Origin of the sequence: Hymenobacter sp. BT559 (genome assembly GCF_017571525.1) — a bacterium.
Lineage (GTDB): Bacteria > Bacteroidota > Bacteroidia > Cytophagales > Hymenobacteraceae > Hymenobacter > Hymenobacter ginsengisoli.
This window is the reverse complement of sequence record NZ_JAGETY010000010.1, coordinates 1-115,343: the sequence shown is the minus strand read 5'-3', so window position 1 is coordinate 115,343 and position 115,343 is coordinate 1. Positions and strand designations below refer to the sequence as shown.

Genomic DNA, 115,343 nt, shown 5'->3' with positions numbered 1-115,343 from the left:
GGCAGACATGACAGTAGACATAAGGCAAAAGCGAAACGCTGAATGACCTGGCAAAGGTACCAGCGCCCCTAGCCCGCCAACAGAGCCGCGTGCGGGCAAAAACCGCACAAATCAACGCTGCCGCCGGAAGGCTTCGGGCGTTAATCCTACGTGTTTTTTGAAGGCCCGGCTGAAGTATGAGGCATCGTCGTAGCCGAGGGCCTGGGCTAGCTGGGCCACCGAGTCGGCCGAATGGTGGAGCTGCCGCTGGGCTTCGGCCATTACGCGGGCCAGGATAAGGTCGCGGGCCGGGTGCCCCACCACACGCTGGCAAATAGCCGTGAGGTGGTTGGGCGTAACATTCAGCTGCTCTGCATAAAACGCCACCGTCTTCTGCTCCCGAAAGTGCTGATTGAGCAAGCTGCTGAACTCGCGCACTTGCTGGCGGGCCAGCGCAGCCCCGGGGGCGGGCACCTCGGGATAGTGCCGGGCGGCGAGCTCCAGCAGCAGAAACAGGTAGGCGGCCACCACCTCATCGTCGGGGGTAGCGGGCGGGCCGGTTTCGGCCCAGAGCTGGCCGAGCAGGGGCGCCAAGGCATTATCGGCCGGCGCCAGGTAGCACACCGGCAGGTGGCTAGGGTCGAAAAACGGGTAGCTCTGCAGGCGGCTGGCCGGATAGCGCCGCTGGTAGAACCCAGCCTCAAAAAACACGATGTAGCCGGCTGCGTCGGGGCTCAATTCCCAGCCGTGCACCTGCCCCGGCGCCAGAAAGAACAGCGCCCCCGGGCGCAGCTCATACGCCTGCAAGTCAATGGTATGCGTGCCACCTCCCTGCGTAATATAAAGCAGCAGATAGAAGTCGTGGGTATGCGGCGCGCTCACACCCGGAAACCGGGCCGCGTGGGTTTCGAGGCGCTGCACGTAGTAGGGCCGGCGGGCGGCGGGCTCGGTTTCGGGCGCCGGAAAGGCGGCTAGCGGCAGTACGGGCAGGGTGGTGGGCTTCATAATCGGGAGCGCAAGAAACGTACGGCCTAGGTAGCCCACAAAAAAGCGCCTGCCGATACCGGCAGGCGCTTTTACATTCAACTAGCCGCTCCCCTACTGCGGGTTTGGCTTGTCTTCGCGCTTCTCAAGCGGCATTTTCTTGGCGTTTTGCATGGGGTTAGCCTGCGGGGCGTTGTTGCCCACCTGCCCGGCCTGGAACAGGTCGAAGCGCGAGGCCACCGGCTGGCGCGGGTAGGCGTTGTTGCTCAGGTCGGTATCGGCAGTTTGCTGCAAGGGGTCGATGACGAACGACACCACGTTTTTGGGCGAGATGATGAGCTTGGTTACCTGCTCATTGTTCTTGCGCCAGATTTCGGCCGGAATGGTCTGGGTGTCGGTGCTGCCGTCGTCGTAGGTCATTTGCAGCACCACGGGCATTACGAGGCCGCCCACGTTGCGCAGGCTCAGCTCGTAGAGGTTCAGGTTGCCGTTGAGGCGCTGCTGCTGCTCGGGGCTCAGGGTGGTGAGGTACTGGTTGTAGCGCTGCTGGTCGGCGTCGGTCACGGTCAGCGGGTCGTAGCTGTTGTAAAAGTCCTTTAGCTCCGGCTTGTCTTCTACGGCGGTGGTTTTGAGGTCAGTAGCATTGCGCTGGGCCGAGAGGCTCGGCAGCTGGGCCTGGCGCTCGGTTAGCATGCGCTTGCTTTCCACGCTGGGGTTCTTGCTGCTGGGACGGAAGTACTTCACGCCTTCGAGCGAGATGTCGCAACGCTCGGTGCCGTAGAACCAGCCGCGCCAGAACCAGTCGAGGTCCACAGCCGAGGCGTCTTCCATGGTGCGGAAGAAGTCGGCTGGCTGCGGGTGCTTGTAGGCCCAGCGCTGGGCGTAGGTTTTGAAGGCATAATCAAATAGCTCGCGGCCCATTACCGTCTCGCGCAGGATGTTGAGGGCCGTGGCGGGCTTGCCGTAAGCATTGTTGCCAAACTGCAATACCGACTCCGAGTTGGTCATAATCGGGGTTTGCAGGCTCTTGTCGGTGCGCATGTAGGCCACGATGTCGCGCGGCTCGCCGCGGCGGCTCGGGTAGTTGCGCTCCCACTCCTGCTCGGTGAGGTACTGGCAGAAGGTGTTCAGGCCCTCGTCCATCCAGGTCCACTGGCGCTCGTCCGAGTTCACAATCATCGGGAAGAAGTTGTGGCCCACTTCGTGGATAATCACCGAAATCATCCCGTATTTCCGGTCGGCCGAATAGGTGCCGTCTTTCTCGGGGCGGCCGCCGTTAAAGCAAATCATGGGGTACTCCATGCCGCCCACCGGCCCGTGAACAGAGATGGCTACCGGGTAAGCATAGGGGATGGTGTGCTTCGAATAGGTCTTGATGGTGTGGGCTACCACCTCAGTCGAGTACTGGCCCCACAGCGGGTTGCCTTCCTTGGGATAGTAGCTCATGCACATTACCGGCACGCCATTCTGCGAAATGCCCATGGCATCCCAGATGAATTTGCGCGAGCTGGCCCAGGCAAAGTCGCGCACGTTTTTGGCGGCGAACGTCCAGGTTTTGGTGCCGCTAGCCCGCTTGCCTTCGGCTTGGGTGGCTTCGGCCTGGGTCACGATGAGCACCGGCTTCTTGGCGTTCTTGGCCGAGGCTAGCCGCTGGCGCTGGGCGCTGGTGAGCACCTGGTCGGGGTTTTGGAGCGTGCCGGTGGCACCCACCACGTGGTCGGCCGGCGCGGTGATGCTCACGCGGTAGTCGCCGAAGGGCAGCGTAAACTCGCCGTTGCCTAGGAACTGCTTGTTCTGCCAGCCCGTGGCGTCGGAGTACACGGCCATGCGCGGGTAAAACTGCGCCATTTCGTAGAGGTAGTTCTTATCCTCGGGGAAGTACTCGTAGCCGCTGCGCTCGTTGATTTTGAGCTGGTCGCTGATGTTGTAGCTCCACTTCACGCCAAAGCTCACCTTCTGGCCCGGCCGCAGCGCGGTGGGCAGGTCCACGCGCATCATGGTGTGGTTGATGGTGTAGCGTAGTGCTTTGCCGCTGGCATCGGTCACGGCCGCGATTTTGTAGCCACCGTCAAATTCGGCGGCAGCCATTTGGTTGTCAAGCTCCTGAAAGGAGAGGCGGCCGTTACTCACCTGCCCAACCTGTGTAGCATAGGTTATCGAGTTCTTAGCCAGAATATTCTGGTCGAGCTGCACCCACAGGTAGGGCAGCACATCGGGCGAGAGGTTGGTATATGTAATAGTCTCCGAGCCCGTGATGGCCTGCTTGGCATCGTCGAGGCTCACGCGGATGTTGTAGTCGGCGCGCTGCTGCCAGTAGCGGGGGCCGGGCGCGCCGCTGGCGGTGCGGTATTCATTAGGAGTGGGCAGCTCGGTGCCGAGCTGCTCAAATTTATCAGTGCCCGAGTTGGTGGTCTGGGCCCGGCCGATTGCCGGCGCCAACAGCAGCCCTAGCCCGGCGGCCAGTAGCGAAATGCGCATAAACGAAGATTAAATGAGAAACAACTACTAAAGGCGGCGAAGATAAGCCGGAGGTTGCGGCGGCGGGCTAGTTGTTTTGCGGCTGCTGCCCCCAGTATCTTCAACCGCTGTGGCGGCCCTAGCCGAGCGGCCCGGCGCCTGGCATCCCTTATCCGTTTACTTCCCATGGAGTTATCTTCTCTCCTGCGCTGGCTGGGCTGCTGGCTGCTGCTAGGTGCGCCCGCCGGCTTTTCATCGGCCCAGACCCTGCCCGCCGCCCCGCCCACCGATGCCTTTTTCACGTCTTTCGATGGCGCCAAAATTCACTACGTAGCCCAGGGCCAGGGAGCGACGGTGCTGCTGCTCCACGGCTTCACAAACACCCTGGCCATGTGGACCGCCACGCCCCTCTACCGCGAGCTGCTAGCCCAGGGCTTCCGCGTAGTGGCGCTGGACCTGCGCGGCAATGGCCAATCGGCCAAACCCACGAGCCTGGCCGGCTACGAGCACGACGCCGAAGCGCGCGACGTGCAGGCCCTAGCTACTGCCCTGGGCCTGCGGCACTACCAGGTGGTGGGCTACTCGCGGGGCTCCATCATTGCGGCGCGCGTGCTGGTGCTCGACCCGCGCGTGACGGCGGCCGTGCTCGGCGGCATGGGCGAGGGCTTTACCAACCCCAACTGGCCCCGGCGCCTGGCTTTCTACAAAGCCCTGAAAGGTGACACCACCAGCCAGGAGCTGGCTGGCTTTTTGGCGTATGTGCGGCAGCGCGGCTTCGACCGCCAAATCCTGGCCTGGCAGCAACAGGCTCAGCCCAGCACTTCAGCGGCCGCGCTAGCCAAGGTAGCGGTGCCAGTGCTGGTTATTTCCGGACTCGACGACCACGACAATGGCTCGGCCGAGGCGCTGGCGCGCCTGCTGCCGGCCGCCACCGTGCAGCGAGTGCCCGGCGTGCACAATACCACTGCCCAGACTCCCGCCTTTGCGCACGAGGTAAGCACATTTCTACGCCAGCACGCGCCACCTGCTGCCCAACGCTAGCCAGGGGCGCTGCTGGCAACTGCCCGAAGGGGATGGCGTTTGGCTTGTTATCCTTAACCGGCAGTGCTCATTTGCAGCAAGAGCAGCGTGGCCACCCCTAGCGCCGCGCCGCTTACTACCAGCACCCAGTCGCGCCGGGCCACGCCCACCACGCGCAGCAGCACAAAGCCCAGCAGCAGCACCACGCTTACCACCAGCAGCTGCCCCAGCTCCACGCCTAGATTAAAAGACAGCAACTCAACTACCGGCCGGCTTTTGGCCCCTAGCAAGGCCCGCAGATAATTAGAAAACCCCAAGCCGTGGATGAGGCCAAACGTGGCGGCCAGGGCATTGGGTGCCGCCCACAGCACAGATGTGTCGCGACGCGAGCGGCGGTCCAGCGCCGGGCCAGCCTGCTTCATATTGACTAGCGCGGTGAGGATGATAGTGACCGGAATCAGGGCCTCAATAATGGGCGCATTCACCCCTACCACGCCCAGCGTGGCCAGGGCCAGCGTGATGGAATGGCCCACTGTGAAGCTCGTAACCAGGGCCACCACCCGGCGCCAGTCGGCCAGCACGTAGGGGGCGCACAGCGCTAGCAAAAACGTGAGGTGGTCGGTGGCCTGCCAACTGCAAATGTGCAGGAACCCTAGCTGAAGGTAGGTTGTGAAAAGCGACATCGGCCGCAAAGAAACGGCGCACCGCGCTAAAGGCTAGGGGGCTGCGCCCGCGCCTACGGCCGGGCCGGCATTGCCACCAGCACGCTGGGCGTGGTGTGCGGGGCTAGGCCCTTTTTGGTGGCTACCACGCGGTAGTAGCAGCTTGTGCCCGCGGCCGGCAGCGCATCGGTGGCCGTGAAGTTGTACTGCGCATCGGTGCGGGCCGTCTGGCGGCTTACCCGCACAAAGTGCACGTTATCAAGCGCGCACTGCACCTCGTAGGTGATGCCGGCCATTGCCCAGCTGCTGTTCCACTCGATGGTAACCTTGCCAGGGCCTAGCGAGGCTTGCAGGTTGGCCACAGCAATGTCGGGTGCCCGGTACGTGCCAAACTCGGCTCCGAGCGCCGTCGGATTCCAGGCCGTCGGCACCGGTGTACCCGTGCGGCTGGCCGTGCCCGTGCCAAGGCCAAACAGCGTGGCCAGGGTGTACACCAGGGTATCGGCGGGGGCTAGCTGCCGCGACCAGCCCACGCGCTGCCGAACGCTTACGGGGCGCCCGTTGAAATCCCGGGAGTCAAATTCGGCGTTTGTAATTTTCGTTACGTCGGTGCCCGCGTCCCAGGTGGCCCAGCCGGTCGGCAGCACCTGGGGGCCTAGCCGGGCGTGCAGAAACACCACTTTGTTGTGGGCCAGCGTGCCGGCGGCCTCCGAAAACCGGGCGGCATTCTGCCAGGGCCGGCCCAGGTAGTAGGGCGTGGTGCCATTGTCGGGCAGCCTGGCATTGCGAAACAGGTAGCCGTAGGTTTGCATGGCCGGGGTGTTGGCCGCCGTGATGTATGAAGTCGTTGCGTTGCCCATCCTGGCCTTGGCGTAGATGGTGCAGTTGTCGAAAATGGCGATGGCGTTGCCAAAAATGAAGTCCACATTGCCGTCGATGTAGCAGTCGCGGAAGTAGTGGCGCGACACCTCACCGTTGCGCTCATAAGTCAGCAGCGTGTCCTGGTTGCCCATGAAGCGGCAGTTTTTAAACGCCCCCCGGTCAGCATATAGGCTCACGGCGACGGCCTGCGAGCCATTGCCGAAGGAATTGGCAAACGTCATATTGAGGGCCGAGAAGTCGGTGGCATTCACCACGATGCTGCCCGAGCCGCCGGTGCCCAGCGTACCGCCCTTGCCGTCGGGAGTCTTGTTGTCGTCGTGCCAGGTCAGGATGGTATTGGCCACGCTCTGGCCCACCAGCTGCACAAAGGGCTTGGTGGCCGGCACCGTCACTTTCTCGCTATAGATTCCGTCCTTGATGTAGACGGTGAATACCGCCGTGCGGCCATCCGGCACTGCGGCCACGGCCGCCTGAATGGTGCGGTAGTCGCCGCTGCCGTCCTGGGCCACGGTCAGGTTATAAGCGAGCAGCCGGGCGCTGCACGCCAGCAGCAGGAATAGTACCAGGCTCACCCGGAGGCCAGGCACCACGCGGGTAGTATGTGCGGGCATAAATCAGGAAGAAAAATGGGCGGGAATGCCTCGAATATCCTCCTGAGGCGGAGCAGTTACCGCCCGCCTGCAAGCCTTTATTTACGCAATCGTTGCCAACCCACACCGCGCCGCGCACCCTAGCCACCGCTGCCAGGTAGTACCCCAAACGCACAAAGAGCCCTGAATCTCGCCGGGGAGACTCAGGGCTCTTCACTAGCTGGCAGGAGGCCTAGCGGCGGCCGTAGCCGTAACCGTAGCCATACGACGGGCCGTGGCGGTGTTGGGCTTCCCAGCGGGCCCGCTCACGGGCTAGCTGCATATCGCGCTCACGCTGGGCTTGCTCGAAGCGCATCTGCTGCTCGTAGCGAGCGCGTTCGCGGGGCGACATCCGGCGCAAGTCGCGGCCGTGGTCGTGGTCGAAGGGAGTGGCGGCCGAAGCGGCAGTAGTAACGAAGAGGGCAGCGGCGGCAACGAACGAAAAGAGGGAGGCTTTCATGGCGAAGGGGGTTGGAAAGGATTGAAAAAAGAAGGAGTAAAGAGCGACGCGTCTGCCCCTTCCAATTCAATCGCTGTGCCAGGGCTGCTTTTGCGCTTTTGCTCACTTTTAAGCAACTTATTGCCAATCAATAACTTACATAATTTCCCCCTGATTCACATCGACCAACGCGGCTAGAACACCGCTTAATCCGTTCTTCACTTAGGGCCGGCGGCCGCCGAGCTGGAAGGCGCGTGAGATGTTGAAGCCAAAAAAGATATCGCCCTTGAAGAAGTTGCCCGTGGTTTGGGGAATGAAGAACTTCTCAATCATGCCGGGCGAGTTGGTGACGTGCAGCTGAAAGACGTGGCCGCCGGTTTCGATGTCGAAACCCAGGGCCAGCGAGTTGCGAAAATTGTCGGCGGTGGCGCCGGGCAGCAGGTAGTAGTATTCGCCGGTAAGGGCAAAGCGCTTGGTGAGCTTCTGGCGGGCGGCCGCGCCCACGGCATACACATTGTTCTGGTCGCGGCGCAAGTCAACGTAGTTGCGGTGCACGAGCGTAGGCATGAGCTGCACCGAAAGGCTGGGGCTGAACTTGCGGGCCAGCAGCGCCTGGTAGGTGTAGGTGAGGCGCGAAACGCCCGTGCGCTCAGACTGCGGCTGAAACTCCAGCGAGGTGAGGGCTGTGGTGGCCAGCAGCGTCACCGATAGGGGCATGGCCCCGGCGCCGGTGCTTTGGCGCAGCAGCCGGTACTTGGCAAAGCCGTCGAAGGTCTTTTCCATCGAGCTGCGGCCCACGCCCACAGCTAGCCGGTCGGTAATGCCGTATTCGAGCCCTAGCCGAATAGTGGCCTGGTCGAGGCCGAAGAAGTTGTAGGCCCCGCTATTGAGCGCGCCAAAGCGGTGCGAAATCAGAAACACCAGCGTGCCCGCGCCCGGCGTCTCTATCGACTGCCCGTTGATGACGCGCGTGCCTTTGAAGGTGGCCTGCACGAGGCTGAGCCGCAGACTGTCGGCCGACAACTTGTTGAGTTGCTGCATTAAGTCCTGGGCGCGGGCTAGACCCGGCACGAGCACAGCGGCCAGCCCCAGGGCCAGCCGCGCAAGGGTAAAAATTCTTTTCATAAGAGAGCAGAAAGGATTAGGGCTGCGGCAGCGGGTCGCAGGCCAGGGCCACGGTCACGTCCACGGTTTTGGCGATGTGGCCGCGCACCAGCAGCGGAATCTCAATGTTGTAATCGGCCGTTTCGACCGCAAACTTGGCGTTGACCAGCAGGCGGTTGCCTTGTTTTTCGAGCGTGCCGGGCACCCGCACGTGCCGCTTCACGCCGTGAATGGTGAGGTCGCCCTCGGCCACAGCCGGCTGTGGCCCGCCTTGGTCAAGGGCTGCGGCTTGAAAGCCCACCAACTGCCCCGCAAACAAGGCCTTCGGGTACTTCTCCGACTCCACGTAGTTTTCGTTGAAGTGGGTCTGCATCAGCTTTTTCGGAAACTGAAACTCCTGCATGGGCACCGTGAAAGCCAGCTGGCCGGTGGTCACATCCACGGCCGCCGCCACCCGCTGGTTGGTAGCAGCAATGTCTTCGACCGGCGTAGCCGAGAAAAAGCGGATGGTGCCCGTACGGGTAAAAAAACGGGTGGGCGACTGGGCTGGGGCGGCAGCCAGCCACCCCAGCAGTACCACCCATACAAGCTGTAGCTGTTGCATGGCAAAGAGGTTAATTGTTGGGCGCGCCGGCCGCCACCCACTGGCGCAGCTTGGCGAGGTCGCAATCGGAGAGCTTGGCCCCGCCCTTGGGCATGGGCGAGTAGCCGGCGTCGTGGTTGAGGGTGCCGAGCAGCTGGCCATTAGCGGCCTTGGTGCTTACCTGGGCATAGCTGCCCACGGCAAAGCCGGCCGAGGGCTGACTACCGCCGTGGCAGCCGCTGCATTGCTGCAGGATAGGCGCCACCGTGCCGGCATACGTGACGTGCGAGGTGTCGCAGGCCGGAGTGGGCACGCCCCCGCTAGCCAGCAGGTCTTCGCCATTTTGCGAGGCGCAAGCCCCGAGCAGCAGCGCGGCGCTGGCCAGGGTCAGTAGCTTGATGACCATATACTTGATGCGTTAAAATGAAAGAGATTGCCCGCGGCCAGCCGAAGCCGGGCGCGGGCTAGGCCGGCCCGGCTGCTCACGGCGCGGCCACCGACCACACGTTGCCCACGCCATCGCCCTCCACCTTATTGCGGGTGCCGCCATCGGGGGCGTAGTAGTAGAGCGGCAGGCCCTTGTAAGTCGTTTGCTGGCTAGGGTAGCCATTGGTCCCGTCGGTGCGGGCCAGGGTACCGAAGTCACTGCTTTTCAGGCCCGAAGGCAGCACGGCGGGCGCCCCGCCATACACGGGCCACACGGTGGCGCACCCCCCGGTGCAGTTGGTAGCCTGGGTGCTGGGGCTGGTCTGGTCTTTGGCGAAGGTGTAGAGCGTACGACCTTGGCTATCAATCAGGAACGTCTTAGTTGCAGCTAAGTTGGTCGTCTTGTTCGTGACGCTGGTGCGGGCCAGCAGCAGGCTGTAGTCGGGGCGCATGGTGTACCACACGCCGCCCACGTTGTCGCCGGTTACCTGGCCGGGCTTTTCGCGCACAAACTGCCCGCTGGCATCGGCCGGGGCGTAGTAGTACATGGGCCAGCCTTTGTAGGTGGTCTGGCGCTGGCCGGTGCTCGTAGTAATGGTAGCAAAGTCTTTCGCATCCAGCCCATTACCTACCACCAGGTGCGAGGTGTAGAAGATGGGCCACACGCTGGCGCAGCCGCCGGTGCAGTTGTTGGTGCCCGCCAGGTCGCGGGAGAATAAATAGACCGTGTTGCCCACCGAGTCGGCGAGGTGCGGCCCCACCACGGCATTGGGCATGAGCTGAATGGTGGGCGTGGGCGCCGCCGGGGCCGGGGTGGTGCTATCGTCCTTTTTTTGGCAGGCACCAAGGCCTAGCAATGTGCCCACCACGAGCGCGGTGGCACCAGCCAGCCAGCGAACCGGCCGGGCATAGAGAGAGTGTCCAAGCATGACGATGTTTGGTAAAGCGTTGATGAAAAGAGAAGTAAGTGTCGGCCGCTAGCCCCCGCAGAGGCGCAGCCAGGTGCCGAACCCGGTGCGCACCGGGCCCGCGAGTGGGCAGTAGAGAAGGCGCCTGCCCGCGCCCTAGCAGCCGCGTCCGGCTACCGTATCAGGCCAAATTTGAGGGAGAACGCCGCGCCAGCGCTGCTCAGGTGCACCTTGCCGGCCCCTACCCCGCCGAGCGGAAGCTGCCAGAAAGGCTCGACCTGAGCCGACCAACGCCCGCCGATGGGCCGCTCGACACCCACCGACAGGTTGAGCACGCCCAGGAAGTGATTGGAGCCATTGACTACCTGCGCCGTTTTGGTGAAGGTCTGGCCGTTCATGGTCCAGTCGTAGCTGTATTGCTCGTTGCGCATCAGCAGCGAGTTAATTCCCACGCTGGTAAACACGGCGTAAGTGGGTCGGCGCAGCACGTCGAAGCGCACATCAAGCGGAATCTCGGTGATGCGGCAGTTGGCATCCAGCTCATAATTGCCCGGAAACCACTGCCAGTTCGCGGGCGCCTCGTAGTCGGAGCTAGCCGCGTAGTAGCGCTTGCGGCTGCTGATGAGCCCGGCCCGCACCCGCAGACGCGGCGTGAGCAGGTATTCGAGCGTGAGGCCGTAGTCGCCACCCAATTGGGCCGTTTGGGGCGTGCGCACCGCGCTAAAGGCTGGCGCGCCCAGCAGCCCCAGCACCAGCCGGTAAGGCGGCCGCAGCGCCGGAGGCTTCTGCTCCTTCGTCGTGTCGGCCGGCAGCAGGCGCGCCACCCCCCCTAGCGAGTCGGGCAGCGGGTAAGTGGCCAGCGATAGCCACGCCGCGCGGCTGCCCATTGAGGCTTCGGCTAGCCTGGCCACTGGCAGGCTCTCGGCCTCGCCTGCTTGGCTCTTCGCTGTCTTTTTAGTGTTAGGAGCAGGCAAATAGCTACTTGCCACAAGCCCAGTCGCGCGGCGCGCCTGGCGAGCAGGCCCGCCGCCAGGCACAGCACCTGGCAGCGCCTGGTTGCGCGCGGCCTTCGCGTGCTGACGATGCTTGGCCCCACCAGGCGCTTCAGCAGCTGCTAAAGAAGCGCTGGCAACAGCAGCACTCGGAGTAGCCGACGCAGTAGGGCTAGCCGCAGCAAAAACTGCTACCGCTGGCGCAGCACGCCGGGCTTTGCCAAGCGCTGCAGCAGTTGATAATGTGCGACTGGCCTTATCACCTGTTGCCACCATTGGCCCGGCAGGGCTAGCCGGGGCGGTTGCCAGGCCAGCGGCTAGTCGGCGCTGCCCCACTCGCTTGGCGGTAGCGCTAACCAGCGCCGTCGGCTCGGGCGTAGCCTCGGCAGCCAGGCTCACGCTGGCTTGCGCGGCAGTGGTAGAAACGCTGGCCAATAGCTTATCAGGCCTGGCTACTGCAGCTGAGCTACCGCCCACCGACGTGGTAGCGGGGCTAGCGGATACAGTTGAAGCGGCGAGCCGGGGGCGGCTCGCTTCGGTGGCCGCGAGCCGGGTAGTGGCAGCGGGTAATTTGGCTTCCGGCAACCGGGCGAGCTGATTCTCCGGCAGTAGCTGGCAGCCCAGCCATACCAATACGGCTAGGGTGGCTACCTCGGCTCCGAAGGCACGCAGCACCTTGCCACGCAGCTGCTGGGTGGTAGCAGTGGTGGCCAACTGACTGTCCAGGCGCTCCCAGGCGCCGGGCGGGGGCACTTCGGGCGAGTACTCATTTGCCACGCGCCGAAAGACCGAGTCTAGCTCTTCATCTGACATAGTGGGCGTAGGCATGATGCTTTTCTAACTTAAGAAATTGTTTGAGAGAGGCTCTGGCTTTGAACAGGTTAGACTTGGACGTACCTACCGAGATGCTGAGCTGCTCGGCTATTTCCTCGTGCGTGTAGCCGTCGATGGCGTAGAGGTTGAACACCGCCCGGCAGGCCGGCGAGAGCTGCCCCACCAGGCGCAGCAGCTCGTCAAACGACAGGGCATCGAGCGGTGTGGCGGCGCTGGCCTCGGCGTGCGCCTCCCCCACCTCATCGAGGCCGGCGTGCAGCGAATGCCGGTGCTCGGCCCGAAAGTGGTCGATGGCCGTGCGCACCATAATGCGGTGCATCCAGCCGCGCAGCGAGCCTGCCAGGTCGGCGTAGCGGGTGGCATCGAAGCGCGGCAGCTCCTGAAAAATCTTGAGAAAGCCGTCGTTCACGGCTTCCAGCGCCGCATCGCGGTCGGTGAGGTAGCGCTGGCAAATGGCGAAGCCAAAGCCGTAGTACTGCTGGTAGAGCGCGCGCTGGCTAGCCCGGTCCAATGCCCGGCAGCCGGCAAGCAGGTCGCTAAGCTGGGCAGGAGTAGGAGTAGGCATAACCACAGGCTAAAAAGTGACTACTAGCTGCCAAGGAACTCGGGGCACCGCGTCGAATGGTTGCCGTCAACTTACAAAAAATTACTGAAATCTTTCGACGCTCATTCTATTCACTGTTTTTCAACCAAATAATTGGTGGCTAGCCGAGCTGCTACCCAGCAGCCTGCTCGTGGTTTTTGATGTGGCTGAGCTACGCAATTTCTGGCTGTCGGAAGGCCCTCTGCTTTTCTGCCCGCCCCAGGCAGGGCTAGCCAGCAACTATAGGCGGGCAGCTACTTCGCCTCTTGCGCCGGCGCTAGCTCAACCTCAGTGCGGAGCTTAATGCCTGTATATTCGTACCGCTTTTTTCAAATCTACACCATTTGTCAATGGGTAAAAAACTACTGTTACTGCTGCTGCTCGCCTTCACCCTGCGCCCGGCGGCCGCCCAAACCTCCGTCACCGCCCAGCCCGGCAGCGAGCGGGCGCAACCCCTTCCGGCTAGCCCCCCTACGCCTTCCGCAAGGGTAGCAACGCCGGCCCCGCTCCCCAACCTTACCCGCGCCGATACTGCCCGCGCCATTCGCAAGCTGTTTAAGAGCCGGCGCGGCGGCGGGGCTGGTTGGCTGGGCTTTGGTACGGCTAGCATCCTGGCCTCTACCCTGCCAGCCCTGCAAACTACCAGTGCCGGTGTGTGGACACCGGGCGTAGTCGCCGGGTCGGCCTTCCTACTCATTGGGTTGAACAAACGCATTCAGTTCCGGCCCGGCCGCGAGCGGCAGGTGCTCCGCGAGTTAGCGGCCACCGGGCACTTGCGTACAAGTGTGTCGCGGCGTTTGCGCGGCAATTTTGCCCCGCTGCGTGGCTTGCCATCCGATTACGACCCGCTGTCGGCCCCCGACATCCGCCCCGCAGCCTCGACCGTGGGCCTTACGGCGGCCCAGCTAGCGGAAGTCGCGCACGCCGATACGCTGCGGGCTATCAACCGCCTGTTTGAGCGGCGCCGTACCGGTGGCAAAAGATGGAACTACCTTGGCCTTGCTGGCATCCTATCCATGACGCGCGCCCTCGCCAGCCCGAACATCGACGGCGACAAAGTGGACGGCGGCAGCCTAGCTATTCTGCTTGGCGGTTTCGTCGCTGCACCGGTTGCTATCGGCGTAACCAATCTGGTAACCTATAACGAAGCGCGCGAGAGCGAGATTGAAAACGCGTACCGCTCCGGCAAGCCGCTGCCAAAAAAGATTCGACAGCGAATCAAAAAGAAGGACCTGCAGCCATTAGACTAATAGTAAGCCCCGCTAGCCCACCGCTAGCGGGGCTTTTGCTTTAAACTCCATGTGCCTGGCCTGGCTACCATGGCAGCCGCTGCGCACTGGCCGGCCCTGCACCAGCACCTACCAATGCCTTTGCGCCACCTGTCTATTTTGACTATCAGTTAATTACTCGTATTTTTCAGCTTCCCCATACCCCCTTAGCCGTTAGGCGCTCCCTACGGGGGGCTAGCCGCCACATTGCTAGTGCTGCGTTACTTTTTGCAGAAATACTTGCCGGAATTCACTCCATTTTTCTACTCAACGTTTTGACTATGGAAGCCGCCCTTACACAAATCCGCGACCAGCAACAGCAAACCTGGGACAAGTTTTCGCCCGGCTGGAAGAAGTGGGACACTTGGACCATGAACTTTATGCGCCCGATGGGCCAGGAGATTATCGACGCGCTCCAAATCAAGGAAACTGACCACGTGCTGGATGTAGCCACCGGCACCGGCGAGCCCGGCCTATCCATCGCTCGGCTAGCCCCCCGCGGCCACGTCACTGGCTTCGACCTCTCGGAAGGCATGCTGGCAGTAGCCCGCGAAAAAGCCGCCCAGCAAGCCCTCCCCAATTACGAAGCAGTAGCTGGTGATGTCTGTGCGCTTCCCTTTGCCGACCAAAGCTTCGATGCTATCAGCTGCCGCATGGGCTTCATGTTTTTCCCCGATATGCTGCTCGCCGCCCAGGAAATGTACCGGGTGCTAAAGCCCGGCGGCCGGCTAGCCACCTGCGTGTGGTCGGCCCCGCCTCACAACCCCTGGATAGGCACTATGATGGGCACCATGGGCGCGCACCTTACGCTCCCCACTCCCGCACCGGGCGCCACTGGCATGTTTCGCTGCGCCCAGCCCGGCATGCTGGCCGGCCTGCTCACCCAAGCTGGCTTCCAAACTATCAGCGAGAAAGAGGTACAAGGCACTGTCACCTTTGACGGCCCCGAGGGATACTGGCAAAATATGATGGAAGTAGCCGCCCCCGTAGTGACCGCCATGAGCCAGGCCACCGACGATACCCGCGCCGCTATCAAGTCGGCGCTATTTACCAAATTGGAGCCCCTAGCGGTAGATGGAAAAATCAGCCTGCCGTTTGGCTCGCTGGTGCTGGTAGCGGAGAAACGCTGACACCAGGTTTATACAAAAAAGCCCCGCTAACCTAGGCTAGCGGGGCTTTTTTGTATAAATTACCTCTATTAAACAGTCGGCAGCTCCACGTTTTCGAAGTGCACGGCACCGTCCTCCAACACCGCCTCAACAACGGCGTCCTTGCTCACTTTGCCGGAGAGTATCTCCTTGCTCAGCTCGTTGAGGATGACGCGCTGGAGCACGCGCTTGAGCGGGCGGGCGCCGAACTGCGGGTCGAAGCCCTGCTCGCCGAGGTAGTCGAGTACCTCGTCGGTGGCTTCGAGGCTAATGCCGGCTTCCTGCAGGCGCTGCTGGATTTGCTTGAACTGGATATCGACAATCTTGCGGATTTCCTTGCGCTTGAGCGGCTGGAACATCACGATTTCGTCGATGCGGTTCAGGAACTCGGGGCGCATGTGCTGGCGCAGTCGCTCCACTACTTCGTCGCGGGTGCGGTCCACCACTTCTTCGTGGTTGTACTCATTCAGCTCCTTGAAATTCTTCTGAATGATGTCGGCCCCCGTGTTCGAGGTCATGATGATGATGGTGTTCTTGAAGTTCGCCACCCGGCCTTTGTTGTCGGTGAGGCGGCCATCGTCGAGCACTTGCAGCAAGATGTTGAACACGTCGGGGTGCGCTTTCTCAATCTCGTCGAGCAGCACCACCGAGTAAGGCTTGCGGCGCACGGCCTCCGTGAGCTGGCCGCCCTCGTCGTAGCCCACGTAGCCGGGAGGCGCGCCGATGAGGCGCGATACGGCGTGGCGCTCCTGAAACTCGCTCATGTCGATGCGCACCATGGCGTTCTCGTCGTTGAACAAGTACTCGGCCAGGGCCTTGGCTAGCTCGGTCTTGCCTACCCCGGTGGTACCTAGGAAGATAAACGAGCCGATAGGCCGCTTGGGGTCTTGCAACCCGGCACGCGAGCGGCGCACGGCATCCGAGATGGCGGCGATGGCTTCGCTCTGGCCAGCCACGCGGCGGCCCAGCTCGGCTTCGAGACCTAGGAGCTTGTCGCGGTCCGATTGCAGCATTTTGCTCAGCGGGATGCCCGTCCACTTGGCCACTACCTCGGCAATGTCCTCGCTGGTTACTACTTCTTGTAGCATGCCGCCGCCGTCTTTATTGGCGTTGGCTTCGTCCTGCAAGGTTTTGAGCTTCTGCTCGGCCTCCTGGATTTTGCCGTAGCGCAGCTCGGCCACGCGGCCGTAGTCGCCCTGGCGCTCGGCCTGCTCGGCTTCGGTCTTGAAGCGCTCGATGTTTTCCTTCTCGGTCTGGATGTTGGTCAGGACTGATTTCTCGCCCTCCCACTTGGCTTTCAGCTCGTCGCGCTGGGTACCTAGCTCGGCTAGCTCCTTGCTGAGCACGGCCTCGCGGTCCTTGTTGTCTTCGCGCCGAATGGCCTCGCGCTCAATCTCTAGCTGCATGATGCGGCGCTGGATTTCGTCGAGCTCCACGGGCATAGAGTTCAGCTCGATGCGCAGCTTGGCGGCAGCCTCGTCCATGAGGTCGATGGCCTTGTCGGGCAGGAAGCGGTCGGTGATGTAGCGGCTGCTCAACTCCACGGCCGCAATCACGGCGTCGTCGGTGATGCGCACGCCGTGGTGCAGTTCGTACTTCTCCTTGATGCCGCGCAGGATGCTGATGGCGTCGGGCACGCTCGGCTCGTCCACCATTACGGCCTGGAAGCGGCGCTCCAAGGCCTTGTCTTTCTCGATGTATTTCTGGTATTCCTTGAGCGTGGTGGCGCCGATGGCGTGCAGCTCGCCGCGGGCCAGGGCGGGCTTGAGCAGGTTGGCGGCGTCCATAGCGCCTTCGCCCCCACCACCGGCCCCAATCAGGGTGTGTATCTCGTCGATGAAAAGAATAATCTGGCCTTCGGCGTCGGTCACTTCCTTGATAACGGCCTTGAGGCGCTCCTCAAACTCGCCCTTGTACTTGGCGCCGGCCACGAGCAGGCCTAGGTCGAGGCTCATCAAGGTTTTGTCTTGCAGGTTCTCGGGCACGTCGCCGGCCACGATGCGCTGGGCCAGGCCTTCGGCGATGGCAGTTTTACCTACGCCGGGCTCGCCGAGCAGCACGGGGTTGTTTTTGGTGCGGCGCGACAAAATCTGGAGTACGCGGCGGATTTCCTCGTCGCGCCCGATAACGGGGTCCATCTTGCCGCTGCGCACGCGCTCGTTTAGGTTGATGGCGTAGCGGTTGAGGCTCTGGTACTGCTCCTCCGCGGTTTGGCTGGTCACCTTGCGGCCCCCGCGCAGCTCTTGGATGGCGGCTTTCAGGTCCTTCTCCGTAAAGCCGTTGTCTTTGAGCAGGCTAGCCACGCTGTCTTTGCCGCCCAAGATGCCCAGCAGCAGGTGCTCGACGGACACGAACTCGTCGCCCATGTCCTTCATCTGGGTGTTGGCGCGCTGCACGGCATTGGCCGCATCATTGGCCAGGTAGGGCGAGCCGCCGCTCACCTTAGGGTAGGCCTGCACGATGGCATCGAGCCGCTGGCCGAGATTGGCCATGTTGGCGCCCAGTTTCTTACCTAAGAAGGCCAGGGTGTTCTCGTCGTTCTGTAATAAAGCCTTCAGCAGGTGGCCCGTTTCGATAGCCTGCTGCTGGTTGGCTCCGGCAATCTCGGTGGCCTTCTGCACGGCCTCCTGTGCCTTGATGGTGAAGTTTTTAAAGTCCATTGGTTTGCTTAGTTCTCGGTAGGTGCTTCGGGTTAAGAAGATTGTACGAGGGTACTAGCAAACGAGGTGCAGAAGTAGGGAATCGGACTTTTTGACTACAAATGCATTTCAAATAATGTATCAAATGGACATTTTAGCAGTATCATTTATTCTTCACGCCTTCCATTGCAGCAATAAGCCGGTCTAACTCTTTGATAAAGGTCTGCTTATTGGCCTTTACTAATTCTTGTGAATCCTCTGATAATAGAGAGGAATTTTGGATTTGTCTTTTCCAGAATTTATAAAACTCTATACGCTGCTCTACATACTCAGCAAATGGCCGGTAATCCTTCTGAAATTTCCCTGCTTTGTAATTGTATACTCTATGTAAATCGAAGGCTGGGGAAATTTCGCTATTGAGCCACCCGGGAGCGCCTTCTTCTAGCTTATTTACTGTTTCTATAATTTCATAGACGTTATCGTTGTCAAGGTCTTTATAAGTATAGTCACGCATTGCAACCCCCTCAAAGGCGGGGGACTGCGCACGTAAATTTTTGATTAACGCCTCACCCGCAGCCCAATATCGGCCGTCGATAGGCGCAAATGATGTGCAGAAGAATAGCAGACAAGCTAGTTTGGGTCGAGTAGCCACTTTGGCGATTTGATAAGGAGTGAAATTATTGTAACTGACGCCGGCTTGCAACTAATATTACCGCCACCACATAGTAGTAAGCTACAGCAGAACAACTACCCCGCCTGCTGCCCATCCTCATACTCCTACACCCAATCTTCCAACACGATACCAACCATATCGGCAAAGTAGCGGGTATTGCGCGTCACCAGCGTGCAGCCGTGCGCTACCGCCGCGCTGCCAATCAGCATGTCGAGTTTGCATTGTAAGCTAAGGCTGGTCTATCCAGTTCTCCAGCACCAGATTAGAAAAGTTAGTGAAGTGCCGAGTGTTGCGCGTGACGAGGGTAAGACCGTGAGCCAGCGCCGTGCTCCCAATCAGAATATCAAAATCATCTATCGGCCGCCCAATGCGGCGCAGAGCGGCTTTTTGCTCGGCGAATATGGCCAGCGCGGGGCCGATAGGGAGTACTTGTTCGGCAAACAATGCCTGAAACTCGGCTACTTGCTGCCGCTGGCGAGCCTGCCAAACGGGTGCACTATTAGCGGCCCCGAATAGCAACTCGGCCACAGTTATTTCGGACACGAAACACTGCGCTAAACCGAGCGCGGCAAATCTGGCTTGGAGCTGGTGCTCGCCGCGCAGAAAGTGTACGCAGATGTTGGTATCGAGCAAGTAGCCAGCACTCATAGTTCTACGTCGGGGCGATTGCTCTGGCGGGATGCTTGCAGCATCTGGTTGATTTCGTCGCCAGTTTCGTCAGATTGCCAAGCGCCGAACAGGGCCAGAAAGCGACGCTCCCGTTCCTCTAGCGACAGGGTAGCTGCTGGGGAAGCAGTAGCTTTTACACCCAGGCGCTGCGCCAAGCTTAACAGCAAGTGCAGGTCGGTATCATTAGCAGGTTCTAAGATGAGAGTGGTTGGCATACTGGTTTTAATAAAGGGTGCGTGCTGCTACTTCCATATTTCCAAAACTACGAGCCGTTGGCTTAGTTCCTTTCCCGAGCCAGCTTAACTAAAGTCTGTCATGCTGAGCTTGTCGAAGCATCTCTACCGCACCGCTAGGGTATCGTTCGGTAGAGATGCTTCGACAAGCTCAGCATGACAGACGCTGAATGGGTCACCTACTCGCCCGCGCACTTCGTACACTTGCCCCTATGAAACCGAATACCCTAGCCACCTTTTACGAGGCGCTGGCCCCAGGTCCTGAATCCGCAGCTGGCGTGGTGCCACCGCCGGATATGGGACAAGGCGTGGGGCATTTCAACGTGTTCCCGTTGGCGGAGCTGCGCGGGACGCCCCCGATGACGTTTAACCGGCGCGACTACTACAAAATCACGCTCTGCCGCGGGCGCAGCCAAGTGGAGTGTGCCGACCAGGCCCCGCACGTCGGCGATACTACCTTATTTCTGGTGACGCCGCGCGTGCCCTACCGGTGGCTGCCGCTCACCGAAGATTTTGCGGGCTATAGCTGCCTCTTCGACGATGCCTTTCTGCTGCCCGCCCGCACCGGGGTGCTGCTGGCGGAGCTGCCGATTTTTCAGCCTGGCGCCTACCCGGTGTGGGACGTGGCCGCGGCCGACTGCGTGGCGCTCGAAGCTATTTTTGAGAAGATGGCGCGCGAGCTTTCGTCGGGCTACGCCTACAAGCACGACCTGCTGCGCACCTACCTCTGGGAGCTGATTCACCTGGTGCAGAAGCTACAGCCGGCCCCCATCCCGCTGGCTACGCACAGCGCCGCCGCCCGCGTGGCCACCCAATTCACGGAGTTGCTAGAGCGGCAGTTTCCGCGCCAGAGCCCGCAGCCGCCGCTGCGCCTGCGCACCGCCACCGACTACGCCGACCAACTAGCCGTGCACGTCAACCACCTCAACCGCGTGCTGAAGGAGACGACCGGCCACACCACCACCGCCCTCCTCAGCCGCCGCCTGGCGCAGGAAGCCAAGCTCTTGCTGAAGCAAACCGCCTGGAGCGTTTCGGAAATTGCCGATAGCCTGGGCTTTGCCGATGTGGCGCACTTCTGCACCTTTTTCAAGCGCCACGCCAGCCAAACGCCGGGGGATTTCCGGCGGCTGGCGGTGTTTGGGGTATAGCGGTAAGTAGTGCGGACTTTTAGTCCGCGAGTTATGGGTAATAAGCTTATGCACTCGCGGACTGAAAGTCCGCGCTACTGTGCAGCAATTTCAAACCTACACCAATATGTTTGAAATCTAAAACCGATGGGTTGACTGGCGAAGTTTACCCCTTTCCTACAGCCCGGACCTTTGTGGGGTACTTACTCGCCTCCATCCCCTAGGAGGCCAAACCCACAGGCAACATGGCAAATCAGAAAATAGCGCTGGTCACTGGTGGCAACAAAGGCATCGGCTTCGAAATAGTGCGGGGGCTACTGCAAGCGGGCTGCCGGGTGTACCTAGGGGCCCGCGAGGCCGCCAAAGGCCAGCAAGCCGTAGTCGAGCTGTCCGCCGAAGGCGACGTTCGCTTTCTCGAAGTAGACCTAAGCAACCAAGCTACCCTAGCCGCCGCAGCGGCGCAGTTGCAACGCGAAGAAGGCCACCTCGACATCCTGGTCAACAATGCGGCCATCAATGTGCCCGGCGACGGCTCGCCCGTCAATGCTGACGTGCGCAGTGTAGAGCAAGCGCTCCAAACCAATTTCCTGGGCACGCTGGCCGTGACCCAGGCGTTTTTGCCGCTGGTGAAGCAGGCCGCGGCGGGGCGCATCGTCAACGTGTCGAGTCCGCTAGGCTCGCTCACCATCGTGGGGCAACACGACTGGGCATTGCTCGGGTACTCGGCCTCGAAAGCCGCGCTGAACATGCTTACCGTGCAGCTAGCCTTCGAGCTGCGCGACACAGGCATCAAGGTAAACTCGGCCGCGCCCGGCTACACCGCCACCGACCTCAACGGCTTTGAAGGCACCGATACGCCCGCGCAGGGCGCGGCGGAAGCCATTCGGCTGGCCCTGCTACCGACTGAGGGACCTACTGGCACGATGTCCTCTGCCGACGGCATTTTGCCTTGGTAAAGGCTAGCAATAGGATGGCCTCCTAACTACGAACTTGCAAACGGCTGTCATGCTGAACGCAATGAAGCATCTCTACCGCACCGTCTGGTTTTGCCCAACGATGCAGTAGAGATGCTTCACTGCGTTCAGCATGACGAACGCTTGCTTTTTTAACCTAAGGACCAATCCGTTGGCTAGCCCACGTATGTCGTCTCTTAGAGCTTAACGCCCTGCGCCTGCAATTGCTTTTCCGATGCGGCCTGGTTGGCCAGAAATTCAGCGTGCTGCTCGGGCGTGCGCTGGGTGCCCAGGTTGGCGAGGTCCTTCTTCACTTCATCGGCCGACAAATCGGTGCAGTACAAGGGCGAGCCCGGCTGCTGGCGCCACGACTCGTGCAGGCTGCCACCATCCACGGCGTCGAAGCCTAGCTCTTCTACTAGCTTCATTGCCTTCTGCTTAGCAGCGGCATCGTCGCCGGCTACCAGTAGCGCGATGCGGCCGGGCGTACCGGCGGGCTTGCCGTTGTTTTGGAGGTTGGCAGCGAAGATGTTGTTGAACACCTTCAGCACTGGGCGGCCTAGGTGCTGCTGCACCCACTCGCTCTCGGTGAGGTCACCGCTTTCCAGCTCGGGGAGTTGGCCATCGCGCAGCAAGGGATAATAGTTGCTGGTGTCGATAATCGGCACATCAGCGGGCACGCCCTCAAAAAGGTCTTTGGGCAGGTCGGGGATGCTTTTCAGCGGAATAGTCACCACAATGAGGTCGGCATCGCGGACTGCTTCTTTGGCCGTTACGGGCGTAGCGCCGGTTTTTTGGGCCAAGTCCGTCAAGGTTTCGGGGCTGCGGGAGTTCGCAATAGCTACTGAGTGGCCGAGGCTGGTGAGCCGAACGGCGAGAGCGCTGCCGATGTGGCCAGCGCCAATGATTCCAATGTGCATAGGGAGATAGATGAGCAGATGTTGAGGAGCCGCTTTTCTGCAAATGCGGCCCGTGCTAAGACCATCCGCCGGAGCGGATTGTTTTACTGGCACTGTGCCCAAATACCCGCCTCTTACTCCTCCTTATTCTTACGGAGGAGGTTACCCTGCTCCTGCCGTGCGGCGGAGGGCTAGCGGCAAGCTCTTGCTTATCTACCCCTAACGCGGCCGCGCTATCTTGCTGACCAGGCTGCTTGCCCTGACCAACTTTCCCCAACCCACCCGTATGAAATTGCTGCTCGGGCTGCTTGCCAGCTGCGTACTAACCGGCTGTAGCCAGCCCATGGACGATACCGCTGCCATTAAGCAGCTGCTGGAAAAAGAATCGGCTACCTGGCGCGCCGGCGACGTAGCGGGCCACGCCGCATGCTGGCACATTCAGCCCTACAGCCGCGTGCTGGTTTCGACTGGCGATGGCAAGGCCCTGGATATTCCACCGGCCCTGATGATAGCGCCCTCCCCCTCCATGGGGCAGGGCGGGGCCGCCGTCAACTCCAACTACAAGATGCACGTGGCAGGCACTACGGCCTGGGTCAGCCACGACGAAGAATCGACCGCCAAGGATGGGCAAAAAACCTACTCCTACGAGTTGCGGCTGCTGGAAAAGATTGACGGACAGTGGAAGCTAGTGGGCCAGTCTATCCACATTCGCAAGCCTTAATACGGGCGCCAAGGGCTAGCGCAGGCTGCTAAACCAGTTGCGGGCCGGCACTACCAGCCCGCCGAAACAGCCAGCCCGAAACCACCCACAGCGCGGCAAATACTCCATTGCCAACCAGCATATTGGGCAGGTTCGCCGACGGCTCGGCGGTGGCAGCGGCGGGCGGCCAGCTAGACAGCGCAATAGCCGCAACCGTGACGTAGGTAAGCGCTGCCGCAAACATGGCGCGCGACATGCCCAGCGGCCGGAACCGCGCCGCAAACGCCCCGCCGAGCGCTACTACCAACACGCTGCCAAACAGCAGGTTGGCGGGGCTGTGCTCGTTGCCTATCAGCCCCACGGCCAGGTTGGCCCACACCAGCAGCAGCCCGGCCGCCACCGCCACGCCCATCGCCAGCCGGTAAGGGCGATTATTGCCCAGCCGCGCCAGCAGGGTAAACGTGAGGCCCGCCCCAAAAAGCAGCGCGCCGGCTACTACGAAATCGGAAAGCGTCCATACCACTTCGGTAGTAAACTGCATGGCCACCAAGGGAATCAGCAACAGCAGCGCCGTGGCAAGCGCTACTCCCATAAGGCTTTTAGCTAGGGTCATGGTCGTGAGGGAGGTGAAAAGTGAAAGTGGCGCAAAGAAAGCAAAAGAACTTTGCATTACAAAGCATATGTTAAGCCATTTGCCTTTTTGCGCGATTCCCTACATTTAGCAGCCTAGCCCTACGCTTACGTTTATGCTCGACCTCGTTATTGATGCCCGCCCGGCCGCCTTGGCACCGGGGTTTGCCGTGAAACGCATCCTGCCCTACCGGCTGCGGCGCATGCTAGGCCCCTTTATTTTTATGGACCACGCCGGGCCAGTGCAGGTAGCGCCCACGCAGCTGGCCAGCCTCGATGTGCTGCCGCACCCGCACATCGGGCTGAGCACGGTGAGCTACTTGTTTGGCGGGCAGGTGACGCACCGCGACAGCCTGGGTGTGGAGCAGATTATTCGGCCCGGCGAGGTAAACTGGATGACGGCTGGCTCGGGCATCTCCCATTCCGAGCGGTTTGAGGACCCGGCGGCCCTGGCGGGCGGCGCCCTCGAAATGCTGCAAACTTGGGTAGCCCTGCCCGAGGCCGATGAAGAGCAGGCGCCCACCTTCCGCAACTACCAGCCCGGCGAGCTGCCCATCTTCACCGATACCGGCGTGTGGATGCGGCTGATTGCGGGCGACGCCTACGGACTGAAAAACAGCGTCGAAACGCACTCGCCGCTGTTTTATGTGCACGTGGTGCTGCAAGCCGGGGCGCGCTTTGGGCTGCCGCGCGGCTACCCCGAGCGCGGCGCCTACGTGGCCAAGGGCAGCGTGGAGGTGAGCGGCCAGGTATACACGCCGGGCCAGCTGCTGGTGTTCACCCCGGGCCTCGACCCGGTGCTGGTGGCCCGCGAGCCCAGCACCCTGATGCTGCTAGGGGGCGAGCCGCTGGGCGAGCGCTTTATCTGGTGGAATTTCGTGTCGTCGCGCCGCGAGCGCATCGAGCAGGCCAAGGCCGACTGGCAAGCCGGCCGCATTGCGCTGCCCCCCACCGACAACCACGAGTTTGTGCCCCTGCCCAGCGACCGTACCCGGCCGGCTGGCTCGGGCTCGCCTCCGCCCCAGGCGTTGTCGTAGGCGGCTCTAGCGGCGGCGCCAACCAGCACAAGGCCGTCTGCGCAAGCACTTACGACTAAGCTGAGCGCTACTTTGGCCAACTTTGCAGGCCCGAACTACCGGCTTACTTGGGTGGCATTCGCATGGAGCCATCGGGGTTGGCGGGCACTTTGGTGAGGGTACGCAGCCGCTTTTTGTCGCGGTGGGTCATGCCGGGCACTTGCCCGGTGCGGCGGTGGGCACGCGGGCCGCCGGCGCTGGACGCATCGGGTGGCGCCACGGGCAGGGCACCCGGCACGTTGGCGGGCACGGCAGTTTGGGCCAGGGCGGTGCCGATAGTCAGCAGGCAGGCGGCTAGTAGCAGGGGGCGTTTCAGGGTTGGGAGGTGCATAAGCAAAGTTGAAAACTGGGGAAGGCGAAGTCATTGCCGCTTACGCAGGCAGCCCGAATTTGTAATTGGCAACTGGCTATATACCCTAGCCAGCCCGGCCACGTAAAGCAAATCAGTACTTCTCACGATTTCCAATTCTCCCTCTCTCATGGCAAAAACCGGAGCCGACCTCCTGGTCGAACGACTACTGGCCTGGGGCGTCGATACCATTTTCAGCCTACCCGGCGATGGCATTAATGGCCTCTATGAATCGCTACGCACGCACCAGGACAAGCTGAAAGTGGTGCTGGTGCGCCACGAAGAATCGGCCGCCTTCATGGCCTGCGGCTACGCCAAGTTTACGGGCAAGCTCGGGGTGTGCCTGGCTACGGGCGGGCCGGGCGGCATTCACCTGCTCAACGGCCTCTACGATGCCAAGTACGACGGGCAGCCGGTGCTGGCCATCACGGGCAGCGCGGCCCACGACCTCAGCGGTACTTACTGGCAGCAGGATGTGGACCTGGTAAAAGTATTTGCCGATGTGGCCGCCTGCAACGAGCGTGTGATGGGCCCTGAGCACGTCGAAAGCATTACGGACCAAGCCATTCGCACGGCGCTCAGCCAGCGCACGGTAGCCCACCTCTCCTTCCCCAAGGACTTGCAGGAGTGGACGACCAGCAACGACAAGGTGTCGCAGATGAACGTGGAGCACCACACCAGCCCCACGCCCGTGAGCTACGATGTGGTCCCTAGCCAGGCGCAGCTGCAAAAGGCCGCCGACGTTATCAATGCGGGCAAAAAGGTGACCATTCTCGCTGGCCGGGGCGCCCTCAACGCCCGCACCGAAGTGGTGCAGCTGGCCGAAACGGTGGGTGGCCCCATCCTGAAGGCGCTGCTGGGCAAGGGCGTAGTGCCCGACGACTCGCCCTACACCACCGGCGGCATCGGGCTGCTGGGCACGGCGCCTTCGCAAGATGCTATGGAAGAGTGCGACACGCTCATTATCGTGGGCTCGCACTTCCCCTACCTCGATTATTACCCCAAGCCGGGCCAGGCGCGCACCGTGCAGATAGACCTCGATGCCAGCCACATCGGGCTGCGCACGCCCGTAGAAGTGGGCCTGCTCGGCGACAGCCGCGCCGTGCTGCAAGCCCTGCTGCCGCTGCTGCAGCGCAAAGACGACCGCGAGTTCTTAGAGAAAGCGCAGGACCGCATGAAGTCGTGGCGCGAGCTGCTGCACGAGCGCGGCAGCCAGGAGGCGAGCCCCATGAAGCCCCAAACCGTACCGCTCACGCTGAGCCCCTTGCTGGCCGAAAACACCATCGTGACCTGCGACTGCGGCAACAACACAACTTGGGCCGCCCGCTACATTCAGATGCAGGAACACATGCTGTTTTCGACCTCGGGGCTGCTCGCTACCATGGCCGCCGGCCTGCCCTACGCCATTGCGGCGTCGGTGGCGCACCCCGGCCGGCCGGTGGTGGCCCTAGTGGGCGATGGCGGCTTTACGATGCTAATGGGCGAGCTGGCCACCGCCGTGCGCTACAAGCTGCCTATCAAGGTGTTTGTATTCAGCAACCGCGCTTATGGCCAGATAAAGTGGGAGCAGATTGTGATGGAAGGCAACCCCGAATTTGGCGTAGACCTCCAGCCCATCGACTTCGCCAAATTTACTGATGCCTGCGGTGCCACGGGTTTTACCCTGACCGAAACCAAAGACGCCGAGCACGTTATCCGCCAGGCGCTGGCCCACGACGGCCCGGTAGTAGTGGATTGCATCGTGGACCCCAATGAGCCCGCCATGCCGGGCAAAGTGAGCACCACGCAGGCCATTGAGTTTGCCAAGGCCCTGGCCCGCGGCGAGCGCGACACCAGCGAAATCATCAAAAACGTGATTAAAAATCAGTATCGCGAGGCCGTGGCTACCAAGGGCCACAGCCTGCTCGATGTGATTCCGGGGCTGTAGGAGTTTGCGAAGTAAATTAAGGCCGTCCTGCTGCGCTTGCCGAAGCAGCTCTACCGAACGTTATCCGAACGGCGCAGTAGAGATGCTTCGGTAAGCGCAGCATGACGGCCTTATTTTTTTGATTATCCCTCCTACCCTACTTCCGCGTTGCCAGCACTTCGCGCACCGTCGTCCACTTGAGGTCAGGATACCGGTCGTTATCGAGCGACGAAAACTTGGGCAAGCCGGTGAACATATTGTGCAGGTACTGCATGCCCTGCCACGGTGGAAATACTTCTTTGGGCGCCGGAGCCAGGCGCCGCGCTATGCGGCTCATCAGCTTGAGCAGCCACAAGCCGCCGGCGCGCAAGCGGCCGAAACGCTGGCCTGTGGTGGCGGCAGCGGCCGCTTGCAAGTCGCGCACGGTGGCTACTTCGCCGGCCACGCGGAGGTAGCGCGGCGTGGTGGGGTCGAGGGCCGCGGCGGCGGTGAAGGCGGCCGTGTCGGCAATGGTGGTGAAATCGAGCGGCTGGTCGGCCGAGCCCCAGTAGAGCACCCGCTTGATTTTGAACAGAATAACCGGCGCCTGACCAGTCAGCAGGTCCGTAAACATGCCGTTGAGCACCGAGGTGGCCTGGATGGATGCCTGGTCGAGCCGGCGGCCAAACTCGCGGCGCAGGTCCAGGTTGCGGTTCGAACCCTCGGGCAGCTTGGTGTAGTCGATGGAATAATCGGACGGAATAAAGCGCGGCACGCCGGCCGCCACGGCGGCATTGAGCAGCTGTGTTTGCGCATCTACTATCACGTCGCGCAGGCCCGAGAGCGCCGACACCACACAGTCGGCACCCGCGAAGGCCCTAGCCAGGGCTGCCGCATTGTTGAAATCAACCTCGACGATAGCGGCACCGCGTTCGCGTAGCGCCGTAATTTCTGGCTTGGCGGCGCTGGCGGGGCGCACCAAGGCGCGCAGCCGCGCGCCCCGGTCTAGCAGGGCTAGCCCAATGCGGTGGCCCAGGTCGCCGGTGGCGCCGGCCAGGGCTATGGTAAGTGGCTCGGCAACCGAATGGCCGGCGGACGTGGTGGAAGCAGCAGTGGACATTAACGGAATAAAAGCGTGGTAGCAACTCAACCCAACAAAGAAGCCCTTGCTGACAACAAGGGCTTCTTTGGTAACATCAAACCAGCTAGCCGGGGCTAGCAGCGTTTCTTACATCTTTGTTTTGGCTTTCATTGAGCCATCCGACGACTTCATTTTGCGGCTTTTGCGCATCATTTTCTTATCGTTGTGGCTCATGCCCGACATATTATCCATGCGGCCACTGGTGTTCGTGGTCTGGTCGGTAGTGGTGCCGGCGCTCGGCATATTAGAAGGGTTGCCGGTTTGGGCGCCGGGTGCGGTGCCGGGGGCTACAGTTTGAGCCAGGGCGGCGCTGGTAGTGAAGGCCAGGGCGGCAGCTAAAAGCAGGGGGAGTTTCATGACAGGGGAAAAGGCTAGTGAAAAAAAGCGGCGGGTTAGCCGCAGCCCGCTACTATACGTGATACTGGCAGAACCGTTTAGGACGCCCTAGCCCAGCTTAGCTTTTTACAGGGCACGGGCGACGGCTCCAAACTTGAAACATGGCGGCCGGCCCCGCGTTTGCGAAGCAGGTACGCCCGCTGCGGCCCTAGCCCCTACTACTATGCCTACCCTACCGCTCGACGAAGTCACGTTTGAAAATCCTTTTGTAGAAGAGCTGCGCGGCGAGGAGGCCGGCCCTAGTGGCTCGCGCCAGGTGCCGGGCTACTGCTACTCGCGGGTGCGCCCCACGCCCGTGCCCGCGCCACGCCTGCTGGCCTGGTCCGATGAGCTGGGCGAATTACTAGGCCTAGCCCGGCCATCCGAGCGCAGCGCGGCGCTCAATATCCTGGCCGGCAACATTCTCACCCCCAGCATGAAGCCCTTTGCGGCGCGCTACGGCGGGCACCAGTTTGGCAACTGGGCCGGGCAGCTCGGCGATGGCCGGGCTATCTCGCTAGGCCAGGTACCGGCCGTGGATGGCCGCCGCTGGGAAATCCAGCTGAAGGGCGCCGGCCCCACGCCCTACTCGCGCCGGGCCGATGGCCGGGCGGTGCTGCGCTCGTCGCTGCGCGAGTTTTTGTGCAGCGAGGCTATGCACCACCTGGGCCTGCCCACCACCCGCGCCCTGAGCCTGGTGAGCACGGGCGCCGAGGTGGTGCGCGACATGTTTTACGACGGCCACCCCGCCCCCGAGCCGGGCGCCATTGTGGCCAGGGTAGCGCCCACGTTCATTCGCTTCGGCAACTTTCAGCTGATGGCAGCCAGCGGCGAAATGGACAACCTGCGGGCCTTGGCCGACTACACCATTCGCCATCACTACCCCGAGCTGGGCGAGCCCTCGCCGGCGGTGTATGAGCAGTGGTTTGCCGAGGTGGCGCGGCGCACCGCCGTGCTGGTAGCGCACTGGATGACGGTGGGCTTCGTGCACGGTGTGCTCAACACCGATAATATGTCCATTCTGGGCCTCACCATCGACTACGGCCCCTACGGCTGGCTTGAGCCCTACGACCCCGACTGGACGCCCAACACCACCGATTTTAACTCAAGGCGCTACGCCTTTGGCCAGCAGCCGCGCGTGGGCCTGTGGAACCTCATGGCCCTGGCCCAGGCGCTAGGCCCCCTAGTGGCCGATGTGCAGGCCCTACGCCCCAGCCTCGACCTCTACGCTCATACACTGGCCACTACCCAGCACGAGCTGCTGCTACGCAAACTCGGCCTCACGCCCAAGGAGCCTGCCGCCGACCGCGCCCTTACGGAGGCGCTGCCCGAGGCCTTGGCCGGCCCGCAGGTTGATATGACCATCTTTTTCCGGCAGCTGTCGCACCTGGTCCCAGGTCTGCTGACTGGCTCTTCCGCCGACGAGGAAGCGTTGTTTCGCGGCCTGCTCGCTCAGGCTGCCTACGAAGCCGCGCCCGCCGAAGACCAGGCCCTGCTCGACTGGCTAGCCCGCTACGCCCAGCGCCTGCGCCAGGAAACGGCTGACCCCGAGGCTATTCGCACCGGTATGCTAGCCGCCAACCCGAAGTATGTGCTGCGCAACTACCTGGCCCAGCGTGCCATTGAAGCCGCCGAAACCGGCGACCTGCTGCCGCTCAACACACTGTTTGAGGTGTTGAAAACGCCTTTTGACGAGCACCCAGCGTATGAGACCCTAGCCGCCAAGCGCCAGCGCCCCGAGTGGGCCCGCGACAAGCCCGGCAGCGCTACGCTCTCGTGCAGCTCATAGCTTCTCTATCCTATGCCCGCTCCCACCTACCACATCGGATGCTCTGGCTTTTCGTTTCGCGATTGGAAAGGCGTGTTTTACCCACCCGAGTTGCCGCCGCGCAAGTGGCTGGCTTACTACTGCTCGCAGTTCAACACCTTGGAGCTCAACGTTACCTTTTACCGAATGCCGACGCTCAAGGCCTTCGAAACATGGTACGACCAAAGTCCGGCCGGCTATCAGTTTTCGGTGAAGGCGCCGCGCATGGTGACGCACTACAAGAAGTTCAATGCCGACGCGCAGCCCATTCTGGCCGATTTTTACGGCACCGTGCGCGAGGGCCTGCGCGACAAGCTCGGGCCGGTGCTTTTTCAGCTGCCGCCCAAGGCCGAATACAGCGACGAGCTGGCCCAGCGCCTCGTCGATAGCCTCGACCCTGCCTTTACCAACGTGGTCGAGTTTCGGCACCCTAGCTGGTGGGAAGCCGAGCCGCAGCGGCTGCTTACGCGCCACGGCATCATGTTTGTGGGCCAGAGCTACCCGCCCCCGCTGGAGCTGCCCGATGAGGTAGTGGCCAACACGCCAGTGCTTTACTACCGTTTTCACGGCGTGCCCGAGCTCTATAAGTCGTCGTATAGCGAGGAGTTTCTGGCCCGGATTGCGGACGAAGTAAAGGCCGCGCCGCACGTGCAGCAGGTGTATCTGTACTTCAACAATGGCATCGGCGGCGTGGGCGTGCACAACGCCCGGCAGATGCAGGCGCTGCTGCACAATACCCCAACGTAACCCATTCGCCAGCAAGCAGCTGTTTTAGAAGTTGAGTTGCTCTCGAGTAAGTGATGGCGAAGGAAATTCACGGCGGCTATTCAGTTAGTTGCCGGCAGGCTGCGTAAACGGGGCCGGTGACCAATCACCGCTTTGCTATTCCCGATGCCCACATTCACAGTCGAACGCCTCTCCTTCCAGCACCTTGCTTCGCTACCCAATGCCTGGCAGTCAGCCGATTACTTAGCCCTGCTCACGAAGCTGGACTACGAAAACCCAGAAGCCATTGCCCCGGCTGAGCTGAAGGAAATGACCCAGCTGGCGCTCACCGACCTCGAACCCGCCGAGGCTGCTGAAGTCGTGCTAGGCTATCTTTTCCCCGACGACCTCACCAAAGGCCAGCTCGACCAGCTGGCCCACCAGCTGCAAACCGAGAAGCTGTGGGAAGAAAACCCCAATTTCGCGCTGCACCAGGGCTTTTTCAACGCTACACAGCTGTTGTATGAAGCTTACAACGGCAAGTTTCCGCACCCGCAGGCCGTCGAGTTTAAGGTGAAGCTCACGGCCGCTAGCCCCGCCGACCTGGCCGTGCTCGACCAGGAGCCGGCCGCCACGCTGCTGCGCCTGCTGGCGCCGGGCCTGTCGGACCGCACCCTGCTGCACCGCTTGTTCAGCGACCAGCTGGCGGGCGGCGATTTTCCCGAAGCAACGTCGATTTTGTGGCAGCTCACCCCTAGCGAGCAAACGGACACCAGCGTGGTCTACGACATCATTAGCTCAGACTACTGGCTGGAAGATTTCAAATTTGCCGATAGCTACGAAGCCACGCTCCCAACTGGGTAGGGCACTTTTTTTATGCAATGAAGCCCAAAAGACCGTCCTGCTGAGCTTGCCGAAGCATCTCTACCGTACCATTGAACGGCGCGGTATAGATGCTTCGGCAAGCTCAGCAGGACGGTCTTTGTTATTGGCTTTAAATGATTTAGTTCAATCCCACCTTCCCTTTCATCGACTCGAATAGTTTGGGCGAGTCGAAACCGATACCGTGCTTGAATACAATTTCCATCTGGCGCAGCTGGCGGATATCCTTTTCCGGGTCGCCGTTTACCAGCACTAAGTCGGCTTGCTTGCCAGCTTCGATGGTGCCGATTTCGCGGTCGCGGCCGAGGTACTTAGCGCCGTTCAGAGTGCAAATCTGGATGGCTTGCAGCGGCGTGAAGCCGCCCTCCACCAGCAGCTCGATTTCGCGGCGGTTGGCGTAGCCCGCAATGGTGCGGCCCGCCCCGGTGGGGTCGGTGCCGGCTACCAGCAGGCCGCCGGCATCAAAAAACTGCTTTTCCCAGCCTTGCTCCTTTTTGAAAAGCGCCACGCTGGCCGAGTCCTTGCCCTGGCTGGCCTGCCAGGTTTTGGTTTCGCGCTCTTGCAGCTGCGGAATGAGCGCATCAAGCCCGCCGCCCAGCACCACCTCGCGGCCGGTGTAGGGCTCGAACACGGGCAGCGTAGACGTGAGTGCTACTTTTTTACTAATCAGATACTTGATAAGGTCGGTCACGGCCGGGCTGTTGGCTGGCTGGCGCAGCAGGCCCTGGCGGGCCACTGGATAGTCGCAGGCATCGGCCACGCGGCCGGGCGCAAAATCGGAGCTGGCCATAAAGCCGTGCTCGAGGTTGTCGATGCCGATTTCGGCGGCCTCGCGGTAGGTAATGGCACAGAGGTGACCCGTCACTTTGAGCTGGCGGGCGTGGGCCTCGCGCACCACGGCGGCTAGGTCGGCGCGGGTGGCGTGCATGTACATTTTGAAGGAGGTGCAGCCCTTATCGGCCCAAAACTTGGTGCTGGCGGCGGCATCGGCGGGGCCATGCACGGTGTTCAGGGCCGGAATATCCATGCCGGGCTCCTCCATATAGGGGGCAGTCACGTCCATGTCGGGGCCAATGAATTTGCCCTCGCCGATGAGACGCTGAATAGCCAAGTCGGTCTGCGGCTCGATGCTGCCCGCGGTGCGGATGGTGGTGGCCCCGCCCGCCAGGTAGAGGCGCGGAAACGAATAGGGCATCTGGGCGATGTTGAAAAGCCCGCCCGCCGGCATGGTGTAGTAGAGGTGCTCGTGCAGCATCACTAGCCCCGGAATCAGGGTTTTACCGGCGCAATTCACGACCTCGGCGCCGGCCGGCACCTTCACTTTTTTGCTAGGCCCTAGCTGCTCGATGCGGCCGTTGCGCAACAGCACCGTTTGGTGCAGCAGCGCCGGGCGGCCCGTGCCGTCGATAACCTTGGCATCGGTGAGCGCCACCACGGGCGCACTCACTTTGATGAATTCCTTAACGGCCGGGGTGAAAGTGGGCGGCGGAGTGGGGCTAGCGCTGGGCGGCGCCTGTGCCAGGGCCGGCGAAGCCAGCCACGCGCTCAGCAGGCCAGCAAGGAGCGGCCGAAGAAGTAAGTTTTGTTTCATGGTTGCCAGGGGCGTAGAATTTCTGTGGATGGGCTAAGGTCGGTTCTGGCTAACAATCTCGGCATAAGTCACGTCTGTGATGCTGACGAAGGAAGCATCTAGTCACGTCCCAATGACTGGCTACAGGGTGAGAAGATGCTTCGCAAGCAGACGCCAGATAAGCATGACAAACGGTTTTATTCTTTAGCTGCAAGCTCCTAGTACTTTATGCCCACGTATCACATTGGCTGCTCGGGGTACCACTACCGGCACTGGCGCGGCGTTTTCTACCCCGAAAAGCTGCCCATGCGGCGCTGGTTTGAGTTTTACAGCCAGCATTTCCGCACGCTTGAGCTCAACGTCACGTTCTACCGATTTCCGCAGCTTTCCTTTCTCGAAAACTGGTATGCCCAAAGTCCGCCCGACTTTCAGTTTGCCGTAAAAGCGCCCAAGCTGATAACCCACTACAAGCAGTTTCACAACGTAGGGCAGCTGCTGGGCGACTTTTACGACACCACTAGCAAGGGCTTGCTCGAAAAGCTAGGGCCCATTTTATTTCAGCTGCCGCCGCGTATGGGCTACGACGCCGAGCGCCTCACCCGTATCCTCGACTGCCTCGACCCGGCTTTTGTCAACGTGCTCGAATTCAGGCACCCTAGCTGGTGGCGCGACGAAGTATACGAAGCCCTGCAGCAGCGCGACGTCACGTTTAGCGGCCAGAGCCACCCGCTGCTGCCCGATACCGTGGTGACTACCGCGCCCACATTCTACTACCGCTTTCACGGGGTGCCCGACCTCTACGCCTCGCCCTACCCCAGCGACTTCCTGCAGCGCATCGCCGCCGAGGTAGCCACCGAGCCCGGCGTAACGCAGGCCTACCTCTACTTCAATAACGACATCGGCGGCTCGGCCATCCCCAATGCGCAAGAAATGAGAACCTTGCTAGGCGGGTAGTAAGCACCCCAATAGCAGTTGAATAGCCACTAGCAGCAAAAGCCCCCACGCTTCGATAGGCTCGGCGTGGGGGCTTTTGCTATATGGTGTAGCTCGCTACCGGCTAGCCACGCTAGGGCTGGTTGGGGCAGCAGTTGCAGCGGCTGCCTTCGTGGCGCTCACGCGCCAGAGCTTGTTGCCGGCATCGTCGGTCACGAGCAGGGCGCCGTCGGGCAGCGTTACCACGCCCACGGGGCGGCCGTAGGCCTTGTCCGAGCCATCGCCTACCAAAAAGCCCGTCAGGAAAGGCTCGGGCTTGCCGGCTGGCTTGCCATCCTGAAAGGGCACAAAGGCCACCTGGTAGCCCGAGTAGGCCGTGCGGTTCCAGGAGCCGTGCTCGCCCACAAAGGCACCGTTCTGATACTTGGCGGGGAAGGCCTTTTTGTCGTAGAAAGTGAGGCCTAGCGCGGCCACGTGCGGGCCCATAGGCACGTCGGGCACAATGGCTTTTTGCACAAGGTCGGGGCGCTCGCCTTTGCGGCGCGGGTCTTCATTCGGGCCATAATACGCGTAGGGCCAGCCGTAGAAGCCGCCTTGCTTTACGCTCGTGATGTAGTCGGGCACCAGCTCGTCGCCCAGCTCATCGCGCTCGTTTACGGCGGCCCAGAGGGCTTTGGTCACGGGGTTCCAGGCCAGGCCGATGGGGTTGCGCAGGCCACTGGCGTATACTTTTTCGCCCGTGCCGTCGAGGTTGATTTCGAGAATATTAGCGCGGCGCAGCTCGTTGGCGGGGCCGTGCTCCATCACGTTTGAGCCCGAACCCACGGTGACCAAAATCTTCTTGCCGTCGGCGCTCGGGTACAGGTTGCGGGTCCAGTGGTTGTTGTAGCCGCCTTCGGGCAGGTCCAGTATTTTCTGGCCCTTGGCCGTGATGCTGGTAGCGCCCGGCTGGTACGGAAACTTCAGCACGCCGTCGGTATTGGCCACGTAAAAAGCGGTACCCAGCACGAGCATGCCGAAGGGCTGGTTGAGGCCGCTCATAAACACCGTGCGCAGATCGGGCCGGCCGTCGCCGTTGGTGTCGCGAAAGAGCGTAATGCGGTTGGCGCTGGTGCGCTGCAAGGAGCGCGACTTGTCGAGGTGCAGCGTGGCGGCAATCTGCTTTTTGGTGCCCTTGGGTAAGGTAGCCGCCTCGGCCACCAGCACATCGCCGTTGGGCGCCACGTAGGCCCAGCGCGGGCTTTCGAGGTTGCCGGCAAATTCGCTTACGGTGAAACCGGCCGGCGCCGTGGGCGTTTTGCCAGCCGGCCAGTCAATGACATCGACCCGATGCGTCACCGATTTGGTAGTATAGGGGGCCGGCAGGTGCACCGTTTCGGCTTTGGGCGTGGTAATGGTTTGGGCCGGATTGTCGGCTTGCGCCTGCTGCTTTTCTTCTTTGCTGGGGCCGCTGCTGCACGCAGCCAGCAGGCCCAGCGCCGGGAGCAGCGCGGTATAACGTAAATAGAACATGGAACTAGAATAGGGAGAAACCGCCTTCAGTCACGGCTCAGAATTCCTTCATTTTACTGCTACGCAACGCAATAGTTGCGTGGCCCGCCCGGCCATTACTCTTTTACTAGCCGAGCGCTGCCTTGTGCAGCCCCATTTTCACCCACGGCTCTAAGTAAATACACTCCTGGCGGCAGACCCGCCAGGTTGAGGGATGCTTCTTTTTCGGCCGGCACCTGGGCTACGCACTGCCCCGTGGTATTGTAGAGTAGCAGTCGCACAGTGCCAGCCGGCAAGCCACTGGCCCACACTTGGTCGTGGGCCGGGTTGGGGGCTAGCCGCAGCGGGCCAGTGGTACAGGGCGAGGTAAGGACCACGGTGGGACTATAGGTATAGGCACCCCCAAAGTCCCTCATCTTCAAGCGAAAGTATTGCATACCCCCCAACGAGCCGATGCGGTAGGTATAAGCCGCGCCGGTGGGGCTGTTGCGGCTGGCTAGGGTGCCAAGCGGGGCAAACGCCTGCCCATCGGCCGAAGCCTGCACTTCGTAGGCCTGGCTGTTTAGCTCGCTGGCCGTGCGCCAGGCCAGCGTAGCCGCGCACGAAGCCCCTACATCGAGCTGCCCCGTAAAGCTGACTAGCCCCACCGGCAACGGCGCCGCGCAAATCAGACTCTGAAAAAAAGCCGCTGCCGCCGTATTGATGGCCGTCACGTTGGGCTCTTGACGGATGCTGGTGTGAGTGCCTCCGACTAGGGTATAGAGCTGATTGACAATACCTACACTGGTAGCCTGAGGGTGAATGACCCCACTGCCGTGGAAGGGGTAGCTGGAAATTCCAAAAATATAGCCGTCGCCATAGGGCACCGTGGTATCGGCGTCGCCGTGGGCACTGAAAATGGGCGGGTTGCCGGCACTGATTACGCTCAGCGTGGCCACGCCACCGGCCAGGCTAAAGGTGCCGGCCAGGTTACGGGCATTGTAGCTGGGCAGCGAGCTATTAGGGGCCGGCAGGTCGGTATTGCCTTCGAGGCCACCGTTGTTCTGATAAGCGGCAGTGAAGGTGGGGTCTTCGGTTTCGCTATCGATGTAAGCCGTTTGCAGCGCCGTGATGGCGCCAGCCGAGTAGCCCGCCACGATAATTTTGGCTGGGTCGATGCGGTAGGTAGCGGCGTTGGCGCGAAAAAAGCGTACGGCCGCCTTCATATCACTGCTAGCCCGCACTATTTCGTCGGCCAGCAGGGCCGGGCTGCCAAACACCGTTAGCACGCTATTAGCAGGAATTCGCCGGTAGTCGATGGTGGCCGTCGCGTAGCCTTTTCTGGCGAAAGCCTGGCACAGGTCGTCCATGTCGGTGCGCTGCCCATTGATGAACGACCCACCAAACGCGAAGATTATTAATGGTCGCTGTGCAAGCACATCGCCGCTAGGCTCATAAAAATCGAGCGCCAGTGTTACCAGCGAAGTAGTAGGCGGGCTAAAGCCATAATTGTAGTTGACCACCGAATTCTGGCCATATACAATGCCCGTGCTTTTGGTCACATCCGCAAAGACGTTGCTGGCGTAGCGACCAGTAGTGCAAGTAGGCGCCTGCCCATAGGCTGGGTAGCGCAAGCCGCTGGCTAGCCCCAGCAGCAGGCACAAGGTGTAGAGAGTTTTCATAGCGCACAGATTGTAAGAGAGTTTACTAGCTGTACTCCTTTTAGAAAGATAGGGTTAACCAAAAAAAGGCAGGCTCCGGAATGGAGCCTGCCTTTTTACTGACCAGAGCTAGGGGCGCTTACTTGCGCTTAGCGGGGGCCTTGCGGCTGTGGCGCGCGCCGGTGCCAGTGGTCTTCTTGCCAGGCAGCTTCTTGCCCTCGGCCTTTAGCTCCGAGATGCTCGGGGCGGGGCCGTACTTGGCTTCGGCGGCGTTGGTTTCGCCCGTCAGGTAGGGGTCAAAGTCCACGCGGCGGTTCAGGGCCTGACCTGCTTTGGTTTTGTTGTCGGCAATAGGCTTGGTTTTGCCATAGCCACGAGCCTCAATGCGCTCGGCCGGGATGCCGTGCTCGAGCATGTACTTACGGGCGGCAGCAGCACGCTCGTAGCTCAGGCGCAGGTTATAGTTTTCGTCACCTACGTTGTCGGTGTGGCCGGCAATGCTGAGCGAGTAGTCTGGGTAGTCGTTCATAATCTGCACCATCTGGTTGAGGCGCGTGTACGAACTCGGCTTCAGCGTGGCCTTGTTGAAGTCGAAGTTGATGTACTTCGTAGCCTCATTAAGGATTTTCTTGGCCTCGGCCTTAATCTCGGGGCAGCCTTTATTGGAGGCCGGGCCGGCGCGGTCGGGGCAGCGGTCCTGGTAGTCGGGCACCCCGTCGCCGTCCGTATCAAGCGGGCAGCCGTTGGCATCCACTTTCACGCCGCTGGGCGTGCCGGGGCACTTGTCGAGGTAATCCGGAACACCGTCGCCATCAGCATCGAGCGGGCAACCGCTAGCGTCCACTTTTACGCCGGCCGGGGTATTGGGGCACTTGTCGTCGGCATCGGCTACGCCGTCGCCATCCGCATCGGGGCAGCCTTGCAGGGCGGCCAGGCCTTTCACATCGGGGCACTTGTCCTGGTAGTCAGGTATGCCATCGCCGTCCGTGTCAAGCGGGCAGCCGTTCACGTCCACCTTCACGCCGGTAGGCGTGTTGGGGCACTTGTCTTTGCGGTCGGGCACGCCGTCGCCGTCCGTATCCTTGGCTTTGCCGAGGGCGGCAGTAAGGCCCACGCCATAGACCAAGAAGCGGTCATAGTATTTGCCGCTGCTCGAATTATCGATGTCAATGCCATCGCCGGTGAAGGCGTAGTGCTGGCTAGCCGTCACATCGAGGCCCACGGCGGGCGACAGCCGAAAGCGCAGGCCGGCCTGCCCAAATACCTCGGGGCGGCGCACCTGGTTGAAGAAGCGGCCAGGCGTAGCGGTCAGATTAGGATTGAAGGTGAGGTAGTTGCCTTCGCTGTTAGCCACAAAAAAACCACCCCCACCCATCAGGTAAGGCTGAATGAAGGCGTCCTCCTTGATAAACTTACCGTTGTTGAACTTCAGCTTCAGGCCGAGGTCAAACATGGCAATTTTGGCGTTAAACTCGTTGCGCGGCGCTGCATCAGCGGTGAAGCGGTACTTCTGGTAGTTGCCCAGCAAGCTCAGGTCGAACGTAGGCGAGAGGTAGCGGGTGATATGGGCCCCTACCCCTACTTGTAGCGGGAAGTGCATCACACCGAAGTCGCCACCCAGGTTGCCCTGGTATTGCAGGTAGCTGAGATTGACGCCGATAGCCGTTTTGCGGTCGGGAGTTTGGGCCTGCGCTGTGGTAGCGCTCAGGCCAGCCGCCACCAGCAGTGCGCCGGGGAGCAGTCTCCGAAGAATGGGAGAAAAATCACTCATAAATAGAAGGTGGATGGTTAAAAAAATGGGTGGTTAACCAGCTAGGTGGCCCTTCTTACGCAGAAGTTGCTACTAGGGTAAGCCAAGGCCTAGCATTACTTCGTAAATACTTGTCTTTCAAACCCCATCAATTCTATATACAACAGCTACACGGGCGTATTCCGCGACGCAGGCTGCCTGCGTCGCGCCTATATTTTGCAGCCGTTTATTTTTTGGAGTGTATGCGAATCGCCCTACTATTTCCTTTATTATTTACGCTGTTTAATTCGGCTGCCTGGGCCCAAGCGCCGGCCTGGCAGCAGGCCGTAGCGGCGGGCACTCCTAGCGGAGCTTACTCAACCATTTCGGCCACTGTGGCTGATGCTCAGGGTAATGTGTACGTAGCTGGCAGCTTTGCCGGACCCATTAGCCTAGGGAGTACCACGCTGCTTAATACCACGAGCGATGGCCAGCGCGACGTATTTGTGGCCAAGTGGAGCAGTAGCGCACAGCAATTCTTATGGGTGCAGCAGGCGGGCGGCCCCGGCGCCGATGTGGCAACGGCCATTGCTGTCAGCGGCACCACTGTGTACATAGCCGGTTGGTTCACCAGCCGCCAGGTGCGCGTGGGGCCCCAGGTGCTGCGCAATGCCGACAGCACCAGCCTGGCGGGCACCCGCGATGTTTTTGTGGCCAGCCTCACGGAGGCTAGTGCGGCTGGCACTTTTACGGGGGCCCAGCGAGCGGGTGGCTTGGCCGATGACTATGCTACCAGCCTGGCAGTGAACGGCTCCGGGCTCTACCTGGCCGGCGGCTTTGGCGGGCAGGCCGCCTTTGGCAGCACCAGCCTGCGCAGCGCCGGCAGTACCGATGCCTTCGTGGCGAGCGTGGGGGCTAGCGGTGGCGCGCTGCGCTTTGCCTGGGCCCAGCGGGCGGGTGGGCCGGCCGAGGACTACGCGACTGGCCTAGCAGCCACCGCGCAAGCCCTTTATACGACTGGCAACTTTGCCAGCGCGGTAGCTGACTTCGGCGCCGCTCGCCTGGCCAACAGCAACCCCGACGGCAGCTTCGATGTCTTCGTGGCTAAGCTGACGGGCGGCGCGACGGGCGATACTTTCGACTGGGCGCAGCGAGCGGGCGGCACCGGCGACGACCGCGCTAATGCCGTGGCCACCGATGGGGCCAGCATCTACGTGGCCGGGGAGTTTCAGAGCGCGGCGGCTCGCTTCGGGGGCACTACGCTCGCCAATGCCGGGACCAGCGGCTTGTACTACGACGTGTTTGTGGCGCAGCTGATAGAGGCTGGCGGCACCGGCACCTTTGGCTGGGCCCGGCGGGCCGGCGGGCCCGGCGACGACTACGGCAATGCCCTGGCGGTGGGCAGCACGGGCGTATATGTGGCGGGCGCCTTTGGCGGCAATGTGCCCGGCACTACCACTGCCAGCTTTGGCAACACACTGCTTACCACCGCCAACAGCCTTGATATCTACGTTGCCAAGCTCACCAACACCGGTGATTTTGCCTGGGCGCAGCGAGCAGGCGGTACCAGCCTCGACCGGGCCGCTGCTGTGGCCGTGAGCGGCTCCATGGTGTACGTGGCCGGCGATTTTCTCAGCCCCGCCGCCACTTTCGGTGGTCAGGCACTCCTCACTCCCAGCGGTAGTATTACGGCGTTTCTGGCTTCTCTCGCCGAGGGCGGCCCGCTGGCTACCCTAGCGGCCGGGTGGCCCACCGGCATGCGTATAGCTCCCAACCCCGCCCACGCCAGCACGCACGTGCAGTGGGCCGGGGCAGCCGGAGCCACGGTGGCTACGCTCACGCTCACCGATGCGCTAGGCCGGGTCGTGCAGGTTTTCCACGTCGCACGCTCGTCTGCGAGCCTGGCTTACGAACTGCCGCTAACGGGCTTGGTGCCGGGCGTTTATTTCCTAAACATTCAGACTGGCCCGGCCACGGCAACTGGGCGCCTGCTCGTAGAATGAGCCCCAGCGGCGAGTAGGCCGCTGACTTAGCGCAGTGTAACTGGCAGCGTAACCGGAACCGAGCCAGCAGGACCGACTAGGCGCACCACGTAGTCGCCGGTGGGCGCGGCGGCACCGAGCCCCACAGTGGCTAGCCCCGCAGCCTGCGCCTGGTTGCTCCAAGGGGTTTCCACAACGGCACCCGTGGGCGTTTCGAGCGTCAGGGTGTAGTTGCCGGCCGTGGCTAGGGTCACGTCGAGCTGGTAGCTGTTGCGGTCGGGGTGCTTGAGCATGTCGTATCGGCCGCTTTTGGCCTCGGGCACATCGAGCACAAAGCCTGTGGCGTAGGCCGGGGGCGCGATGCCGGCTTGCCGCAGGCCGGCTTGCAGCTCCGGGATTTTAGCCCCTAGCTGCCACAGCAGGCCACTGCGGTAGTTCTCAATCATGTCGATAATCGGACCCTGGTCAATGGCCAGAAAATCCTGCCCCACCCAGTTGCGCGAGGGGTTGTAGCCGTCGCGCGGGCCATAGGTGCCTGTCAGCTGCGCCCCGAGCGCGCCATAGTAGTTGCGCAAAGCCTGCATGGCGTAGAAGGGCGTGTAGGGAAACGACGACAGGGCCGCCGTGGGCGATACGGTGCCGTTATCGTCGGTTGGCTGGTGCGCCTTATAGCCGCTGGGGTCGTCGGAAGCGGTGAGGCCCCACAGGCTGGTGTAGTAGCCGTAGGCCTTGGGGGCGGTGTAGAGGCAGTAGCTGCGGTTGATAAGCGTATGAGTCACGTTCTGCAGCCAGTAGTTGGCATACTGGTCCTGCATCTGGCGCGGGTCGAGGCTCAGAAACGAGTAATGCGCAAAAAACAGCGGCCCGCCGTAGGCCGGGCCTAGCGGCAGTTGGTAGCCCTCGTAGCCCGTCGGCGTGCCAAAGCCGTTGCTTATCCAGGTGGCTTTGTACACGGCCGGCGCAATGGGGTGCGTGGGCGACCCCAGCGCCAGCACGTAGGTTATCAGCGCTTCGTTCCAGCCCCGGATGGGCATATTCATGGCCCACTGGTACTGCGGGCTCCAGTGCCAGTACAGCAGGCCATCGCCGCGGCTGGCGTACCAGTCCCACTCCACACCTTCCCAGAGCTGCGTAATGCTCTGGCGCAACGCCGTTTCGGCGGCACCACTGCCATCGTAGTAGGCGCGAGCCACCAGCAGGCCGTTCAGTAGGTAAGACGTCTCGACCAGGTCGCCACCATTATCCTGCGCACTGAAGGGGATGACCGCGCCGCTGCTGCCATTGAGCCAGTGCGGCCAGGCCCCGTGAAAACGGTTGGCCTGCTTGAGGAAATCGCAGATTTTCTGGGTGCGGGCCACGGCCTGGTCGCGGGTCAGCCAGCCGCGGCTAGCCCCCACCACCAGCGCCTGCACCCCAAAGCCCGTGCCGCCAGTCGTCACCACATCGCCCGAGGTGCTGCGCTCGCGGGCCATGCCGCTGGCCGGGTGCCCAAAGTCCCAGAAGTAGGCTAGCGTGGCTTGCTGCACTTTGTCGAGCAGGGCACGGTCGGCGGTGGGGTCGGCCACGGTGGGCGCAGTGGGCGTCGGCGTCGGGGTGGGCGTTACCGGCGCGGGGGAGTCGACAGACTTGTGGCAGGCGGCCAGCAGCAAGCTGGCCCCTAGCCCGGCCAGGCGCAAAAATCGAGCGATGAACATTAGGAATGGGTGGGAATGCAAAAGCCTGGGACTCGCGGGCCGAGTCCCAGGCTTTTACGTGGGCAATGGGCTAGTAGCCGGGGTTCTGGGTCAGCTTGCCCCCGCTCAGGGTAATCTCGTTGAGCGGAATGGGCAGCACTTCGTTTTTACCCGCCACGAAGCCCTTGGAGGCCAGCACCTGCGCTGCCCGGCCCTGGCGCACCAGGTCAAAGTAGCGGTCGCCGTACTCCAGCGCCAGCTCCACGCGGCGCTCTTTCCAGATGGCCTGGCGCATGGCATCCTGCGATAGGCCACTGGCCAAGGGGGCTAGCCCGGCGCGCACGCGCACCAGGTTCACATCGGTGAGGGCTTTGGCCGTCTGGCCTAGCTCGTTGGCGGCTTCGGCGTTGATGAGCAATACCTCACCCAGACGCAGCACGCGCAGGTTTTGCGAGTCGCCGTAGTTGCAGGTGTAGGGCACGGCATTGGGCACGTAGGCCTTGGCGTTGTAGCGCGGGTTGGGCGCGCTGGTCGTTATCACGTCGCCCTCCGGGGTGGTTTCGCCGGGGTAAAGGATGGTGGCCATTTTGCGCTTGTCGCCGGCTTCGAAGGCCGCATCGAGGCTAGCCGACGGAATAAAGAAGCCCCAGCCAAACTGGTTGCGCACGCCCTGTACCTGGGCCCACTGCGAGTTGGAGGCGTCGCAGTTACCCGTCACGGCCGAAGCCTGAATTTCAAAAATCGACTCCGGCCCGTTTTCACCGGCGATGCGGAACATCTTGTAGTAGTCGGGGGCCAGCGAGTACCCTAGCCCAATTACCTGGTCAGAAGCAGCGAGCGCGGCGGCCCAGTTTTTCTGGTATAGCTGCACCTTAGACAGCAGGGCGAGCGCAGCGCCCTTGGTGGCGCGGCCCACGTCGGCGCTGGTGTAAGTGGCGGGCAGGATGGCCGCGGCGGCCGTCAGCTCGCTCACCAGGAAAGCATACACTTGGTCTTTGGGCGTACGAGCCAGGTTCAGCTCGTCGGGCGTGACGGGCGGCTTGGTGTAGAGCGGCACATCGCCAAACGCCCGCACCAGGTTGAAGTACATGAGCGCGCGCAAAAACTGCGCCTCGGCCACGTAGCGGGCCTTGAGGTTGGCATCCATGTTGATGCCGGGCACGTTCTGAATGACCTGGTTGCAGAGCAGAATTTCCTGGTACTGCCCGGTCCAGAAGCCTTCCAGCGGGCCGTCGGTGGGCGTTACCCGAAAGAACGTGAAGTTGTTCAGAAACTCGGCATCGCCCGATACGCTGCCCTTCTCGGCGTCGTCCGACGTGAGCGTGGTCACGGCCAGCCAGTTGAAGGCCACCAGGTTCCACTCGCGCAGCTTGCCGTAGGTCGAGATACTGGCCACGGCCGCATCGTTGGCATTCTGGAAGAAGGAAGTGGCCACCGGCTGGGCGAGCGGCGCCACGTCGAGGTACTTGGTGCACGAGGAGGCTAGCGCCAGCACAGCCGCCGCCAGCACTGGCACCGCCCGGCCCCGGAGCGGATTAAGAAACGGGTAATTTTTCATGGGTGGGATAGCGTAGCGCTTAGAAATTAACGTTGATGCCGAAGTTGTAGGTGGCCGCAATCGGGTACACGTTCAGGTCGATGCCGGCGTTGGTGGGCGTGCCGCCTACTTCGGGCGTGAAGCCCTTGTATTTGGTCCAGGTCACGGGGTTCTGCGCGTTCACGTAGATGCGCACACCCTGCACCCGCAGGTTATTAGCCAGCGTCTTCGAGAGATTGTACCCTAGCTGAACGTTGCGCAGGCGGATATAATCCCCGCTTTCAATGTAATACGAGCTCACGTCGAGGTTACGGCCACTCAGGTTGGCCGAGGGCGTGCTATTCGAGGTGCCGGCCCCATGCCAGCGGTTGTTGTAGAAGTCCTGGGTGTAGTTTTCGTTGCCGTAGCGCACTTCGCGCAGCGCATTGAGCAACTCTACACCCGCTACGCCCTGAAAATCAACCTGCAGGTCGAAGCCCTTGTAGCGGAAGTAGGTATTCAGGCCATAGGTGAGGCGCGGGTTGGGGTTGCCGAGCATTACGTAGTCGCGGTTGTCGATTACGCCGTCGCCGTTCACGTCCTGGTAGCGCAGGTCGCCGGCGTGGGCACCGGGCTGGGCCGACTTGGCCGCCTCGGCATCGCTCTGAAACACCCCGGCCACCTGGTAGCCGTAGAAGGCCCCTAGCGGCGCACCCACCTGCGTGATGGTCGACAGGTAGCCGGCCACCGGCAGCGCACCCGCCGACAGCGGCGCCCCGCCGGCCGTGGCCAGCACTTTGTTCTGGTTGTAAGCCCCAGTTATGCCGATGTTATACGAGAAATCGCCGGTACCCTGCGAGTTCCAGCGCAGGGCGGCTTCTACGCCCTGGTTCTGGAAGTTGGCATTGTTGGCGTAGTAGCCCGTGTTGTTGGCATAGCCCGGCCCGGCGAGCACCGGCACCGGAAACACGGCGTCGATGGTGCGGCGGTTGTAGTAGTCCAGCTCGGCCGAGAGGCGGTTGTCGAGAAAGCGCATTTCGAGGCCGGCATCGGCCTCGTGGGCGGTTTCCCAGCTCAGCGTGGGGGCCGTTTGGGTTACCAGGTTGCCCCCGGTCTGGAAGGAAGTACCGATGGGCGCACCGTAGCCCGGGGCAATGGTCACCGTCGAAATCGTGCGGTTGTTGGCTACCCGGTTATTACCCAGCACGCCGTAGCTGCCGCGCAATTTCAGGAACGAGAAGACCGGGTTGCCTTCCATAAACGACTCGTCGGAGATAACCCAGCCCGCGCCCACCGAGGGGAAGTTGCCGTAGCGCGTCGAAAACTGGCTAGCCCCGTCGCGCCGGATGCTGGCCGTGAGCAGGTAGCGGCCCTTGTAGGCGTAGTTGACCCGGCCAAAGAGCGAGAACACCCGGTAGGTATCGAGGCCGGGGTTGGAGAGCGTAGCCGTGCCGGGCGTGCCCAGGCTGAAGTAGTAGTTGTCGCTGTTAACGGCCGTTACGCCGTTGATAGAGCCTACCACGTTATCAACCTGGTAGTTCAGGGCCGTGCTACCGGCCAGCACCGTGAGGTGGTGGTCACCAAACGCCCGGTCGTAGGTGAGCGTATTTTCCCAGGTCAGCTGGCTGGTGAGCTGGTTGCCACGGGTGAGCAGGCTGGTGCGCGTGTATTGCGTTGCCGTGAGCGAATCCTTGGGCTGGTAGTTGTAATACTTGCTGCTGAGGTAGTTAACGCCCACGCTGCTGCGCACGGTGAAATACTTCAGGAAGTTGACCGAGGCAAAGGCGTTGGCAATCAGCGACTGCCCGCGGGTTTGCTGGTGGTAATAGTCGAGCGACGCCTGCGGGTTGGCGAAGCTGCCCAGGCCACCCTGGCCAATGCGGCTAGGGTCGCCGTAGTTGCCATTGGCCTGGTACACCGGCAGCACCGCCGGGGCCACGTAGGCCTGCTGGAAAATATTGCCGGGAATGTCGTTCGACGTCGTATTGGCCAGCAGCGCATTATAGCCCACCTTGATGTGGTCGGTGAGGCTGAAATCTGTCTGGAGCCGGGCCGTGATACGCTCGTAGTCGTTGGTCTTGATGAGGCCCTGCTGCTTGAGATAGGAACCGCTGAACGAGTACGAAATCTTCTCGCTGCCGCCCGATACACTCAGCTGGTGGTTTTGCGTGAGGGCATTGCGCGAAATCTGGTTGTACCAGTCGGTCGAGGCGTAGCCGCTGGTTGGCAGGTTGCTGGAAGCCGGGTTACCCTGAAGAATGTTCTTCTCGTTGTAGAGCGTGGTGTACTGCTCTCCGTTGGCCATCTTAACCTTGTTGGTGGTGGTTTGCACCCCCACAAAGCCGTTGTAGTTGATGCGGGGCCGGCCGGCCAGCCCGCGCTTGGTGGTCACGATAACGACGCCGTTGGCGGCCTGCACCCCGTAGATGGAGGCGCTGGCCGCGTCTTTCAACACTTCGAGCGAGGCAATATCGGCCTGGTTCAGAAAGCTCAGGTCGGCCCCGGCAGGCAGCATGGTGCCATCGACCACGTAGAGGGGGCTAGCCCCGCTGATGGAGCCCGTGCCCCGGATGGTAATCGTCGGGGCGCCGCCCGGCGTGCCGGAGTTGGTAATCTGCACGCCCGCCACCTTGCCCTGAATCGAGCTGATGGGGTTTTGCGAAGCCTGGTTCACCAGGTCATCGCCCTTCACCTGGGCAATGGCACCGGTTACCTCACGCTTGGCCTGCGTGCCGTAGCCCACTACCACCACGTCGTTGAGGGTCTGGGACTGCGGAGAAGCAAATTTGACATCGACCGTGGTGCGGCCGTTGAGCGGCACTTCCTGCGCCGGGTAGCCCACGAAGGAGAACACCAGTGTAGCACCGGCCGGCGCATTGATGGTGTACTGGCCATCGACGTTGGTAGCCGTGCCGTTGGCCGTGCCTTTGACGATGACGTTGGCACCGGGCAGGGGCTCGCCCTTTTCATCCACGATGCGGCCCGTAATGGGTACGCCCGCTTGGGATGGCGCTTGTTGTAAACTCAGGCTGGCTGCCTGCACCGACAGCGTAGCGCCTGGCAGCAATGCCACGGCTAGCCCTACGGCAGTTGCCAGCCCTACACGAGGACGATGCGGCCGCAAAAGGGGTAAAATTTTCATATAACCTCGGGTGGGGGAAGAGTGAAAAGGGGTAAACAAGAAAGCCGGCGGGAGCATTGCGACTATCGGCCGTTAGGCCGCTGCAATAGCCGCCAGGCGGTGGGGCAAACTATCTGACTGCACGAAGCGAAAGGTAACCAAATACCTCATATGCTTTTACTGAAGCGGCTTGACCTTTTAATGCAGCCGGGGCGAAAACCGGCCCGTGGCTTCTGCCGCAAACTGCTTGCCGCTCCTCAAAACTAGCCAAAAAAATCTACCTTCGTTCCAGTATTCTTTCGCCCACCCACCCCATGAAGCTCTTAACTTGCCTGTTGGGCAGCCTGTTGCTGCCCACGGCAGTAGTGCTGGCGCAGCCCGCCAAACGCCCTGCCCCCGCCCCGGCCGCCAAGTTTGATGCCCGCCAGCGCCCGCGCCACCTTTCCGACGAGCAGCTGCTCGACCAGGTGCAGCGCCAGACGTTTCAGTACTTCTGGGCCTTCGGGCACCCGGTATCGGGCATGGCGCGCGAGCGCAGCAACGTGGCCTTCGACTACGGCAACGAGGTGGTGACGACCGGTGGCACGGGCTTCGGCATCATGGCCATTATCGTGGCCGCCGAGCGCGGCTGGATAACCCGGCCACAGGCGGCCGCGCGCATTAATAAGATTGTCAACTTTCTGTGGAAGGCCGACATGTACCACGGCGCGTTTCCGCACTGGCTGAATGGCGACACTGGCCACACTATCCGCTTCGGTATCAAGGACGACGGGGCTGATATTGTGGAAACTTCCTTTCTCTACGAAGGGCTGCTGTGCGCCCGGCAATACTTCACCAAAGACACGCCCGACGAGCAGAATTTGCGCAACAAAATTCTCTGGATGTGGGAGGGCGTGGAGTGGAACTGGTTTACGCAGGGCCAGAATGTGCTGTACTGGCACTGGAGTCCCAACAACGGCTGGAGCATGAACCACCAGATTCATGGCTGGAACGAGTGCCTCATCACCTACGTGCTGGCCGCCGCCTCGCCGCGCTACGGCATTGAGAAGCAAGTGTATGACCAGGGCTGGGCCACCGGCCCCGAGTACGTGAACGGCAAGACCTACCTCGGCACTACCCTGCCGCTAGGCCCCGAACTGGGCGGGCCGCTGTTCTTTTCGCACTACTCGTTTATGGGCCTCGACCCGCACGGCCTCAAGGATGCGCACGCCGACTACTGGCAGCAAAACCAGGCCCACACCCGCATCAACCACGACTACTGCGTGGCCAACCCGAAGAAGCAAAAAGGCTATGGCCCCAACTGCTGGGGCCTCACGGCCAGCGATAGCTGGCAGGGCTACGCGGCCCACTCCCCTACCGAGGACCTAGGCGTGATTTCGCCCACGGCGGCGCTCTCGGCCCTGCCCTACGCGCCGGCCGAGTCGATGCTGGCCATGCGGCACTTCTATGAGGACCTGGGGGATAAGATATGGAGCGAATACGGCTTCGTGGATGGCTTTAGCGAGCAGCACGACTGGGTGGCCAAGTCGCACCTGGCCATCGACCAGGGGCCGATAGTGGTGATGATGGAAAACCATCGCTCGGGCCTGCTCTGGAAATTATTCATGAGCAGCCCCGAAGCGCAGCGCGGTCTGAAGAAGCTGGGGTTTGCCAGCCCTTACTTGAAATAAGTCTGAACCACGGATTCGACGGATTTTTCGGCTTTGTCGGATTTTGTGGACGGCGCATTGCCGCTAGCTCCCGGGGCTTACTTGTTTATCCTTCTTGCTTAGCCACTTACGATTTATTTGGCTTAGCAATTTCATCCCCGCTTGCGCTAGCCTCACCGCTAGCGGCTGAGGCTAGCGCAAGCGAACGCCCACAAACTCCGAAAAATCCGATGAATCCGTCGAATCCGTGGTTCAGACTGTTCTTTCTGCTGCTAGGGCCGCTGCTGGGGCAGGCGCAGCCCGCTAGCCCACTCCACCCTACTTACTGCAACCCGCTCAACCTGGACTACGGCTACACGCCATTTCCGGAGTTTTCGACCGCCGGGCGGCACCGCGCTACGGCCGACCCAGTCATTACGCTTTTCCAGGGGAAATACTATTTATTCTCAACCAACCAGCGGGGCTACTGGTGGAGCGACGACCTGGCAAGCTGGCACTTTCTGGAGCGCTCGTTTTTAAAGCCGGAGAACAAGGTGCTGGACGACTTGTGCGCGCCGGCCGTGGTGGCGCTGCACGACACGCTGCTCGTTATCGGCTCCAGCCACAACCCCAATTTTGCCCTCTGGATGAGTACCAATCCGCGCGCCAACCAGTGGCAGAAAGCTGTCGAAAACTTTCCCGTAGCGGCCTGGGACCCCGATTTGTTTCTCGACACCGATGGCAAGCTCTACCTCTACTGGGGCAGCTCGAACGAATACCCGCTCTACGGCCAGCAGCTGAGCCGCAAGACGTTTCAGCCCATCGGCCAGCCACAAGCCATGTTCAAGCTCGATGATACGCGCTTCGGCTGGCAGCGCTTCGGCGAATACTTGGACAACACCTTTCTGGGCCCGTTTATGGAAGGCGCCTGGATGACTAAATACCAGGGAAAGTACTACTTGCAATACGGCGCGCCGGGCACCGAATTCAGCGGCTACGCCGATGGCGTGCAGGTGAGCGACCACCCGCTAGGCCCCTGGACGCCGCAGCCGCACAACCCGTTTTCGTACAAGCCAGGCGGCTTCATCCGGGGCGCCGGGCACGGCAATACGTTTCAGGACAAGTGGGGCAACTGGTGGCACACCTCCACAATGGTGATTAACGTCAAAAACAACTTCGAGCGGCGACTGGGGTTGTGGCCGGCGGGCTTCGATGCGCAGGGCACACTCTACACCAACACGGCCTGGGGCGACTACCCGCACTACCTGCCCACTGGCCCTAGCGACCACCAGCAGAGCCAGTTTACGGGCTGGATGCTGCTCAACTACGGCCGGCCGGTGCAGGCGTCGAGCACGCTCGGCGGGCACGTGCCCAACCTGGCCGTGGACGAAAGCATCAAGACCTATTGGAGCGCCGCCTCGGCTAGCCCCGGCGAGTATTTCCAGACCGACCTGGGCAGCGTGTGCACCGTGCGGGCCGTGCAACTCAACTACGCCGACCAGGACGTGAACCCCAAATTCCTGGGCCGGCAGCCGGGACTGTATCATCAGTACCGGCTCTACCACTCGCTCGACGGCAAAAAGTGGCAGCTGCTCGTGGATAAAAGTCGCAATAAAACCGACGTGCCGCACGACTATCTGGCGCTGAAAACGCCGCTACGCACACGCTACCTCAAGCTCGAAAACGTGCACATGCCCACCGGCAAGTTTGCCCTCAGCGGGCTGCGGGTGTTTGGGCTGGGCAGCGGCGCGCGGCCGGCAGCGGTGAAGGACTTTGTGGTGCTGCGCACGGCCACCGACAAGCGCAGCGCCTGGCTGCGCTGGGCCCCGGTAGATGGTGCCTACGCCTACAACATCTATACCGGCCTAGCCCCCGACAAGCTCTACAGCTGCATTATGGTGCACGAGGCCAACGAGTATTATTTCAAAGGCATGGACAAGGACCTGCCGTATTACTTCACCATTGAGGCCATCAACGAAAACGGCGTGTCGAGCCGCACGGCCGTGAGCAAAGCCGAATGAGGCCGCCAAGCCCAGCCGCACTGGGGCTAGCGGCCATTTTTTACGCAAAATATTTTTAAGACCTCGCCAGCTGGCCCCGGCTACCGGCTAGGGCACACGCTGCCCCGGCTGCCACGGCTGCTACCGGGGAGCCCTCGCCGGCGCCCCGCAGCTAGGACACACGCGCCGGGCCGCTAAGTGCCTGAGCGGCTTTCGCCGGCCGGCGGCTGGTTGGCCGGCGCGGTTTCGGGCGAGGCAGCCCGCATTTTACCTTGCTGCATTATTATTTCTTCCTACCCTTCCATGAAGCACCAAAAATCGCTTTTCAAGGCCGCCCTGCTGCTGGCCCTGGGCCTAGGCGGCCCCCAGGCGCAGGCCCAAACAAAGCCCAAGGCCAAAGCCAAAACCCCCTTGCCCGCTGCCACTACCCCGGCCGATAATATGCAGCAGTTCGTGGCGAGCCTGATGCAGAAGATGACGCTCGAAGAAAAAATCGGGCAGCTTAATCTGGTGTCGGTCGGCTTCGACGTGACCGGCCCGGTGGTGAGCAAGGACGTGGACGCCAACATCAAAAAAGGCTTGGTGGGCGGCGTGCTGAACACCTACACGCCAGTAGCCGCCCGCAAGCTGCAAGCCCTTGCCATCAAGGAATCGCGGCTGCATATCCCGCTCATCCTGGGCTACGACGTCATTCACGGGCACCGCACCATTTTCCCGATTCCGCTGGGGCTAGCCGCCAGCTGGGACCTCGACGCAATGGAGCGCAGCGCCCGCATCGCGGCCGAAGAGTCGTCGGCCGATGGCATCAACTGGGTGTATTCGCCGATGGTGGACATTGCCCGCGACCCGCGCTGGGGCCGCGTGGCCGAGGGCGCCGGCGAAGACCCCTACCTGGGCTCGCGCATTGCCGAGGCGATGGTGCACGGCTACCAGGGCCCCACCAACGACCTGACTCGGCCCGAAAACGTGATGGCCTGCCTCAAGCACTTTGCGCTCTACGGCGCCGCGGAGGCCGGGCGCGACTACAACACCACCGATATGAGCCGCCAGCGCATGTACAACGAGTACCTGCCGCCCTACAAGGCGGCCGTGGCGGCTGGCGTGGGCTCGGTGATGTCGTCGTTCAATGACATCAACGGCATTCCGGCTAGTGCTAACAAGTGGCTACTCACCGACCTGTTGCGCAACCAGTGGGGCTTCACCGGCTTCGTGGCTACCGACTACACCGCTATTAATGAGATGGAGGCCCACGGCATGGGCGACGAGAAAAAGGTATCGGAGCTGGCCCTCAAGGCGGGCGTAGACATGGATATGGTGGGCGAGGTTTTCCTGAAGCAGCTCGCTACCAACCTCAAAGAAGGCACCGTGAGCCAGGCCGATATTGACCAGGCCTGCCGCCGCGTGCTCGAAGCCAAGTACAAGCTAGGCCTCTTTCAGGACCCGTACCGCGGCGTGACCGAGGCCCGCGCCAAGGCCACGATGATGAAGCCGGCTTTCCTGGCCGATGCCCGCGACATCACGCGCCGCACGCTGGTGCTGCTCAAAAATGAGGGCCAGACGCTACCGCTCAAGAATACGCTGAACATTGCCGTGGTGGGACCCCTAGCCGACCGGAGCCGCGACATGATAGGCAACTGGAGCGGCGCCGGCGATGGCAAGCAGGCCATCTCTATCTTGCAGGGAATCAAGAACGTGGGCGGCGCCGGTGTGCGCGTGACTTACGCCCAGGGCTGCAACGTAACCGACGACGACCAGCTGATTAAGCGCCTCAACGAGCACGGCGGCGAGCTCAAAACCGACCCGCGCCCCGCCGAAACTACCATTGCCGAAGCCGTGCAGGCCGCCCAAGGGGCCGACGTAGTAGTAGCCGTGGTGGGCGAAAGCCAGGGCATGACCGGCGAAGCCGCCAGCCGCGCCGACATCGGCCTGCCCGGCCGCCAGCTCGACTTGCTTAAGGCGCTGAAAGCCACCGGCAAGCGCCTCGTGGTGGTGCTGGTGAATGGCCGCCCGCTGACGCTGCCCTGGGAAAGCCAGAACGCCGATGCCATTCTGGAAACGTGGTTTGGCGGCACCCAGGCCGGCAACGCGGTGGCCGATGCGCTGTTCGGCGTGTATAACCCGAGCGGCAAGCTGACGATGACCTTCCCGCAGTCGGTGGGCCAGGTGCCCATTTACTATAACCACAAAAACACGGGCCGTCCCTACGCGGGCGTGCTGCTCGACAAGTATAAGTCGCGCTACCTCGACGTGCCCAACGACCCGCTGTATCCGTTCGGTTTCGGCCTGAGCTACACCACGTTCACGTATTCCAAGCCGACCGTTAGCCAAGCCAGCCTTCGCCCCGGCGAAGGCCTCAACGTGACCGTGACCGTGCAGAACACTGGCCAGTACGACGGCGCCGAAGTGGCCCAGCTTTACCTGCGCGACATGGTGGGCAGCAGCACCCGCCCGGTAAAGGAACTCAAAGGTTTCCAGAAAATCATCCTCAAAAAGGGGGAGAGTCGCCAGCTCACCTTCCACCTCGCGGCCGACGACTTAAAGTTATACAACGACGACCTCAAATTCGTGGCCGAGCCCGGCGAGTTCCAGGTGATGGTGGGCGGCAACTCGCGCGATGTGCAGATGGCCAGTTTCACGCTAGCCCCCTAAATGCGCTGCTTGCTCCTGACAAGCAAAAAGGCCGCTGCAACGAATGTTGCAGCGGCCTTTTCAGTTGGGCAAAATAGCTTAACGACCTATTCGTCGTCTTTCAGCGAAGCCATGTCGATGACGTAGCGGAAGCGTACTTCCTCGTCCATCATCTTGTCGAAGGCATCGTTAATATCTTGCATCTTAATCATTTGCACCTCGGGCAGAATATCGTGCTCGGCGCAGAAGTCCAGCACCTCCTGCGTTTCGGCGATGCTGCCGATGATGGAACCGGCCACCGAGCGGCGGTGCAGGGCCACTTCCATGTTGTTGAGTGGCGCCTTGTAGGGCCCTAGCAGGCCTACGGTCGTAATGACGCCGTTGCGCTTGGCCAGCTTCACGTAGTCATTCACCTCGAAGGCATCGGGGATGGTGATGAGGATGAAATCGTACTTCAGTTCGTGCGCCTTCATCGAGTCGGCGTCGGTCGAAATCAGCACCTCGTGAGCCCCTAGCTGCTCGGCGGCTTCGCGCTTTTCCTTGTCGCGCGTCACGGCCGTAACGGTGGCGCCCATGGCCCGCGCCAGCTGCACCGCCATGTGCCCCAGCCCGCCAATACCTACCACGGCCACGCTCTGGCCGGGGCCCACTTTCCAGTGCTTCAGGGGCGAATAAGTAGTGACGCCCGCGCACAATATGGGCGCCGCCGCACTTATTTCCAGCGAGTCGGGGATGCGCAGCACGAAATCTTCCTTCACCGTCATGTTGGTCGAGTAGCCGCCGAAGGTGTTGAAATCCTTATTTTCGGGCTTCATGTAGCCGTTGTAGGTAGCCGTCCAGCTCACGGGCCCTTCGCAGTAGTTTTCCTCCTTCTCCTTACAGGCCGGGCACACCCCGCACGAGTCAATCATGCAGCCCACGCCCACTATGTCGCCTACTTTGAATTTGGTAACGCCGCTGCCTATCTCATCGACGCGGCCTATAATCTCGTGCCCCGGCACGCAGGGATAAATCGTGTTGTGCCAGTCGTTTTTGACCTGGTGCAGGTCGGAGTGGCACACGCCGCAGTAGAGAATGTCGATGTGTACTTCGTCGGCCTTAGGCGCCTCGCGCTCAATGTCCATCGGCTTGAGGCCGTTGAAGACAGAACCGCTAGCCCCATAGGCTTTGGTGGGAATGGTTTGCATTAGGGAGAGTGGAAAAGGAATGTTGGAATGGATGAAAGTAGTGGCTTAACGGACTGATAAGCGTGAGAGTTACGCCCCGGAACAGCTACACGCCTTGGGCTTGGCTCTCTAATTCGCAGCCGTGATAAGACCCAAAAAAGGCCCGGACTTTCATCCGGGCCTTCAGGTTACGCTTCGTAGTGTAGCGTTTAATTAGCAACCGCGGGCGCGGGACCTTTCACGTATTTAGCTAGCCACGAATCCATTTCCCAGAGCATGTGCAGCAGGTTTTCGCGGGCCTGGTAGCTGTGAGCCTCGGCGGGCAGCACTACGTAGCGGGCCGTAGCGCCCTGGCCCTTGAGGGCCGCGTAAAAGCGCTCACTCTGAATGGGAAAGGTACCCGAGTTATTATCAGCCTCGCCGTGAATAAGCAAAATGGGCGTCTTGATTTTATCGGCAAAGTTGAAGGGCGACATGGCGTCGTACACGCCCTTAGCCTGCCAGTAGGTACGCTCCTCGCCCTGGAAGCCGAAGGGCGTGAGCGTGCGATTGTAGGCGCCGCTGCGGGCAATACCGGCCTTAAACAGGCTGGAGTGGGCTAGTAGGTTGGCCGTCATAAAGGCGCCGTAGCTGTGGCCCATCACGGCCACCCGGGCGGGGTCTACCACCCCTAGCCGCTGGCCCTCGTCGATGGCAGCCTTGGCGCTGCTTACCAGCTGCTCGGTGTACGTATCGTTGGGCTCGGCGGTGCCCTCGCCCACGATGGGCACCGTGGCATTTTCGAGCACGGCGTAGCCCTGCGTCACCCAGTACACCGGCGAGGCCCAGCTTACGCGGGTGAAGGTGTAGGGCGAGCCGCTCACCTGCCCGGCATTGGCTTTGTCCTTAAACTCGACCGGGTATGCCTCCATGAGCGTGGGTAGCGGGCCGTCAGTTTTCTTGTAGCCGGGCGGCAGGTAGAGGTTGGCCGTGAGGGCCACCCCATCGGCCCGCTTGTAGTGCAGCACCTGCTTGCGGAAGCTGCCGCCAAACTTGGCGTAGGGGTTAGCAAAATGCGTGAGGGCCAGCGGCGGGCTTTTCTTGCCCAGCTCGCGCAGGTAATAGTTAGGAGCCTGGTCGGCTGCCTCGCGGCGGGTCAGCAGCTCGGGCTGGCTTTTCTTGCCGTCGAACAGGGCCACCGGCACCTCGTAGTACGGCGCGGCCGACTGCCACAGGCGGGTCGTTTTGCCGGTTTGCAGGTTCCGCTCGTCTACGAAAGGCCGGTCGCCCTCGGGCGAGGCGCCCTGGCCCAGCAGGTAAAGTGCCTGCCCGCCCTGGGCTAGCCGCAGCACCGGGCGGCCCTGCGCGTTGCGCTGCGTAGCGGGCGAGCCGGGGTTGTGATACGTGTCCTGCGACGAGCCATCGAACAGCACTTTCAGCGGCTGGCCGGGCTGGCTCGGGTCGAGCTGCCAGGTGGTTTCGTGGCGGTCGGCCCAGCGGTAGCCATCCACCAGCGCCAGGTGGTCGGTGCCCCAGGTGAGGCCCGCGTAGCGCAGCGGCAAGGCCGCTAGCTCCTGCGGGCTGGTGAAGGGGGCAGCCAGTAGAAATACCTTGTCGCGCACATCGGCTTTCACTTTCGGGTCGCCGCCATCCTGCGCCTCGGCATAGCTGAGGGTAGCGGGAGCATCGGTGCGCCAGCCGTGGTCGCGCGGGCCGGTGGGCACGGCATCGAAGTTAGTGGGCACGTTGTCGGCCAGAGGCAGGTCGGCAATGGTTTTAACCATGCTGCCGCTCGCCAGGTCGAGCACATCTATCTTCTGCGGAAAGCTGCTGATGGGCAGCGTGTAGGAATAGGGCCGGTGCACATTGCGCACCAGCACGTAGCGGCCATCGGGCGAGGGCGAGGCCGTGCGCAGCACGCCAGGCTGGCCGAGCGGTTGCACGGTGCCATCGGCCAGCTTCACGCGCACCAGCTGTGAGGTGGCGTAGTAGTCGAAGATGCGCTCGTCGGCCGGGTTTTTCAGCAAATCCTGGTAGGTGCGGGCGCCCGACTTTTTACCACCGCCCGTTTCCTGCACGGCGGGGCCGGTGGGCGCGGCATCGGCGGCGGGCGCCGCGCCGCGGCCCACGGGCACCACCCTAGCCAGCAGCGTCTGGCTATCCGATACCCATTCGAAGGAATTACCAAACACGTCGTTGAGCGGTGTGGCGAGCAGGCGGTGAGCCGAATTAGTTGCTACATCAGCTACCCATAGCTCAACGCGGCCAGGAGTGCCGTCGGTAGCCGGCACCGTGAGCGCGAAGGCCAGGTGTTTATTATCGGGCGACCAGCTAGGGCTGCTAATCCGGGCCTGCGCGGGCAGACCCTGCACCGGCGTTTCGGCGCCGCTGGGCAGCTTTTTCAGCTGCATCCCCACTGCGTAGCTCACGCGGCTAGGGCCGTTGGTGCGCGGGTTGAGGCGCAGGCCGGCCAGCCGCAGCTCGGGCTGCGAAAGCTCGGCAATGGTCGGAAAATCCTGCACGGCCAGCACAGCCAGCACGCTGCCATCGCCCGCCAGGCTCACGCGGGGCGTGGGTGGGGCCAGCAGCAGGTCGCGGATAGCCGCTGGCGGCTCGTGGTATTGGGTTTCCTGGGCCATAGCCGGGGCTGCAAGAAGGAAAAAGACAGGTAAGATTTTTTTCATTGCCAGCTAGAGAGGTGTTAAAAAGAAGAACGTCATGCTGAGCCTGCGAAGCATCTTGCTCGCACCGCCCGGCCAATGACCCGGCAAATGCGCCTAAGATGCTTTGCAGGCTCAGCATGACGTTCAATGTTACGTCACGCTCAGCTATTTACTACTACAGCCGCCCGAAATTCAACCCCAGAATCAGCACAATGCCGATTACCATTAAAATCAGATACGTTTCGACCGAGCCGGTTTGCACGTTGCGCAGCAGCTGGCCGCCGGCCAGGGTCACGCGGCCCACACCGTTGGCGATGGGGTCGATAATACCGTTTTCGACAAACTTGTAGAGGCCGGTCGAGAGGGCCATCACCGGCTTCACGATAATGGTGTCGTAGAGCTCATCTACGTAGTATTTGTGGTACACCAGGTTCTCGGGGGCCGAGCGCTGGGCATCGTCTTCGGCCGGGCGCTGGGCGCGGGCCACGTACTGCACGTAAGCTAGCACAATGCCAATGACGGCTACCAGCACCGAGATACCCATTAGCATCAGTTCGGTGCTGTGCTCAGGCTCGGTGGTGAAGGCAGCGGGCAGAATCTGCTTGGAATAAGTGAAAATGGGGGCGAGGTAATCGGCCAGGTAGTGCTTGCCTACAAACATCGGCGCGCCCATAAAGCCACCTACGGCCGAGAGAATGGCCAGCACAATCAGCGGCAGCGTCATGCTGGCTGGCGACTCGTGCAGGTGGTGGCGCTGTTCTTCAGTGCCCCGGAACTCGCCGAAGAACGTGAGGAACAACAGGCGGAACATGTAGAAAGCCGTGAGGAACGACGTAAACACGCCGATGGCCCACATCACCTTGCTGTGCTCATACACGTGGCTCAGAATCTCATCTTTCGAGAAGAAGCCCGCGAATGGCGGAATGCCGCTGATGGCCAGGCAGCCAATGAGCATCGTCAAAAACGTGATGGGTAGCGCCTTGCGCAAGCCACCCATGCGGCGCATGTCCTGCTCGTTGCTCATGGCGTGAATGACCGAGCCGGCCCCCAGGAAGAGCAGCGCCTTGAAGAAGGCGTGGGTGAGCACGTGGAAAAACGACGAGGTGTAACCCATCACGCCCAGCGCCAGGAACATGTACCCTAGCTGCGACACCGTGGAGTAAGCCAGTACTTTTTTGATGTCGTTCTGAGCCAGGCCGATAGTAGCGGCGAAAAGCGCCGTAGCCAGGCCGATAATGCCGACAACTTCGAGCGTTTGGGGGGCTAGCGTGAAGAGCACGTTCGAGCGCAGCACCAGGTAGATGCCAGCCGTTACCATGGTCGCGGCGTGGATGAGCGCCGAAACCGGCGTGGGGCCGGCCATGGCGTCGGGCAGCCAGGTATAGAGCGGCAGCTGCGCCGATTTACCCATTGCACCCACAAAGAGCAGCAGCGTAATCACCGTGACGATGCTCACGGTGTACGGCCCGAACTGGCCCAGGCTAGCCTTCTGAAACACCTCGGCGTACTGCACTGAGTTGAAGGTCAGGTACATCAGGAAGATGCCGAGCAGGAAGCCCAGGTCACCCACGCGGTTGATGATGAAGGCTTTTTTCGCGGCGTTGTTGTAGCTGGTGTGCTTGTTCCAGAAGCCGATGAGCAGGTACGAGCACAAGCCCACGCCTTCCCAACCGATGAAAAGAATGACGAAATTGGCGCCCAGCACCAGAATCAACATACTGAACACGAACAGATTGAGGAAGCTGAAGAACTTCCCCACGTTCTCGTCGTGGTGCATGTACCCGATGCTGTAGATGTGGATGAGCGTGCCCACGCCCGTAATCAGCAGCAGCATGAGCAGACTCAGCTGGTCAATCTGGTAGCTGAAGGGAATTTGCAGCGAGCCCACTGAAATCCAGTCGAACAGGTTAACGGTGTATTGATACTGGAAATTCAGGAATAGATACAGCGACAAGCCGAAGGAGCCTAGCACGGCCAGCGTGCCGATGGCGCCGGCCACGGTACCCGACAACTTTCTATTCAACAGACCATTAAGCAAAAATCCCAGGAAAGGCAAGCCCGGAATAAGGACGTAGAGCAGGGTCGAAAAAGGCGCCGTGGCACCGGGGAGAACAGTTTCTTGCATAGTAAACTAACTAAACTAGACGGTTGTCATTGCGAGCCTGCGAAGCAATCGCACTAGAACAAGTCGGGCAGGTGCGATTGCTTCGCAGGCTCGCAATGACAGAGGGATTTTACCCCCGCAACCGGCTGAGCAGGTTGACGTCGGTATTCTGGAAGTTGCGGTAAATCATGACGATAATGCCCAGGCCTACTGCTACTTCGGCGGCGGCTACGGCCATGATGAAAAACACGAATATCTGACCGTTGGGGTCGGCGCGGTAGGCGGCAAAAGCCGTCAGCAGGATATTCACGGCGTTGAGCATCAGCTCGATGCACATGAAGATGATGATGGCATTGCGCCGGATGAGTACCCCCGTAACGCCGATGCAGAAGAGTGCGGTGGCGAAAAACACGTAGTACTGCAACGGCACTTCGTGAATGACGGCGGGAACAAGAGAAGCGTTGGTCATGGCAAGAAAGCTGCGGAAAAGCGCGACCGGCCTACGGCCGACCTAGCGGGCAAAGTTACACCGCAGATTCAAACGGATTAAACGGATTTCGCAGATACGCCCACTGCGTGGACTGACTAGGCGCGGCTTGCCGCTGGCAGCCATCCTTTCTTTGTATACCGCACGCACCAAGGGTAGTACTCTCTATAAGGAAGAGTAGGCAAAGCGTTTCTCCACCAACTTAGTCAGAAGAGTAAGAAAAGTCTTTTTCCACCAACTGAGTCAGCCTACCGCAGGCGGGCGTATCTACAAAATCTGTTTAATCCGTTTGAATCTGCGGTTAAAGTATTGGCGAAAGCCCTGCGTCTGCTTAGCCACAATGGAAGCACTAGCACTCCCCCTTCCCGCGCTTATGACAACCGCCGCCGGCCAGGACCAGCAGATTCAGGCCGCCGTGCGCGAGCAGCGCGGCCGCCTGCTGCGGTTTATCGAGCGGCGCGTGCCCGACCCCGACGAAGCCGAAGACATTCTGCAGGATGTCTTTGCCGAGCTCGTGGAAAGCTACCGGCTGCTCAAGCCGGTAGAGCAGGCCGCGGCCTGGCTGTTTCGGGTGGCCCGCAACCGCATTATTGACCGCTACCGGCGCGTGCCGGCGCAGCGCACGGTGTCGCTCGATGCGCCGCTGGGGGCTAGCACCGAAGGCGACGAGCCCAGCCGCCTGCTACAAGATGTGCTGCCCGCGCCCGACGACTCGCCCGAAAACCGCTTGCTGCGCGAAACCATCATGGATGCCCTCACCGATGCCCTGGCCGAGCTGCCGGCCGAGCAGCGCCAGGTATTTGTGTGGCACGAGCTGGAGGACAAGTCGTTCAACGATATGGTGGCCGAAACGGGCGTGCCGCTCAAAACGCTTATCTCCCGCAAGCACTACGCCGTGAAGCACCTACGCAAGCGGCTCCAAAAACTCTACGACGAGCTGTTTACCGACTAGCCCGCCGCTTTTTTCCTCGCTATAATTCCCTCCCCTCGATATGAACCGCTCTTTCTGGCTGAAAAAAGCCGTCAAATTCGTCTTTTTCGCGGCGCTGTTTGTGACCGTCGCCGGGTTTGTTACCATGAGCCTCTGGAACTGGCTCATGCCCATGCTGTTTCACTTGCCGCTGCTCACCTTCTGGCAGGCCCTGGGCCTGTTGCTGCTCAGCCGCCTCCTCACCGGAGGGTTTGGGCGCGGCGGGCGCGGCGGCTGGGCGCGGGGCCGCGCCTGGAAGCGCCAGATGGTGCAGCGCATGGAAGCCTTTTCGCCGGCCGAGCGCGAGCAGTTTCGGCAGCAGATGCGCAACCGCTGCGCCGGTGCCTGGGGCCGCCCCAGCCCCGCGGCGCCGGCCGAGCCGGCCGCCTAGCTACGCACTTGGCACTGGCTTTGCAAAGCCTGCTTATTATTCCATTTGTCCCAGCAAAAAGCCCGTCGGTTCGACGGGCTTTTTCTTTTTTGCCGAGAGGGCGAGCGGCTAGCCCGGCTTACTGCTGGCTGGCGCGGAAGAGCTTCTGCTTTTCTTCTTTCGACAGGCTTTCGTAGCCCGAGCGCGAAATCTTGTCCAGAATCAGGTCTACCTCCTCGGGCGGCGTAGCGCTAGGGGCCGTTTTACTGGCTGCGGCAGTAGCACGGCCTACCGAAACGGGGCTGCGGTGCGTCACCTTCATGGCCGGGCGGGGCTGGAAAAGGCGGCCAAACCAGTCGCCCACTGCCACCACCGGACGGCCCATGTCGCGGCCCGCCTTCAGCTGCTTAATGAAGACAAAGCCGAGCAGCGCGCCACCAAGGTGGGTGATTTCGCCACCAGGGTTGCCGCCATTAATTCCGGCCAGGGAAATCAACACCACGGCCAATGCTATCCACTTGATTTTGACGGGCCCTAGCAGAATAAGCATGAACGTATAATCGGGCAGAAGCGTAGCCGCCGCCACAATAATGGCCGTAACCGAAGCCGACGCGCCGATAACCGGCAGCCCTAGCCCAGGCTGCAACACCGGAATGAAATTGTAGGCCAGTAGGAAAAACAGTGCCCCGACCAGCGCCCCTAGCACGTAGATGCTCACCAGCCGGCGGTCGCCCAGATACTCGCGAATAAGCTGCCCAAACCAATAGAGGTTCAGCATATTAAAGAGAATGTGCAGGAAACCTTCGTGCACAAAAGCGTACGTGAGCAGCGTCCACGGATGGCGCAGCAGCACCATGCCATCGGACGACAAGGCCAGTTGGCGCATGATGAGCACATATACGCCACTAGTCTGGGTAATAAAAAATATTGCCTTTAGGATAATAAGCACCGCGAAAACCAGCGCATTACTAATAATGAGCTGATTGAGAGCATTATCGCGGCGCGAGAAGGCATCGCGGATATCCTGGGTGATACTCATTGCAGTGGTAGATTTTAGTAAAAGCGAGCGCGGCCGCTTTCCCAGAATTTAAGAATAATAAACCCAATCAGCAGCCCGCCGATGTGGGCAAAGTGCGCTACGTTGTCGCCGGGCGCCTGGTGCACGCCGCTGTATAGCTCGTAGGCCCCGTAAAAGAAAACAAAATACTTCGCCTTGACGGGAAACGGAATGAAGAGGAGAAACAGCTCCGTGTTGGGAAACAGGTAGGCAAAGGCGAATAGAATACCAAACAAGGCCCCGGAGGCCCCGAGCATTCCGGCGTGCGGCGAGTTGTGAATGACGTTGTATATCTGCTCCACGTGCTGCACAATAGCCTGCTTGAGCTCGGGGTCGTTGGGGTTGCGCTGCAAGGCGCCGGCAGCCGCCTCGTCTTCGGCCTGCTTGAACCCGCTCTGGGTCATAAACTGGTCGTAGTCGCCGGCATTGGGGCTGCGCACTACGTCCGTATATATGGCATCCAGCTTATGCAGCTCATAAGACCGCACGCCTTCGTAGAGCACGCCGGCCCCCACCCCACACATCAGCCAGAATGCCAGAAAGCGCTGCCCACCCCAACGCTGCTCCAGCAGCGGCCCGAAGGAAATGAGGCCAAACATATTGGAGAAAATATGCCCCCAGCTGCCGTGCAGGAACATATAGGTGAAGAGCTGCCAGAAATGGAAGTACGGCGACCCTAGCGCGTAGAGGCTGCCCAACTGCGTAATGGGAATGTTCCGCAAGTTTTCCTGCGCCAGGAAAACGGCCAGGTTTATCAGCAGCAGGTTGCGGACGGTAGGTGTGAGGTTGAACATAATTAGGAATACGGAGCAGCTGGTAGCCACAAAGGTCGCACCCGGCCGCTTACACGCCGGCTTTACGAAAAAAGGCGGCTAGCTGCTCGCCGTCGAGCAATACGACGGTGGGGCGGCCATCGGGGGTGTAATTGGGCACCTGGCAGGCAAATAGCTTGTCCACCAATGCATTCAGCTCTACATCGGGCAGGCGGGGTTGGCTCGTAGCCTGGGCCACGCGCCGGGCCAGCGCGCGGGCCAGCGCCTCGTGCCGGTCGAGGCGAAGCGGCGCAGCCCCGCTCCGAAACTGCTCAATTAACCCTTCCAGCAATTCCTTCTCGCCCTGCGCGGGCAGGTCGGCAGGCACCGCCTCGATAGCAATGGTGTGCGGCCCAAACTCGGCAAAACGAAACCCTAGCAAGTGCAGCGTAGGCGTGAGCTCGCCCAGCACGGCATAGTCGGCCGGCGAAAACGTGAGTGGGCGCGGAAACAGCAGCGCCTGCGAATGGCCCCCACCCTGCGCCTGCCCCGCCGTGTACTGCTCGTAGAGAATGCGTTCGCGGGCGGCCTCCTGGTCAATCAGCATCAGGCCCGACTTCACCGGCAGCAGCACGTAGCGGTTCAGCACCTGCGTGGCGCGGGGATTGTGCCCCCCACCGCTCATAGTCGGGCCGGAGCTAGCCGGGCCAGCGGCCTGCAGCCGGGGCCGCTCGGCCGGGCTCGGATGCGTGAAGGGAAGCTCGGGTAGCGGCGCTACCGGGGGTACCATCGTAACCGTGCCCGCGGGCGCCACCTCGTCGGCCGGGCGCACGGGCTGGCCCAGTTCGCGGTAAAAGGCTTCGAGGTCGCGCTTGGCCTGCTCGGTGGGGCGCGGGGGGCTAGCACGCTCGTCGGCCGTTTTGCGGCTGCCGCGCGCCGCAGCCGATACCGAAGCGGCCAGCGCGTCGGGGTTGAACTCGACGGCGCGGGTGGGCGGGGGCAGCGCGGCCCCGTCGCCCTTGGCAAAGCCCCCGCTTGCCCCTGCCGAAGTGCGCAGCGGTCGAATAGGCGCAAAATTCACATCGCCCTCAAAATCGAGCGAAGGCGTGAGGCTGTGCACGCCCAGCGCCTGCCGCACGGCTGCCCGCACCACGGCATACACCGTTTTCTCATCCTCAAATTTTATTTCCGTCTTCGTGGGGTGCACGTTGATGTCAATAGCCTTAGGGTCGAGCTCCAAAAACAGCACGTAGAACGGGTGCGTGTCGCGGGCCAGCAAGCCCTCGTAGGCAGCTAGCACAGCGTGGTTGAGGTAGGCCGAGCGGATAAAGCGGTTATTGACGAAGAAAAACTGGTCGCCGCGGCTCTTCTTCGCCGACTCGGGCTTGCCGATGTAGCCCTTCACTGTAATAAAAGGCGTAATCTCTTCGCAGTTTGCCAGTTGCTCTTTGTAATTATTGCCCAGCAGCGCCACAATGCGCTGGCTCAGCTTGCCGGCGGGCAGGCTAAATACTTCGAGGTCATTTTGGTAAAGTGAAAAGGCAATCTGCGGATTGGCCAGCGCCACGTGCTGAAACTCGTCGAGGATGTGACGCATCTCCACCGCATTGCTTTTCAAGAAGTTGCGACGTGCCGGCACGTTAAAAAACAAGTTTTTTACCGCGATACTTGTGCCGTCGGGGCAGGCTGTCGGCGTTTGGCTGCTCACCTGCGAGCCCTCTACCAGCAGCAGCGAGCCGGTTTCCTGCCCGCGCTGCTTGGTGCGGATTTCGACCTGCGCCACGGCCGCGATGCTGGCTAGGGCCTCGCCCCGGAAGCCCAGCGTACGAATGCGAAACAGGTCTTCGGTCGAGCGGATTTTGCTGGTGGCGTGGCGCTCCAGGCTCATGCGGGCATCGGTGGGCGACATGCCGGCGCCATCGTCAACCACTTGCACCAGCTGCTTGCCGGCTTCTTTCACAATAAGCTGCACTGAGGTAGCGCCCGCATCCACGGCGTTTTCAAGCAATTCTTTGACCACCGAGGCCGGGCGCTGCACCACCTCGCCCGCCGCAATCTGGTTGGCGAGGTACTCGGGCAGAAGTTGAATAATGTCGGGCATAAAGAGAGGGGCTAGCCGGAGCCAGCCCGTTTTTCCGGCTTCACGTAAGGCAATTAGCCAGCAGCACAGACGTTTTTCATCTGCCGCTCGTAGCTTACTGCCTACCTTTGCGGCCAATTTGGGCTAGCCGCCCAGGTTGCTTTCGGCTGTCTGAAGAGGTTTCGCTCCTAAGGAACCACCAAGGCTGGCCGGGGGTTCCGGCTCCGTTCGGTGGCAAAAGTAGCCGCTGCAAGCCGCCTTTTCTACCTCTAAAACTTCCCGCCTAGGGCTGATGCGCGTCGATTTCCGGTTTCTGTTTCTGGGGTTGCTGCTGGGTGCCACCGGGTTGCTGCTGGGTTTTTCGGAGCCCCGTAAGCCCCTGCCCGACCCGCTGCCCAGCGGCCCTGCCGAAACGCAGTGGGTAGACAGCGTCTTTAACGCGCTCACGCCCGACCAGCGGCTAGGCCAGTTTTTTATGGTGGCCGCCTACTCCAACCGTGAGAAGGCCCACGCCGACCGCATTGAGCGCCTGGTGCGCAACCAAGGCATCGGGGGCGTTATGTTTTTGCAGGGCGGGCCCAAGCGTCAGGTCATTATGACCAACCGCTTGCAGGCCGCCGCTAAGGTGCCGCTGCTCATCGCCACCGACGCCGAGTGGGGCCTCGACATGCGCCTCGACTCGACCTCGCACTTCGCCAAAGAAATGACGCTGGGTGCGATGGACGACGACCAATTGGTGTACCAGATGGGCCGCGACCTGGCCCACAAGCTGCGGGCACTGGGCGTGCACATCAACTTCGCGCCGGTGGTGGATGTCAATTCCAACCCCGGCAACCCCGTGATTGGCAACCGCTCGTTTGGCGAAAACCAGGACCGCGTGGCGGCGCTAGGGGTGCAGTATATCAAAGGCCTGCAAGACCAGCATGTCATTGCCGTAGCCAAGCACTTCCCCGGCCACGGCGACACCGACACCGACTCGCACGTGGCCCTGCCGGTGATAAATACCGACCTGGCTAGGCTCGAAAAGGTAGACCTGGTGCCGTTTCAGAAGTCGTTTGAGGCCGGAGCGCTGGGCGTGATGGTGGCCCACCTCTACATGCCGCTCTTCGACACCACCAATGCCAAAACGACTACGCTCTCGAAGGCGCTGGTGACGGGCTTGCTGCAGGAGCGCATGGGCTTTAAAGGTCTAATTTTCACCGATGCGCTGAACATGCGCAGCGTAAGCAAGCTCTACAAAGACGGCGAGCTCGACGCCATGGCCCTAGCCGCCGGCAACGACGTGCTGCTGTTTTCGGAAGATGTGCCGGCCGCCCTCATCCGCATCAAGGAAGCCGTGGCGGCGGGCCACCTCAACCAGGCCGACCTGGACCTGCGGGTCAAGAAAATATTGCGCGCCAAGTATTGGGCCGGGCTCAACAAGTACAAGCCAGTCAATGCCCTGACGCTACGCGACAGCTTGAATCTGCCTGAGTCGCGGGTGCTGTCGCAAACGATTTTTGAGCACGCCGTGACGGTGGTGAAGAACGAGGACAAGCTGCTGCCCCTGCAGCGGCTCGACACCTTGCGCATTGCGGCCATCACCATCGGCACCCAACCTGAGGGGCCCTACGCCACTATTTTCAACAAGTACCAGCCCGGCCCGGTGTACGCCGTGCCCGACCGCTACGCGCCCGACTCGACCTTCAGCCGCATCTACGCCCGGCTGGGCGATGCCAACGTGGTGGTTGTGAGCCTGCACCAGATGAACAACACCCCTAGCCACAGCTACGGCTTGGGTGAAGGAGCCTTGCGATTCCTGAAGAACCTGCAGGCCGACAAGCGCCGCAAAACGATAGTCGTGGCGATGGGTAACGCTTATGGCTTAAAATATCTGGAAAGCGCCCGCACGCTGGTGTGCGGCTACGAGGACCACTACGCGGCCCAGCTCGTGGTGCCGCAGGTGTTGTTTGGAGCGTTACCGGCTAGGGGCCATTTGCCCGTCACGGTGTCGGAAACGCTGAAAATTGGCACCGGCATTGCCACGCCCGAGCTGCACCGCCTGCGCTATGCGGCGCCGGAGCGCGAGGGACTGAACTCGAAGGTGATGAGTCAGATTGACCACATTGCCCTCGAAAGCATTGTAACGGCCGCCACCCCCGGCTGCCAGGTGCTTATCGCCAAAAACGGCACCGTGGTATTTGACCAGAGCTATGGCTACGGTACCTACGACCAGAGCCAGCCCGTCACCAACAGCACGCTCTACGACTTGGCTTCGGTGACGAAAGTGGCCGGTACCCTACAGGCTATCATGTACTTAAAGGACCAGGGCCGGCTGAACCTGGATGAGAAAGTAAGCACCTACCTGCCCGAAATGCAGCGCACCAACAAGCGCGACGCCACCGTGCGCGATGTGTTGCTGCACCAGGCGGGCCTCAAGCCCGGCATCCCAACCTGGGAGCGCACCGTACGCGACGGCACCCTGAAGCCGTCGTACTACTCCAGCCTGCGCAACGAGGATTTCCCGAACGAAGTGGCGCCCGGCGAGTTCTCTATTAAGGCAGCCGACGACTCGGTGTGGGCCTGGACGCTGCGCTCGCAGCTGCTGCCCAAGGTGCGCGGCAAGTATCCGGTCGAGTATTCTGACCTGAGCTTCATCATCATGAAGCGCCTGAGCGAGAAGCTGCTAGGGCAGCCCCTGGCCGAGTTCTTGCCTAAAGCGTTTTACAAGCCGCTGGGGCTGGCTACGATGACATACAACCCGCTCACGCGCTTCCCCAAAGACTGCATCGCACCTACCGAAAACGATACCTACTACCGCCGCGAACAGCTGCAGGGTACTGTGCACGACCAAACAGCGGCCCTGGTGGGCGGCGTGGGCGGCCACGCCGGCCTTTTCGCCACCGCCAATGACCTGGCCGTGCTGATGCAGATGAACCTGCAAAATGGAAAATATGGCGGCAACGTATATTTTCAGAATCCGGTAGTGACCGAGTTTTCGCGCCCGCAGGTGGCCGGCAATAAGCGCGGCTTGGGCTGGGACCGCGGCGACCCGAGCAAGCCTGAGGGACCCACCAGCCGGCTAGCCCCCGCCAGCACCTTCGGCCACACCGGCTTCACGGGCACCTGCGTGTGGCTCGACCCAGACAACCAGATTCTCTACGTCTTCCTCTCCAACCGCGTGTACCCCGACGCGGGCAACATCAAGCTGCGGACGTATAATATCCGCACTCGCATCCAGGAAGTGATTTATAAGGCGATGGCGCAGAATAAGCCCGCGCAGGCTAGCGGCGCGGTGGGCGGGCAGTAGTGACGCTGGTTTAACCGACGCAAGCATAACATAGCGTAGCTTGTGTCAGCGAAGAGATTGCCAGTGACTAATCTATTTTTTATTTTTTGGTGGAAGGCCGCCCTCATTGGTTACTGCTAAGGGCAGTAGTTCAGCTATTACTTCGGAAAGTCCTCCCATTGTCACTCTACCCGTTTGCATGGTGCAAAAACCAAGTGCCTCTACGGTCAGAAGCCGCGCGCTGGCACAGCCTACCCAGCCTAACTTAAAAATACCTTTTTCATCGCATACTACTTCCTTAGTCTTCAGCGCAATACTATGGCAATCATAGTAAGCAACATGAATAACTGCCTTGCTAATAGGCTTCTTTGTTGCTCCGTCGATTACGCGTCCTTCTACATAGGTAGCAATGGTATCAAAATAGGAAGTAGTTACTGCGCTAATTTTTCCACAGGCAGTGGAATCAATACTAGGCGCCCACCGCTGGGCTTGAGCCTCTGACACGATACCTAGAATTACGAAAACAGCTAGTAGCGTCTTGCTCATCTTTTTACAGTAAGTAGCTGTTAAGTAAACTACTGCGGCGCCGTCCACATGTTATCGGTGGGGTAGCTGTCGGGCACGTAGAGGCTGCCTAGGGTTACTTTCGTGATGGTGCGGCCGCTGCGCACGGGCAGCGTTACGGTTTTGGCGTCGTCTTTCCACACGGCGATGCTGCGGTGAATTTTCTCTTCCGTGCCGTTGTCGAAGGTCACGGTCAGGTCGATGGGCACGGGCTTGCTGCCTTTGGCGGTGACGGTTATCTGGGCGGGTTTGTCGGCGGGACGCACTACGGTCGTGATGGCCAGGTCGGGGTAGCCGCTGTCGAAAAACCAGCGCTGCCAGAACCAGTCGAGGTTCTGGCCCGCGCCGGCGTTCATCGAGTAGAAGAAGTCGTAGGGCATGGGGTGCTTGCCGTGCCAGGTGCGGATGTAGGTGTGCAAGGCCTTGGTAAACAGCTCATCACCGAGCATATCCTTTACGTAGAGGTACCCTAGCCCCGGCTTGGGATACGAGTTGAGGAAGAACGGCGCGCCACTTTGCTGGGTCGTAAGGGTCACGATGGGGAGGTCGTCCTCGGTGCCGGCGGCGTGGGCGTAGGGTACCATGCCGTAGTCGTCGATAAGGCCGGGCTGGATGATGGACGAGATTATCCACTCGCCGATGGTGGCCCAGCCCTCGTCCATCCAGCCGTATTTCGTCTCGTTGATGCCCATGTAGAACGGGAACATCGTGTGGAAAATCTCGTGGTCGGTGAGCGTGATGGCCTCCTCGCGGGTGCGGGTGGGGTTGTCGTTCACCATCATCGGGTACTCCATCTGGTCGAGGCCGTCGAACACCGTTTCGTGATTGTAGGGGTAAGGCCACTTGGGAAAGGTGTAGCTCATGGCCTGCACCGTGCGCCGGGCTATTTCAATCACGTCGCGGAAGTCGTGGTGCTTGGTGTTGTACACGGCATCGACGCGGGTGCGGCGCTTGGTGGCGGGGTCCACCACGAGGCTGGTCGACTGCCACACGTAGTGCTCGGAAGTTGCAAAGGCAAAGTCGGTTACGTCGCGCGCGTCGAAGTGCCAGGTGTTGTCGCCACGGCCGGCGGTGTAGTCGTGGCGGCGTAGGTCGGTGCTGTCGATGATGGTGACGATGCCATCCTTTGTGCTAGCCTCGTGCAGGCGGTTTACGTACTTTTTGGTGAGCACCTGGCTGGCATTGGTGAGGTCGCCGGTGGCCCATACCACGTAGTTGCGCGGCATGGTAATATCAACCGAGAAGTGGCAGAAGTCATTATAGAACTCCGGGCCGCCGAGGTAAGGCACTTTGTTCCAGCCATCTATATCATCGTACACCGCAATGCGCGGGAAGAAATAGGCGATGAACGCCGCGCCCGGCTCAATCTCGCCGGTGCGTTGGTGCGAGCCCTCGTTGAGAATGTAGGAGTAGTCGATGGCCACTTCCACCGTTTGCCCCGGCCCGAGGGGCTGGGCGAGCGGCACAGTCATGTTGGTATTCTCGATGGCCAGCGACTTCACATCAATTTCCTGCCCGGCTAGGCTGAGCCTGGAAATCGAAACGCCCGTGCCGGTATCCTCAGCGCGAAACTTGGTGGTGCGCGGCGCGCCAGCCTGGTAGAGGTTGGGGTAGAGCTTAAACCAGAGCTCGTGCAACTCGTCGGGGCTGTTGTTCTGGTACACGATTTTCACCTCTCCCTCCAGCTTGCGCGTGGCGGGATTAAACACCACCTCGATGTTATAATCGGCCGTGTTTTGCCAGTAGTGCGGGCCAGGGCGGCCATCGGGGCTGCGGGTGCCCTTGTCATAGGTGGCGCGCAGGTTGCGCGGCATCGGCAGGGCGGTTTGGGCAAAGCTGGCCGCGTGCGTGAGCACAAGCAGCACCAGCAACAGCGGGCGGGAAAAGCGGGCAGTATTTTTCAACAAAGCAGGCTAAAATGTAGCGTCTGTGAAGCGCTAGGGTCATTTTTCAGCAACCCCGGCCACTCTAGCTACTAACGCAAAAAACGGCCTGACGCTGCAAGCCGCGCCGCAAAAATAGCCCCAACGGCAGGCTGGCCCGACGAGCATCGGACCAGAGCCTACCGTTAGGGCCGGGAAGTCAATTCGCCGCTGGCTAACCCCTACTCCACCCGCTGCAGGGCGAGGTCCTGAAAATCGTAGCTAAAATCGGTGAGGGGCGAAATCGGCTTCATCTTGATGCTGGCGGCGCGGCCCTGCTGGTCGAGGGCAAAATCGGCAAAGGCATCGGCATTAAAGCTGCGGGCCTTCCAGCGCACCACGTAGGTATTGCCAGTGTAAGGCAGCAGCTGGCCCACCAGGCGCGGAGCGCGCACGGCCTTCATCCACAGCTGGTTGCTCTGCTTATAAATGTTTACATCGCCCAGCCAAGCATCGTGGTAACGGCCTACGAAGGCCGTGTAGCTAGGGTGCTTGCCAGCGGCTTTTTGGGCGGCAGCCACCTGCTGCCACACCGCAACGGTAGTTTTGTCGGCATCGGCGTTGCGCGTTTTCAGGCGGTCTACCAGCAGCTGCACGCGGTCGAGGCCGGTTACGCCCAGGTAGTGGTCTTCAATGGTACTGGAAATGGCCGTGAAGGCCGCACCGTTTTCCTGGTTGGTGAGCACGATAATACCCAGGTGCAGCTCCGGAATCAGCTTTACTTCGGTGACCATGCCGATTTCGCCGCCGGTGTGCGACACCTCCTTATAGCCGCGCACATCGCGCAAAAACCACCCTAGCCCGTAGGCGGCAAAGTGCGTGTTGTAGGGCGAAGGCGCCGAGCTAACCGGCAGAATAGTTTGCGGTGTCCACAGTTCGTTCAGGGTGGCCGGCTTGAGCAGCGGGGCCGGGGCACCCGGCCCACCCATCAGCATCATTGCCCACTTGCTCAGGTCGGCTACGCTGCTGTAGATGCCGCCGGCGGGGCCTAGCAGCGTATTCAGGTCGCGCCGAATTACTTGTATTTTGCCATCGACCGGCCCGTGGGCATCAATCACGTTGGTAGGGTCGGGCAGGCGGGCATACACGGTAGCGCTGCGGCTCATACCCAGCGGCTTCAGCAAGCGGGTTTCGACAAACGTGTTCCAGGGCTGACCGCTCACCCGCGCCACTACTTCGCCGGCCACGATGTAGAGGCTGTTATCATAATCGAACTTGCTGCGAAACGACGATACGGGCTTAAAATAGCGCAGGCTGTGAATGACATCGGCCGTCGTAAAGTCGGCCGAATCCGGAAACTGCATCAGGTCGCCGGCCCCGAGGCCCAGGCCGCTGCGGTGGCACAGCAGGTCGCGCACCGTGAATTCGGCCGTCGCGTAGGGGTCGTACATCTGAAACTCAGGGATGTACTTGGTCACCTTGTCATCCCAGTGCAGTTTGCCTTCCTCCACCAGCAGGCCTAGCGCGGCGGTGGTGAAGGCTTTGGTGTTAGAAGCAATGCCGAAAAGCGTGTTGGCATCGACTGGCTCCTTGGTTTTCAGCGAGCGCACGCCGTAGCCTTTGGCCATCACCACCTGCCCATCCTTGACCACGGCTACGGCAATACCGGGCACGTCGAAGGCTTTGAGGGTGCGAGCCACGGTGGCGTCTACGGCCGCCACGTCGAGGGGTGTGGCAGCGGGTGGCGCGGTTTGGGCCCTGGCGGCCGAGTGCCACAAAGCGGCTGAAAGTAAGAGCGTAAAAAGGCTTGTTTTCATAAAGAAGACGGAGAACTACTGAAGGTGAACCAAGCGGCGACTTCTACCGCCACAAATAACGTGAGCGGCCTGCCATTCTACGCAAAAGCGGCTATAAAACAAGTAGATGCACCTGCCTTATAGCCGCCTTTACTACCAGCCTCTACCCTAGCGCTCCAGCTTGAAGCCGGGCTCGCGGGCGGGCGGCGCGGTGCGGTTGGCCACGGCCCAGCCGGTGAGGTACATCCACTGCGTCATGTGCAGCAGCTTGTGGTAGTCGATGCGCTGGGGCTCGTCGCGCGGGGTGTGGTAATCGACGTGCAGCAGCGAGGTGTACATGATGGCCGGGATGCCCAGCCGCGCATACGGCAGGTGGTCGGAGCGGAAGTACCAGCCCTCGGGGTGGGTTGGCTTGTCCCACTCGGTATCGAGCTTGAATTTGGGGCCGGCCTGGTTGGCCGCCAGGGCCGTTTTCACGAGGTCCGACGAGTTCATGTGCGGCGGCGTCGAGCCCAGCAGCGCGGCCGAATCGGGAGCATTGCGGCCCATCATCTCGGCATTAAGCACCGCCACAATGGACGACTGCGGCACCGTAGGATGCGCCGAAAAATACGTTGAGCCAATAAGCCCGCGCTCCTCCGAGCCCTGGTACACGAACAGCGCCGAGCGGCGGGCCGGCTTCTCCTTGAAGGCACGCATAATGGCTAGCAGCGCCGCGCAGCCGGTGGCGTTGTCGTCGGCGCCGTTGTAGATAGAGTCGCCGGCAATGGGTGCCCGCACGCCGTCGTGGTCCTGGTGGGTGCTGAAAAGCACGTACTCTTTTTTCAGCTGCGCGTCGGTGCCGGGCTGCTTAGCCACGATGTTCACCGACGGGTACTGGAAGCTCTCCACCTTGAGGTCGGCCACGAGTTGCTGGCCGGGCTGCTGCACCCAGCTGGCGGCGCTGGTCGGCAGCCAGAATACGGGGGGCGTATTCACCACCCGGGTGCTGGCCGCACCGGGCAGACTATAGCGCCCCCGCTCAAAAACGTGGCTCCAGTGGTCGTAAACGGCCTGTGCGCGGGCGTCTGAAATGTAGACCACTGCCACCGCGCCAGCCTTCATCAGCTCGCTAGCCTGCCCGCTGAACTTGCCAAACACGTAGCGCCGGTAGCTGATGCCATCGGTGGGCGCGCCCGAAATCTGCACCGCCACGGCCTTGCCTTTTATGTCCACCTTGGCTACCTCAGCAGCCGAGCCGGTGCCCACGTACACGAGCGGCGCGTTAATGCTGGCGTTGGTCGGGGCCGTTACCGAGCCATCCTGGTCCAGCTTGATTTCGTGGGTGCCGATGCGCAGCGTGCTGCTTTTGCTAAGGCGGGTGCGCTGCAGGTTAAACCACTGGAAGTAGGTGCCGTCGTCGCCGGCTGGCAGCATGCCGGTGGCCCGAATCTGGTCGGCCAGCCACACCGAGGCTTTCAGCTCGTCGAGCGTGCCGCCCTCGCGGCCCCGAAAGTGGTCGCCGGCCAGCGCAAACAGGTCGCGCTTGATGTCGGCTTCCTTGATGGCGCTTTCGGCGTTGGCGGAGGGGCTAGCCGTTGTGGCGGGCTTCACCTTGACCTTGGTTTTTTGCGCCTGGCCGGCTAGGGGGGCGGCCAGGGTCAGGGCCGCCAGGAGGTAAAATCTGTGTCTCACTAGAAAGGGAATTGAAAAGGAACTGCGTTTAGCAAATAGACTCATTCTGCTGTGACAAGCTTCGCACCATGGTCTGTGGATTTTCTGGCGTTTTACTTCTGGCGCGCGGCCCAGGCATCCATTCTTCGCTCGAGCACGGCCAGCGGCATGGCCCCATCGAGCAGCAGCTCGTCGTGGAAGGCCTTGAGCGAGAACTTCGGCCCCAGCTGCTTTTCGTAGCGCGTGCGCAGCTCCCGTATTTTGAGCTGGCCGGTTTTGTAGGCCAGCGCCTGGCCGGGCCAGGCCATGTAGCGCTCGATTTCGGCAGTGGCGCCCTGCTCGGTCGTGGCCTCGTTGTCAAGCATATACTGAATGGCCTGCTCGCGGGTGAGGCCCTTGGCGTGCATTCCTACATCCACCACCAGCCGGATGGCGCGGTGCATCTCGGCGCTCAGCGCGCCCAGGTACTGGTAGGGGTCGGTGTACATGCCTAGCTCCTTGCCCAGGCTTTCGGTATACAGCGCCCAGCCTTCGCTAAAGGCCGAGTAGAAGGCAAACCGCTGAAACTTGGGCAGATTGGTATTCTCCTGCTGCAACGATACCTGGAAGTGGTGCCCGGGAATGGCCTCGTGCAAAAACAGCGACTCCATGCCCGGCGTCTTGTACTTGGTGGCGTCGAGGATGGGCACGTAGAAAATGCCCGGCCGCGAGCCATCGGCCGCGCCGCGGTTGTACTGCGCGCTGGCCGAAGCCGCCCGAAACGCCTCCGTCTGCCGAATCTCGAACGCCGTTTTGGGCATGCGCCCAAACAGGCGCGGCAAGCCCGGCGTCACCCGGCCCTGAATGGCGCGGAAGCCGTTGAGCACGTCTTCAGGCGTTTTGTAGGGCCGAAACTTGGGGTCGGTGCTGAGCGAGGCCAGCAGCGATTTTAGGTCGCCCGCGTAGCCGAGCTGCTGGCGCACCTGCTCCATCTCGCCCTTAATGCGGGCCACCTCCGACTGGCCGGTCTGGTAAATTTCTTCCGGTGTGCGTGTGGTGGTAGTCCAGTACGCCACAGCGGTGGTGTACATGTCGGCGCCGCCCGGCACGGCCGCGATGCCGGTGCTGGTGCGGGCCGCCGGCAGGTAGTCGTTTTTCAAAAACGTGGCTAGCCGCTGGTAGCTGGGCACCAGCTGCGTGCGGATGGCCTGCTCATAGGCGGCCGTGAGGCGCTGCTTGTCGGCGGCCGAGAAGCTGGCCGGCAGCTGCTTAATCGGCCCATAAAACACACTCTGGCTGGGGTCGGCCACGGCCAGCGCCTCCAGCTGGGGTATCATTTTCTGCACCAGCACCTTGGGCAGCACCACGCCGGTGCGCATGCCGTGCCGAAAATCGGCCACCGCCGTATCGGCCCACGCCGGAAACTGGCGCACACGGGCCAGCCAGTTGTCGTAGTCCCGCACGGTTTTGAAGGGCTGCGCGCCGGTGCCGGCCCCTAGCTGCGCCAGCTCCAGCGGCAGGCCGCTAAACTGGGTGAAGGGCATGGTCCAGGTGGGCTGCGCCAGGCTAGCCAGCCGGCTCTTCATCTCATAGGCAAATACGTCGTAGCTCGTCTGGTCGGCCGCCGAAAGCTTGCTGCGGTCGATGCGCGCCAGCTGGCTTTGGTAGCGCTCGTACAAGCTGCGCTGCTGGCGCCGAAACTCACGGGTGCCCGAGTTGGGCAGCTGGTCGTTGTAGCGGTTATCGCCCTGCGCGGTGGCTTGCAGCGGAAACAGCCGCGCCTGCTCTTCCCAATAATTCGTAAACAGCGCGGCCAGCGGCGACGAACCTACCGGCTTGGCCGTGAGAGAGTTTGTCCGCGTGGGCTGCGCCAGCACAGGGCTAGCCAGCCCCGCCACCAGGCACCCTAACAGTAAAAAGTGCTTCATTAAGAAATCAAGAATAAATAGGAAATCAAAGCTACGCGGCAGCCACGGGCTAACCTAGCCAGTCTATAGCGGAGCACTGGCGCTAAAGTCACGGGCGGGGCCGCCGGGGTTGCCGCCCAAACCTCCGCCGGATATTCCGGTTAGCCCCTCGCCTACTCTTTCTTTCTCATGAACATCGGCATTGTCTGTTATCCCACTTTCGGCGGCTCCGGCGTAGTAGCCACCGAGCTGGGCAAAGCCCTGGCCCAACGCGGCCACAGGGTCCATTTTATTACCTACAGCCAGCCGGTGCGGCTCGATTTCTTCAACGAAAATCTCTTCTACCACGAGGTGTACGTGCCCACGTACCCGCTCTTCCAGTTTCCGCCCTACGAGTCGGCCCTAGCCAGCAAGATGGTGGATATTGTGCAGAACGAAAAGCTCGATGTGCTGCACGTGCACTACGCCATTCCGCATGCCTCGGCCGCTTACCTGGCCAAGCAGATTCTGCGCTCGCGCGGCATCACGGTGCCGGTGGTGACCACCCTGCACGGCACCGACATCACGCTGGTGGGCAAGGATGCCAGCTACGAGCCGGTCGTGACCTTCAGCATCAACGAGAGCGACGGCGTCACGGCCGTATCGGCCGACTTGCGTCGCGAAACCTACGAGTACTTCCCCGTCGAGCATAAAATTGAGGTTATCCCGAACTTCATCGACCTCAAGCGCTTCAAAAAGCAGGATAAGAGCCACTTTCGGGCCGCCATTGCGCCCGAGGGCGAGAAGCTGCTCATCCACACCAGCAACTTCCGCACTGTGAAGCGGGTCGAAGACGTACTGCGCATTTTCTGCGGTGTGCGCCAGCACATTCCGGCCAAGCTGCTGCTGGTGGGCGACGGCCCCGACCGCTCACGCATGGAAAAGCTGGCTCGCGACCTTGACTGCCAGCGCGACGTGCGCTTCCTCGGCAAGCTCGAAGCCGTGGAAGAAGTATTAAGCGTGGGCGACCTTTTCCTCATGCCTTCTGAGAATGAGAGCTTTGGCCTCGCCGCCCTCGAAGCCATGGCCTGCGAAATGCCGGTGGTAAGCACCAACGCCGGCGGCATTCCCGAGCTGAACGTGGACGGCGTAACCGGCACGGTCAGCAACATCGGCGACGTGGAAGACATGGTCAAAAATGCCCTGTTCATCCTACAAGACGAAAACCTGCCGCGCTTTAAAGCCGCCGCCCGCGCCCGCGCCGAGGAGTTTGCCGTTGCCAACATTGTACCGCTCTACGAGCAGTGCTACGAGCGCGCCGGCCTGGCCGCCTTACAGCGCCGCTAGGCACGAGCAGTAAACAAAAGCACGTCATACTGAGCCTGCCGAAGCATCTCTACCACGCCGCTAGGGTTACTAATCCAACGACCGCGATAGAGATGCTTCGACAAGCTCAGCATGATGTGCTTTTGTTTATTCAAAACACTAATTTACAATAAAATATCCGCTACTTCCTGCCAGCTGTGCACGCGGCGGTAGCGGGTTTCGAGTGCGTTGTGCGGAGCGTCAAACAGCAGTCCCTCGCCGCGCAAGCCGTCGAAATTATAGGCGTTGTCGTCGATGAGGTAATCGACGTTTAGAATGCTTTTGTCGCCGCAAAACACGAAGTTGCGCCAGTGCAGAAACGGAAAATGCCGCTCCAGCCATCGGTACTTGTCGAGGAAGGAATTCGGAAACTCCATCGCGGCCGTGGCAATAAACACCTCGTATTTCCGGGCCAGCGCCTCGATAACGCGCTGACTGTCTTTGATAACTGGCAGGTCGCGAAAGAATCCTTCCGCATTGGGGTAGGCACGCAGGGCGGGCTGATGCTCGGGCGCCACGGCCTCGTGCGGGCTCTTGCCGCGCAGGGCCTCCAGGGTCAGCTCCAGGGCGAAGTCGCGGCCGTACCACTCCTGGAAGCGGGCAATGGAGTCGGCCATTACCTCGTCCATGTCAATGGCAATTCGTTGTTTATGCATCTAGCTTCAACTGCTTGCTGCCGTCGGGGTTCAAATATGCGACTTAAAAAAGTCCCGCTGCCTCGCGCTTCACCGCCGCTAGAGCCGGGGCCGTAGGGTCGGCCGCATCGGTCATCAGGCCCTCCAGAATGCGTTTGGCCAGCTCCGTGCCGCGCAGCTGCGTGGGGTTTTGCAGGCCGTGAAAAGCGCGGTTCATCATGGTGAGCACGTCTTCTTTCGCCTGCTTCACCTGGGCCCAGGTTTCGGGGGTCATGTAGAGCTGCTGCGAGAAATTGTGCTCAAACTCCCCCCGGATTTCCTGCTGCAAGAGGCGGTGGTAGTCGGCGGCGTTTTGGCCGGCGCTGCTCAGGCGCACCAGAATGTTGCTAGGAGAAATGCGCTCTAGCAGCAGCGTCACGCGCTCGTAGGCTTGCAGGCGCAGCGGCAGGGTGGTTTTGCTGCTATCGAGCCGCAGTTCGATGAGGCGGCGCTGCTGCTCTTTTTCCAGATACTGGCGAAACAGAAAGAAGATGGCCCCCGCTACAATGAGCGCGGGCAGTATGGTCTTGAGTAAGTCAAAGAAATAAGTGGTCGTGTCCATAAAACGTACTAGAATGCCCTGAGTAGCCGTGAAACTACGGTACCGACGGCTTTTACGGCCAATTTTTAGTGCCCGGCCAACGCGCGGGCCAGCCCCGTGAACCGCCGGCGGCCCTGCCCTGTTTAGGTAGCTAGCTGGCCCGCTGGCCGGCGTATATTTGTCTTAGCTACATTCATTCTAAACTCGAACCCCGTTATGGCCACCACCACGTTAGCGCCGCCTATCGGCCTCACGCCCCGCGCGTTAGTTGAGGTTAAAAATATTATTCAGGAAAAAAACGTACCCGCCGACTACGGCCTGCGCATCGGGGTGCAGGGCGGCGGCTGCTCGGGCATGAGCTACCTACTAGGCTTCGACAAGGCCAAAGACCAGGACGAAGTATATGACCTCGATGGCGTGCAACTCATCATGGATAAGAAGCACGCCATGTATGTACTCGGCATGGAGGTTGACTTCCAGGACGGCCTCAATGCCCGCGGCTTTACTTTCAACAACCCCCAGGCCAAGAGCACCTGCGGCTGCGGCTCGTCGTTTTCGGCCTAGCCAGCTGCGTTTCCTCCACCCCAACCTTGCCAAGTAACGCCATGGACATCAAGTACCTATCCGACGCCAAAGGCACTGTCACCGGGGTTTTTATTCCCATCGAAGAATGGGAGCGCCTGCAAAAGCAATATAAAATCGGCGAGCAGCTTCCCGCCGACTCGGGCCAGCAGCTGCGGCAGGAGTTGGCCAGCGCGCTGCAAAAAATCAAGCGCGACGACTCCGAAGACTAAGCTTGACCCTATCGCATAAAAAAAGCCCGGCTAGCCGGGCTTTTTTTATGCGTATTGATAAATGAAGGGCTAGCCTAGCGGCACGGCCTCAAAACCAGCCTGCTCAACGGCTGCCTTTACCTGCGCGGCCGAAACTGGCGCCATAATAGTGAGAATCTTATCCGGGTTGGCGGTATCAACCTGCCAATTGCCGGCACCGACTTCTTTGTTGAGGGTAGGCGTCACGGCCTTGATGCAGCCGCCGCAATTGATAGTGGTTTTGAAACGAAGGGTTGACATAATCAGGAACGTGCTGGACGATGGGCGCTGCTTTGCCCCCAGGGGCGTAAGCTTGCTGAGGGTATTTACAAATTTCGGGCGGCTTTGCTTTCTTATTGCCACAAAATTCTGCCCGCAGCTAGCAGAATTAGGCACTCAGTGCTAACCCCGCCCGATGCGAATTATGCAAGTCTGGCGCCGGATTTCGTACCGCGATGGGCGTTTCGCCTGCGTTAATTTGTTCTAGTAGTTACTGGCGCCCGGAGCGGCGAGCGCCGGTGCTTTCCGCTTGTTTTTTACCTGCTTACGCCATGTCTGCTTCTTCCCAAACCACGACCCTCGACATAGAGGGCATGAGCTGCGCCGCCTGCGCCGCTGCCGTGGAAAAATCCTTGAGCCGCACTCCCGGCGTGCAAAGCGCGCTGGTCAACTACGCCACCGAAAAGGCGACCGTCACCTACGCCCCCACCGAGGCCAGCCCGGCCGACCTGCACGCAGCCGTGGAGAACGCCGGCTACGCCGTGGCCAAGCGCGCACCCGACACCAGCGCCGCCGACCGCCAGGCCGAGCTCGACCGCCAGAAAGCCGCGGCTTACCGGGTGCTGCAGCGTCGCTTTGCGGTAGCGGCCGGGCTAGCTGCCCTTGTTATGCTCTTGAGCATGAGCATGCTGTGGCCCACGCTTATGATGCGCCTCAACTCGCAGGCACTCAACTACATCTTGCTGGCGCTCACGCTGCCGGTACTACTGTATAGCGGACGCGAGTTTTATTCTTCGGCTTGGAACGGCCTGCGCCATCGCTCGGCCAACATGGACACCCTGATTGCTGTGGGTACCGGGGCGGCCTTCTTCTACAGCTTGGCGGCCACGCTGGTGCCGGGCTTTTTTGCCCGCCACGGTGTGCTACCCGAGGTGTACTACGACACCACTACCACCATCATCGCGCTCATTTTGCTGGGCAAAGTGCTGGAAATGCGGGCCAAGACCCAGACTTCGGCCGCCATGCGGGCCCTGCTAGGGCTGCAGGCGCGCACCGCCCGCGTGGTGCGCCCCGATGGCCAGGAGCTAGACGTACCCATCGAGCAAGTGCAGCCCGGCGACCTCGTGGCCGTGCGCCCCGGCGAAAAAATTGCCACCGATGGCACTATCGAAACCGGCCAGTCGGCCGTGGATGAGGCCATGCTCACCGGCGAAAGCCTGCCTGTGGCCAAGCAGCCCGGCGACCCCGTTTTTGGCGCCACGCTCAACAAGACGGGTGCCTTCCGCTTCCGGGTCAGCAAGGTAGGCGCCGATACCGTGCTGGCGCAAATTGTGAAGCTGGTGGAAGACGCCCAGGGCAGCCGCGCCCCCATTCAGCGGCTGGCCGACAAGGTAAGCGCCGTGTTTGTGCCGACGGTGGTCGTTATCGCCATTCTCACGTTTGTGCTGTGGTTCGACCTTGCCCCGGTGGCCTCGCGGCTACCGCTGGCGCTGGTCAGCTTCGTGGCGGTGCTTATCATTGCCTGCCCCTGCGCGCTGGGGCTAGCCACGCCCACGGCCATCATGGTGAGCACCGGCAAGGGCGCCGAGCAGGGCGTGCTCATTCGCAATGCCGAGGCGCTGGAAAAAGCCTATAAAGTAGATACCGTGCTACTGGATAAAACCGGCACCATCACGCGCGGCGAGCCCGCCGTCACCGACTTCCTCGCGGCAGCCGGCTATACCGAGACACAGCTGCTGCCGCTGGTGGCGGCCGTAGAGCGCCACTCCGAGCATCCGCTGGCCGACGCCGTCGTGCGCTACGTCGATGCTAGCCCCCTGGCCCGCTCGGCCCCGCTAGCCACTGATTTCCAAGCCGCAGAGGGCAAAGGTGCTACCGCCACCGTGGCGGGACAGACGGTGCTCATCGGCAACCGACGCCTGCTGGCCGAGGCGGGCATTGAGCTAACGCCCACGCTGGCGGCCCAGGCTGATGCTTTGCTGGCCCAGGCCAAAACGGTGCTCTACGTGGCCCTAGCTGGCCAAGCGGCTGGCCTCATTGGCGTGGCCGACACCCTGCGCGATACCTCGGCCGAGGCCATCCGGCAGTTGCAAGGGCTGGGCCTGGAGGTGGTAATGATGACCGGCGACAACCCCCAAACGGCCGCCAAAATAGCCAGCCAGGTGGGCATCACACGCTATTTATCGGAGGTGCTACCCCAGGACAAAGCGCAGCAGGTAAAGCAACTGCAGGCCGAAGGCCGCACGGTGGCGATGGTGGGCGACGGCATCAACGACGCGCCAGCCCTGGCGCAGGCCGACATTGGGCTGGCCATGGGCGGCGGCACCGACGTGGCCATGGAAGCAGCCAGCATCACGCTCATGCGCAGCAACTTGCAGGGCGTAGTCACGGCCATCGACCTCTCGCGCCAAACCATCCGCACTATTAAGCAAAACCTGTTTTTCGCCTTCATCTACAACCTGCTGGGCATTCCCATCGCAGCGGGACTGCTGTACCCGCTTTTTGGGGTGCGGCTCTCGCCCATGCTGGCCGCCGGGGCCATGGCGCTCAGCTCGGTTTCGGTGCTCACCAACTCGCTGCGGCTGCGTGCGTTCACGGCCCGCTAGCCGGCTAATTTCTTCGTTATCATGGATATTGCTGCAATTCTGGTTACCATCGGGGGCCTGGCGCTGGCTGGCCTGGTGCTCTGGTACTTCTTCTTTTCAAGCCGGCCGGCAGTGGCAGCGCAGTCTACCTCGGGCGGGGTGCAACAGGTCGATATTACCGTAAAAGGCGGGTACTCGCCCAGTGTGATAGAGGTGACGCAGGGCCGCCCGGTGCAGCTCAATTTTTACCGCGACGAAGAAAACAGCTGCTCGGAAGAACTACTGATGCCCGATTTCAACGTGCGGCGCGACCTGCCTGCCTTCCAGACCACCTTGGTCGAGCTGCTGCCCCAGCAGCCCGGCCGCTTCGAGTTTACCTGCGGCATGGGCATGCTGCGCGGCAGCTTGGTAGTGAAATAGGCGCTCCTGGGGGCCCTAGTACGTTTTGGTCATGTCGTCGGGCACCACGATAACGTAATCGGCCAGGGCCAGATTTTCTTTGTCGAGCTGCTGTAGCTGGCTCTGCGTCACTACACTCAGCGTCTGCACGCGCAACGGCGCCTTAGCTTGCGCGCGCAGGTAGGCCACAATACCATCGTGGTGGTCGGAGTGGTACGAGCCATTGAGGTGCAGCAGCGTCTGGCCCGGCGCCAAGCTCCGCTGAATGTAGGTGGCCATCGTGGCATCCTTCAGCGCCTGCGCCTGAATTACGTTGCGCGCCCCGCCGCCGTGCGCCGCGCTCGCGTCGCCAAACATAGCGGCCATGTTCTTATAGCCCGGCAGCTCATAATCCACCTTCAGCGGCAACGGGGCCAGATAAGCCTTTTCAGCGGCGGGCAGCTTGTCGAGGGCAGCCAGCGAGCCCCGCGCCACCTGCTGGGCGTAGCGGCGTGGGACGTTCGTGCCAATAATGCCAATGTGTTGACTGCGAGCAAACTGCAGTAGCGGGCGGTAGTCGGTGGCGTAGTTAGGCCAGGGACGACTCTGGCGCTCGAAGGCCGAGTCGGCTAGGGTACCAGAAGCGTAGCTAGCTACCAGCGGCTGCACGTCGCGCTCAAACATTTCGAGACCTAGCACCAGCTTGTCCGGGCCTTTTAACCTCGCTAAGTCTTTGGCTACTTGCAGCTCAAGCCAATGGGCGATGGGGTCGTTGTGCTGCTCGCCGAAGAGCACCACGTCGGCCTGAGCCAGCTGGGTGAGCATCTGGTCGTAATCAGCAGGTTGGCCTTGGGCGGTAAAGAGGCGGTAGGCTGGCCGCTCGCCGGCCGGCCCGAAGGCTAACAGCGGCAGCAGGAGCAGGAAAAGCAGTTTTTTTGTCATGTCCCAAAAATGTCCTTGCGAGCACAACGAAGTAGAGCACGGCAATCTGTCCTTGGCCGTTAGGTTATTAATTCAACGACCAGGAAAGATTGCCGCGCTCCGCTTCGTCGCGCTCGTAAGGACAAACGCCCAGGCATAAGGGCTTGTTCAGTGGCTAGCCCTTATAAAACATCCACTTCGACAGCTCTTTGTACGTCACTTTCTTGCCGTACATCAAAATACCGACGCGGTAAATACGGGCTGCCACCCACACCGTACCCACAAACCCTACCACCAGCAAGGCAATCGAAAGCGCTAGCTGCCACGCCGGCACGCCAAATGGCAGCCGGATAACCATGGCCACGGGCGAGGTAAAGGGTATCATCGACATCCAGAAGGCCACGGGCCCGTCGGGGTTGCGCAAGATGACCGAGAAGCCCACGATGTAGCTCAGAATGAGCGGCATCGTAATTGGGAACATGAACTGCTGGGTATCGGTCTGGTCGTCTACGGCCGCGCCTACGGCGCCGAAGAGCGCGCTATACAGCAGGTAGCCGCCCAGGAAATACACGATAAAGCCAAAGACAATCGTGCCGATGGGAATATTCAGTTTATGAAGCTTGTCGAAGGCATCGCCGATGACGCCCGCCCGCTTGGCCGGGTTCATCTGCTCGGCCGAGGCGGCCGCCTTGTCGGCTATCGGAGAGCTTGATGTGGCAGCCGTGCTACCCAAGGCCGGGCTAGCGGCCGGAGTAGCAGCAACTTCCGTTTTGGCAGACTGGTCGTTGCCCATCACCAGCGGCACCACGAAGCTGGTAGCGCCCCACGAGAGCAGCCCCCACAGCAGAAACTGGGTGAGGCCTACGGCCGCCACGCCTACTATTTTGCCCATCATCAGGTCAAAGGGCTTTACCGACGACAGCATTACTTCCATAATGCGGCTCGACTTTTCCTCACCGACCCCGCGCATAATCTGCACGCCGTAAAGGAAGATAAAAAAGTAGATAAGTATGGCCAGCGCCGACGCAATGCCGGTAGTCACGCCCGAGTTGCTATCCTTCTCTTTACCAGTTTCATCCACACTTACCGAATTGAGCGGCACCTTAGCCCGTAGTTGGTCGAGCTGGGTTTGGGTGAGGCCCGATTTGCGCATTTTCAATTCCGCAAAAGCGTCGGTGAGCGCCTTTTCAACCCGGTTTTCTTTATTGAGGCTGATGTTGCCTTTGCCGAAAAACTGCACACCTTGTGGGTCGTTCTCGCTCAGGCCGGCCGGTAGGTAGAGCAAGCCGGCGTGCTTTTGCTTCTGAAAGCTTTGCTTGGCTTCGGCCAGCGTGCCGCTCACGGCTTGAAACCGCAGCTGGGGCGTCGATACCAGCTGCGAAGCGATGCCCAGGCCACTGTCGTCGCGCACATCCACGATTTCAGTGGTTTCATCGGACTCCGCCAGCTTGCCCACAAACAGCCCAAAGCCGACAATGAGCAGCGGCACGAGCAGCGTAAGCACCACAAAAGCCCGTTTGCGCACCCTAGTGAGGTATTCGCGCTGGGCAACGAGTAAAAATTTGGAGGCCATAGGATTAGAGCAGCGCGTTAGCGGTTTCGTTCAGGGTCTCGGGCATGGTTTCGCGCACGCGCCGGATAAATATTTCGTTGATGCTCGGAATTTGCTCCTGGAAGGAGTGCACCTGCACCTGCCCAATAAGAAAGCGCAGCAGGTCATTAGGGGTAGTGCCGGCGTGCAGCTGAATGCGGGCGTAGAAGTGGTCATTTTCGCGCTCCTTCTGCTCTATCACCTCAAAGTCGGGGTGCACCACCATGAGCCGGCCCTGGCCCTCAACTTCGTAAGCATTGGTTTTGAACTGGTTGCGAATGGCCTTCACCGGCCCATCAAGCACCTTGTGCGAGCGGTTGATGAGGGCAATGCTGTCGCACATTTCCTCGACCGACTCCATGCGGTGGGTTGAGAAAATGATAGCTGCGCCCTCGTCTTTCAGCCGTAGAATCTCGTCTTTTATTAGGTTGGCATTAATCGGGTCGAAGCCCGAAAAGGGCTCGTCAAGAATAATGAGGCTAGGCTCGTGCAGCACGGTAGCAATAAACTGCACCTTCTGCTGCATGCCTTTGCTGAGGTCTTCCACGTTCTTATCGGCCCAGGCCTTGATGTCGAAGCGCTCCAGCCACTTCTTAATGCGCGCCACCGCTTCGCTGCGGCTCAGGCCGCGCAACTGTGCCAGGTAGATGAGCTGCTCGCCCACCTTCATTTTCTTGTAAAGGCCGCGCTCTTCGGGCAGGTAGCCAATCTGGCCGATGTGGCTGGGGTTCAGCTTCTCGCCGCGAAATAGAATCTCGCCCGAGTCGGCCCCGGTTATCTGCGTAATAATGCGGATGAGCGAGGTTTTGCCCGCGCCATTGGGCCCCAGCAGGCCGAAGATGCTGCGCTCGGGCACAGACAGGCTCACCCCGTCGAGGGCAGTGTGCGCGGCGTAGTGCTTGTGCACGTCGCGGGCCTCCAGAATAGGCCTCGAAGTAGCTTGTTGCATGAGAAAAAGGTGAAAGCGTAGAAGGTGGCGTAAATGTAGGCGCGGCCGCTACTGCCGACCACGCGCCGGGCGCCAAACCGCAAAACCGGCCGCCCGAACGGTAAAAAATGCGGCTGAGCCGCCAGCGGGCTAGGCCTCCGGCTCGTCGTTGAGCTCGCGCAGCTGGCCTTCGAGCCGGTCAAGGTGCTGGCCGTAGAGCCAGTGCAGGTAGCGCTTGGTAGTGTGCGCCGTGGGCAGGTATAGCACCCCGCACAGCACCGCCAATACAGCACTGACAATCCAGATTTTAGTGGTGGTTACGGTCTTGTTGGTAGTAGTTAAGGCCATAAATCCCATCAGCAGGCACGATACCGGCAGCGTGGCCAGCGTGAGGCGGTAGTAAAACTGGATGAGGGTGCGCAGGCCGATAGTAAGGCGGAGCAGGTAGGCGCGCAGGTCGCCGCCAGGGTCACTCATGCTGCGCAATAGCCCTAGCTTGCGCCGGAAGTAGAAGATGCAGACCACCGCTATCAGCGCCAGCAGCCCCCCAAACAGGCGCACCCACAGCACGGGGGCTAGCCCCGCTATCAGTAGCGAAACGACCAGTATAGAGTAATTAATACCCATTTCGAGCCGGGCATTGCGCCGCAACTGCGCCACAATGCTGCCCGACTGCTGGGCCAGCAGCTGGCGTAGCTCAGCCATGCTGAGTGCCGCAGGCACCGCCGGCGGCTCGGGCTGCCGCCACTGGCGGCGCAAGTCATCAAGCTCCATAATCTAGCAGAATAATTAATTAGAATGAACCAGTTGACGACGCAGTTTTTCCTGCACGCGGTGCATTTTCACACGCACATTATTTTGGGTGATGCCCAGGATGTCCGCCATTTCGTCGTAGGGCCGGTCTTCGAGATATAACAGCACAAAAGCCTTGTCTACATCGGAGAGCCGGTCAATAGCGCGGTAAAGCGCGGCCGTTTCCTCGGGCTCGTAGTCACTGGCCTCCGTAGGCTGCGCCAGGTGCCAAGCCTCGTCTTCCACACTCACCGAGGCGGGGCGGCGGGTGCGCTGGCGCAGGTTGGAGATGGCCACATTGAGCGCAATACGGTAGAGCCAGGTACTGAGCTTGGCGTCGGGCTGCGGCACGTAGCGCGGCCAGGCCCGCCACAGCTGCAATACAATTTCCTGGAACAAGTCCTGCCGGTCGTCGGCATCCTGGCAATAGAGCCGGCACACCCGCCGCACCAGCGGTTGGTAGTCGTGCAAAGCAGCCAAAAAATCAGCAGACGGGGCAGCGCTCATGAGCGGGGTAGCAATTTCGAGATGGTATATCGCCGAAGGTCGGGCCGCATTACTATCTGAACCACGGATTCGGACGGATTTTTCGGATTTCTCAGATTTCGTGGACGTAAGCCTCGTAAAGGCTCATAAAAAAAGCCACCCTAGCGGGTGGCTTTTCTAATTTTATCCGTCCACAAAATCCGAGAAATCCGAAAAATCTGGCCGAATCCGTGGTTCAGACACTACTGGAAATACTCCTTCACTTTCTCAAAGAAGCCTTTCTCGTTTTTGCCGGGGTGCGGCGTAAAGTTGTCCGAGTCGCGCAGCTTTTCGAGCAGCTCGCGCTCCTGGTTGCTCACGTTCTTGGGTGTCCACACATTCAGATGAATAAGCTGGTCGCCGCGGCCGTAGCCGTTCAAGTCCTTGATGCCTTTGCCACGTAGGCGCAGAATCTTGCCGGGCTGCGTGCCAGGGTCCACCTTGATTTTTACCTTGCCTTCGATGGTCGGCACCTCCAGGCTAGCCCCTAGCGCCGCATCCACGAAGCTGATATACTGCTCAAACATGATGTTGTTGCCATCGCGCTTGAGGAATTCGTGTGGCTCCTCTTCAATCTGAATAAGTAAGTCGCCGGGCACGCCGCCGCGCTCCGGAAAGTTGCCTTTGCCGCTCATGCTCAGCTGCATATCGTTGGCTACACCGGCCGGAATGTTAATCGGAATTACTTCCTCATTCAGCTGGCGCCCTTCGCCCTTGCACACATCGCAAGTCGTAGAAATAGTCTTGCCCTCACCGTGGCAGGTAGGGCAAGTGCTGGCGCTCACCATTTGGCCGAGCATCGTGTTCACTACGCGCTTGGTTTGGCCGCTGCCCTGGCAGGTGGCGCAGGTCTTGAGCTCGGTACCGTTTTTGGCGCCGGTGCCGCTGCACGGCTGGCAGGCCACGTAGCGCTTCACCTTGATTTTCTTCTCTACGCCGTTGGCAACTTCTTCTAAATCAAGCTTAAGCTTGATGCGCAGATTGGAGCCCTTCTTGACGCGACGGCCCTGGCCGCGCCCGCCACCAAAAAAGCCCTCGAAGCCCCCGCCTCCGCCGAAAATGTCGCCGAACTGCGAGAAAATATCCTCCATGTTGGGGCTACCGCCGCCGTTGCCACCCACGCCCTGGTGGCCAAATCGGTCGTAGCGCGCGCGCTTATCGGCGTCGCTGAGCACCTCGTAGGCCTCGGCGGCCTCCTTAAACTTATCCTCGGCCGTGGGGTCGTCGGGGTTTTTATCGGGGTGATATTTAATAGCCATCTTGCGGTAGGCTGACTTTATGACGTCGCCTTCCGCATTCTTTGCTATACCTAATACTTCGTAATAATCGCGCTTTACAGTTGCCATTTTGCAGAGATATTTCACGCCCGAACGCTGGGCTGCCGCTAAAAGTGCTAGCAGGCAGCCCAGCGTTCGGGCGTGTTTACTTATTGACCTAGCACCACTTTGGCGTGGCGGATAACCTTGTCGCCCAGATAATAACCTTTTTCAATCTCATCAACAATCTTGCCGCGCAACTCCTCGCTAGGCGCCGGAATCTGCGTGATGGCCTCGTGCAGCTCGGCGTCGAAGTCGCCACCCTTGGCATTCATTGGAGCCAGGCCCTTCTGCTGCAGGGTTTTGTTAAGCTTATTGTAGGTAATGTCGAGTGCATTTTGCAGTGCGGCAGGGTCCTGCGTATCCTGCGTGTGCTGGCGGGCGCGGTCGAAGTCGTCGAGCACCGGCAGCAGGGCCACCATCAGTTCCTGGTTGGCAGTTTTGAAGAGGTCGCTGCGCTCCTTGGCAGTGCGGCGCTTATAGTTTTCAAACTCAGCGGCCATTCGCAAGTACTTGTCTTTGAGGTCAGCCAGCTCGGTTTCGGCACGGCTAGCCCCCTCGCTGGCGCCTGCGGCGGGCGTAGCGCCAGTGGCAGTAAAATCCTGCTCGCCGGCAGTGTGCTCGGCGGTATTGTCGGTCTGCGGCTGGGCGTCGGGATTCATGGTTTTATCGTCGGTCATTTTTTGGAAAAAATGGCGGAATCGGCTAGTGAAAGGCTTTCCCATACGGGTAGCGGGTCGGGCGCAAGGAGTTTGCCAAAGCTGGCGAGGCTGCCAAGTTGGCACATACTTGTAACTTAGTTCCTCACAAATTTATGTCTATGCAGAAACTTGATTTTTCGTCCCTCAATAGAGATGCTAATGCAGAAACGTGGTGTGACACTTTTGCTTATTGGCTTTTGATACTCCACGACCCTAGCAGTATTTATGCTCGCAATGCTGACGAAGCACAGTCCATCATGTCTTACCAATATGATGTGGAAGACCAAGGCAATTTAGAAGGCGAAGGTCCGGATGGGAAGTTATTTCCAAACGTTTTCATGCCTATCGCCCCTGTGACGCTAGCCCTTCGCTGGTCACCTTTTCCAGCCGCAATGCAAAACCTTGGGCAGCCGTTACACCTCGATAAGCATCAAGGTGATGCCCTTGCAGTATTTGCTCCTCAACTAGTAGATGAGGCAACCGCTTCGACACCAGATGAAAAGCATTTTAATTTCTTACTCCGTCACGCTTGTGCCCGGGCTGCTGCGGAAAAGGCATTAGTCTTGCTCGTTGGCTCGCCGGGTTGGAGCTATGATTCCGAAGATTACCTCGAAAGCGAACCTGAGATACGACAGTTAATGCATGAGACGGGCTTCATTTACACCTTGCGCAAGCCAACATAGAGTTTTACTCGTGCAATGCCCCCCAAATCATGTCCTTTAGCTTCTGAATATTCTTATTCGTCAGGCTGGAGATAAAGACCGTGGGCGGCATATCGGCCGGCAGGGAGGCTAGCAGTTCGGCTTCGAGCTCCTCGTCGAGCATGTCGGATTTGGTGATAGCTAACAGGCGCTTTTTGTCGAGCAGCTCGGGGTTGTGCTGGTCCAGCTCATTGAGCAGCACCTTGTATTCGGCGGCTACGTCGAGGCTGTCGCAGCTTATCATGAAGAGCAACATGGAGTTGCGCTCGATGTGGCGCAAGAAGCGCGTGCCTAGCCCCTTGCCCTCGGCTGCACCCTCGATGATGCCGGGAATATCGGCCATCACAAACGACTGATAATCACGATAGGCCACCACGCCCAGGTTGGGCACAAGCGTAGTGAAAGCGTAGTCGGCAATCTTGGGCTTGGCGGCCGATACCACGGAGAGTAGCGTGCTCTTGCCCGCATTGGGGAAGCCCACCAGGCCTACGTCGGCCAGCAACTTTAGCTCCAAGATAACCTGCTCTTCTATGGCGGGCTCGCCAGGTTGGGCGTACTGCGGCGCCTGGTTGGTGGCCGATTTGAAGTGGTCGTTGCCAAGGCCACCACGTCCGCCGGGGGTGAGGATTTGGCGCTCGCCATCCTTCGTAATCTCCAGCTTCACCTCGCCGGTTTCAGCGTCGCGAGCCACGGTGCCCAGCGGCACTTGAATAACGATATCTTCGCCCTGGGCACCAGTGCGCAGGTTTTCGCCGCCGCCCTGGCCATCCTGGGCAAAGAGGTGCTTGCGGTATTGCAGGTGCAAGAGCGTCCAGAGCTGCGAGCTGCCTTCGAGGATGATGTGGCCGCCCCGGCCGCCATCGCCGCCATCGGGGCCGCCGTTGGGCAGGCCCTTGGCCCGGAAGAAGTGGTGCGAGCCCGCCCCGCCCTTGCCCGAGCGGCAGGTGATTTTGACGTAGTCGATGAAGTTGTTATTAGCCACGGTAGGGAGTTATAAGGTAAAATAGAACGTCATGCTGAGCTTGCCGAAGCATCTCGCTCGCGCCGCTAGGGTCGATTACCCAACGATGCGAGCGAGATGCTTCGGCAAGCTCAGCATGACGTTCTTATGTGATTTTTGCCGCGCGGCCGCTAGGCCTTTACCTCGCGGGTAGCCTCGGCGGGTGCCTCGGTAGCGGCTGGCTTGTGGCGGTCGATGAGGTCGCTGATTTGAGCGAAAATGCTTTCAATCTCACCAATGCCGTTGAGCGAGTGAAATTTACCCTGGCGGGCGTAGTGGCCAGCTACCGGGGCAGTTTCGGAATTGTACACGGCCACCCGGCGACGGGCTTTGCTTTCGTCCTGGTCGTCGGGGCGGCCGCTGGTCTTGCCGCGCTCCAGCAGGCGCTTCACCAGCTCCTCCTCCCCTACTTCGAGGGCTATCATGCAGGCTACGTTGGTGCCGTGCTCGGCCAGCAGGCGGTCGAGGCTCTCGGCCTGGGCCACGGTGCGCGGAAAGCCGTCGAAGATGAAGCCAGCTGCCTGCTTATTTTTTTGCAAGGCATTGCCAATCATGCCAATAACTACTTCATCGGGCACGAGCAGGCCTTCATCCATCAGCTTCTTGGCTTTCAGGCCGAGTTCGGTGCCTTCGGCAATTTGAGCGCGCAGCAGGTCGCCGGTGCTTAGGTGCACAAGGTGGTATTTGGCAATGAGCTTTTGGCTCTGGGTGCCTTTGCCCGCGCCGGGGGGGCCGAAGAGGACGATGTTATGCATAATCAAAACAGAAGGTTAGGCGCAAGCGCCGGAGCGGGAACAGATAAGCGGCCTACGCAAGATGGGCCTTAAACGGCCACGTAGACATCGGGCAGGTTGCGACCCAGGCCATCGTAATCGAGCCCGTAGCCCACGACAAAATCGTTGGGAATCTCACGAGCAATATAAGTCAGGGTCAGCGGGTAGCGCAAGCTAGCCGGCTTAAAGAACATGGCCGCAATCTCAATCGAAGCGGGGTTGTTGGCTTGCAGGGTCGGCAGTAGGTGGCTGAGTGTAGTGCCCGTATCCACGATATCCTCAACCAGGATAATATCGCGGCCCTGCACGTCTTCGCGCAAACCCATAATTTCCTGTACCTGGCCGGTGGTGCCGGTGCCTTCATAAGAAGCCACGCGGATGAATACAATCTCGCACTCGCCGGTAAAGCGCTTGAGCAAATCGGTGCCAAACATGAAGCCGCCCGTGAGCACTACCACAAACAGCGGCCGGCGGCCGGCATAGTCGGCATTGAGCCTGACGGCCACCCGGTCGATGTCGGCGGCGATGTCGGAAGCAGAGAGATACGGCTGAAAAGCCTTGCCGTGGAGCGTAATAAGGGATTGACCCATGCGAGCATGAACAGCCGGTGTAGCCGTTTCGGGCTGCAAAGGTAAAGTCTGAACCACGGATTTTTCGGATTAGTCGGATTACGCGGATTTTGTGGACGATTGCTAGGCCACCTTATCTGCTTTTAAACAAAAGAGGCCGCTGCTAAGCGGCCTCTTTTGTTTCTGTTAGCTGTAGAGAATTGTCAATCGTCCACAAAATCCGCGTAATCCGACTAATCCGAAAAATCCGTGGTTCAGACTTATCGCAATTCGGGCAGGGTCGCTTGCAGAAGGGCATCGGCAGTCGGCATCACGTTTTGCACAAAGTGTACGCGGGGCTGGCCCAGCTCCACGCGGTCTTTGAGCGGCGCAGGCGCCACGCCGTGCTGGCCGCCCACGCGGGCAATGTGCGGGGCAATAACGAGCGAGACAATGCTCATGAGCTTGATGAGAATGTTCATGCTAGGCCCGCTGGTATCCTTAAAAGGGTCGCCGACAGTGTCGCCAGTCACGCTGGCCTTGTGAGCATCAGAGCCTTTAAACTCCATTTTGCCGTTCACCGTCACGCCTTTTTCAAACGACTTTTTGGCGTTGTCCCAGGCCCCGCCCGCGTTGCTCTGGAACATGGCCAAGAGCACACCGCTCACCGTGACGCCCGCTAGGGTACCCCCAAGCACTTCAGGCCCAAACGTGAAGCCAATGATAATAGGCGTGAGCAACGCAATGGCTCCCGGCGCCACCATTTTTTGAATAGCGGCCTGGGTGCTGATGGCCACGCACTTCTCGTATTCGGGCCGGCCAGTGCCTTCCATAATGCCGGGAATTTCGCGGAACTGGCGGCGCACTTCCTGTACCATCGCCATGGCGGCCTGGCCCACCGCCGTGATGGCGAGAGCTGAGAAAATGAACGGTATCATGGCGCCCACAAACAAGCCCGCCAGCACGTTGGCATTGGAGATGTCGATGGTGTCGATGTGGGCCGTGCCCATAAAAGCCGCGAACAGGGCAAGCGAGGTGAGCGCCGCCGAGGCAATGGCAAAGCCCTTGCCGGTGGCAGCCGTGGTATTGCCCACCGCATCGAGGATATCGGTGCGCTCGCGTACTTCCTTTGGCAGCTCGCTCATCTCAGCAATGCCGCCGGCGTTGTCGGCAATGGGGCCGAAGGCGTCGATGGCCAGCTGCATAGCCGTGGTGGCCATCATGCCGGCCGCCGCAATAGCCACGCCGTAGAGGCCGGCAAACTTATAGCTGAGCACAATACCAGCCGCCAGCACCAGGATGGGTAGCACCGTACTTTCCATGCCCACGGCTAGCCCCCCAATGACGGTAGTGGCGTGGCCGGTGCTGCTCTGCTGCACTATGCTGCTTACCGGGCGCTTGCCCATGGCCGTGTAGTACTCCGTGATGGTACTCATCAAAAAGCCGACTACCAGGCCTACCAGCACGGCATAAAACACGTGATTGGCGTCGAAGGTGTAGCCGCGCAGGGTGATGTCGCCCGCTGGCAGCATCCACTTTATCAGGAAATAAGAGAAGATAGCCGACACGACTATCGACACGTTGTTGCCCAGGTTAAGGGCGCTTTGCACGTTGCCGCCCTCCTTCACCCGTACCGATAGGATACCCGCCAGCGAGGCCACGATGCCCAGCCCGGCTATGGCCATTGGCAGCAGGATGGGCGACAAGCCGCCAAAATTGTCCGTGTTGCCCAGGTTTACCTCACGGCCGAGCACCATAGTAGCCAAGATGGTAGCCACGTACGAGCCAAATAGGTCGGCACCCATGCCGGCCACGTCGCCCACGTTGTCGCCTACGTTGTCGGCAATCGTGGCGGGGTTGCGCGGGTCGTCTTCCGGAATGCCGGCCTCGACCTTACCCACGAGGTCGGCCCCCACGTCGGCCGCTTTAGTATAGATACCGCCGCCCACGCGGGCAAACAGTGCAATGCTTTCGGCCCCTAGCGAAAAGCCGGTGAGGACTTCCAGGGCCTTTTCCATCTCCGGCCCGGTGGCTAGCCCACTGGGCACGAAGATTTTATAAAAAACGATAAACAATGACCCTAGCCCCAGCACGGCCAGCCCGGCCACGCCCATGCCCATTACCGAGCCACCCGAGAAGGACACGCTCAGTGCCTGCGTAAGCGAAGTGCGGGCGGCCTGGGCCGTGCGCACGTTGGCCTTGGTAGCAATTTTCATCCCGATGAAGCCCGCCGTGGCCGAAAACACCGCGCCAATCACGAAGGCGATAATGATGATGGGGCTCGACTTCTCGCCCGTAAAGCCCAGGTAGCCCAGAAAAACGGACGCAATCAGGGCAAATAGCGCCAGTACCTTGTACTCGGCCTTGAGGAAGGCAATGGCACCATCGGCAATGTAGCCGGCGATGGTGCGCATCTTCTCGTCGCCGGCATCCTGGCGGGCTACCCAGCCCGCTCGCAGCCAGGTGTAAAGCAGGGCCAACAGGCCCAAAAGAGGAACTGCATAAACACTAGCAGGCATAAGCAACAAGAAAAGTGATGGGTGGGAGAAAGAAATGCTAAGCTCATGATACTGAGCCAGCCGGGCAAATGTAGGCGAATCGGCCTATAATTGGCGCATGAGTTCTTGGTAGAGGGCTAGCATACTGGCAATGTCAGCTTTAGCCACTATTTCGTCGGGGGTATGCACGTTGTCTTCGGGCGCGCCCACAAAGCACCAGTCCCAAGGAATATCACTGCGCTGCAAGTCTTTGGCATCGGAGCCGCCGATGCCTTCCACCTCCACCTGATGGGCGATGCCCGCTGCCCGCGCAATGGCCCGAATGCGCTCGACGTAGGCGCGACGCGGAATGAGCGAGTCGCGCAGCGAGATGACGCAGCCATGGCCAGCCTTTACCCCCTCCGTCACCCAGGTAATGTCGCAGATGAGTGCTTGGCGCACGCCGTAAGTTTCGTAGATAAACCGCGCCAGGTAGGGCACCGAGCCACCGCCGTGCTCTTCCCAGCACGAGAATGCGATAATTCCATGTTCGAGGGTTTCGGCCAGACGCAGGGCGGCCCACACGCCAAGGCGGTTGTCGAGGTAGCAGCTTTGCACGGTGGTCTCCGTTTCGCGAAAGTCGCAGGCAAACGTGAGGCTGGAGCCAGGTTCAATGTCGCGGCTGAACTCATAGCCAAGCACCTCGGTTTCTGCATCATCGGCGGCGGGCTCTACCGTCAGCGTACACGCTATTTCTCCTTGCGCATCCTGCCCCACCAGCTTGTAGCCAGCCGCACACTCGGGCCCACCGATGGGCACCAATTCGCGCCCGTAGCGCACCGTGAAACCGATGCTGTCGAGATGGGCAAATACAGCTGTGCGGGGCTGCCCAAACACCAGCAGCAGGCAATCCTGAAACCGGGCCTCGTCGTGCACCACCAGTGGCGGCTGGTGCCAGCTAGGGCTGTGCTGCCGCACGTAGTCGAGCAAAAAGCGGGTCATGGTAGCCTCCTCGCCCGAGGGCGCCGGCAATTGGCAGAGGGTTTTGAGCAAATGCATTGGTCAATGGCTAACGGGGTTAAGCCGTCAAAGCTAGAATCGCTGCCGTACTTTCGTAGGTCCGAAGGCCAGCGGCCCCTGCCCGCCCACCAGCCTCTTTCTGCCTTATCTCCCAGTATGTCCGTTCTTCTTTGGTTTTTGCGTGGTCGGTTGGTGCTATTGTTTCTGCTAGGCCCCCTACTGCTTGCCCAAGCCCAGAAAACGCCGGCCGACACTGCCCGCCTCCGGGTGGGCGAGGTAGGAGGTACGCGCACTATCGCTATCGACACGGTAAATGTGCTGCCCACTGCCGATACCAAAGGCTGGCTGCTGCTCGATAAGGATATTCAGCTGGAACTGGATGGCGCGGTGCAAAACCTTTATAATTTCAAATACGACAAAGCCGAAAAGCAATTTCGCTCGCTGCGCCGCCGCTACCCCCACCACCCCATGCCCTACTTCTTGCTAGGGCTGAGTACATGGTGGAAAATAATGCCGACCAACTTCGACTCGAAGCAGTACGACAAAACTTTTTTTGCCTACATGGACACGGCCAATACCTACGCCGAGCGCTTGGTAAAAGCCGACCCGCACAACTACGAGGGCTATTTTTTCCTGTCGGCCGCCAATGGCTTTGACGCCCGCCTCAATGCCGAGCGGCACAACTGGCGCAAGGCTACCGTGAGCAGCAAGCGGGCGCTCAACTACTTGCAAAAAAGCAGTGAGGCCAATGGCCTCAGCCCCGAGTTCCTATTTGGCGAGGCGCTTTTCAATTACTACGCCGTGTGGATTCCCGACAACTATCCACTGCTGAAGCCAGTGCTGCTGTTCTTCCCCAAGGGCAACAAGCAGCTAGGCCTCAGCCAGCTCCGCACGGTGGCCAACAACGGTTTTTATACCGGCGTCGAGGCTAAGGTATTTCTCATGAAGCTGCTGCACAACGATGAGCATCAAACGGCCGCAGCCATGCCCATTGCGCGAGGGCTAGCCCTGAAATATCCCGACAATGGCTACTTCGCTCGATTTTACGCGCTGCTGTGCTTCGACCAAGCCGACTTTGCTGAATGCGAACGGGTTAGCAAGGACATCCTTACTAAGATAAATGTCGGAATGCCCGGCTACGAGGCCAGCAGCGGCCGCTACGCCAGCTATTTCATGGGCTACCTGATGCAATATAAATACCGCGACTTACCCAAAGCCAAAGACTATTACCAGCGCTGCATCGTATTTGCCGAAAGCAACGGCGAAACCGACGGTGGCTTCTACCTATTTGCCAATGCCAACCTGGCCCGTCTGGCCGACCGCGACCGCGACCTGCCTGCTGCCCGCCGCTACTACGAGGTAGTAGCCGACAAAGCCGACCATAAGTCGGACCAGTATAAGGAGGCAAAAGCCTGGCTCAAGAAAAATTCTAAAGCCTAATCTTTCATTGCTATGGAATTAAGTGACTATCTACTTACTCCCTTTTACCTGGGTTTTTTTTACGCTATTGCCTACGCAATCCGTCCGGCCGTCACTAATAAATACACGAAACAGTACTTTATCCCGGCCTTCTCAGCAAAAATTGTAGGAGGCTTAGCACTAGGTATTCTATACCATACTATTTATGCAGGCGATACAAATAACTATTTTCACCACGCCTCCATTATTTATGATGCGTTTGGCAAATCTTTTAGTGCCGGGCTGCACCTGATTTATACAGACGGTACACTCACGCCCGACATTGCGCCGTATGCCAGCCAAATGGGTTGGTTTGGCGCCGATAGCAAAGAGTATTTTGTTATTAGGGTAGCCGCTGTATTTGCCATATTAGGGTTTAATACTTACATGGTAACCACTGTTTGCTTTGCAGTGCTCAGCTTTAGCGGCATGTGGGTCATGTACATAACATTCGCTAAAATTAGACCACAGGTTTACAAAGAGTTAGCCATTGCTGTATTTTTCCTACCCTCTGTTTTTTTCTGGGGCTCTGGCCTACTCAAAGACTCACTCTGTATTGGGTCACTAGGCTGGCTGTTTTACGCCTTTTATCGCGGGGCTATTGAGAAAAAAAATATTCTACGCTGCCTAATTGTTGGGGTGCTAGCCGCCAAAGTAATCGCTTCCATGAAAGTGTACATTCTGCTAGCGTTTGTACCTCCATCTGCGCTATGGGTTTTCAATGAAAACACTGAGCGTATCAAATCGGGAGCAGTACGTATGGTAGCGCGGCCCCTCTTTCTGGTCATTGGCATGACGGTCGCCATCTACGCGATGAGTAGTATTGCCGCCGCCGATGCCCGTTTTAATATCGAAAAGATTGGCGCACAGAGTAAACTAACAGCCGACTACTTACAGGGCGTCAGTAAGCAAGAAAATGGCTCTGGCTACAACATTGGTGAGCAAGACGGCACCTTAGGCGGCATGGCCAAACTAGCGCCTCAAGCTATCGTTGTAGCGCTTTTCCGGCCATTCATCTGGGAAGCCCGTAATCCTACTATGGCTCTCTCAGCTCTCGAAGCCTCCTATTTTTTTATATTTACACTGCGTATTTTTTGGCGGGTGGGTTTTTTTAAGGCCCTCCGAGCTATTGCCTCTTCGCACATCTTAACGTTATGCTTTATTTTCAGCCTCATTTTTGCCATTTCAGTCGGTATTTCGAGTGGCAATTTTGGAACGCTGGTTCGCTATAAAATACCGCTAATGCCTTTTTACTTGGCTGGTCTATACATCTTAAGTGATATCACCCAAAGTGCAACAGCGCGCAAAAAAATGAGTGTCAGAGCGCGGCCACAATTGGCTTAGGCCCATATCTTAAGTAAATAGGGCCAAGAAAGTAGGAGTATTGGCCAGCACCGAATAGCGCTGCTCAATAGTGGCGCGGGCCGCGTGGCCCAGTGTTTGCCGGTGTTGGGCGTCGGTAAGTAATTGCCGCAAGTACTGATACCATTCCTCCGGCTCGCGGCAGACGTAGCCGTTTACATCGTTCTGCACCACTTCCGTGTTCATTCCCACGGGCGATACCAGCGCCGGGATACCCAATGCCATGTATTGCAGAGCCTTAAAAGCACACTTTCCCTTGGCCCAAGGGTCATCCTCCAGTGGCATCAGGCCGACGTGGAAGCTAAGCAGGTCTGGAATCTCCGTGGCTTTCTGCCAGGGCATAAAGCGTAGCGAGCGCAACGGCTGCGCAAATTCGGGGGGCTGATTGGAGATAACACGAAACTCGAAATTCAGCCCATCGGCTTCTAGGCGAGCCAATACTGGCACTATCGGCAATAAATATTTGAGTGTTGAATGAGTGCCCGTCCACCCTATCACTAGCGGCCCCGGTGCCAATTGGTCGCGCACTTGGTTGTGCAGGTGCACAGTGTCAATGGTAGTCGGGTTGACTACCGCGCTAGGATTATATTGCCGCGCATAGTCGGCCAGGTAAGTATTGCCGCAGCTATTTTTGTAGGCCCACCCGCAGATGTTAGCCACTTTTTGGTGCCATTTTAAGCCGGCTGCTATTTTATTAGCCTCTGAAGTATTAGCCAACCAAATGGCATCGTCGAAGTCATAGATAATGCGCTTTCGCAATACCTTAGCTAACAGCCATTCAAACAGCGGCGGCCCTAGCGGGGCAGCTTCGCGGTGAATAAAAACAAAATCATAAGCTGGAGCCGCCAGCAAATGACCTAGCCGCCGGATAAAGCCTTGCACGATACCAGATGCCTTTTGCACAGCTAGCCCAGGCTTATATAGAATTCGCCAGGTAGCTTCACTTAAAAAAGGAGCCAGCCGATACTGATGGCCGTGAGTAGTCAGTATATCCAGGTATTGCTCGAAGCGAAAGCGCTGGGAAGGCGCCCGACCTGCTGGGTAAGGTATTAAAAAAAGAATGCGCAAAGTCAAAGGCGCCAAACCTACTAGTTTAGCTTGAACGAGATACAAAATTAGCGCTGGCAACCCCTATCCTACTTGCCAGTAGCTAGCAAAACCTCTTTGTAAAGATTACCTAACGCCTCGTAGGTATGAGCTGGCGCAAACTTCTGCCGCACAAATGCCCTTCCAGCCTTGACGAAGTCGGCCCGCTGACCAGTATTAGCAGCGAGCTGCACGATGGCCGCTGCCATAGCTTCTACATCACGATTGGGCACCAGTAAACCCGACTTACCATTTTCAAATAGTTCGGCAGGCCCTCCACAATCACTGGCAATGAGTGGCGTACCATAATAAAGCGCGTCCAGGCAAGTCAATGAGAATGATTCTGATTCTGAAAAATTAAGTAGAATATCTACTTTTTTTATCTCAGCCTCTACATCTTCAGCAAATCCAGCGAACTGCACTACTTTATGAAGTCCAGTTTGGCGTACTATGTCTTCGAGTTGCTGTTTAAACAGCCGATTTTTGGCCATTCCCATATCCCCACCCACAAATCGAAGACGCAGTTGTGGATTTTGGACATAAGCTTTCTGAAAAGCCTGCAGCGCCAAGTCCTGCCCCTTGCCTTGGATATAGTTGCTAAGGTATAGTAGCTGCACAGTTTTATCAGCCTGGGGCAGATGCAAAGGCTCAGGATGTTCTTCTGCTACCGGCAATGGGTCATACACTACCTTAATTTTAACTGCTGCGCTGAAATAGCGTCGCACTGCTTCCGACACACATATTACCCTGCTTGCCCCGCGCTCGGCTAGCCAGCGCCAAGTACGTGCAAAAGGTTGTGGCAGGCTCTGAGGCAAGAAACGCACATGAGTTACTACCTGAAGCTGACCTAAGCTTAATAGCCGTGCTATGTAGCCAGTTAGATTATAAAAATCATTTAGGTGAACGATAGTCGCCTTCTCACGCTGCGCGAGACGGTAAAGCCGCCAGCCATTTAATAGCAGCATGGGCACATAACGCAGTAAATCAGCCTTGCGCCTACTAAGCTCTACAAATGGCAACTCATAGACGGGGTACCCATCGGCTTCAAGCACGGCACGACCTGAACTACCAGTCGGCAATACATATGCAAATCTAAAGTGCTGCTGGTCGCGCAAGGGGCCAGTTGCATTGCGCATAGCATTCAGGGCACCGGTTACCGCTCGCGAATTATCAACTACAAGTACCACCAAAATAATTAGGCAATAATGAAAAGATATTGCATATGATTTGCTTTCAAGAGCCCATGCAAGATAATTATCTTGAAAAACAGTATATTATTTCCTTATAACATCCTCCAACAATTGCACCCATTGTCCGGCAATACGCTCCCGGGTAAAATCGTTCATCCGGCGGCGGGCAGCCTGACCTAAGCGTTGGCGTGCGCCCTTGTCAGCTAGTAATTGTAGTAAGGTGGTTGTCCATACCGCTTCATCGGCTAGCTGAGTAGTTTCATTCGTGAGCATGGGCATTAATACGCCAAACTCAGCCCACTCCGCGTGGCGTAGTGCCAGCGCCGGAGCAGTGGTAGTGGGGGCAAGCATTTCGCGCGGGCCAGTAGGGCAATCGGTTGATACTACCGGAATACCGCAAATCATAGCCTCGCCTAGTGCCATTGGGAATCCTTCCCACGCCGAAGGGAAAACGAATAAGGTAGCAGGCTTTATGTATTTAAATGGGTTAGTTTGCATACCCATAAAATAGACATCATACTCAGTTGAGAGTCCAGCGCTGCTCCAGGCTTCGTATACGCGAAGGCCGCGCTGCCGGGCTGCGCCTACAATGTCGTCCCGCAATTCACCATCGCCCACAAATACCAGCTTAGCTGGCTGCTGACGCAGCAAATGCGCAAATACTGTAAGCAGCGGCACCTGATTCTTCTGGCGCGTAAGGCGGCCCGAGGTAACCAGTACAGGGGCAGAGGCATACACTGCTTGCTCGGCTAGTGATAAGAGTTCCTGAGCTTTAGCTTCGACATCAGCAACCTCGAAAAAATTATTGATAGTCAATATTTTTTCGGCTTTTACACCAAAGAAGTCAACGAGTTCAGGCTTGATATCGCGGCTTACTGTTACGATGGCATCGGCTCTATTGTAGAGCCAAGGCATAAGAATGCGCTTGCGTAGCCATCCTACTGGCCCATTGATATTAGCATCGTGTAGCTTTGAACCGTGAATGCACAAAACAATCTTACCAGGTCCGCCGCTTAGCAAGTTTACGTAGTCGGCCCCTTCTAGATGGCTTACAACAACTGCAGGGCGTTTTTTTTCGCGTAGGCGGCGCAACTCCTTTACGCGTCGCCAAAAGTTTTGTGTCTTTTCTAATGCTCCCCCTCCTCCACTCACTTCTAGGCTTACCACTGGGTTGCCACTAGGATACGCATCACCACCTTCCAAGTTGAAAACGGCTTCGGTTACTGTATAGCGCTTGGCCAGCTCCACACTGTGGTCATGAAAAACACGTTGAGCCCCTCCCATTCCTAGGTTTGGTATCAGCAGCAGAATGGCATCGGTAGGCACGATACTGGTAGAAAAGCTGAGAATGTAGCTACCCACAACAAGCAGGAGCACATTTACAGATAATTAGAAATTAAACCTTAATGCTTTGGCCCAAAATTTAAGTCGCTTTGAGCCGGTTACCGGAAAATAAACAGCTAGTGGACTGCGCCCAAATCGACGCACGTTCCTAAACCAGGACTCTGGATGGGTGTAGCACATTTCAAACCAACGCTCGCCTAGACCTCGGCATAAAGCGGCCGGCTCGAATAGTGGTTGCACAGCATTGTATTGAATAAGTCGGAGGAGCCATTCTTCGACTTCGTCGAGGCTCACATCTAGTAACGGGCTACCAATCCTTGCTATAGCATTGTGCACTAGTATGTCTCGTGGGTTTTGGCTTACGCCCCAGGTGCGCAATAGGCGCTCGCGCACGTCATTAGCCACCGTGCTACGCTCAGTTAAAATACTAACTTTGATAGTATCAGGCGGAACTCGATATTGAATAAGTGCCTGAGGTAGCGTAGCCACGCGCAATTCTCGTACATAACGGGCGAAGAAATCATAGTCTTCAGTCTGACGCAAGCTTGCGTCGTATTGCATTCCTCCTTCCCGAAGCAGGGAGGTCCGCAACATTACCGATGGGTTCCCTGTCGGTAGTGTAAATAGTGTTAATACTTGTGTGTCTGCGGGCCTCTCAGGGTAGCGATTTAAGTAAGTGCTTGCTCCAAAGTTTTGCATCCAGCTGCCTACTATGTTTACCTCAGGATGCTTCTCTAAATAAGCCACTTGCCGTGCCAGACGTTCGGGATGGCAGAGGTCGTCGCCGTCCATCTTGGCAACGTAGCGTCCCCGTACATGCGGTAAAGCGGCGTTATCGGTACCGGCACGACCAAGGTTTTGAGTATTTTGTATGAAACGTAACCGCGGGTCTTTGAAGGATTGAACCTTGGCAGCAGTGTCATCAGTCGAGCAGTCATCTATCACTAGCAACTCAAAGTCAGTAAACGTCTGCTTTAAAATGCTGGCAATTGTTTCTTCAATATAAGGGGCTACATTATAAATAGGAAGTACAACTGATACGCAAGGATTCATAGTAGCGCAAATGAGTTGTCGCCAGCGCAGTTCGCTAGCGACAACTTTTAATCTAGATAGAATATCAGAAATTTCAGCTACGATACCAATGTCTGCACATCGGCTAGCCACAAATCAAGCAACTCGAGCTCTTCAGTGGTAACAATATTTTCTTTAGCTAACTCGGCGTAGGCACGGCGCAGGTTCTCTGCTACCGTAACGGAGGGGTCAATGGCTCGGCTTACAGCCGCGATAACACGATTTGGGTGTAGATAGCAAGGTATTTCCGACTCAAAGTCCTTTACGTAGTCGTGCGGATTACGCACCTGAATTACCGTAGCCTCAGTAAAGCCGAGCCGGTAGCCGTGGGCCCACATAATAGGCTGAGCCACTAAACCGCGCAGAATATCAGTGAAGCGAAAGGTTACGTATGCGGGTAGATAAAGCAGCGGAAATAACTCTCTCCGCACAGCTGTGTTTTGAGAATTAAAGGGGCACATGGTGCCTTCTGCCAACACGATGGGCGCACGCTTATTGAAAAAAATCTCGGTATTATCTACGAGTCGGTAAATGGCATCTACATCGGGGTCACTATCAGCCAAACCCTGCCAAATACCTATTTTCCCCATTTCCGGGCGTAGCTCTTCTTCTTTCAGGTTATGGCCTTCGTCAAGGATGAGGTCGAGCGGGTAGCCGCGAGGCCAAATGTGGTGCGAGGTAAAATTCTTATAGAGGTTGACAAATCCTTTGTCAGCCGGCGAGGTGCTAAATTCCCCTTCCATACTGGGAAAGGTCCAGTTGTCGTAAGGGATGTTGTCATCGTCGGTGTCAATAATCATTTGAGCGCCCTGCTGCATAGCATGCAGGTAGCCCATCATTTTGCGCCCGTAATGGTTGAAAGGCAGCTTATTAAAAAGCTTAAAACCTTGCTGTTCCTGGTCAGCTACTGAGAGGTACGTAGCCCCCGCAGCCTCCCATTGAACTGGCGACTTCTTATCACCAGCGACAATAAGCTGATGAGTGGATAAGGCTGCAAATTTGGTTACGGCCTCAGTCGGCGCAAAAATGGACGTAATGACGATGGCAGGCTTAGTGCTCATTGAAAAATATTAGAGTCGAAGAAAGAGACGCTAGGCTAGGCCCACCGCCAGAAAAGGAATGATTAGGCAGGCGTCGGAACCGCGCCAAAGGTTTCCTGGTAAACGCGGGCGATGCCCTCACGAAGTCCGATACGAGGCTCCCACCCTAGCGCGCGTAGTCGCGATACATCGAGCAGTTTGCGGGGCGTACCATCGGGCTTAGTGCCGTCAAGTTGGATATCGCCGGTGTAGCCCGTCACATCACGCACCAGTTCAGCCAGTTCCAGTATGGTCAGATCCTCGCCGGTACCCACGTTAATGGGCGCGGGCTCGCTGTAGTTTTCTAGCAAGTGCAGGCAGGCAATGGCTAAGTCGTCAACGTGTAAAAATTCGCGGCGCGGCGTGCCCGAGCCCCAAATAACCACTGCCGGCTGCCCGTTTAGCTTGGCTTCGTGAAACTTGCGTAGCATGGCGGGCAGCACATGCGAATTGGCCAAGTCATAGTTGTCGCCCGGCCCATACAAGTTAGTGGGCATAGCACTGATATAATCACTGCCATGCTGCTTACGGAAGTACTCGCAGAGCTTGATACCGGCAATCTTAGCAATGGCGTAGGCCTCGTTGGTAGGCTCGAGTGCGCTGGTAAGCAAATACTCTTCCCGGATAGGTTGCGGGCACATTTTGGGGTACACGCATGACGAACCAAGAAATAGCAGCTTGCGCACCCCATGCCGGTGGCTTTGCTCGATAACATTGGTCTGCAACTGCAGATTATCCAATAAGAAATCAGCTGGATAAGTATTATTAGCGTGTATGCCTCCTACCTTAGCAGCGGCCAATAGAACGTATTCAGGCTTTTCGGCTTCGAAAAAGGCTGCTACGGCGGCTTGCTGGCGTAGGTCCAACTCTTGGGAGGTACGCACCACTAGATTGTGGTAGCCCGCTTGCTTCAGGCAGCGCACGAGCGCTGAGCCTACCATGCCCCGGTGCCCGGCTACGTAGATTTTTGCGTTTTTTTCCATCTCTAGTAAAGTCAATTGTGCTTATTCAATCGGCACACAGTACCAGCTTATTCTGCGTAAGCCTGCGGAATGGGGTGGCCACCCTCGCGTAGATATGCGTCGCGCTTAAATAGGCCTAAGTCGGACTGCACCATTTCCTTCACTAGGGCAGGAAGGTCGTACTTGGGCTCCCAGCCTAGCTGGTGCTTAGCCTTGGTCGGGTCGCCAATAAGCAATTCTACTTCGGTAGGACGGAAATACCGCTCATCAACTTCAACTACCACTGTGCCAGCAGGCACTTGATACTCGGCGTCGCGGCAGGCTACCACCGTGCCACGCTCGGCTATGCCTTCGCCCGAAAATGATACTTCGATGCCTAACTCGGCAAAGGCTAGGCGCACAAACTCTCGCACGGTAGTCGTCACACCGGTGGCAATTACATAATCCTCAGCAGTTTCCTGTTGTAACATACGCCACATAGCTTCCACGTAATCCTTGGCGTGACCCCAGTCGCGCTTAGCGTCTAGGTTGCCTAGATACAGCTTATCCTGCAGACCAAGAGCAATGCGCGCAGCAGCCCTAGTAATCTTGCGGGTCACAAAGGTTTCGCCACGCTGCGGGCTTTCATGGTTAAAGAGAATCCCATTACAAGCGTACATGCCATAGGCTTCGCGGTAGTTCACCGTAATCCAGTAGCCGTAGAGCTTAGCCACAGCGTAGGGCGAGCGGGGATAGAAGGGCGTAGTTTCGCGTTGAGGCACTTCCTGCACCAAACCATATAGTTCCGAAGTGCTAGCTTGGTAGATGCGAGTTTTCTTGGTCAGGCCTAGCAAGCGTACGGCTTCCAACAGGCGCAGCGTGCCTACACCGTCCACATCGGCTGTGTATTCAGGTGTATCGAACGACACCTTCACGTGCGACATGGCCCCAAGGTTATAAATCTCATCGGGCTGCACCTCCTGAATGATGCGAATCAGATTAGTCGAATCTGTTAGGTCGCCATAGTGTAGTGTAAAGCGTACGTGGGCTTCATGCGGGTCTTGGTATAGGTGGTCGAGGCGCTGGGAGTTGAGCGACGAGGCCCGTCGCTTAATACCATGAACTTCGTATCCCTTAGACAAGAGTAGTTCGGTGAGATAGGACCCGTCCTGCCCCGTGATTCCGGTGATGAGTGCGCGTTTCAATGGAGTGGTTTAGTGATATAAAATATGGTCATTTATTAAATGCTTGTAATGTTATTAATCTTCGATTAGCAACATTACAAGCACAATTAGCTTAGTTCAGTTCGTGAATTAACTTTTGCAGCAGGGCGGCCCGACACGAAGTGTAATGCTTTTGCAAAATACTCTCATAAAGGTCAAGGGGAGCCTCACTCTGTTTCAAATAACTTAGCATAAGGTCCTCAAATTGCGCGTAGGAAGCAACATTCGGACATACTTCGCTTAGCTGATAAAAGCGGGTTTCTTCGTTGTCGGGGTACTTGCCTAAAAGTAGGCACTGGGCACTAAGTAGCTCCAAATAGCGTGGCGTGACAGGGTTGAACCCACCCGTACGCTTTTCACCACCATCAATTCCGGGTGTGCTGTAGAAGGAGATTTTGGTAGCGCGAAGCAATTCAATATACTCTTCCCGAGTCTTAAACTCGCTTACCTTCCCACTCAGGTTCGATACGTAGCAGAACACCCCATCAACCTCCTGCTGGCGTAAAATCTCGACAGTGGGATGCTTGTTACTAAACTCTTGCAAATAAGTGCTTAGCACTGGGTTAGTACGACCAGCAAGCACAACATCATATTTCTTTGTGTATACCTTGCCCGTTTCCGCTTTATAACGGTCCGACAGACTAAGCGGAAAATGGGCTAGGTTTAATCGACATCCCTGTTCCTTCAAATAGGCAACTGCTTCTAGACTAGAAACTAACACAAGCGGACAGTCCCGGTAAGTGCGCTGAAAAGCCGTTATGTCTGTCTGCTTCCACAAGTCGATAAAAGCTGGAATGGCTTTCTCAGAAGTTGAGAAATTGGGCTCAATATTGACACCCATCTCAAACACTAGATAATATCCCTTAAACGGCCTAAACACGTTGGCTACCTCGACTAGGTTACTAGCTCGATGTAGGACTTCGGCCCTAGCCATCAACTTCCGACTTAACTTATTGATGAACAACTTCCGAAAAGGTGGCAGAGCATTTAGAATAGGAATGGTTAATACCCTAGACAAATCCTCTTCCCATTCGTAAACCAAATCATAGAATGATTCTTTCAGATAAGAACGAGTCGATAGTATAGCGGCTATAACCATTTAATATACTCTTTAAGCCTGACGTTTAGGCGCATTTGGCTGCAAAGATAGGCATTACACCGGGCACTTTTCATGGCTTGACGTCTATTTATTAAAAATAATATTCATATATTATATATTTATTAATATATGAATATTATTTTTAAATCTTCTTTTCTACATGCATCATGGCAGCAGACATTTCTCAGCATTAGACTATCTTGCCTCTTTTCCCCTCTTGGCTTCGCCTGTGCACCAAGCCATTACGCAAATCAACTGCGTGAAAGCTTATGCTTCGTTATCTTTGACCTTTAAAAATGCTCTTTGTTAAGGTACTTTTTGCAATCTATAAATTCTAAACAAACCATGAATCTATTCACTCGTGCTTTACGCTCATTCTTGTGGCGCTCAAAAATTGGCAGGTCCACAGCCGAGAAGTTTTGGAAGCGAAGGAATGCCGGAGATGATATGCGTTATCTTTTTTATAATGAGGTCGACGTTATCAAAGATTTACCAATTTGTTTCGATGAAGATATATTTAGTCAATTTCTTCGCAAAGATTTAGATAAATGGGATATACAAAGTCAAGTCGAATATGTTCTTGAAATAGATGATGTTTTAATCGAGCCAGAGCGCTGTTTAGGCACAAAAGGATTCAATCAATTAATAGAGCAGACTGTTGTATTTACTGCGGATTATCAATACCCTTATATACTGCCACACATTTTACATAGAAATAAGGCCAAAACGCTAAAAGCAGCTGTACTATATGACGGTTCCGCTACTAGGAATCTTTATCATCACCTTATAGAAACAGTATGCCGTCTCTCAGTGCTATCAAAAATAGATTTACCGGCTAATATTCCATTTATTGTAAATAGATTTGTTTATGATAGCCCTTTTTTTCAATACCTTTTTTCTAGAAGTCCTTATTTTAAATCACTGAATTGGCTCGTTCAAGAGCCGCATGAGTGGTTACAGATAGAGAAATTGTATAGACCTAAAGCACTTTATTTTGGAAACGAAAGCTGGGCTTTTACTAGAAATCTATACAATTTGGATAAGGTCGTCCCTAACAGGAGAGTTTTCCTTAGCCGAGATAAGAAGCGCTTTACGAGAGGATTAAGCAATGAAAGCGAAGTTATTAATATGCTTCGCAAATATGGCTTTGAGGTAGCTTATGCCGAGCATCTAAGTATTGATGAACAAGTTAAACTTTTTCAAGAAACAGAATACTTAGTTGCTTTAACTGGGATGGGGCTGATTCAGCAATTCTTCATGAGCTATGATAAGGCGCATATCATTGAAATTATCCCGGTAAATAGATTAATGCCTGAGTATTATTGCCAAGCTTATTCTTTAGGAATAAAATACTATGACGTTGTCCTAGGGGAAGACATTGATGGAGTTCCTATGTCAAGTAGCAGCCATAAGAGACATGATGGCTTGAAGGAATATGAGGTAAGTATTAAAAAATTAGAAAATTCCGTATTAAAGATGCTGAATGCTCCAGTCGACAAAAAAATATACGGAAACTTTAGTATGCCACTTTCCAAGTAAAATTGAAATAGTTAGGCAAAAAAGCTGGAGTTCAGTTTTACCACTTACTACCTAAGTTCAATAAAATATTCCTGAAACATTAGTTACTGAACCAAAACCATCTGCAGACATTTTTTTATACGATTCTACTAAAAGGCTCCCAGGCCTTCGTAGACAGTGTAACTTGAACATAAGGGCTTCCACCCACGCCTTTGGCAGCTAGTAGCATTGAGGTTTAAACGCGTGTTTGATAATGCGATGTACAATAATCTTAAGCGATTTTGCGCCGAGTTCAGAACCCTGGCATAAGGGAATAATATTCACATTAATAAACGGGCTAGCTAAGCAGACAGATTATTTATGGATAATCCGTCTGCTTAGCTAGCCCGTTAGCAGTTGAATAATAGCTTAATTCAAGTAATTCACAGGATTAGAACCTGATAACCATCCCTTTTAAAAGACTGATTGTATAAAAGCAAAGTGTGAATTAAAGAGACGAATCGACTGGGGCAGTGCTTATTATTTTAGTGGCAGCCTGTAATCGTTGCTGAAGCCTTTTTACTTTACTAAAGATGCGAGCAGCTTCCGCATGACCAGTGAGGGCAACGCCAAACGTATGCAATTTCCGCATTGTGTCGAATGTTTCGGGGTGCTTTTCGTCGTGCCGATGCAACCAGTAGGTAATTATCTGTGCTGGTTGGCGTAGTAACTGCCACCCTGCCCATGCCATCCAGCGGTAGTAGCATCGCCCAAAAGTGGCTTCATCTAGGGTTGGCTCGCGCAGCAAAGAGTAATACACAAAACCGGTCAGGTCTAACGTAGCAGAGCCGCAACCAACGCGGCGCAGATATTTCCAAGTCAAGCGCTCCTTATACATGAAATGACGGAAGCGTAAGCGCTCGTCATACCACGTCTTGTAGCCAGCTAGCTGCAATGCATTCCCTAATTCTACATCTTCGCCACCAGATAACGCCCCCCCCCGTTTAGCCGAATTATTGAATTCGAACCCACAAGACCGAAGTAATTGCCAACAGCGTTTAGACACCACCGAGCCTGCCCCCGCCACGTTTACTCCTTGCCCTAATGGCCCCGAAGTGGAACCTGGTGAACCTATTGCGTACACAGCTTGAAACTGTTCGAACCATGCGGGAGGAGTTATTTCAAATGCGCCTTCAGAGTAAGCACCGAGTGTGCCAATCTCCGGGTGAGCATGCATAGTCGCGACGGCATGTGCTAAGTAGTCTGGATAGAGCCAATTGTCATCATCCACAATGCAGATGTACGGGTATTGGGCCTCATCAAAACCCCGAATGAGAGCGTTTTCCTTACCTGGTTTTGGCTCATCAAATACTCGCAAGGAGGCTGGGGCACCCAATTCAGCCCACAGTTTCGGGGCCGCGACTAATGTGTCGTCGGTACTAGCATTGCTTATTAGTACCACCTCCCATGTCACATCAGCTGGCACTTGTTGCGCCGCAAGGTGAGCCAAGGTCTGTGGTAAACGAAGGGCTCCATTGTAGGTACAAACAAGCAGTGTAGCACCCAACTGAGGGGTAGAAGTGCTTAACATTTTATCTCTTTCCATAAGTACTTATAACTAATACCCTAGTAACTAAGCTCTCGCAGCTTGTCCCCGTCCAAATCGGCGCACTAAACCTGGAGCAATGGTACCTACTAGCATTTTAAAATCACTCATAGTAGGGGCTTTTTTCTCCCCAGCCAGTTGCAGCCAAAGGGACCGCAGTAAGTAGCGACGCGCTGCCCTATAGTCTAATTGGCTTATTTTAATATTAGATAGAATCAAATAATCTTCCGCAAGCTTTTTCATAGTATTCTGATGGTAACGGTAGCCAAGGTAGCGGTCTACATTCTCGTGCATACGAACTATACTTAGCATGTAGCGTTCAGAGTGACCACTACGCGACACTCCTCCCTGATTAATTCGGTATACGCTCATGCACTGCGGTAAAAAACCTACCCGCCCTTGGCTAGCTAAAATAACGAAGATGGGCAGGTCGCATGCTACACTGTCAAATGTCCAGTCAGGTAGTTGAGATAGCAGTTTTCTACGATACATAACCGAGGCTGTAGCAATGTTCCAGGCTTGGGTAATATCAGCCAGCGTATATTCTGGCTTTAAGTCGGTCGTCATGAGATGAGAGCTAGTGCCCGAGTCATCGTCGTATACCACCATCGCATTATGAAAGCAAAAGCTGAAGTCTGGATTTGCTTCCATAAACTCGACTTGGCGGACCAGTTTTTGTGGGTCAGTCCAATAATCGTCGCCCTCGATAAGAGCGACATAGCGCCCTCGGCAAGCTCGCAGGCCCCTATCGGCATTTCGATTCACGCCTAAATTGACGTCGTATGACAACACTTTGTATAAGTGAGGCATACTTGCGACATATTCGTCAATAATGCCTGTTGTTGCGTCAGTTGAAGCATCATTAGCTACCACAATTTCCATTTCAAATGGTCTCTCTTGCATTAGTATTCCATCCAATGCTTGCCGGATATAGGCTGCATGGTTGTAAGTAATAAGCAGAACGCTCACTAAGGGCAGTTGAGAAGTGGCCAGCGATGAAGAAGCGATGGTATTAACAGACGACAGCATTGACTAAAGAGAAGTAGCCTATTAGGCTTAGGTTAATAGATGTCTCTGTATTAAGTTTTCTATTAATCTACCCTATTTACTGTACGGCACGGTTGGCCTGCCCCTTCTGTTGTATTGGCAGTAAGGATATAATACAACTGGCTGCATTAGCAGCTATTGCATCCGTTGCAGCCCCTAGAAATTCCATGTGATAAACTTGTTTACTGAAAATGAGTTTGTCTTCAAAATTGAAGTTGCGGTATTATCGCCAAACGACTGTTGTAACAAGGTCTTATTTATAAAAAATATATTATGCATCAGAAATTATAAAGCCTATAAAATCAGATAAAGTACTTCTATCCTTCTAATTAAAGTTTCAACTTATAGCATGTCCGAACTCTAATTAATTGCTTGAAGTCAGTTCTGCTCCTGAATTAATCTACGGACTTTGACATAAAGGCTATTGCCAACCATAAAACAAGCTTACTAACCTCTTATGCGCGTTGAGCGAGCAGGCACTCCCACCACGGTGCTACCGGCTGGAACATCCCGTGTAACTACAGCACCGGCTCCTATTACAGCCTCGTCTCCTATTACGACATCAGGCAGCACCGCAGCTAATGCCCCAATTTGGCAACGCTTCCCCAGACGGCAGCGGCCTAACAAGCGGGCACCTGGAGATATCTCGCAATAGTCTCCTACTTCTACGTCGTGATGTACAGCGGCTCCAGCGTTGAGCAACACGCCCTCCCCAAGGCAGGCACTCGGTGCGACCATGCTGCCATGCATTATATTCAGCCCTGCGCCTAGTGAATTTGTGTATGGCCCCACTATGGCTGTTGGTGCGATTACAGTAGTTAACAGCCCACCCCACTCTAGAAATTGGGTCGCCAAATGCTGCCGACGCGACGGTCCCCCTAGCCCCAACACAAACCGCGAATCTTTGCTAGCCAGGTAGGCCCTAGCCTCTGTAGCCGTGCGTAAAAGTGCATATCGCCCAAATACTTTTTGCAGCTGATTTGGGGTTACGTCATCGAAAAATAAGACGCCTTCGCGCTCAGCCTCTGTTAAGCACTGGAATACTTCTACCGCATGCCCTTTAGCGCCGACAATAAGCATTATAGTAAGTTGAATTTAGAAACTTGTTAAGTATGGTTTATCCTGTTAGTCCATAGAAATTGCGAACTAATTGACTTATCCACCGCACTTGCTCAAACGTTAATTCCTGATAAAAGGGCAGACACAACACCCGCCTCGACACATCTTCTGACGTCGGACATGAGGCACCGGCGTGATACGGTAGTTGATTAAGGGAGGGGAAAAAATACCGACGCGTATTGATAGTTTGAGCTGCTAGTGCTTCTTTCACGCGTAGCAAGTGGTTTTCAGTATCGAACAGCACTGGGAAATAAGAATAATTATACTGTAGGCTATCATCAATAGGCTCCGGAAATTGCAGTGGCAGACCTGCCAACTCACGGCGATAGCATTCCGCTAGTGCGCGGCGCTGTTCAATAAATCCCTCTACTCGGGGCAAATTACATAGGCCCATTGCGGCGTGAAACTCGGAATTTTTTCCATTTACCCCTAATGTAAAGTATTCGTCACCAATGTGGCCGAAAGACTTATAGAGCCAGATTTTGCGAGCTAGCGCTTCATTCTTTATCACAATTGCACCACCTTCTACTGTATGAAACAGCTTAGTGGCGTGGAAGCTACAAGTCGTTAAATCACCGTAGCTCAGCAGAGAACGACCATGTATCCGCACGCCAAAGGCATGGGCCCCATCATAAATTACCTTTAGATTGTGGCGCTGAGCAATATCCTCAATTGCTAAAACATCGCATGGATAGCCATAGACGTGCGTAGCGAGAATACCAGTAGTACGCGGCGTTATTGCCGCTTCAATCTTACTCGCGTCAATACAGAAAGTATGATTTTCAATGTCCACGAACACTGGCTCACAATTCTCCCACAAGATGGCTGTTGTGGTAGCCACATAGGAAAAAGGGGTCGTGATAATTTCACCAGTTAATTCAAGCGCTTTGATGGCAATTTGTAAAGCAATTGTTCCATTGCTAGTGAATTGCACCAATGAATTGTCAAGGTACCTACTAAGGTCTGCCTCTAAGCGTTGAACCAGTGGGCCATTATTGGTCAACCAGCTTCGCTCCCAGATACCCTTCAAATATTCTGAATACTCCTCCAAAGGAGGTAAGTATGCTTTTGTGACGTTGATATTCAAGCTAAGTGTATTGATTAAATGGTTGAATGACTAGTTGTTTAGTTCAATTACACGATTTTACGTATCAAGTCCTCGTATTGGTGCTCGGCGATTACTTCGCCATGACTTAACTCATAAATTCTATCACACTCGCGAAGCGTAGTGATACGGTGTGCTATAATTAATATGGTCATATCAGTGTGGGATAACTTATTAATTGCTTCGTTTACCTCTCGCTCAGTTTCATTATCGAGCGCGCTGGTGGCTTCGTCCAACACAAGTATCTCGGTCTGCTTATAAAGGGCACGGGCAATGCCAATGCGCTGGCGCTGGCCACCTGATAACTTGGACCCACGCTCACCGATAAAGGTATTCAACCCTTCCGGAAGGCTAGTGACAAAGGATTGAAGAGAAGCCTGCTCTATCGCATAATGCATACGCTTTATATCGACCTCAGAGTCCCCTAAGGTAATATTGTCCTGAATGGATGCTTCCATCAAGAATGTATCTTGCTTTACATAGCCGATTATACTATGCCAGGCTTGCAGATGTTGTGGCGTTAGAGGCTGCCCATCAATAAGAATAGCACCTTGTTGCTCAGAATAGAATCGGAGCAAAATATTCATCAAAGTGGTTTTACCAGAACCGGAACTACCAATGAAACCAATTTTTTCACCTTTACGAATTGCAATGTTGACATTGCGCAATGTTGGCTTTTGCTCGCCTGGGAATGAAAAACAAAGATTGTCAAAAGCAATACTTTTATTAAAGCTTAAAGGCAATTGCTGCGGATGAGGCGATTCATTATACTTGGCCTCGCGATAGGACTCTAAGCTTTCAATAGTATATTGAAATTGTTTAAGCTGAACTAACGCTGTTAATATGCGATTCATAGACGGCATTAGGCGATATGCTGCTGCCGCAAACAACCCAACTAGGGCAATCAAGTTAGTTGAAGCACTAGGAAAAAAAATTGCATATAAGAAAATAGTTAGAACACCAATAATGGCGACCATTTCAATCATCTTAGTCGGCAGCAATGAAAATAAATAAGCTTCAGCATCAAGACTTTGAACCTCGTTTTGATTTGCAATCAATCG

General features: G+C 58.7%; 95 protein-coding genes and 1 pseudogene (1 of these 96 running past the window's edge). 28 read left to right on the top strand and 68 right to left on the bottom strand.

What is annotated here, in order from left to right:
- The 3 genes from J4D99_RS14660 to J4D99_RS14650 all read right to left on the bottom strand — a co-directional run.
- Positions 1-9 carry the 5' end (the start) of a DUF983 domain-containing protein gene (locus J4D99_RS14660; RefSeq protein ID WP_236018675.1) on the bottom strand. Its footprint begins 402 nt before the window's first position, so the window shows 9 of its 411 coding nt (coding positions 1-9); it begins with the start codon at positions 7-9; the stop codon falls past the left edge of the window.
- Positions 10-111: 102 nt separating this feature from the next.
- Positions 112-984 carry a helix-turn-helix domain-containing protein gene (locus J4D99_RS14655; RefSeq protein WP_208132480.1) on the bottom strand — a complete coding sequence of 291 codons (873 nt, stop codon included), beginning with the start codon at positions 982-984 and terminating at the stop codon, positions 112-114.
- A 93-nt stretch (positions 985-1,077) separates the two neighbouring features.
- Positions 1,078-3,441 (bottom strand): M1 family metallopeptidase, encoded by a 2,364-nt coding sequence (locus J4D99_RS14650; RefSeq protein WP_208132479.1) that lies wholly within the window; start codon positions 3,439-3,441, stop codon positions 1,078-1,080.
- 165 nt (positions 3,442-3,606) lie between these two features.
- Between J4D99_RS14650 and J4D99_RS14645 the strand changes: the two genes are divergently transcribed.
- A complete protein-coding gene (locus J4D99_RS14645) occupies positions 3,607-4,461 on the top strand; it encodes an alpha/beta fold hydrolase (RefSeq protein ID WP_208132478.1) in 855 nt (284 codons plus the stop codon).
- A gap of 53 nt (positions 4,462-4,514) precedes the next feature.
- On the opposite strand, the gene J4D99_RS14640 is transcribed toward J4D99_RS14645, so the two are convergent.
- The 9 genes from J4D99_RS14640 to J4D99_RS14600 form a co-directional block, all read right to left on the bottom strand.
- Positions 4,515-5,123: a HupE/UreJ family protein gene (locus tag J4D99_RS14640; RefSeq protein ID WP_208132477.1), complete on the bottom strand. Its 609-nt coding sequence runs from the start codon at positions 5,121-5,123 to the stop codon at positions 4,515-4,517.
- 53 nt (positions 5,124-5,176) lie between these two features.
- The gene (locus J4D99_RS14635) at positions 5,177-6,595 is read right to left on the bottom strand and encodes a pectinesterase family protein (RefSeq protein WP_208132476.1); all 1,419 of its coding nucleotides are present in this window, start codon (positions 6,593-6,595) and stop codon (positions 5,177-5,179) included.
- 211 nt (positions 6,596-6,806) lie between these two features.
- On the bottom strand, positions 6,807-7,073 hold the full coding sequence (locus J4D99_RS14630; RefSeq protein ID WP_208132475.1) for a hypothetical protein: 267 nt from the start codon (positions 7,071-7,073) through the stop codon (positions 6,807-6,809).
- Between the two features lie 201 nt (positions 7,074-7,274).
- The gene (locus J4D99_RS14625) at positions 7,275-8,177 is read right to left on the bottom strand and encodes a DUF5777 family beta-barrel protein (RefSeq protein WP_208132474.1); all 903 of its coding nucleotides are present in this window, start codon (positions 8,175-8,177) and stop codon (positions 7,275-7,277) included.
- Between the two features lie 16 nt (positions 8,178-8,193).
- On the bottom strand, positions 8,194-8,760 hold the full coding sequence (locus J4D99_RS14620) for a YceI family protein (protein WP_208132473.1): 567 nt from the start codon (positions 8,758-8,760) through the stop codon (positions 8,194-8,196).
- Between the two features lie 10 nt (positions 8,761-8,770).
- Complete coding sequence (locus J4D99_RS14615; RefSeq protein WP_208132472.1) at positions 8,771-9,145, bottom strand: hypothetical protein; 375 nt, start codon at positions 9,143-9,145, stop codon at positions 8,771-8,773.
- Positions 9,146-9,221: 76 nt separating this feature from the next.
- The gene (locus J4D99_RS14610) at positions 9,222-10,094 is read right to left on the bottom strand and encodes a hypothetical protein (protein ID WP_208132471.1); all 873 of its coding nucleotides are present in this window, start codon (positions 10,092-10,094) and stop codon (positions 9,222-9,224) included.
- 152 nt (positions 10,095-10,246) lie between these two features.
- Positions 10,247-11,893, bottom strand: a complete 1,647-nt coding sequence (locus J4D99_RS14605) for a hypothetical protein (protein ID WP_208132470.1) — start codon at positions 11,891-11,893, stop codon at positions 10,247-10,249.
- Positions 11,868-12,464: an RNA polymerase sigma factor gene (locus tag J4D99_RS14600; protein WP_208132469.1), complete on the bottom strand. Its 597-nt coding sequence runs from the start codon at positions 12,462-12,464 to the stop codon at positions 11,868-11,870. The genes J4D99_RS14605 and J4D99_RS14600 overlap by 26 nt, the downstream gene beginning before the upstream one ends.
- A gap of 368 nt (positions 12,465-12,832) precedes the next feature.
- On the opposite strand from J4D99_RS14600, the gene J4D99_RS14595 reads away from it, so the two are divergent.
- A complete protein-coding gene (locus J4D99_RS14595) occupies positions 12,833-13,732 on the top strand; it encodes a hypothetical protein (protein WP_208132468.1) in 900 nt (299 codons plus the stop codon).
- A 299-nt stretch (positions 13,733-14,031) separates the two neighbouring features.
- Positions 14,032-14,880, top strand: a complete 849-nt coding sequence (locus J4D99_RS14590; protein ID WP_208132467.1) for a class I SAM-dependent methyltransferase — start codon at positions 14,032-14,034, stop codon at positions 14,878-14,880.
- Between the two features lie 68 nt (positions 14,881-14,948).
- On the opposite strand, the gene clpB is transcribed toward J4D99_RS14590, so the two are convergent.
- The 4 genes from clpB to J4D99_RS14570 form a co-directional block, all read right to left on the bottom strand.
- Positions 14,949-17,558 (bottom strand): ATP-dependent chaperone ClpB, encoded by a 2,610-nt coding sequence (clpB, locus tag J4D99_RS14585; protein WP_208132466.1) that lies wholly within the window; start codon positions 17,556-17,558, stop codon positions 14,949-14,951.
- Positions 17,559-17,700: 142 nt separating this feature from the next.
- Entirely contained in the window at positions 17,701-18,240 is a 540-nt protein-coding gene (locus tag J4D99_RS14580; protein WP_208132465.1) for a hypothetical protein, read from the bottom strand.
- 198 nt (positions 18,241-18,438) lie between these two features.
- Complete coding sequence (locus J4D99_RS14575; protein WP_208132464.1) at positions 18,439-18,858, bottom strand: type II toxin-antitoxin system VapC family toxin; 420 nt, start codon at positions 18,856-18,858, stop codon at positions 18,439-18,441.
- Positions 18,855-19,094 (bottom strand): hypothetical protein, encoded by a 240-nt coding sequence (locus tag J4D99_RS14570; RefSeq protein WP_208132463.1) that lies wholly within the window; start codon positions 19,092-19,094, stop codon positions 18,855-18,857. Before J4D99_RS14570 ends, J4D99_RS14575 begins: the two co-directional genes overlap by 4 nt.
- Before the next feature lie 230 nt (positions 19,095-19,324).
- Here J4D99_RS14570 and J4D99_RS14565 point away from each other — a divergent pair, with 230 nt between their 5' ends.
- Complete coding sequence (locus tag J4D99_RS14565; protein WP_208132462.1) at positions 19,325-20,260, top strand: helix-turn-helix domain-containing protein; 936 nt, start codon at positions 19,325-19,327, stop codon at positions 20,258-20,260.
- 224 nt (positions 20,261-20,484) lie between these two features.
- On the top strand, positions 20,485-21,195 hold the full coding sequence (locus tag J4D99_RS14560; protein ID WP_208132461.1) for an SDR family oxidoreductase: 711 nt from the start codon (positions 20,485-20,487) through the stop codon (positions 21,193-21,195).
- 194 nt (positions 21,196-21,389) lie between these two features.
- Here the strand turns inward: J4D99_RS14560 and J4D99_RS14555 are convergent, their stop codons facing one another.
- Positions 21,390-22,112, bottom strand: coding sequence for an NADPH-dependent F420 reductase (locus J4D99_RS14555; protein ID WP_208132460.1), 723 nt, complete (start codon positions 22,110-22,112; stop codon positions 21,390-21,392).
- Between the two features lie 322 nt (positions 22,113-22,434).
- Between J4D99_RS14555 and J4D99_RS14550 the strand changes: the two genes are divergently transcribed.
- A complete protein-coding gene (locus J4D99_RS14550) occupies positions 22,435-22,812 on the top strand; it encodes a nuclear transport factor 2 family protein (RefSeq protein ID WP_208132459.1) in 378 nt (125 codons plus the stop codon).
- Positions 22,813-22,840: 28 nt separating this feature from the next.
- On the opposite strand, the gene J4D99_RS14545 is transcribed toward J4D99_RS14550, so the two are convergent.
- Positions 22,841-23,383 (bottom strand): hypothetical protein, encoded by a 543-nt coding sequence (locus J4D99_RS14545; protein WP_208132458.1) that lies wholly within the window; start codon positions 23,381-23,383, stop codon positions 22,841-22,843.
- 154 nt (positions 23,384-23,537) lie between these two features.
- Here J4D99_RS14545 and J4D99_RS14540 point away from each other — a divergent pair, with 154 nt between their 5' ends.
- The gene (locus J4D99_RS14540; protein ID WP_208132457.1) at positions 23,538-24,458 is read left to right on the top strand and encodes a pirin family protein; all 921 of its coding nucleotides are present in this window, start codon (positions 23,538-23,540) and stop codon (positions 24,456-24,458) included.
- A gap of 103 nt (positions 24,459-24,561) precedes the next feature.
- Here the strand turns inward: J4D99_RS14540 and J4D99_RS14535 are convergent, their stop codons facing one another.
- Positions 24,562-24,828 (bottom strand): hypothetical protein, encoded by a 267-nt coding sequence (locus J4D99_RS14535; protein WP_208132456.1) that lies wholly within the window; start codon positions 24,826-24,828, stop codon positions 24,562-24,564.
- Positions 24,829-24,976: 148 nt separating this feature from the next.
- Here J4D99_RS14535 and J4D99_RS14530 point away from each other — a divergent pair, with 148 nt between their 5' ends.
- A complete protein-coding gene (locus tag J4D99_RS14530) occupies positions 24,977-26,773 on the top strand; it encodes a thiamine pyrophosphate-dependent enzyme (protein ID WP_208132455.1) in 1,797 nt (598 codons plus the stop codon).
- Between the two features lie 136 nt (positions 26,774-26,909).
- Here the strand turns inward: J4D99_RS14530 and J4D99_RS14525 are convergent, their stop codons facing one another.
- On the bottom strand, positions 26,910-27,851 hold the full coding sequence (locus J4D99_RS14525) for an NmrA family NAD(P)-binding protein (protein WP_208132454.1): 942 nt from the start codon (positions 27,849-27,851) through the stop codon (positions 26,910-26,912).
- Between the two features lie 108 nt (positions 27,852-27,959).
- Entirely contained in the window at positions 27,960-28,229 is a 270-nt protein-coding gene (locus J4D99_RS14520; RefSeq protein WP_208132453.1) for a hypothetical protein, read from the bottom strand.
- A 202-nt stretch (positions 28,230-28,431) separates the two neighbouring features.
- Here J4D99_RS14520 and J4D99_RS14515 point away from each other — a divergent pair, with 202 nt between their 5' ends.
- From J4D99_RS14515 to J4D99_RS14505, 3 genes are all read left to right on the top strand, one after another.
- Positions 28,432-30,036: a protein adenylyltransferase SelO gene (locus tag J4D99_RS14515; RefSeq protein WP_208132452.1), complete on the top strand. Its 1,605-nt coding sequence runs from the start codon at positions 28,432-28,434 to the stop codon at positions 30,034-30,036.
- Between the two features lie 12 nt (positions 30,037-30,048).
- Positions 30,049-30,801, top strand: a complete 753-nt coding sequence (locus tag J4D99_RS14510) for a DUF72 domain-containing protein (protein ID WP_208132451.1) — start codon at positions 30,049-30,051, stop codon at positions 30,799-30,801.
- A gap of 144 nt (positions 30,802-30,945) precedes the next feature.
- Positions 30,946-31,623 carry a hypothetical protein gene (locus J4D99_RS14505; RefSeq protein WP_208132450.1) on the top strand — a complete coding sequence of 226 codons (678 nt, stop codon included), beginning with the start codon at positions 30,946-30,948 and terminating at the stop codon, positions 31,621-31,623.
- 139 nt (positions 31,624-31,762) lie between these two features.
- On the opposite strand, the gene J4D99_RS14500 is transcribed toward J4D99_RS14505, so the two are convergent.
- Complete coding sequence (locus J4D99_RS14500; protein ID WP_208132449.1) at positions 31,763-33,232, bottom strand: amidohydrolase family protein; 1,470 nt, start codon at positions 33,230-33,232, stop codon at positions 31,763-31,765.
- A 207-nt stretch (positions 33,233-33,439) separates the two neighbouring features.
- Between J4D99_RS14500 and J4D99_RS14495 the strand changes: the two genes are divergently transcribed.
- Complete coding sequence (locus tag J4D99_RS14495; RefSeq protein ID WP_208132448.1) at positions 33,440-34,165, top strand: DUF72 domain-containing protein; 726 nt, start codon at positions 33,440-33,442, stop codon at positions 34,163-34,165.
- A 96-nt stretch (positions 34,166-34,261) separates the two neighbouring features.
- On the opposite strand, the gene J4D99_RS14490 is transcribed toward J4D99_RS14495, so the two are convergent.
- The 3 genes from J4D99_RS14490 to J4D99_RS14480 form a co-directional block, all read right to left on the bottom strand.
- The gene (locus J4D99_RS14490) at positions 34,262-35,656 is read right to left on the bottom strand and encodes a PQQ-dependent sugar dehydrogenase (RefSeq protein ID WP_208132447.1); all 1,395 of its coding nucleotides are present in this window, start codon (positions 35,654-35,656) and stop codon (positions 34,262-34,264) included.
- Positions 35,657-35,751: 95 nt separating this feature from the next.
- Positions 35,752-37,296, bottom strand: a complete 1,545-nt coding sequence (locus J4D99_RS14485; RefSeq protein WP_208132446.1) for a T9SS type A sorting domain-containing protein — start codon at positions 37,294-37,296, stop codon at positions 35,752-35,754.
- 118 nt (positions 37,297-37,414) lie between these two features.
- Positions 37,415-39,046: an OmpA family protein gene (locus J4D99_RS14480; RefSeq protein WP_208132445.1), complete on the bottom strand. Its 1,632-nt coding sequence runs from the start codon at positions 39,044-39,046 to the stop codon at positions 37,415-37,417.
- Between the two features lie 221 nt (positions 39,047-39,267).
- On the opposite strand from J4D99_RS14480, the gene J4D99_RS14475 reads away from it, so the two are divergent.
- The gene (locus J4D99_RS14475; RefSeq protein ID WP_208132444.1) at positions 39,268-41,007 is read left to right on the top strand and encodes a T9SS type A sorting domain-containing protein; all 1,740 of its coding nucleotides are present in this window, start codon (positions 39,268-39,270) and stop codon (positions 41,005-41,007) included.
- 26 nt (positions 41,008-41,033) lie between these two features.
- On the opposite strand, the gene J4D99_RS14470 is transcribed toward J4D99_RS14475, so the two are convergent.
- The 3 genes from J4D99_RS14470 to J4D99_RS14460 form a co-directional block, all read right to left on the bottom strand.
- Positions 41,034-42,680: a glucoamylase family protein gene (locus J4D99_RS14470; protein ID WP_208132443.1), complete on the bottom strand. Its 1,647-nt coding sequence runs from the start codon at positions 42,678-42,680 to the stop codon at positions 41,034-41,036.
- 70 nt (positions 42,681-42,750) lie between these two features.
- On the bottom strand, positions 42,751-44,217 hold the full coding sequence (locus J4D99_RS14465) for a RagB/SusD family nutrient uptake outer membrane protein (RefSeq protein WP_208132442.1): 1,467 nt from the start codon (positions 44,215-44,217) through the stop codon (positions 42,751-42,753).
- 19 nt (positions 44,218-44,236) lie between these two features.
- On the bottom strand, positions 44,237-47,248 hold the full coding sequence (locus tag J4D99_RS14460; RefSeq protein WP_208132441.1) for a SusC/RagA family TonB-linked outer membrane protein: 3,012 nt from the start codon (positions 47,246-47,248) through the stop codon (positions 44,237-44,239).
- A 362-nt stretch (positions 47,249-47,610) separates the two neighbouring features.
- Between J4D99_RS14460 and J4D99_RS14455 the strand changes: the two genes are divergently transcribed.
- The 3 genes from J4D99_RS14455 (at position 47,611) to bglX (ending at position 53,573) form a co-directional block, all read left to right on the top strand.
- Positions 47,611-48,966, top strand: a complete 1,356-nt coding sequence (locus J4D99_RS14455; protein WP_208132440.1) for a glucoamylase family protein — start codon at positions 47,611-47,613, stop codon at positions 48,964-48,966.
- Between the two features lie 209 nt (positions 48,967-49,175).
- Complete coding sequence (locus tag J4D99_RS14450; protein ID WP_208132439.1) at positions 49,176-50,945, top strand: family 43 glycosylhydrolase; 1,770 nt, start codon at positions 49,176-49,178, stop codon at positions 50,943-50,945.
- A gap of 282 nt (positions 50,946-51,227) precedes the next feature.
- Complete coding sequence (bglX, locus tag J4D99_RS14445; protein WP_208132438.1) at positions 51,228-53,573, top strand: beta-glucosidase BglX; 2,346 nt, start codon at positions 51,228-51,230, stop codon at positions 53,571-53,573.
- An 86-nt stretch (positions 53,574-53,659) separates the two neighbouring features.
- Here the strand turns inward: bglX and J4D99_RS14440 are convergent, their stop codons facing one another.
- The 4 genes from J4D99_RS14440 to nuoK form a co-directional block, all read right to left on the bottom strand.
- Positions 53,660-54,739, bottom strand: a complete 1,080-nt coding sequence (locus tag J4D99_RS14440; RefSeq protein ID WP_208132437.1) for an NAD(P)-dependent alcohol dehydrogenase — start codon at positions 54,737-54,739, stop codon at positions 53,660-53,662.
- Between the two features lie 188 nt (positions 54,740-54,927).
- Complete coding sequence (locus J4D99_RS14435; protein WP_236018674.1) at positions 54,928-57,336, bottom strand: alpha/beta hydrolase family protein; 2,409 nt, start codon at positions 57,334-57,336, stop codon at positions 54,928-54,930.
- 199 nt (positions 57,337-57,535) lie between these two features.
- Positions 57,536-59,485, bottom strand: a complete 1,950-nt coding sequence (gene nuoL, locus J4D99_RS14430) for an NADH-quinone oxidoreductase subunit L (RefSeq protein WP_208132435.1) — start codon at positions 59,483-59,485, stop codon at positions 57,536-57,538.
- A gap of 109 nt (positions 59,486-59,594) precedes the next feature.
- Positions 59,595-59,933, bottom strand: a complete 339-nt coding sequence (gene nuoK, locus J4D99_RS14425; RefSeq protein ID WP_208132434.1) for an NADH-quinone oxidoreductase subunit NuoK — start codon at positions 59,931-59,933, stop codon at positions 59,595-59,597.
- 391 nt (positions 59,934-60,324) lie between these two features.
- On the opposite strand from nuoK, the gene J4D99_RS14420 reads away from it, so the two are divergent.
- Entirely contained in the window at positions 60,325-60,903 is a 579-nt protein-coding gene (locus tag J4D99_RS14420) for an RNA polymerase sigma factor (protein WP_208132433.1), read from the top strand.
- Positions 60,904-60,943: 40 nt separating this feature from the next.
- On the top strand, positions 60,944-61,312 hold the full coding sequence (locus tag J4D99_RS14415) for a hypothetical protein (RefSeq protein WP_208132432.1): 369 nt from the start codon (positions 60,944-60,946) through the stop codon (positions 61,310-61,312).
- Positions 61,313-61,430: 118 nt separating this feature from the next.
- Here J4D99_RS14415 and J4D99_RS14410 read toward each other — a convergent pair whose 3' ends face one another.
- The 3 genes from J4D99_RS14410 to mutL are packed head-to-tail and all read right to left on the bottom strand — an operon-like array spanning position 61,431 to position 65,201.
- Positions 61,431-62,330, bottom strand: coding sequence for a rhomboid family intramembrane serine protease (locus J4D99_RS14410; protein WP_208132431.1), 900 nt, complete (start codon positions 62,328-62,330; stop codon positions 61,431-61,433).
- 14 nt (positions 62,331-62,344) lie between these two features.
- On the bottom strand, positions 62,345-63,142 hold the full coding sequence (locus J4D99_RS14405; protein ID WP_208132430.1) for a rhomboid family intramembrane serine protease: 798 nt from the start codon (positions 63,140-63,142) through the stop codon (positions 62,345-62,347).
- A gap of 49 nt (positions 63,143-63,191) precedes the next feature.
- Entirely contained in the window at positions 63,192-65,201 is a 2,010-nt protein-coding gene (gene mutL, locus J4D99_RS14400) for a DNA mismatch repair endonuclease MutL (RefSeq protein ID WP_208132429.1), read from the bottom strand.
- Between the two features lie 271 nt (positions 65,202-65,472).
- On the opposite strand from mutL, the gene J4D99_RS14395 reads away from it, so the two are divergent.
- On the top strand, positions 65,473-68,469 hold the full coding sequence (locus J4D99_RS14395; protein ID WP_208132428.1) for a serine hydrolase domain-containing protein: 2,997 nt from the start codon (positions 65,473-65,475) through the stop codon (positions 68,467-68,469).
- Positions 68,470-68,541: 72 nt separating this feature from the next.
- Here J4D99_RS14395 and J4D99_RS14390 read toward each other — a convergent pair whose 3' ends face one another.
- The 5 genes from J4D99_RS14390 to J4D99_RS14370 all read right to left on the bottom strand — a co-directional run bounded on the left by J4D99_RS14390 (position 68,542) and on the right by J4D99_RS14370 (position 76,230).
- Positions 68,542-68,994, bottom strand: a complete 453-nt coding sequence (locus J4D99_RS14390) for a hypothetical protein (RefSeq protein ID WP_208132427.1) — start codon at positions 68,992-68,994, stop codon at positions 68,542-68,544.
- A 29-nt stretch (positions 68,995-69,023) separates the two neighbouring features.
- Positions 69,024-70,916, bottom strand: a complete 1,893-nt coding sequence (locus J4D99_RS14385) for a M1 family metallopeptidase (RefSeq protein WP_236018673.1) — start codon at positions 70,914-70,916, stop codon at positions 69,024-69,026.
- 200 nt (positions 70,917-71,116) lie between these two features.
- Positions 71,117-72,691, bottom strand: a complete 1,575-nt coding sequence (locus tag J4D99_RS14380; protein WP_208132426.1) for a serine hydrolase — start codon at positions 72,689-72,691, stop codon at positions 71,117-71,119.
- 147 nt (positions 72,692-72,838) lie between these two features.
- Positions 72,839-74,344 (bottom strand): M28 family peptidase, encoded by a 1,506-nt coding sequence (locus tag J4D99_RS14375; protein ID WP_309509589.1) that lies wholly within the window; start codon positions 74,342-74,344, stop codon positions 72,839-72,841.
- Between the two features lie 92 nt (positions 74,345-74,436).
- The gene (locus J4D99_RS14370) at positions 74,437-76,230 is read right to left on the bottom strand and encodes a DUF885 domain-containing protein (RefSeq protein WP_208132424.1); all 1,794 of its coding nucleotides are present in this window, start codon (positions 76,228-76,230) and stop codon (positions 74,437-74,439) included.
- 168 nt (positions 76,231-76,398) lie between these two features.
- Between J4D99_RS14370 and bshA the strand changes: the two genes are divergently transcribed.
- Positions 76,399-77,535: an N-acetyl-alpha-D-glucosaminyl L-malate synthase BshA gene (gene bshA / locus J4D99_RS14365; RefSeq protein WP_208132423.1), complete on the top strand. Its 1,137-nt coding sequence runs from the start codon at positions 76,399-76,401 to the stop codon at positions 77,533-77,535.
- A 143-nt stretch (positions 77,536-77,678) separates the two neighbouring features.
- On the opposite strand, the gene J4D99_RS14360 is transcribed toward bshA, so the two are convergent.
- Positions 77,679-78,209 carry a 5' nucleotidase, NT5C type gene (locus tag J4D99_RS14360; RefSeq protein WP_208132422.1) on the bottom strand — a complete coding sequence of 177 codons (531 nt, stop codon included), beginning with the start codon at positions 78,207-78,209 and terminating at the stop codon, positions 77,679-77,681.
- A gap of 43 nt (positions 78,210-78,252) precedes the next feature.
- Positions 78,253-78,789: a DUF7935 family protein gene (locus J4D99_RS14355; protein WP_208132421.1), complete on the bottom strand. Its 537-nt coding sequence runs from the start codon at positions 78,787-78,789 to the stop codon at positions 78,253-78,255.
- A gap of 195 nt (positions 78,790-78,984) precedes the next feature.
- On the opposite strand from J4D99_RS14355, the gene J4D99_RS14350 reads away from it, so the two are divergent.
- Positions 78,985-79,332 (top strand): HesB/IscA family protein, encoded by a 348-nt coding sequence (locus J4D99_RS14350; RefSeq protein ID WP_208132420.1) that lies wholly within the window; start codon positions 78,985-78,987, stop codon positions 79,330-79,332.
- Positions 79,333-79,373: 41 nt separating this feature from the next.
- Entirely contained in the window at positions 79,374-79,562 is a 189-nt protein-coding gene (locus J4D99_RS14345) for a hypothetical protein (protein ID WP_208132419.1), read from the top strand.
- Positions 79,563-79,631: 69 nt separating this feature from the next.
- Here J4D99_RS14345 and J4D99_RS14340 read toward each other — a convergent pair whose 3' ends face one another.
- Positions 79,632-79,841 (bottom strand): heavy-metal-associated domain-containing protein, encoded by a 210-nt coding sequence (locus J4D99_RS14340; RefSeq protein WP_208132418.1) that lies wholly within the window; start codon positions 79,839-79,841, stop codon positions 79,632-79,634.
- Positions 79,842-80,131: 290 nt separating this feature from the next.
- Here J4D99_RS14340 and J4D99_RS14335 point away from each other — a divergent pair, with 290 nt between their 5' ends.
- Both J4D99_RS14335 and J4D99_RS14330 read left to right on the top strand, forming a co-directional pair.
- Positions 80,132-82,405, top strand: coding sequence for a heavy metal translocating P-type ATPase (locus tag J4D99_RS14335; protein WP_208132417.1), 2,274 nt, complete (start codon positions 80,132-80,134; stop codon positions 82,403-82,405).
- Between the two features lie 21 nt (positions 82,406-82,426).
- Complete coding sequence (locus J4D99_RS14330) at positions 82,427-82,804, top strand: cupredoxin domain-containing protein (protein ID WP_208132416.1); 378 nt, start codon at positions 82,427-82,429, stop codon at positions 82,802-82,804.
- Between the two features lie 15 nt (positions 82,805-82,819).
- On the opposite strand, the gene J4D99_RS14325 is transcribed toward J4D99_RS14330, so the two are convergent.
- The 7 genes from J4D99_RS14325 to J4D99_RS14295 all read right to left on the bottom strand — a co-directional run bounded on the left by J4D99_RS14325 (position 82,820) and on the right by J4D99_RS14295 (position 89,515).
- A complete protein-coding gene (locus J4D99_RS14325; protein WP_208132415.1) occupies positions 82,820-83,704 on the bottom strand; it encodes a ChaN family lipoprotein in 885 nt (294 codons plus the stop codon).
- A 154-nt stretch (positions 83,705-83,858) separates the two neighbouring features.
- The gene (locus tag J4D99_RS14320) at positions 83,859-85,256 is read right to left on the bottom strand and encodes an ABC transporter permease (RefSeq protein ID WP_208132414.1); all 1,398 of its coding nucleotides are present in this window, start codon (positions 85,254-85,256) and stop codon (positions 83,859-83,861) included.
- Between the two features lie 4 nt (positions 85,257-85,260).
- Positions 85,261-86,223, bottom strand: coding sequence for an ABC transporter ATP-binding protein (locus tag J4D99_RS14315; RefSeq protein ID WP_208132413.1), 963 nt, complete (start codon positions 86,221-86,223; stop codon positions 85,261-85,263).
- A gap of 129 nt (positions 86,224-86,352) precedes the next feature.
- The gene (locus J4D99_RS14310) at positions 86,353-86,976 is read right to left on the bottom strand and encodes a hypothetical protein (protein WP_208132412.1); all 624 of its coding nucleotides are present in this window, start codon (positions 86,974-86,976) and stop codon (positions 86,353-86,355) included.
- 15 nt (positions 86,977-86,991) lie between these two features.
- Positions 86,992-87,465 (bottom strand): RNA polymerase sigma factor, encoded by a 474-nt coding sequence (locus tag J4D99_RS14305; RefSeq protein ID WP_208132411.1) that lies wholly within the window; start codon positions 87,463-87,465, stop codon positions 86,992-86,994.
- Between the two features lie 257 nt (positions 87,466-87,722).
- Complete coding sequence (gene dnaJ, locus J4D99_RS14300) at positions 87,723-88,865, bottom strand: molecular chaperone DnaJ (protein ID WP_208132410.1); 1,143 nt, start codon at positions 88,863-88,865, stop codon at positions 87,723-87,725.
- Between the two features lie 80 nt (positions 88,866-88,945).
- The gene (locus J4D99_RS14295; protein WP_236018672.1) at positions 88,946-89,515 is read right to left on the bottom strand and encodes a nucleotide exchange factor GrpE; all 570 of its coding nucleotides are present in this window, start codon (positions 89,513-89,515) and stop codon (positions 88,946-88,948) included.
- 140 nt (positions 89,516-89,655) lie between these two features.
- On the opposite strand from J4D99_RS14295, the gene J4D99_RS14290 reads away from it, so the two are divergent.
- A complete protein-coding gene (locus J4D99_RS14290; RefSeq protein WP_208132409.1) occupies positions 89,656-90,219 on the top strand; it encodes a hypothetical protein in 564 nt (187 codons plus the stop codon).
- Positions 90,220-90,223: 4 nt separating this feature from the next.
- Here J4D99_RS14290 and obgE read toward each other — a convergent pair whose 3' ends face one another.
- From obgE to J4D99_RS14265, 5 genes are all read right to left on the bottom strand, one after another.
- A complete protein-coding gene (gene obgE / locus J4D99_RS14285) occupies positions 90,224-91,219 on the bottom strand; it encodes a GTPase ObgE (protein ID WP_208132408.1) in 996 nt (331 codons plus the stop codon).
- 149 nt (positions 91,220-91,368) lie between these two features.
- Positions 91,369-91,992 carry an adenylate kinase gene (locus J4D99_RS14280; RefSeq protein WP_208132407.1) on the bottom strand — a complete coding sequence of 208 codons (624 nt, stop codon included), beginning with the start codon at positions 91,990-91,992 and terminating at the stop codon, positions 91,369-91,371.
- A gap of 68 nt (positions 91,993-92,060) precedes the next feature.
- Positions 92,061-92,600: a phosphoribosyltransferase gene (locus J4D99_RS14275; RefSeq protein ID WP_208132406.1), complete on the bottom strand. Its 540-nt coding sequence runs from the start codon at positions 92,598-92,600 to the stop codon at positions 92,061-92,063.
- Between the two features lie 239 nt (positions 92,601-92,839).
- On the bottom strand, positions 92,840-95,077 hold the full coding sequence (locus J4D99_RS14270) for a sodium-translocating pyrophosphatase (protein WP_208132405.1): 2,238 nt from the start codon (positions 95,075-95,077) through the stop codon (positions 92,840-92,842).
- 84 nt (positions 95,078-95,161) lie between these two features.
- On the bottom strand, positions 95,162-96,094 hold the full coding sequence (locus tag J4D99_RS14265; RefSeq protein ID WP_208132404.1) for a M20/M25/M40 family metallo-hydrolase: 933 nt from the start codon (positions 96,092-96,094) through the stop codon (positions 95,162-95,164).
- 117 nt (positions 96,095-96,211) lie between these two features.
- Here J4D99_RS14265 and J4D99_RS14260 point away from each other — a divergent pair, with 117 nt between their 5' ends.
- Both J4D99_RS14260 and J4D99_RS14255 read left to right on the top strand, forming a co-directional pair.
- Entirely contained in the window at positions 96,212-97,495 is a 1,284-nt protein-coding gene (locus J4D99_RS14260) for a tetratricopeptide repeat protein (protein ID WP_208132403.1), read from the top strand.
- 12 nt (positions 97,496-97,507) lie between these two features.
- A complete protein-coding gene (locus J4D99_RS14255; protein WP_208132402.1) occupies positions 97,508-98,857 on the top strand; it encodes a hypothetical protein in 1,350 nt (449 codons plus the stop codon).
- 9 nt (positions 98,858-98,866) lie between these two features.
- Here the strand turns inward: J4D99_RS14255 and J4D99_RS14250 are convergent, their stop codons facing one another.
- The 8 genes from J4D99_RS14250 to J4D99_RS14215 all read right to left on the bottom strand — a co-directional run bounded on the left by J4D99_RS14250 (position 98,867) and on the right by J4D99_RS14215 (position 107,650).
- Entirely contained in the window at positions 98,867-99,778 is a 912-nt protein-coding gene (locus J4D99_RS14250; protein WP_309509590.1) for a glycosyltransferase family 4 protein, read from the bottom strand.
- Positions 99,779-100,011: 233 nt separating this feature from the next.
- A complete protein-coding gene (locus J4D99_RS14245) occupies positions 100,012-101,097 on the bottom strand; it encodes a glycosyltransferase family 4 protein (RefSeq protein WP_208132400.1) in 1,086 nt (361 codons plus the stop codon).
- 138 nt (positions 101,098-101,235) lie between these two features.
- On the bottom strand, positions 101,236-102,528 hold the full coding sequence (locus tag J4D99_RS14240) for a glycosyltransferase (RefSeq protein WP_208132399.1): 1,293 nt from the start codon (positions 102,526-102,528) through the stop codon (positions 101,236-101,238).
- 12 nt (positions 102,529-102,540) lie between these two features.
- A complete protein-coding gene (locus J4D99_RS14235; protein WP_208132398.1) occupies positions 102,541-103,548 on the bottom strand; it encodes a glycosyltransferase family 2 protein in 1,008 nt (335 codons plus the stop codon).
- A 77-nt stretch (positions 103,549-103,625) separates the two neighbouring features.
- Positions 103,626-104,627 carry an STELLO glycosyltransferase family protein gene (locus tag J4D99_RS14230; protein ID WP_208132397.1) on the bottom strand — a complete coding sequence of 334 codons (1,002 nt, stop codon included), beginning with the start codon at positions 104,625-104,627 and terminating at the stop codon, positions 103,626-103,628.
- A gap of 62 nt (positions 104,628-104,689) precedes the next feature.
- A complete protein-coding gene (locus tag J4D99_RS14225; protein WP_208132396.1) occupies positions 104,690-105,628 on the bottom strand; it encodes a GDP-L-fucose synthase family protein in 939 nt (312 codons plus the stop codon).
- Between the two features lie 47 nt (positions 105,629-105,675).
- A complete protein-coding gene (gene gmd / locus J4D99_RS14220; RefSeq protein WP_208132395.1) occupies positions 105,676-106,791 on the bottom strand; it encodes a GDP-mannose 4,6-dehydratase in 1,116 nt (371 codons plus the stop codon).
- 91 nt (positions 106,792-106,882) lie between these two features.
- Positions 106,883-107,650: a hypothetical protein gene (locus tag J4D99_RS14215; protein ID WP_208132394.1), complete on the bottom strand. Its 768-nt coding sequence runs from the start codon at positions 107,648-107,650 to the stop codon at positions 106,883-106,885.
- Between the two features lie 603 nt (positions 107,651-108,253).
- On the opposite strand from J4D99_RS14215, the gene J4D99_RS14210 reads away from it, so the two are divergent.
- Entirely contained in the window at positions 108,254-109,447 is a 1,194-nt protein-coding gene (locus tag J4D99_RS14210; RefSeq protein ID WP_208132393.1) for a glycosyltransferase family 61 protein, read from the top strand.
- A 466-nt stretch (positions 109,448-109,913) separates the two neighbouring features.
- Here J4D99_RS14210 and J4D99_RS14205 read toward each other — a convergent pair whose 3' ends face one another.
- From J4D99_RS14205 to J4D99_RS14185, 5 genes and pseudogenes are all read right to left on the bottom strand, one after another.
- On the bottom strand, positions 109,914-111,011 hold the full coding sequence (locus J4D99_RS14205) for a glycosyltransferase (protein ID WP_208132392.1): 1,098 nt from the start codon (positions 111,009-111,011) through the stop codon (positions 109,914-109,916).
- A gap of 27 nt (positions 111,012-111,038) precedes the next feature.
- Positions 111,039-112,040, bottom strand: a complete 1,002-nt coding sequence (locus J4D99_RS14200) for a glycosyltransferase family 2 protein (protein WP_208132391.1) — start codon at positions 112,038-112,040, stop codon at positions 111,039-111,041.
- Positions 112,041-112,538: 498 nt separating this feature from the next.
- A pseudogene (locus tag J4D99_RS22230) lies at positions 112,539-113,138 on the bottom strand (acetyltransferase); the annotation flags it as partial.
- A 37-nt stretch (positions 113,139-113,175) separates the two neighbouring features.
- Positions 113,176-114,264 (bottom strand): DegT/DnrJ/EryC1/StrS family aminotransferase, encoded by a 1,089-nt coding sequence (locus J4D99_RS14190; protein WP_208132389.1) that lies wholly within the window; start codon positions 114,262-114,264, stop codon positions 113,176-113,178.
- A 47-nt stretch (positions 114,265-114,311) separates the two neighbouring features.
- Positions 114,312-115,343 (bottom strand): ABC transporter ATP-binding protein (locus J4D99_RS14185; protein ID WP_208132388.1); only part of this gene is annotated, 1,032 nt, incomplete at its 5' end.

Bases quoted from the DNA above. Each gene is read 5' to 3' on its own strand.
- J4D99_RS14405 (WP_208132430.1), bottom strand. From the start codon at position 63,142: ATGTTCAACCTCACACCTACCGTCCGCAACCTGCTGCTGATAAACCTG.
- J4D99_RS14245 (WP_208132400.1), bottom strand. From the start codon at position 101,097: ATGCGCAATGCAACTGGCCCCTTGCGCGACCAGCAGCACTTTAGATTT.
- J4D99_RS14345 (WP_208132419.1), top strand. From the start codon at position 79,374: ATGGACATCAAGTACCTATCCGACGCCAAAGGCACTGTCACCGGGGTT.
- J4D99_RS14635 (WP_208132476.1), bottom strand. From the start codon at position 6,595: ATGCCCGCACATACTACCCGCGTGGTGCCTGGCCTCCGGGTGAGCCTG.
- J4D99_RS14650 (WP_208132479.1), bottom strand. From the start codon at position 3,441: ATGCGCATTTCGCTACTGGCCGCCGGGCTAGGGCTGCTGTTGGCGCCG.
- J4D99_RS14510 (WP_208132451.1), top strand. From the start codon at position 30,049: ATGCCCGCTCCCACCTACCACATCGGATGCTCTGGCTTTTCGTTTCGC.
- J4D99_RS14530 (WP_208132455.1), top strand. From the start codon at position 24,977: ATGGCAAAAACCGGAGCCGACCTCCTGGTCGAACGACTACTGGCCTGG.
- J4D99_RS14540 (WP_208132457.1), top strand. From the start codon at position 23,538: ATGCTCGACCTCGTTATTGATGCCCGCCCGGCCGCCTTGGCACCGGGG.
- J4D99_RS14325 (WP_208132415.1), bottom strand. From the start codon at position 83,704: ATGACAAAAAAACTGCTTTTCCTGCTCCTGCTGCCGCTGTTAGCCTTC.
- J4D99_RS14495 (WP_208132448.1), top strand. From the start codon at position 33,440: ATGCCCACGTATCACATTGGCTGCTCGGGGTACCACTACCGGCACTGG.
- J4D99_RS14390 (WP_208132427.1), bottom strand. From the start codon at position 68,994: ATGAGCAAGACGCTACTAGCTGTTTTCGTAATTCTAGGTATCGTGTCA.
- J4D99_RS14440 (WP_208132437.1), bottom strand. From the start codon at position 54,739: ATGCAAACCATTCCCACCAAAGCCTATGGGGCTAGCGGTTCTGTCTTC.
- J4D99_RS14610 (WP_208132471.1), bottom strand. From the start codon at position 10,094: ATGCTTGGACACTCTCTCTATGCCCGGCCGGTTCGCTGGCTGGCTGGT.
- J4D99_RS14605 (WP_208132470.1), bottom strand. From the start codon at position 11,893: ATGCCTACGCCCACTATGTCAGATGAAGAGCTAGACTCGGTCTTTCGG.
- J4D99_RS14415 (WP_208132432.1), top strand. From the start codon at position 60,944: ATGAACCGCTCTTTCTGGCTGAAAAAAGCCGTCAAATTCGTCTTTTTC.
- J4D99_RS14360 (WP_208132422.1), bottom strand. From the start codon at position 78,209: ATGCATAAACAACGAATTGCCATTGACATGGACGAGGTAATGGCCGAC.
- J4D99_RS14520 (WP_208132453.1), bottom strand. From the start codon at position 28,229: ATGAAACTCCCCCTGCTTTTAGCTGCCGCCCTGGCCTTCACTACCAGC.
- J4D99_RS14480 (WP_208132445.1), bottom strand. From the start codon at position 39,046: ATGAGTGATTTTTCTCCCATTCTTCGGAGACTGCTCCCCGGCGCACTG.
- J4D99_RS14230 (WP_208132397.1), bottom strand. From the start codon at position 104,627: ATGAGCACTAAGCCTGCCATCGTCATTACGTCCATTTTTGCGCCGACT.
- J4D99_RS14620 (WP_208132473.1), bottom strand. From the start codon at position 8,760: ATGCAACAGCTACAGCTTGTATGGGTGGTACTGCTGGGGTGGCTGGCT.
- J4D99_RS14555 (WP_208132460.1), bottom strand. From the start codon at position 22,112: ATGCACATTGGAATCATTGGCGCTGGCCACATCGGCAGCGCTCTCGCC.
- J4D99_RS14275 (WP_208132406.1), bottom strand. From the start codon at position 92,600: ATGGGTCAATCCCTTATTACGCTCCACGGCAAGGCTTTTCAGCCGTAT.
- J4D99_RS14310 (WP_208132412.1), bottom strand. From the start codon at position 86,976: ATGGAGCTTGATGACTTGCGCCGCCAGTGGCGGCAGCCCGAGCCGCCG.
- J4D99_RS14355 (WP_208132421.1), bottom strand. From the start codon at position 78,789: ATGGACACGACCACTTATTTCTTTGACTTACTCAAGACCATACTGCCC.
- J4D99_RS14575 (WP_208132464.1), bottom strand. From the start codon at position 18,858: ATGAGTGCTGGCTACTTGCTCGATACCAACATCTGCGTACACTTTCTG.
- J4D99_RS14590 (WP_208132467.1), top strand. From the start codon at position 14,032: ATGGAAGCCGCCCTTACACAAATCCGCGACCAGCAACAGCAAACCTGG.
- J4D99_RS14205 (WP_208132392.1), bottom strand. From the start codon at position 111,011: ATGGAAAGAGATAAAATGTTAAGCACTTCTACCCCTCAGTTGGGTGCT.
- dnaJ (WP_208132410.1), bottom strand. From the start codon at position 88,865: ATGGCAACTGTAAAGCGCGATTATTACGAAGTATTAGGTATAGCAAAG.
- J4D99_RS14630 (WP_208132475.1), bottom strand. From the start codon at position 7,073: ATGAAAGCCTCCCTCTTTTCGTTCGTTGCCGCCGCTGCCCTCTTCGTT.
- J4D99_RS14535 (WP_208132456.1), bottom strand. From the start codon at position 24,828: ATGCACCTCCCAACCCTGAAACGCCCCCTGCTACTAGCCGCCTGCCTG.
- J4D99_RS14410 (WP_208132431.1), bottom strand. From the start codon at position 62,330: ATGAGTATCACCCAGGATATCCGCGATGCCTTCTCGCGCCGCGATAAT.
- J4D99_RS14210 (WP_208132393.1), top strand. From the start codon at position 108,254: ATGAATCTATTCACTCGTGCTTTACGCTCATTCTTGTGGCGCTCAAAA.
- bshA (WP_208132423.1), top strand. From the start codon at position 76,399: ATGAACATCGGCATTGTCTGTTATCCCACTTTCGGCGGCTCCGGCGTA.
- J4D99_RS14600 (WP_208132469.1), bottom strand. From the start codon at position 12,464: ATGCCTACTCCTACTCCTGCCCAGCTTAGCGACCTGCTTGCCGGCTGC.
- J4D99_RS14380 (WP_208132426.1), bottom strand. From the start codon at position 72,691: ATGAAAACAAGCCTTTTTACGCTCTTACTTTCAGCCGCTTTGTGGCAC.
- J4D99_RS14420 (WP_208132433.1), top strand. From the start codon at position 60,325: ATGACAACCGCCGCCGGCCAGGACCAGCAGATTCAGGCCGCCGTGCGC.
- J4D99_RS14330 (WP_208132416.1), top strand. From the start codon at position 82,427: ATGGATATTGCTGCAATTCTGGTTACCATCGGGGGCCTGGCGCTGGCT.
- J4D99_RS14270 (WP_208132405.1), bottom strand. From the start codon at position 95,077: ATGCCTGCTAGTGTTTATGCAGTTCCTCTTTTGGGCCTGTTGGCCCTG.
- J4D99_RS14595 (WP_208132468.1), top strand. From the start codon at position 12,833: ATGGGTAAAAAACTACTGTTACTGCTGCTGCTCGCCTTCACCCTGCGC.
- J4D99_RS14625 (WP_208132474.1), bottom strand. From the start codon at position 8,177: ATGAAAAGAATTTTTACCCTTGCGCGGCTGGCCCTGGGGCTGGCCGCT.
- J4D99_RS14260 (WP_208132403.1), top strand. From the start codon at position 96,212: ATGTCCGTTCTTCTTTGGTTTTTGCGTGGTCGGTTGGTGCTATTGTTT.
- J4D99_RS14370 (WP_208132424.1), bottom strand. From the start codon at position 76,230: ATGAAGCACTTTTTACTGTTAGGGTGCCTGGTGGCGGGGCTGGCTAGC.
- J4D99_RS14560 (WP_208132461.1), top strand. From the start codon at position 20,485: ATGGCAAATCAGAAAATAGCGCTGGTCACTGGTGGCAACAAAGGCATC.
- J4D99_RS14505 (WP_208132450.1), top strand. From the start codon at position 30,946: ATGCCCACATTCACAGTCGAACGCCTCTCCTTCCAGCACCTTGCTTCG.
- nuoL (WP_208132435.1), bottom strand. From the start codon at position 59,485: ATGCAAGAAACTGTTCTCCCCGGTGCCACGGCGCCTTTTTCGACCCTG.
- J4D99_RS14290 (WP_208132409.1), top strand. From the start codon at position 89,656: ATGCAGAAACTTGATTTTTCGTCCCTCAATAGAGATGCTAATGCAGAA.
- J4D99_RS14655 (WP_208132480.1), bottom strand. From the start codon at position 984: ATGAAGCCCACCACCCTGCCCGTACTGCCGCTAGCCGCCTTTCCGGCG.
- J4D99_RS14475 (WP_208132444.1), top strand. From the start codon at position 39,268: ATGCGAATCGCCCTACTATTTCCTTTATTATTTACGCTGTTTAATTCG.
- J4D99_RS14200 (WP_208132391.1), bottom strand. From the start codon at position 112,040: ATGCTGTCGTCTGTTAATACCATCGCTTCTTCATCGCTGGCCACTTCT.
- J4D99_RS14315 (WP_208132413.1), bottom strand. From the start codon at position 86,223: ATGCAACAAGCTACTTCGAGGCCTATTCTGGAGGCCCGCGACGTGCAC.
- J4D99_RS14645 (WP_208132478.1), top strand. From the start codon at position 3,607: ATGGAGTTATCTTCTCTCCTGCGCTGGCTGGGCTGCTGGCTGCTGCTA.
- J4D99_RS14225 (WP_208132396.1), bottom strand. From the start codon at position 105,628: ATGGAAAAAAACGCAAAAATCTACGTAGCCGGGCACCGGGGCATGGTA.
- mutL (WP_208132429.1), bottom strand. From the start codon at position 65,201: ATGCCCGACATTATTCAACTTCTGCCCGAGTACCTCGCCAACCAGATT.
- J4D99_RS14265 (WP_208132404.1), bottom strand. From the start codon at position 96,094: ATGCATTTGCTCAAAACCCTCTGCCAATTGCCGGCGCCCTCGGGCGAG.
- J4D99_RS14500 (WP_208132449.1), bottom strand. From the start codon at position 33,232: ATGAAACAAAACTTACTTCTTCGGCCGCTCCTTGCTGGCCTGCTGAGC.
- J4D99_RS14235 (WP_208132398.1), bottom strand. From the start codon at position 103,548: ATGAATCCTTGCGTATCAGTTGTACTTCCTATTTATAATGTAGCCCCT.
- J4D99_RS14570 (WP_208132463.1), bottom strand. From the start codon at position 19,094: ATGCCAACCACTCTCATCTTAGAACCTGCTAATGATACCGACCTGCAC.
- J4D99_RS14490 (WP_208132447.1), bottom strand. From the start codon at position 35,656: ATGTTCTATTTACGTTATACCGCGCTGCTCCCGGCGCTGGGCCTGCTG.
- clpB (WP_208132466.1), bottom strand. From the start codon at position 17,558: ATGGACTTTAAAAACTTCACCATCAAGGCACAGGAGGCCGTGCAGAAG.
- J4D99_RS14470 (WP_208132443.1), bottom strand. From the start codon at position 42,680: ATGTTCATCGCTCGATTTTTGCGCCTGGCCGGGCTAGGGGCCAGCTTG.
- J4D99_RS14395 (WP_208132428.1), top strand. From the start codon at position 65,473: ATGCGCGTCGATTTCCGGTTTCTGTTTCTGGGGTTGCTGCTGGGTGCC.
- J4D99_RS14450 (WP_208132439.1), top strand. From the start codon at position 49,176: ATGAATCCGTCGAATCCGTGGTTCAGACTGTTCTTTCTGCTGCTAGGG.
- J4D99_RS14455 (WP_208132440.1), top strand. From the start codon at position 47,611: ATGAAGCTCTTAACTTGCCTGTTGGGCAGCCTGTTGCTGCCCACGGCA.
- J4D99_RS14640 (WP_208132477.1), bottom strand. From the start codon at position 5,123: ATGTCGCTTTTCACAACCTACCTTCAGCTAGGGTTCCTGCACATTTGC.
- J4D99_RS14545 (WP_208132458.1), bottom strand. From the start codon at position 23,383: ATGGGAGTAGCGCTTGCCACGGCGCTGCTGTTGCTGATTCCCTTGGTG.
- J4D99_RS14320 (WP_208132414.1), bottom strand. From the start codon at position 85,256: ATGGCCTCCAAATTTTTACTCGTTGCCCAGCGCGAATACCTCACTAGG.
- J4D99_RS14255 (WP_208132402.1), top strand. From the start codon at position 97,508: ATGGAATTAAGTGACTATCTACTTACTCCCTTTTACCTGGGTTTTTTT.
- J4D99_RS14215 (WP_208132394.1), bottom strand. From the start codon at position 107,650: ATGGGTGTCAATATTGAGCCCAATTTCTCAACTTCTGAGAAAGCCATT.
- J4D99_RS14280 (WP_208132407.1), bottom strand. From the start codon at position 91,992: ATGCATAACATCGTCCTCTTCGGCCCCCCCGGCGCGGGCAAAGGCACC.
- nuoK (WP_208132434.1), bottom strand. From the start codon at position 59,933: ATGACCAACGCTTCTCTTGTTCCCGCCGTCATTCACGAAGTGCCGTTG.
- J4D99_RS14525 (WP_208132454.1), bottom strand. From the start codon at position 27,851: ATGTCCACTGCTGCTTCCACCACGTCCGCCGGCCATTCGGTTGCCGAG.
- J4D99_RS14485 (WP_208132446.1), bottom strand. From the start codon at position 37,296: ATGAAAACTCTCTACACCTTGTGCCTGCTGCTGGGGCTAGCCAGCGGC.
- J4D99_RS14465 (WP_208132442.1), bottom strand. From the start codon at position 44,217: ATGAAAAATTACCCGTTTCTTAATCCGCTCCGGGGCCGGGCGGTGCCA.
- J4D99_RS14435 (WP_236018674.1), bottom strand. From the start codon at position 57,336: ATGGCCCAGGAAACCCAATACCACGAGCCGCCAGCGGCTATCCGCGAC.
- J4D99_RS14615 (WP_208132472.1), bottom strand. From the start codon at position 9,145: ATGGTCATCAAGCTACTGACCCTGGCCAGCGCCGCGCTGCTGCTCGGG.
- bglX (WP_208132438.1), top strand. From the start codon at position 51,228: ATGAAGCACCAAAAATCGCTTTTCAAGGCCGCCCTGCTGCTGGCCCTG.
- J4D99_RS14295 (WP_236018672.1), bottom strand. From the start codon at position 89,515: ATGACCGACGATAAAACCATGAATCCCGACGCCCAGCCGCAGACCGAC.
- J4D99_RS14550 (WP_208132459.1), top strand. From the start codon at position 22,435: ATGGACGATACCGCTGCCATTAAGCAGCTGCTGGAAAAAGAATCGGCT.
- J4D99_RS14515 (WP_208132452.1), top strand. From the start codon at position 28,432: ATGCCTACCCTACCGCTCGACGAAGTCACGTTTGAAAATCCTTTTGTA.
- J4D99_RS14350 (WP_208132420.1), top strand. From the start codon at position 78,985: ATGGCCACCACCACGTTAGCGCCGCCTATCGGCCTCACGCCCCGCGCG.
- J4D99_RS14335 (WP_208132417.1), top strand. From the start codon at position 80,132: ATGTCTGCTTCTTCCCAAACCACGACCCTCGACATAGAGGGCATGAGC.
- J4D99_RS14340 (WP_208132418.1), bottom strand. From the start codon at position 79,841: ATGTCAACCCTTCGTTTCAAAACCACTATCAATTGCGGCGGCTGCATC.
- J4D99_RS14565 (WP_208132462.1), top strand. From the start codon at position 19,325: ATGAAACCGAATACCCTAGCCACCTTTTACGAGGCGCTGGCCCCAGGT.